We start from the raw sequence: 115343 nt of genomic DNA, 5'->3' as shown, positions 1-115343 counted from the left end.
GGTTCCGTCCAGGTCCACCCATTGAAGGCGCCGACCGCGTCCGGCATCGGCTCCTTCCTTCCCAAGTCCCAGTGACGACGCGGCAACCGTACAAGTCTCTGGTCCCGGAATTCTGACACTCTGATCCGGTTCTCGGCACCCGCGAACCACACTCCGGCCCACCGGCCCGCACCCTGCCGGTGGGCCGGATGCATGTCACTCCCGGAACTCCACAGAGATTTCGGGCACGCAAGGTTGCGCCATCCGATGGAATCTGCCCACGTTTGAATGTTCCCGCCGTGACTTATGCGTGCATATACGGGTTTCCTTTTCGTAAGCGTGCGCAACCGTGAATTCAGGAAGGAACCGAGTTGCCCAGGAAGTTCGCGGTCATCACGGCCCTCGCCCTCAGCACCGTCATCAGCACCGCCGGCATCGCCTCCGCCGGCGGCTACGGCGGCGGAACTGGCAACGGCGGCGGCACCGGCACCAACGGCGGCAACAAGACCACCGTCACCGGCGGTACCGGCTTCTCGTCGGCTCCGGTCGTCGTCAACGAGCCCCAGCAGGGTGTTGTCGTCCTCAACGGCAGCCTTGTCGACGGTCGTTGCCTCGCCCCGTGGTCCAACGGTGCCGTCCTCGGCGGCGTCCCCGCGCCCAACTCGCACTACGCCGCGTGCGACACGGCCACGGTCAACCAGCAGCAGAACGCCCCGTACATCGCCGGCCTGCTGTTCTGACCTCTGCCTCCGAGAAATTCGGGGCAGGTTAATCCCCCAACGCAGCCCGGAAAGGCACAAACATGCGTAACAAGGTTACGGCCATCTCCGTCCTCGCGGCCGGCATCGCCCTCGCGGCCGGTGGTACCGCCGCGGCCGACAGCGACACCACCACCGTCAAGGGCGGTAGCGGCTTCTCGCAGTCCCCGGTCGTCGTGAACGCCCCCCAGCAGGGGATTCTCGTCGCCAACGGCACGGTCGTGGACCTGCGCTGTGCCGCGCCGTGGTCGAACGGGGCCGTCCTCGCCGGCGTCGTGGCACCGAACTCGCACTACGCCGCCTGCAACACGGCCACGATCAACCAGCAGCAGAACGCCGGTTACAAGGGCGGCCTGCTGTTCTGACTCCTGATCCGAGCAATTCGGAGCAGGTAACCCCCATACGCAGCCCGGAAAGGCTCAGCTCATGCGTAACAAGGTTACGGCCATTTCCGCCATCGCCGCGGGTATCGTCCTCGCGGCCGGCGGCACCGCCGCCGCGGACAACGACACCACCACCGTCAAGGGCGGTAGCGGCTTCTCGTCGGCCCCGGTCGTCGTGAACGAACCGCAGCAGGGGATCGCCGTCGTCAACGGCGCCCTCCTCGACGCCCGCTGCCTGGCCCCGTGGTCCAACGGTGCCGTCCTCGGCGGCGTGGCCGCGCCGAACTCGCACTACGCGGCTTGCGACACGGCCACGATCAACCAGCAGCAGAACGCCCCGTACGTCGGCGGCCTGCTGTTCTGAGCAGTGCCTCACGCCGAGGGCGGTCCGCCGGATGTCCGGTGGACCGCCCTCGGCTATGTGCGGCCCCGTCTTCATCTTTTCGAGTCCCGGAAAGACTGTGGCCCCGGCCGCGTCGTAGCGCGGCCAGGGCCACAGTGAGGGAGCGCCGGCAAGGAGGAATAAGCGCCCATTCAAATGGACTAACGCCGCTGCCCCGGCCACGGTCACCCCACATCATTCATTTGGCCCAATGAAGCGAAAACCCCAAAACGCCGAAGGGCCGGCTCCGCGCAGTGCGGAGCCGGCCCGGAACAACGAGCCGATGGGCGACGAAGTCGAGGAACGAGTCGCCTGCCTGATCGCCTACCTGTTGATCGGGAGTCCACCGAGCAGCTGACCGTCGACGGGGTTCGGCAGGGTGCCGCCGAACACAGGGGTCTTCACCACGCCGGACCGCTTGACGCCCTTCTTCACACCGTCCGCCGTGCTCTTGACGTTGTTGCCCACGTAGCCCGTCGGCAGCTTGGCGGCGGCGGGGAGGCTGCGGGCGACCGTCTTCCCGTTGTCGACGAGGCCCTGCGCCGGCACGTCCACCGCGGCGGCGGGACCGGCGACACCGGCAACGGCGAGGGAGCCGGCGACGACCGCGGCAGCCTTCAGGTTCTTCATCATGTTCCTTTCCTGGTGACTCGACTTCCGTAACTCGCGTACGCCGCAAGGGATTTCACAGCACAGGCGCCGCGAGTGACTCGGTCTCGGTTCTCCTGGGCTAACGAGAGGGTGTCGCTCGGGAAACTCTGCGGCCGAGAACTTCCAGGAACTCATACGAAAAGACCCGTTGTGCCGAACACCGTGGGCATCACGGGTGCGGCGGCTCCAATCGGGTGGGATCGCGCGAGAAACAACTCGGAACGCGCCGATGTTCCGACATGATCGGCTGCTTGGCAGATAAATATGGATAAGTGGCTGGTGCCGCGCTGGTTCGGACTCTTTTCTGTGGAAGGGCAGCCTCGGTCATGCGTATTTCGGCGCCCCACATCCTGCATGTCGCGCAGCCCGTGGCGGGCGGTGTCGCGCGGGTCGTGACGGACCTGGTGGCGGCGCAGGTCGCCACGGGGCTGCGGGTGACGGTGGCCTGTCCGGCGGGCGGCACGCTGACGGAGTCCCTGCGTGTGCCTGGCTGCACGGTGCTGCGCTGGGAGGCGACCCGTGTGCCGGGGCCCCGACTGCCGGGCGAGGTACGGCTGTTGGCGCGGCTGGTGCGTGAGGTGCGGCCCGATCTGGTGCACGCGCACAGTGCGAAGGCGGGGCTCGCGGCACGGCTCGCGGTGCACGGCCGGGTGCCGACCGTCTTCCAGCCGCACGCCTGGTCGTTCGAGGCCGCGAGTGGTGTCGTCGCGCGACTGGCGCTGGGCTGGGAGCGGTTCGGGGCGCGGTGGGCGACGCGGGTGCTGTGTGTGAGCGAGGCCGAGCGGCGTACCGGTGAGGGGTGCGGGATCGCCGCCTCGTGGCGTGTGGTCCCCAACGGTGTCGACACCGGCAGGTTCCGGCCGGACGGGGACAGGGCGCGGTCGGGGGCGGGGCCGCTCGTGGTGTGCGTGGGCCGGCTGTGCCGGCAGAAGGGGCAGGACGTGCTGCTGGCAGCCTGGCCCGAGGTGGTGCGGCGAGTGCCCGGCGCGCGGCTGATGCTGGTCGGCGACGGGCCGGACGCGGAGCGACTGCGCTCGGGGGCGCCCGCGTCGGTGGAGTTCGCCGGGGCCGCCGCCGACGCCGCCCCCTGGTACCGGGCCGCCGACATCGTGGTCCTGCCGTCCCGCTGGGAGGGCATGGCGCTGGCGCCGCTGGAGGCCATGGCGTGCGCCCGGCCGGTCGTCGTGACGGACGTGGACGGGGCGCGCGAGAGCCTGCCGCCCTCCCACCCGCCGTCCTGCCTGGTGCCGCCGGAGGATGCCGGCGCGCTGGCCCGGGCGCTCACCACGCTGCTGCGGGACGAGCCGCTGCGCGCGGAACTGGGCGCCCAGGGCCGTGCCCATGTGCTTGCCGCCCATGACCTGCGGCGGGCCACGGAGGCGGTAACCGACGTGTATCGCGAGTTGCTCGGCGTCGTCCCCACGCCGGTCGTACCCAACGAGGGCAGGAAGTGCATCGCCACATGACCGCGGAAAGTTCCGTTGCCTCGCCCGCGGGGCAGCAGCGGGCGCCCGAGGGCGCCCTCTCCGTTCCCGCCCCGGGTGGCCTGGCCGTCGGGCGTCGGCCGTTCGCCGGGCGGACGGTCCGTCGCCCGCGGCGGACCCCGGTGTTGCTGTGGCTCGCCGACGGCGCCGCCGTCCTGCCGGCCGCCCTGGTCGTGCCCGCGCCGCACAGACATCCGCTGGTCCTCGCCCTGCTGGCGCTCGGTGTGCTCGGTCTGAACCGGCGGGCCTCGCTGTACGACACCTCGATCGTCCCCGGCGCCCTCGACGAGATCCCGGTCGTCTGCGGCCGGATCGCCGTCGGCTGGGCGGCGGTCCTGGCGCTCTCCCCGCTGCGGTCGCTCCCGGTGACCGTGCTGGTCGCGGCGCTGGCCGCGCACTGCGGGGCCGCCTGCGCGGGCCGTGCCGCCGTGCACATGCTGCGGCGCCGGGCGCTGCGGCACCGGCCCTGTCCCGCCCTGGTGGTCGGTCCGCTCGCCACGGCCCGGCGCGTCGCGGCCACGCTGCTGCGCACCCCGGGCTGCGGCGTCCGTCCGGTGGGTCTGGTCGCCGACGACCTGGAGATCCTCGGCGATCCCGGCCACGAGCTCGGACTGCCGGTGCTCACCACGGTGCTGGAGGCGCGCCGGGCGCAGATCCAGAACGGGGTGGAGACGCTGCTGGTGGTGGGGGCCGCCACCCGGGTGGAGAAGGCCGTGCTGCTGCGCGGGCTGGCCGCGTACGGGTGCGTGGTGTGGGAGCTGGACGCGGATCCGTCGTACGGCTTCGACGGGCGCCGTGACCGGGCCGGGCAGCTGGCCGGGTTCTCGCGCAGGTCGCTGGGTGCGGGCGGCGGGCGGCGGCACGGCAGTGCGGGCAAGCGGGTGCTCGATCTGGTGCTGTCGGGCTCGATGCTGGTGCTGGCGGCCCCGGTGCTGCTGGTGTGCGCGCTCGTGCTGTGGGCCATGGACGGGCCCGGCGTGGTGTTCCGGCAGGAGCGGATCGGCAAGGACGGGCGGCCGTTCACCATGCTGAAGTTCCGCACCCACCGGCCCGCCAGCGCGCAAGAGGCGGCGACCCGCTGGAGTGTGGCCGACGACCAGGACATGAGCCGGTTCTGCCACTTCATGCGCCGCACCTCGCTGGACGAGCTGCTGCAGCTGTGGAACGTCTTCCGCGGCGACATGAGCCTGGTCGGTCCCCGGCCCGAACGGCCTTATTTCGTCGCCAAGTTCAGCCGCGCCTACCCGGGCTATCCGGCGCGGCACCGGATGCGGACCGGGATCACCGGGCTCGCCCAGATCCACGGGCTGCGCGGCGACACCTCGATCGAGGACCGGTGCCGCTACGACAACGCCTACATCGACAACTGGTCGCTGTGGCAGGACATCTGCATCCTGGCGCGCACGGCGGCACAGTTCGTACGGCCGTCGGGGAGCTGAGCGCCGGTGAGCACTCCCTCGGCGACCACTCCCCCGGTGACCGTTCCCCCGCTGGTGCCGTCGCTGCCCGCGCCGCTGCTGCGCCGGGCCGGCCCCGTGCTGTCCACGCTGCCGGTCGTGGCAGTGGTCGTCCTGCTGGGGCTGCCGGTCGCACCGGACAGCCATGTCACGGCCGCCGACCTGACCTCGGGGCTGGCCGTGCTGTGTGCGGTGCTCCGGGCCGCGCGGCGGGCCCGGCGGCCGTTGTCGCGGACGGCGGCGGTCGTGCTCGGACTGCCCGTGGTGGGTGTCGCGGTCGCCGCGACGGGGGCCGTGACCAGCACTGATGCCATCGTCGGACTCGCCCGCCACCTGCAGGTGTTCGTGCTCGTGCCGGTGGCGGTGCTGCTGCTGGTGCGCGACCGGAGGGGCGCCCGGCTGGTGCTGTGGTCCCTGGTCGGGCTCGCGCTGTGGCAGGGGGCCGTCGGGGTGCACCAGTACCTCACCGGGACCGGGGCGTCGTATCAAGGCGCCTACATCCGGGCGGTGGGGACGTTCGGGCCGGCCGACGTGATGGGGATGGCCACCGTCGTCGCCCTCGCAGTGGTGGCCGCGACCGGGCTCGCCCTCGGCTCGGGGGTGCGGCGGGCGCGGGTCGTGGCGGCCTTGGCGGCTCTGGTGCTGCTCGTGCCGCTCGCGCTGTCCTTCAGCCGGGGTGCCTGGATCGCCACGGCGATCGCCTGCGGGGCACAGCTGCTGATGGCCGGGGTGCGGCGGGCGGTCGCGGTATTCGCGGCGGCGGTCGCGGCCTCGGTGGTGCTGGTGGGCGGGCTCGGCGTGGGCGCGACCGCGCTGCAGGACCGGCTGACCAGCATCACCCGGGTCGCGGACGCGCCGGACCAGTCGGTCGTCGACCGGTACACGATGTGGGCGGCGGCGGCCGACATGTGGCACCGACACCCGGTGACGGGCGTGGGGTTGAAGGCCTTTCCCGCGCACCGGGACGGACATGCCTCGCTCGCGCTGTCCTCGGGCAGCGACACCTCGGGCGCGGGCCAGGCCTACCGGCGGGTGCCGCTGCTGTCCCCGCACAACATGTACCTGCTGGTCCTCAGCGAGCAGGGTCTGCTGGGCCTGGTCACGGTGGTGGGCAGCTGGCTGGCCCTGCTGGTGTGCGCACTGCGCCGACTGGGCGGGAGCGGACGCGTCCACGACTGCGCGCTCCCGGTGTGCGGGCTGCTCGTGTGGCAGCTCGTCAACTTCCTGTACGCCGACATCGGCGGGCCCTCCACGGCCCTGACGGCCGTCTGTTTCGGCCTCGCCGCCTGGTGGGCGCTGTCCGCCGAAGGCACGCCGACCGGACGCCCCTCGACCGAGCGCACGCCGACCGGGGCCGCCGAATCGGGCCCGCGGTGAGGCCCGGGCCGGCGACGACCGGGGGCACGCCCGACCCGGCCACCGGGATGCCGGGCGACCACCCCGCACCGGCCACCCCCGAAGGCACCGGCGTCAAAACCCTGACCACCCCCGGCCTCCGCCCCACACCGGCCCCCACCCCCTCGGCCCGCTTCCTCGCCAAGGCGACCCTCCTCTCCGCCACCCTCTCCATGGCCGGCGCGCTCCTGGGCCTCGGCCGGGACCAGGCGCTCGCGCACCTCTTCGGTGCCGGGGCGGGCACCGACGCGTTCCTGGTGGCCTGGACCGTGCCGGAGATGGCGGCGACGCTGCTGATCGAGGACGGCATGGCGTTCGTGCTGGTGCCGGCGTTCAGCGTGGCGTTGGCGCGACGGGCACTCGCGCTCGGCTCCCCCGACCCCGTACGAGCCCTGGTCGCCGCCTCGCTGCCCCGGCTGTGCCTCGCGCTGGCCGGCACCGCCGCCCTGCTCGCGGCCGGGGCGCCGCTGGTGGTCTCTCTCCTCGCGCCCGGTCTGACCGACCCGTCCCTCGCCGTGTCCTGCACGCGGCTGACGGCGACGTGCGTGCTGAGTTTCGGGCTGGCCGGGTACTGCAGCGCGGCGCTGCGGGCCCACCGCAGCTATCTCGCCCCGGCCGCGATCTACATCGGCTACAACATCGCGATCATCGCCACGATGTTCGTCGTCGGCGAGCGCTGGGGCGTACGGTCCGCCGCGCTCGGGGTCGCGCTCGGCGGGTGCCTGATGGCCGTCGTACAGGCGCCGTCCCTGTGGCGGCGGATCGCCGGGCGGTCGCCCCGGCCCGCGCCGGCATCCCCGTGCCCGCCCGCATCCCCGTGCCCACCTGCATCCCCGTGCCCGCCCACGTCCGCGTCCCTGTACGAGGGGCCCGGTGGCCGGTCGCTCGCGCTCGGTCTCGTCTGCGCGGTGCTGCTGTTCACCCTGTGCCGGCAGTCGCAGGTCCTCATCGAGCGCTTCTTCGCCTCCGGGCTGCCCGCCGGGGCCATCTCGCATCTCAACTACGCGCAGAAGGTCGCCCAGCTGCCGATGTCGCTGTCGCTGATGGTGTGCGTGGTGACCTTCCCGGTGGTGGCGCAGGCCATCGCCGAGGGCGACACACTGCGGGCCAGGGAACGGGTCGAGCGGGATCTGGTGCTGATGGCCGGTCTGGTCCTGCTCGGCGCCGCCGTGGTCGTGGCGTGCGCCCCGCAGATCATCCAACTGCTGTTCCAGCGGGGCGCGTTCACCGCACAGGACACCGCGGCCACGGCCGCCGTCATGCGGGTGTACGCGCTCGGGCTGCTCGGACACACGCTGGTGGGCGCGCTGGTGCGGTCGTACTTCTCGGCCGGGCGGACCACCTGGTACCCGCTGGGCGCGATGGGCGTGGGCGCCTTCGCCACCGTCGTGATCAGCGCCTGGGCCGTGGGCACCTGGGGTGCGCGCGGTATCGCGGCAGCCAACGCGGCCGGTATCACCCTGACGGCGCTGCTCCTGCTGCACGGCCTGGGTCCGCGCAGTGTGCCGGTGCGGGTCCGCCGGGTCGTCGTCGAGCTGGCCCGGCCGGTGTGCGCGGCCCTCGGCGCCACCGGGGCCGGGCTGGTCTGTGCGGGGCTGTTCGACTCGCCCGCGGCGTCGGTCGCCGCCTGCTGCTCCGGTGCGACCGCTGTGTTCCTGCTGCTGGCCTGGTTCCTCGACGCGGCCGGCACCAGGTCCCTTCTGCTTTCCGTCACGCATTCCTTCCCCAGCACGCTCACACGAAAGCTTCGCCATGGTGGCTGACATCTCCGCCGCGCCCCGCGCGGCCGAACCCGACCCCGAACCGGCCGCGGAAACACGACCGAAGCGGCGTCCCGCCGCCTGGGTGGCCATGTACCACTCGGTCTCGGACTGCCCGGACGACCCGTACAACATCACCGTCACCCCCGCCCGTCTGGAGCGGCAGCTCGCCTGGCTGGCCGGTCGCGGTCTGCGCGGGGTGAGCATGCGGGAGCTGCTCGCGGCGCGCGCCCGTGGCGCGGAGCGCGGCCTGGTGGGGCTCACCTTCGACGACGGGTACGCCGACTTCGTGACCGCCGCCCTGCCGGTGCTGCGCCGCCGGGGTTTCACGGCCACGGTGTTCGTGCTGGCCGGGATGCTCGGCGGCGAGAACGCCTGGGACGCGAGCGGCCCGCGCAAGCCGCTGCTCGACGCGGACGGCATCCGCCTCGCCCGGGCCGCCGGCATGGAGATCGCCTCCCACGGGCTGACCCACACCGACCTGACCGTGGCCGACGACCAGGTCGTGCGCTCCGAGGTCGGCGAGAGCCGGCACCTGCTCACCGCCCTCACCGGCGACGACGTCGACGGCTTCTGCTACCCGTACGGCCATCTCGACGAGCGCGCCACCGACGCCGTACGCCACGCCGGTTACCGCTACGCCTGCGCGATCGCCCCCGGCCCGGCCGGCTCCGGCGATCTCGCGCTGCCCCGGATCCACGTCGGGCAGTCCGACACCCCGGCCCGGCTGGAGCTGAAGCGCCGGCTGGCCCGGGTCCGCCGCCGCACCCTGGACGCCCATGCCCTGGAGGTCGTGTGAAAGCCCTGCATGTCATCACCGGCCTCGGCGTGGGCGGTGCGGAACAGCAGCTGCGCCTGTTGCTGCGTCATCTGCCCGCCCAGTGCGACGTGGTGACCCTGACCAATCCCGGCCCGGTCGCCGAGGGCCTGACCGCCGACGGTGTCCAGGTCACGCACCTCGGGATGACCGGCAACCGCGACATCGGCGCGCTGCCCCGGCTCACCCGGCTGATCCGCTCCGGCGGCTACGACCTGGTGCACACCCATCTGTACCGGGCCTGTCTCTACGGCCGGATCGCGGCGCGCCTCGCGGGGGTCGAGACCGTCGTGGCCACCGAGCACTCGATCGGCGCCACCCACCTTGAGGGCCGGCCGCAGAGCGCCGGTGTCCGTGCCCTGTACCTGGCCGGCGAGCGCCTCGGCCGTGCCACGGTGGCCGTCTCGCCGACGGTGGCCGAACGGCTGCGGCACTGGGGTGTGCCCGGCCAGCGCATCCGGGTCATCCCGAACGGCATCGACGCGGCCCGCTTCCACTACGACGAGGCGCGCCGCAAACAGGCCCGCGCGTTCCACGGGCTGCCCGAGGACGCGTTCGTCGTCGGCGGGGTCGGGCGCCTCACCCCGGGCAAGCGCTTCGACGTGCTGTTGCGGGCGCTGGCCCTGCTGCCGCTCGGCGTACGGCTGTTGCTGGTCGGTGGCGGGCCCGAGGAGGAGGCGCTGCGGCGCACCGCCCGGGATCTGGGGGTCGCGGGCCGGGTGGTGCTGACGGGCGAGCGTCCGTATCTGCCCGACTCCCGCGACGAGGCGCCCGACCTGGTCTCCCTGCTATCCGCGATGGACGTGCTCGCCTCGCCGTCGCCGGAGGAGTCCTTCGGCCTTGCCGTGGTGGAGGCGCTGGCGGCCGGGCTGCCCGTGCTGTACGCGAGCTGCCCGGCCGTCGAGAACTTGCCGCCGGACGCGGCACCCGGGGCCCGGCGCGTCACCGGCGGCGCGGGGGCTTACGCGCGGGAACTGCTGAGGCTGCGGGCGGCGGGCCCGGGCGAGCGGACCGTGCCGGACGCCGTGCACCGCTACGACATCCAGGGCACCGCCCGGCAGCTGATGGATCTGTACACGGCCGCTCTGTCCGGCTCGACCTCGGAAGTGAGTCCCTCATGACGGACAACCCCGCTGGGCGCCCCCCGTTGTTCGACCTCGCCCGCCTCACCCGGCCGTCCCCGTGGTGGTGGCTGCCGGCCGGCGCGCTGCTCGGTGCCGTGACCGGTGGCGCGTACGGCCTGTTGCGGCCGCCGGAGTTCACGGCGACGAGTTCCGTCGTCGTCGTGCCCAACGGCGGTACCGACGCCGACCGCGCCGACGCGCTCGGCTTCGCGCAGGCGTACGGCCGGGTCGCCACCCAGCTCGCGGTGCTCGGGGACGCGCAGGTGTGGGCGGGCGTACCGGTGTCGACGCTGCGCAAGAGCGTGGACGTCGCGACCTCGCCGGACGCGCCGATGATCGCGGTCTCGGCGACGTCGTCGAGCCCCGGTCAGGCGGTCGACATCGCCAACGCCGTGTCCCGGGCGCTGCTCACCCAGGCGGACCACACCAAGGACGACACCGGCATCAAACTGGAGCGTCTCTCCCGCGCCCTGACGCCCACCGAACCGTCGTCCGCGTCCGCGGCGCTGACCGCCCTGGTGGGTGCGAGCGCCGGAGGTCTGCTGGGCGGCCTCGCGCTGCTGGCCAGGCCGCGGCGGGGCGAGGACGGCGACGACACGGGCCGGGCGTCGGTGCCCGGACCGGCAGGCGCAGCCGACGCCCACGGAACCCTCGGGTGACCGCGCCCGGCCGCGCGCTGTCGGTGGAGCTCTGCACGGACGAGCGCGAGTTCGCGGCGCTGGCCGGGGAGTGGGAGCGCCTGCACCGGGCGTGCCCGTCCGCGACGCCGTTCCAGAGCCACGACTGGCTGCACTCGTGGTGGCTGTCGTACGGCACGCCCGGCCGGCTGCGGCTCGTCCTGGTGCGCAGGGGCGGTGAGTTGGTGGCGGCGGCCCCGCTGATGCGGGTGCACCATCCGCTGCCGGCGCTGGTGCCGCTCGGCGGCGCCATCACCGACCTGTGCGATGTGCTCATCGACGACGCGGTGGCCGCGCCGGGCGCCGGGGCGCTGGCGGACGCGCTGACCGACCTGGCCCGCACCGCCCTGGTCGACTTCCGCGAGGTGCGGCCGGGCGGTGCGATGGAGCGGGTCTACCTGTGCTGGCGCGGGCCCCGGCTCCGGATGCGTGACTCGGTCTGCCTGGAGCTGCCCGCCGTCGCGATGGACGAGCTGGCGGAGCGGCTGTCGTCGCGGCACGCCCAGCGGCTGCGCAACAAGGTGAACCGGCTCACGCGGCTCGGCGTCGAGTGGCGTGTGGTGCGCCCCGACGAGACGGAGGACGCGCTGCGCCGGCTCCTCGAACTGCACCGGCTGCAGTGGCAGGGCAGACGGATGTCGTCGGAGCACATGCGGCCGCGGTTCCTGGAGCACCTGGTCCGGTCGGTGGCCCCGATGGCCCGGTCCGGGCAGGCGGCGGTGATGGAGTTCCTGCTCGAAGGGGCCGTGATGGCGGTCAATGTGAACCTGCTGTCAGGGGGACTGGCGGGCACCTATCTGTACGGCCTCGATCCGCAGCTGCGGCAGCGCAAGGTGGACGTGGCGGTGATGCTGCTGCACGCGTCCAGCGAGCACCTCAAGTCCCTCGACGGACGCCGGGTGCTGAGCCTGCTGCGCGGCGACGAGCCGTACAAGCACCGCTGGCACCCGGAGACGGTCGTCAACCAGCGCTTCCTGCTGGCCCGGCGCCGCACCGCCCCGCTGCTGGCGGCCGCCGCCGGGGAGGCTGCCGTCCGCCACCGGGCCAAGACGGTCCTGCGCGGCAGCCACGGTCCCGCGCATCACCGGTAGGGCGTGGCCGGTGGTGCCGACGGCTCGGCCGGCACCGGTGTCGGGCTCGGGCCGGCCGGCTTGCCCGGTTCCGGGGAGGCCGTGGGCACGGTCGGGGTGGTGGCCGACGGCCCGGGTTCCGGCCGGGGCAGCAGGGGGCTGGACAGCAGGTCGCGGTACAGGGCGGAGGCGTGGGGGTTGTCGGAGCACAGCCAGACGCCGTGCGGGCAGTAGTCGGTGATGGTGTTGTACAGCGGCTTGTACTGGTCCATCCACGCGAGCATGCGCAGCATGTACCTGATGTTGTCGCCGTTGCGGAACAGGCCCCATTCCGGATACGAGATCGGCTTGCCGTGCTTGCGCGCGAAGTCCACGTGGTGCTGGAGACCGTACGGCTCGGACACCTGCTCGTCGAAGTCGAGCCCGTGCGGCTGGTCGTAGGCGTCCATGCCGATGACGTCGACGAACTCGTCGCCCGGGTAGCACTCGGGCCAGGGGATCGCGTCCATGCCCCGGCTCGGGGCGAAGTCGAACTTGAACTTCTGTCCGGGGACCGAGCGCATGACGGTGACGATGCGTTGCCAGTACCGCTTCCAGGCATCGGGGTCGGGCCCGCAGCGGTGGGTGTAGGTGATGCCGTTCATCTCCCAGCCGAGCACGACGACCGTGTCCGGCACACCGAGGGCGACCAGCCGCTTCGCCAGCACCTCGAAGTGGTCGTCGAACGCGCCGGACGCGGCCTGCCCCAGCAGCTTTCTGACGGCGGCGTCGGAGAGGTGCTCCTCGTTGCGTTCCATCATCGGGACGTTGAGGACGAGCATCCGGTCGTCCTTGGCCCGCCGCCACTCGGCCCAGCTGTCGAGGAAGCCGTGCGCGCCCTCGATGTTGCTCCACAGGTCCCCCGGCAGATAGGTGTGCCCCACCCGCAGCTCATGGCCGCCCAGCCAGCGGCTGAGCTGCTTCATGCGCTCCAGCCCGACGGGGCCGTAGTGCAGGAACGCCCCGAACGCGGGGCCGTACGCGGCCACTCCCTGCGGGGCGTGCGCGGGGTCGGGCGGCGTGGGTGACATGGGTGACGTGGGTGACGTGACGGGATCGGGGCGCGGCGCCGGGCGGTCGTCGACGGGCGGTCCCGGGGGTTCCTGGGCCCGCGGCGCCGACTGCGTCATGGGCTCGGGATGCCGCGGTTCGCGATGGGGTGCGGTGTCGGCCCCGAAGGCCGTGCCCGGGGCGAGCGCCGTCGAGGCGACCACTCCGGCGGTGATGAACGCCAGTCCTCTGGGGGTGGACCGGCGACGGTCAGGGGCCATGCTTCCTCCTCGGCGCAGCTCCTCTCACTTAGTGATAGGTAGTCACATCTGCCGCCGTCGCACCAATGGAGTGCGCCCGAACGAGCCCCTGATCCCTGGCTCTTTCGGTCCTACGAGTGATCGAAAACCAACCCTCCCTCGGCGTAAGGAAACCGATGGCCCACGACGCGAGGAAAGGGAGGGAGACATTCCGTGTTCGCAAAGCTCAAGACCAGCTCAACACGCTATTGCGGGACATCCGAAGGAGATACAGTCGCACACGTTTCCGAATCGGGGACATGACAAGGGGGATCCGTGTTCAAGCGTTCCGTCTTACGTACGGCCATCGCCGCCGCAGCCCTGGCCCTGACCGCCGCCACCGCTACGAGCGCCGGCGCCGCCGCTGACCCCGGCACCAAGGAACCGAAGATCATCGAAATCAGAGGCAATAAGGACCTCAAGATGATCGAAGGCGCCGACGGCAAGACCCTTCTGGAAAACAACACCGCTGTGACTGCGGCTGCCGCCAACGTTTGCGGCTCCGACTACACCATCTCCGCCGGCGCCGCGCGCTACGGCAACAACGCCAGCCTCTACCTGTGGTGGAACGGCAAGTACAGCGGCTCCAACAAGCTGTACGACAAATACATCTGCGGCGTCTTGTTCAACGACACCGGCTACACCCGCAACATGGGCATCAAGCTCTGGTCCAACTTCACGGCCGACCCCGTCAAGGAAGACTTCGGGTACTACAAGACCTACGCGGGACCCGTGTACCAAAAGCGCGGCGGCTGCGGCAAGGCGTACTCATACATGCTGGACGGCTCCGGAGTCGTCGTCGACAACTACTTCACGATGTCCGGATGCAACTGACCACCACTCGTGGCGGACTGCGCCGTATCGCGTACGGCGCAGCCATCGCCGCCACCATCATCGGTACCGCTGGTTGCACCACCGGTCAGACCGTTCCGGACAGAGCCACGGAATCTGTGACCACCCCACCGTCGCCGGCGGCCGAACCGACCGAAGAACCCACGCCTGAACCGACACCGGTGATCAGTTACCTCGGTGACACGAAGGTCGTCACCTTGGGCAATGTCGAAGCACGGGTCACGCCCGGCGAGTACGGCATCAATGTGGCCTGCAACGTCCGCAACGACGCGGGTAGAGCCCTCCGGTACAAGACGCAGATCACAGTCAGCTCCGAAGGCGTCTCATACAGCGCCGAATTCGACTTCGGTTCCATCGAACCCGCGGCCGTCGGCCGGCAGTCCAAGGCCGTGGGGTCCCATGCCACTGAAGTGCGCCAGGAAGATCTCAAGGTGTACATCGACTCCGTCATCACTTACTAACGAAAGACGGGAATGAGACACAAACAAGCCGTGACGCTGGCTGCCCTCACGGCAGCCTTAGCGATGACAACATCGCTCATCACCACCGCACAAGCAGCGGAACCCACACCACCCCCGAATGCGGCAGACGGCTGGGCCACCGACACCACTGACGGAAATCCGGTCAAGCTCAAGCCATCGGCCATACCCGCCAAGGACCGTGAGCAAATCCTCGGCGCGGACTACCAGAAGAGCGACGACCGCATCGTCACCATCTCCGGCGACGGCACCGGGCTGCATGTCCTCACCGGAAAGGCCAAGGACGGCTATGCCCTGAAAACAGCGGCCACCCTGTACGAGGAAGGCTTCGCCTCCGACACCTGGATCGGTAATCACTGCGTCACCGAATCCGGGAAGTACGCCGCCGTCGCCTACGCCCCGCGTATGTTCACCAACAAACCCGAGCTGATGGTGCGCGGCGCGTTCACCGCCCTGGTCAACCTCGACTCGGGGAAGGTGACCAAGCTCCCCCACAGCGCCTCACTGGCCTACTTCAGTCCCGGCTGCGGCAATGGCGACGATGCTGTCTTCACCCAGCTCACCCACGACGGAGACACAGAGCAGAAGACCCGTCTCATCACGGTTGACGCCGCCACCGGCAGGACCGCAAAGCCGGCCGTGCTCCCGGGACAGGTCACTTCCGCCGTGCCCGCAGAGGGCGGGATCGTTGCCGCACACGGCAACAAGCTCGTCCGCATCAAGGGCAGCAAGGAGATCGAGCTGGCCCGCACCCGCACGGTGCCGTTCCAGATCACCGCGGACGCAGACGGCGGTGTCACGTTCATCGATCGCGAGCTGGACAAGAAGGCGGACAAGACGCCGAAGTCCTGGGCCAAGCGGATCAAGGGAACGGCGAAGCCGGTCACCCTGGCCGAAGGCAACCTCGACGCATGGGATCTGGCCTCCTCGGCCAAGGGGAATGTCTTCATCACCGGTGAGGCGAAGACGAAGAGCACGCTGCCCAGGGCCGTCGCCAACCCGGGTGGCCTCACCAAGGGAGCGCTGGTCTCCAGCCATGGACTGTCCGCCGCCACTACCCAGTGGTCGGACGGAAAGACCACACTGATCAACCCCGAGGACGCCGACCAGGCGCGCCCCGCCCGGCTGAACCTCAAGTCCCTGGCCACGGACAAGAAGGCCATCCTCGACGTAACTCCCAGCGCCGGCCACGACGGCGGCGTCTCCCCGTCGCTTCCCGGAGCTGAGCCGCAGGGCGACAGCAGCGGCGAGATCGACAGCGACGGCATGTCGACCCAGATGACCCGCACCCAGGCCATCACCGCATTCACCGACCCCAAGCCCGGCAGCGCCAGTGACCCGAGCGAGAAGGCCGACGAGCGCACCTGCTCCGTACCGCGCAACGACGTCAAGCTCCAGGCGTTCCAGCCGAACCCGCGCCAGGTGGAATGGGCAGTGGATCAGGCGGTCGTCGGCGAACTCAACCTGACTCGCCCCGCGAATTGGAAAGACACGGGCATCGGCGCCTACACGCCGCAATCCATGTTCCAGCCCATCGTGCTGGCCGGCGACCCCAACGGAACCCTCGACAACGAGGATCCCGACGTCACCGACAAGTGGCACATCCCTTCGCAGGTGCTGCTCGGCATCACCGCGCAGGAATCCAACATGTGGCAGGCCACCCGCTTCGCCGTCCCCGGAGTCACCGCGAACTCCCTGGTCGGTAACTACTACGGTGTCGACTACGCCGCCTCCGGCCAGCAGAACGACCCGTGGTCGATCAACTGGTTCGACGCCGACTGCGGCTACGGCATCACCCAGGCCACCGACGGAATGCGACTTCCCAACAAGGGTCAGGACACCCTCTCGACCCTGAAGCAGCAGGCCGTGGCGGTCGACTACACCGTCAACATCGCGGCGGGCGCGCAGATCCTGTCCCACAAGTGGAACGAGACCTACAACGCGGGCCTGACGCTGAACAACAGGCACCCGCAGTACATCGAGAACTGGTTCTTCGCCCTGTGGGCCTACAACTCGGGCTTCCACACGACGGCCGACTCCGCCGGTCACAAGGGTGTCGGGTGGACCAACAACCCGGCCAACCCGCTGTGGAAGGCCAACCGCCCCATGTTCCTCGAAGGCGCGGGAGGAGGCGACGACTACAGCCACGCCGCACACCCGCAGGACTGGCCCTATGAGGAGAAGGTCATCGGCTGGGCCGCGCGCCCGATCTCAGCCCTGGTCGCCCCGGGCGACTTCAAGCCCGGCTACCTGTCCGCCTGGTGGAACACCATCGGTGCCCGCAGCAACGCCCAGCCCCCCGTCGACCTGTTCTGCGACTCGACGAACCACTGCGACCCGTCGAAGATCGGCGACAACGACTCCAACGACCAGGGCCAGGGGGCATGCACCCTTGACAGCGGGACCAGCGAGACCAACCCGCACTGGCTGCACTGCTGGTGGGACCATGCCGCGCCCACCTGGAAGGACTGCCAGACCCTGGCCGAGTGCGGTAACGGCGTCCACCGGTTCGACACCAGCTACGGCGAACAACCGGACGGAAAGGCCTACCCGCCCCGCTGTTCCAGCGGCCTCCCGGACGGCACTCTGGTCGTCGACAACCTCCCGAAGGGCACCACACCCACAGGATCCACGGCAAGAGGCTGCGGCCCTGTCGAGTCCGACGGAACGTTCGCCTTCAGCTTCGGATCATGGAATACCACCATGGAACGCCCCGACGACTCGACGCTGACCATGACGACGTACCCGAGCAAGATCGACACGCATCAGATCGGGGCAGGATACGGGGATCATTTCTGGTTCGCGCACACACGGCAGCCGGAGACTCACCCCAGCCTGAGCGGCCGTATGAAGGTGACCGGAAAGTGGACCCTGGGCCAGTCCGGTATCGGCTGGGCCCGCGTCCTGGTCCACGTCCCTGACCACGGTGCGCACACCCGGCAAGCGGTATACACGGTGGGCGGGTCGAACTCGACTTCACCGAATCGTGCGATCCAGCAGAGAACCCAGAAGAATTCATGGGTCAACCTCGGTGTCTTCAACTTCACCGGCACCCCGAGCGTGTCCCTGAGCAACTTCACCCAGGACGGCGACGGCACTGAGGACGTCGCCTGGGACGCGGTCGCTTTCCAGAAGCTCCCCCGCAAGCCCGCGGACCAGATCGTCGCCCTGGGTGACTCGTTCTCCTCCGGCGAAGGAGCATCCGAGGGAAACACCAACTACTACCCGGAGAGCAACTACCGTTCGAGCACCAGCGATTCCGCGCGGGATGCCTGCCACCGCTCCAACAAGGCGTGGTCTCGTCAGGCCACGCTGCCGGGCATGACCAAGTCGATCGGAGAACTCGCCGACACCAACAGCACCGGCCTGGACTACAAGATGGTCGCCTGTTCCGGCGCCCGCAGCTACAACATCGACCAATACGGCCAGTACGGTGAACTCTCGCAGCTCCAGGCCGGATACCTGGATCAGAACACCACCATGGTCACCATGTCGATCGGCGGCAACGACGCACGCTTCACCCCGATCATCCAGAAGTGCATTCTGGCGGGCGACAGGAACTGTGCCGACTCGATCTTCGACCAAGAAAACTTCGATGACACGAAGGTCGCGGGAGATGAGCAGTTCTTCGGGAAGCCGTTCAAGGACGCCGTACCGGGACTGATCACCTCCGTCGTACGCCGAGATGTTCTGGCGACCATCGAGAAGATCCGGCAAAAGGCGCCCAACGCGAGGATCCTCCTCATGGGCTACCCCGTCCTGGTCTCCGGCGACGGGAGCTGCCTGAAGCTGAACATCGGTCTGCCGTACGGGCTCTCTCCCGCCACAACCCAGTGGCTCGGGACCGTGGCCACACATCTGGCCAAGGAGATGGGCAACGCGGTAACCGATGCCAAGAACAAGGGCATTGACGCCAAGTTCGCCAACCCCATCGCCAAGTTCAACGGCAAGGGCATCTGCGGCGACCCGGAGAGCATCCACGGCATCGTCACCAAGCTCGTCGACAGCGACAAGCCGGCCGTCGATTTCCCCCTGCTCAAGGACTACGGGCTGTCCGCTCAGTCATTCCACCCGAAGATCGCCGGAGCGCGCCTGTACGCCGACGTGCTCGAAGCCAGTCTGAACGGCTGGGCACCCTGACCCGACCTGACGACCTGCTGAGAAAGGGCCCTGGCGGGATCCCCCGCCAGGGCCCTTTCGTCGTCCGGTCATTCACCGCTCGGCGTGCAGGAGTAGTCCTCACTGCCGCCGCCGTCACCGAACTTGGTGCAGCTGAGGTAGTTCCTCGTGTCACTGAGAAGGAAAATGCCCCCGTGCTTTTTGGCCGCAGCTTCCAGGTCGACACCCGATGGATCGCTTGCTGAATCCTCGTAGTATTCCCCTGTCAGGCGGCCAGAGCCCTCGGCCACCTTGTCCGCAGGGATCCATTCGAATGCGATGCTCTTGCCGTCAAGAACACCATGGAGGCCAGTGGCCTTACCTTTACATGCTTCGGCCACTGCACTGTCGGACGGGTAAATGGGTTTCATTTCTTTCGCTATCCGGCACAGCACGGCATCGGTGTCCGCCCCGGACGTGAAATACGAGTACATCCTCATGTAGCACGACATGTCAGGCTTTTTTGGAGGATCCGGATCGAACACAGGAGGCGTTCCCCCACCTGAGCACACATCGGTTGTCTCCGTTACCGTCACATGAAGATCCGGGTGCTCCTCCCCAACTCGACGGGCATACTCCCGCATTCGCTGCTTGACGCTCTTACGCGCCTCCTCGGCCTGTCCGGACCTGGCCAGATCCTTCAGCCCATCACTACTGCACCCAGCCAGCATTGAAACGCACACCAACACAGACGCCGACCCCACCCAGGCCCTCCGCAGCACCCGCATATACCTGTCCATTCACGAGGCGCTATGTTCACATTCAATACTGACTATATTGCCCCCTCCAGCAACCCTGATTGCGTTATTTCGAGTTGCTACTGACGAGGGTTGCCGTACAGCGCCTCGATCTCCCCCGCGTACGCCAACATCACCGCATGCCGCTTCACCTTCAAGGACGGTGTGAGCATGCCGTTGTCCTCGTTGAACTCGCCCTCGACCAGGGTGAACGCGCGGATCGACTCGGCGCGTGAGACCGCCTCGTTGGCGTAGTCGACGGCCTTCTGGACATCGGCGCGGATCCGGGGATCCCGGATCACCTCGGCCATCGGAGTGTCGGCGGGCCTCTTGCGGACGGCGAGCCAGTGCGCCACCGCATCCGGGTCCAGGGTGATCAGGGCGGCGACGAAGGGGCGGTTGTCGCCGACGACGATGCACTGGCCGACCGGCGGGCGGCTGCGCAGGCGGTCCTCCAGGACGGCCGGGGAGACGTTCTTGCCGCCGGAGGTGACGAGGATGTCCTTCTTGCGGCCGGTGATGGTGAGGTAGCCGTCCTCGTCGAGGGCGCCGAGGTCGCCGGTGGCGAACCAGTCGCCCTGGAGCACGGCGTCGGTGGCGGCCTGGTTGTTCCAGTACGAGCCGAAGACGATGCCGCCCTTGATGAGCACCTCGCCGTCCTCGGCGATGCGCACGGCGGTACCGGGGACCGGTTGGCCGACCGTGCCGGGGCGGGGCTTCAGCGGCGGGACGATGGTGGCGGCGGCCGACGTCTCGGTCAGGCCGTAGCCCTCGTAGACGATGATTCCGGCGGCGTAGAAGAACAGGTTGAGGTTGCGGTCCAGCGGGGAGCCGCCGCTGATGGCATAGCGCATCCGGCCGCCGAGCTCCTTGCGGATACGGCGGTAGACCAGCAGGTCGTACAGGGCCCAGGCGGCGTAGAGGCCGGGGCCGGGGCCCTTGCCGGTGCCGAGGAACTTGTTCAGGTAGGCCTCGCCGAAGCGGACGCCGATGCGGTCGGCGCGGTCGAAGGAGGCGCCGCGGCCGATCTTCTCCGCCGTCGCGCGGCCGGTGTCGTGGATCTTCTCGAAGAGGTACGGGACGCCGACGAGGAAGGTCGGCCGGAACTCCTGGAGGGCCGGTCGGAGTTCGTCGGGCTTGATGCTCGGGCAGTGGCCGATCTCGATGCGGGCCATCAGACAGGCGATCTGGAGGGTGCGGCCGAGGATGTGGGCGAGCGGGAGGAAGAGGAGGGTGGAGGCCTCCTGGCCGGTGACCTCCTTGAAGATCGGGTGCAGCAGCTCGACCGTGTTGGCGGCCTCGGCGTGGAGGTTGCCGTGGGTGAGGACGCAGCCCTTCGGCCGGCCGGTGGTGCCGGAGGTGTAGCAGACGGTGGCGATGGTGTCGGGGGTGAGGGCCGCGCGGCGCGCGGCGACCTCGTCGTCGGGGACGTCCTGGCCCAGGGCGGCGAGCTCGGCGAGGGCGTCACCCGCTGCCGCAGCAGCTGATGTCTCAGCCAACTGCCATATGCGCGGGGGCTGTTGGTGCTGCGCCGTGCCCGTCGCCGCCGTCTTCGTGTTCTCCTGCGTCTCGGTGACGACATGGCGGGCGCCCGAGTCTCGGACGATCCACTCCACCTGGTCGGCGGAGGACGTGGCGTAGATGGGGACGGTCTGGCCGCCGGCCGCCCAGATGGCGAAGTCCAGGACCGTCCACTCGTAGCGGGTGCGGGACATGACGGCCACGCGCCCGCCGGGTTCGAGCCCTGCAGCGATCAACCCCTTGGCCACGGCGGTGACTTCGCGGGCGAAGGCGGTGGCGGTGACGGGGTGCCAGGTGCCGCCCCGCTTGCGCCGCAGGACGACGGCGTCGGGGGCCTCGGACGCGTTGGTGAAGGGGAGGTCGGCGGTGGTGCCGGTGGCGGGCCGCGGTGCGAGGGGCGGGGTGCGGGCCTCGCGGACCACGCCCTGGTCGTCCTTGACGATCTCGACCCTGGTGCGGTCCAGCAGATCGGCGCGCTGTTTCGCCCGCTTCAGATCCTTGCGTACGCCCATGTCGGCTCCCGTGCCAGTCGGACTTACTCGGGAGTCAACTTACTCATGCGTAACAGAAGGTCAATGGGTCGGGCACAGAGAACGTGGGCGTGTCGGTACGTTGCTGTACGACCATCCCCCACTGAAGGGAACCTCGTGCACTCCCGACGTCTCCGGTCCGCCCTGGTCGCCGCCTGCGCCGCCGCGGCCGTGTCCCTGACCGGCGCCGCACCGGCCGCCGCGTCCCCCTCGGCTCCGGTGCGGGCGGCCTCCGTCACCCCCGGACTCACCCCGCTGACCGACCTGTTCGCCGAGCGGCTGCTGGTCGCCGACAAGGTGGCCGCCGCCAAGTACGGCACCGACAAGCCGATCGACGACCCGGTGCGCGAGCAGCAGATCCTGGACGACGTCGGCGCGCGGGCGGCCGGGCTCGGGCTGGACCCGCAGGCCGTGCGGGCCGTCTTCCGGGACCAGATCGAGGCGAACAAGCTGGTCCAGCGCGGCCTGTACGCGCGCTGGGACGCCCACCCCGAGGAGCGGCCCACCGAGCGCCCCGACCTGGTCAAGGAGGTACGCCCGATCCTCGACCGCATCACCACGCAGCTGCTGGACACGCTGAAGGACACACAGCGGCTGCGCACCTCGCCGTCCTGCGAGCCCCGGCTGTACGTCGCGGCCGCCCGGTCGGCGTACGGCCATCAGCTGGACGTCCTGCATCTGAAAGGGCTGCAGCGGGCGGTGCCCTCGGTGTGCGGGGGCGCCGGTCAGTCCTGACCGGTGAGTTCGCTCGCCCGGCCGATGGCGTCGGCGAGTCGGCGTACCTCCTCGTCCTCCGTGGTGGTCGCCAACTCGTCGGCGCGGTCGGCCAGTTCGCCGAGGTCCGTGGTGCCGGGCAGGCTGGTCCAGCGGTCGTCGCCGCGGCGGAGGGCGTCGGCGAAGTAGGCGGCCGTGGCCGTCACCTGGAAGCGGGGGCTCGCCCGGCGGACGGAGTTCTCCAGGGAGTCGGTCTCCAACTGGCCGGACTCCTCGTGCGGGGTGCGGGTCTTCGGGTCGAGCCAGCGAACGCTCGCCGTGGCCAGGTGGCCCTCCGTGCCGGGCCTGGTGCGGACGGCGTAGAGCGCGGTGACCGTGTGGCCGGGGCCGATCTCGCCGCCGTCGACGCTGTCGTCACGGAAGTCCTCGTCGGCGACCTGACGGTTGTCGTAGCCGATGAGGCGGAAGTCGGTGACGGTCTCGGGGTCGAAGGCGACCTGGGCCTTGGCGTCGCGGGCGGTGAGGTCGATGTTGCGGGGCAGGTCGTCGCAGAAGACCTTCCTGGCCTCCTCCTCGCCGGCGACGTACACCGTGTGGCCGTCGCCCTTGTCGGCCAGGCGTTCCATCAGGGCGTCGCCGTAGTCGCTGCCGACGCCCACGCCGAAGAGGGTGATGCCGTGTTCGCGGCGTTCGGAGGCGATGCGTTCGAGGATGGTGTCGGCGTCGGTGTCGCCGGTGTTGGCCAGGGCGTCGGAGATGAGGACGACGCGGTTCGTCGCGCCCTCCCGCAGGCCCTCCTCGGCCGTTTCGTAGCCCGTGTCCACGCCCGCGCCCAGGTTGGTGGAGTCGGTGGGTTCCAGGCTGTCGATCGCGTCGTGGATGTCGTCCCGGTTGCCGCCGAGGCGGGTCATCGGCAGGACCCGCTCGGCCTCGTCGCTGAACGTCACGAGGGCGACCGAGTCGTCGTCGCGCAGCCGGTTCGTCATCACGCCGAGGGAGTCCTTGGCGAGGTCCAGGCGGCCCGGTTCGGCCATGGAGCCGGAGATGTCGATGACGAAGGTGAGGGCGGCGGGCGGGCGTTCGCCGGAATCGGCGGCGGGGCGGGTGGCCAGGCCCACGCGGACCAGGGACCAGTCCTCGCGGTCGGTGCGGGCGCCGTCGACGCTCACCGTGAAGCCGTTGCCGTCGGGACGGTCGTAGTCCTGGCGGAAGCTGTTGACGAACTCCTCGGGGCGGACCGTCGACGGGTCGGGCAGCCGGCCCTCGGCGAGGGTTCGGCGGGCGTAGCCGTAGGAGGCGGTGTCGACGTCCAGGGCGAAGGTGGAGAGGTGGTCGGGGGCGGGGGCGAACTCGCGGGACTCCGAGTCGTCGGTGCCGTTCTGCTCGCCCGTGCCGCCGGTTCCCGTGCCCCCGCCGCTGCTCGTGCCGCCGCTGCTGTGGTCGTAGCCGGGGGCCGGGAGGGCGTTGCCGTTCTTCCCGTCGTCCGCCGAGGTGTCCCCGCTGTCGCTCGCGCCGCAGCCGGTGAGCAGCAGTCCGGCCGCCGCGGTGAGTGCGAGGAGCCCTCGCACTCGGTGTGCCCGGCGCATTCGGTGTCGTCGGTGTCGTCGGTATCGCTCCATCGTCCGTGCCCCCTTGGTCCGTTGACGTCGACTTCTGTGACTGTGACGGGCCAGGGGGCCGGAACGTGCGCTACGGAGCGTTGCGGATGAGTCTCGAAGAGGGCACGGTGACGGGCCGTCGAGACCGGTGGGTGATCCTCCGTTGACCTACGACACCACGTCCTTGCGGGCAAAACCGCGGAAGGCCAGCGCGAACAGGATCAGGGCGTACGTTACGGAAATCGCGGTGCCCTGGATCATGCCGGACCACTCGGCGCGGGGCTGGACGGCGTCCGCCCACGCGAACTGCCAGTGCGCAGGCAGGAAGTGGCGCCAGTCGCCGAGGGCGGTCACCGCGTCGAGGACATTGCCGACGATGGTGAGGCCCACCGCGCCGCCGACCGCGCCGAGCGGGGCGTCGGTCTTGGTCGACAGCCAGAACGCCAGTCCCGCGGTGACCAGTTGGGACACGAAGATGTACGCCACGACCACGACGAGGCGCTGCGCCGCCGTCGCCGTGTCGAGCGAGCCGCCGGTCGGGATCTGCAGCGGACCCCAGCCGTACGCGGCCGTGCCGACCCCCAGCGCGACCAACGGCAGCAGCAGCATCGCGGCCAGGCTGAGCCCCAGTCCGACCACGAGCTTGGACCACAGCAGGCGGGCCCGGGGCACGGGGGCGGCCAGCAGGTAGCGCAGGGAGGACCAGCTGGCCTCCGAGGCGACCGTGTCCCCGCAGAACAGCGCGACCGGGATGACCAGCAGGAAGCCCGCGGAGACGAACAGGTTGACGGCGGCGAAGTTGGCGCCGGACGCCGTGGCCGTGTCCATCAGGGTGATGCGGTCGCCGCCGCCGTCCGGCTCGCCGCCGATCGCGAACGCCGCGACCAGCACGAACGGCAGGACGGCGAGGATGGCGAACATGACCTGCGTACGGCGTCGCTTCAGCTGCCGGATCAGCTCGACGCGCAGCGGCAGCGTACGGCCCGCCCGGTAGCCGGAGGCGACCTCGGTGCGCGCAGTGCTCTCGACGAGTGTGCTCATGCGGAGCCTCCGATCAGGGTGAGGAAGGCGTCTTCCAGTCGGCGGTGCGGGCCGACCGACTGGACGGGCACTTCGAGCCGGACGAGTTCGGCGACCAGGCGCTGTGCGCTGCCGTCGGGGTCGAGCCGGACCAGGATCCCGTCGTCGGTGCGTACGGCCGAGGCCACGCCCGGCAGGGCGGCGACCTTCTCGACGACCGGCTCCTCCACCGCCGTGGCGGTGCCGACGAGCAGCGTGTCGCCGGAGCCGATGATCTCGGCGACCGGGCCCGCCTGCACGAGCCGGCCGCGGTCCATGACCACGAGGTGGGTGCAGGACTGCTCGACCTCAGCCAGCAGATGGCTGGAGACGATCACCGTGCGGCCGGCGGCCGCGTAGCGGATCATCACCTGGCGCATCTCGCGGATCTGTGGCGGGTCGAGACCGTTGGTCGGTTCGTCCAGGATGAGCAGGTCCGGCAGGCCGAGCATGGCCTGGGCGATGGCCAGGCGCTGGCGCATGCCCTGGGAGTACGTGCGGACCGCGCGGGCCAGTGCGTCGCCGAGGCCGGCGATCTCCAGGGCCTCGTCCAGGTGGGCGTCCTCGGCCGGGCGGCCGGTGGCCTGCCAGTACAGCTCCAGGTTCTCCCGGCCGGACAGGTGCGGCAGAAAGCCCGCGCCCTCCACGAAGGCGCCGACCCGGGACAGGACGGGTGCGCCGGGGCGGATCGCGTGGCCGAAGACCCGGACCTCACCGGCGTCCGGCTTGATCAGGCCCATCAGCATGCGCAGGGTCGTCGTCTTGCCCGCGCCGTTCGGGCCGAGCAGACCCAGTACCTGCCCCTTCTCCACCCGGAACGACAGGTCCCGTACCGCGTACCGGTCCTGCGAGCCCGCGTACCGCTTGCTCAGGTCGGTGATCTGGAGCGGGACTTCGGCCAGTTCGGGGTCGGGGGCGGGAGTGGCGGTGCGGCGGCGGGCCGTCAGCAGCAGGGCGAGGGCGATCGCCACGGCGGTGAGCGGCAGCCACCACACCCAGGACGGCAGCGGGGCGGCGGCGGTGCTCACACCGGGGGCGGTCGGGACGGACAGGTTGCCCTTCAGGGAGACCGTGTACGTCGCCGGTGCGGCCGGGGAGGCGTAGCCGAGGTCCGTGGAGGACAGGACCAGGCGCAGCCGGTGGCCCTTCTCGATGCCGTAGTCGATGGCGGGGAGCGTGAGCGTCACGTCCTTGCCGGACCCCGCGTTCTCGACGCGCACGGGTGTGACCAGCTGCGACGGCAGCACCTGCTGGGTGCCGTCGGGGCCGACGTCGTAGACCTTGGCGAAGAGCACCGCGTCCTCGCTGGTCGACTTCACGTGCACGGTCGCCGTCGGGGAGCCGGTGATGCGCAGGTTGTCGCCGACCGGCGCCGACTGGAAGCGGGCGAACTGGCCGGGGAAGTCCAGGGACACCCCGACGCCGAGCGAGGACAGCTGGGCGAGTCCGCCGGTGCCGCCGAGGCCGGGCAGGGCGGAGACGGCGGGCGGGTTGGCGCCGGCCGGGTTGGCGAAGCTCTGCTCGCGGCCGGTGAGGGCGACGGACTCACGGCCGCTCTCCAGGCCGGGGTAGGTGTCCGCGCTAGCGCCCCGCAGCAGGGCCTGACCGTCGGTGGAGTCGACGCCCCCGGTGCGGGTGACGCGGAAGGCGGGGCCGGTGTCGGTGCTCTTGTCGCCCTTGAGGTAGCGGTCGAACCAGGACTGGACGCGGGCCTGGATGCGGCCCGTCTCCATGTCGCCGCCGTCGTGGCCGCCGGAGATCCAGTCGACGTCGACGGGGGCGCCGTTGGCCTTGATCGCCTTCGCGGCCTGGTCGGCCTGGCCGAGCGGGAAGAGGGAGTCGGACTGGCCCTGCACCAGCAGGGTGGGCACCTTGATGCGGTCGCCGACGGCCGACGGGGAGCGCTCCTCCAGCATGGTGCGGGCCTGAGCGTCCGGGATGCCGGACTCGGCGACCCGGTCGTACATCTGGCAGATCCGCGTCTCGAACTTCTCGCAGCCGCCTGCCGAGTTGACGAAGATGCCCGCCCAGAGCTTCTTGAACACGCCGTTGGGGAACAGGGCGTCCGCGAGGTTCCAGTACGTGATCGCCGGGGCGATGGCGTCCACCCGGTCGTCGTGGCCGGCGGCCAGCAGCGAGATGGCGCCGCCGTAGGAGCCGCCCGCCATGCCGACGCGCGGGTCGCCCTTCTTGTCGAGCTCCACCTGGGGCTGTTCGGCCAGCCAGTCGAGCAGCCTGGAGACGTCGGCGACCTCGCCCTTCGGGTCGTTCAGCCCGACCTTCCCGGTCGACCTGCCGAACCCGCGGGCCGACCAGGTCAGTACCGCGTACCCGTCCCGGGCGAGGTCCTCGGCCTGCTGCCGTACGTCGCCCTTGCTGCCGCCGAAGCCGTGCGCGAGGAGGACGGCGGGCCGGCGCCCACCGGATCCGGCCGTGAAGTACGAGGTGTCGATACGCACCCCGCCCCCCATGTCCATGACCCGCTCGGTGTTGTGCACCCGTGGCGCGTCGTCATCGGCGACGGCCGTCCATGTCCCGGCCCCGGCGAGGACGACGACGCAGGCCGCGGCGGCGACCCACCACCGCGGCTTCCGCCCCCGCCCCCGCAGTCCGGGCAGTCGAAGATCCATGTTTCAACGGTACGGGGTGAACCTGTCGGGGAGTTGTCGACCAGAGAGCGAACCGGGTGACCTCCCAGGGGCGTACGAGGCCACCTCGGCGTACCGCATCCGTGGTACGCGGGCCGGCCACACGATGTCCGGAAAAGCACCTGGGCGGGAGATTCCTCCCCTGTCAAACTGTGCGGCACTGAATGCCCTGCTGAACGAAAGCGGGAACAACCACATGACACGTGGCACCGTTCTGCCGGGATCAGGGCATCTCGACGACCGCCAGCGCCGCATACGACGTAGCCCGCTTCTCTACACGACACCCTTCGCACTGGTCGCCGTGCTGATTTCCATGGCGATCTGGGAAATAACCAGGGGGAATCTCTCCCCGGACAGCAGAGGGCACTGGCCGTGGCGGTTCTCGCTGTTCACCCAGGAGGCGCTGTCGAGTCTGCTGGCCGTGGCGATCGGCTTTGTCTTCGCCCGCGCCCAGTACGCACGGACGGTCAGGCCGATCGTCGGCTGGAACGGGTATGTGAGCAAGGACAACCGGGCCATGAGCAGCAGATTGGTCTGGGTCGTCCGAGTCCGCAACGGGGGTATGCACAGCGCCATCCTGGAGAGCGTCGACTACCACGTGCAGCCGAAAGGCGAGCAGATTCCCGCCGCGGATATCCAGTGGACGGGATTCGAGGCCGCCATTGCCAGGCTCGAATCACTGGGTCTGCGCATCGGAAAGGACTTCGACCTGAACGCGCTGGGCCCCGGCTCGCCGCTCACCGTGGCGGGCGAGCACCCTGGGGTGCATGTGGCCCGTCTTTCGGTGGCGGCGATCTCCCTGCTCGACAACTTGTATATCCGGGTACGCGTGATCGATGCCGTAGGAGATACCCATGAGCGAATCGTTCACTGCCTTCGAGCGGCCGAAGTCGAAATGCGCAGCGCTCGCGCCACCGACGAGTCATGAGCAGCCCTCGCCGACGACCGAGCACCCCACCCCGGAACCCCTGGCGATGACAGACCCGGCACCCGAGGCAGAGGCACACGACGATGACCGAGGCTGGCCCGCCACGTTCAGTTCCTGCATCTGAGGCGGACGAGGTGGCCCACGCCACACCTTTGCGGCAACTCGTCCTCAAGGTGCACAGTCGCTGCGATCTGGCCTGCGACCACTGCTACGTCTACGAGCACGCCGACCAGAGCTGGCACGGCCGGCCGCCGGTGATGTCCGCCGAGGTGGTCGCGCAGACCGCCGCGCGCATCGCCGAACACGCCGCCGCGCACGGGATCGGCACCATGCACGTCATCCTGCACGGTGGTGAGCCGCTGCTCGCGGGGCACGACCGTCTGCGCCACATGGCGGAGGAACTGCGCCGGGCCCTGCCGGGCCACTGTGAGCTGGACCTTCGTATCCAGACGAACGCCGTACGACTCGACGAGCGCTTCTGCGAGCTCTTCCGGGAGTACGACATCAAGGTCGGTGTCTCGGTGGACGGCGACCGGTCGGCGCACGACCGGCACCGCCGCTTCCGGGACGGCCGCGGCAGTCACGACCAGGTGGTGCGCGGCGTACGGCTGTTGCGCCGGCCCCGCTACCGGCATCTGTTCGCCGGGCTGCTGTGCACCGTCGATCCGGAGAACGATCCGCTGCGGGTCTACTCCGCCCTCCTGGAACTGGCCCCTCCCCGGATCGACTTCCTGCTGCCGCACGCCACCTGGGACCGTCCGCCCGCCCGTCCGGACGACAGGGCCACTCCATATGCCGACTGGCTGATCACCATCGCGGAGGAGTGGTTCGCGACCGGGCGTCCCGTGCCGGTGCGGCTCTTCGCCTCGCTGCTCAGCCTCCTCGCGGGCGGCCCGAGTTTCGTGGAGTCCCTGGGGACGGCCTCGGTCGATCACGTGGTGATCGAGACGGACGGCACCATCGAGCAGGCGGACTCGCTCAAGACGGCCTACGACGGCGCACCGGCGACCGGCATGGACGTCTTCTCCCACAGCCTCGACGAGGTCGCCGACCACCCCGGACTGCGCGAACGGCGACGGGGGCTCGCGGACCTGTGCGCGACATGCCGGGCGTGCCCGCTGGTGCGGGTGTGCGGCGGCGGCCTGTACGCCCATCGCTTCCGCTCAGGCAGCGGATTCGACAACCCGTCGGTCCACTGCCCCGACCTGACCGAGCTGATCGGCCATTTCCGCGACCGCGTCCCGGAGTCCGCCCAGGGGCACGGGAGCTGACAGGGGGATCATGGCGCGCAGATCCGACGGCCCCGTGTACCGGTCGGCCCTGGACGAGGAAACCCTGGACGAGGAAACCCTGGACGAGGAGACCCTGACCGCCGAACTCCACGCCCTCGGGATCCGGCCCGGCACGGCCCTGCTCACCCACTCCTCCCTGCGCGGCCTGGGCCCGGTCCAGGGAGGCAGCCGGGCAGTCGTGCGCGCGCTGCGGACCGCCCTCGGCCCGGCGGGCACTCTGGTGGTGCCCACCTTCACCCCGGAGAACTCCGACACCTCCCCCACCTATCAGCGCCGGGTACGGGGGCTGACCGCGGAACAGGTGGCCGAACTGCGCGGCCGGATGCCTCCGTTCGACCCCGCGCGCACCCCGGCCCGGTCGACCGGGCGGCTCACCGAGGAGGTGCGTACGCATCCGGAGGCGCTGCGCAGCGGTCATCCCCAGACCTCGTTCGCGGCCATCGGCCCGCTCGCGCGGCAGCTCGTCTCCGGCCATGCGCCGTGCTGCCACCTCGGCGAGGACTCCCCGCTGGCCAGGCTGTACGACTTGGGCGCCGAGGTGTTGCTCCTCGGCGTGGGCTTCGCCTCCTGCACGGCGTTCCATCTGGCCGAGTACCGCGTGCCGGAGCGGCCGTTGCGTGAGTACCACTGCGTGATCAGGGACCAGGGTGCCCGGACCTGGTGGAGTTACACGGACGTGGCGCTCGACGACAGCGACTTCGCGGCCGTCGGCGCCGCCTTCGAGCGGAGCGGGGCCCGCGTCCGCACCGCGCGGGTGGGCCGGGCCACGGCACGGCTGTTCGCCTTCAGGGCGGCCGTCGATCACGCGGTCGGGTGGCTCCCGGTCCACCGCCGGGGTCCCGGCCGGGGCTAGCCGGGCCCGTCGCCGCCTCAGCTCAGGTCCGCGCGTCCTCCGGGAGCGTCACCAGCCAACGGGTCTCGCGGCGCGGGCGGAGGTACAGCGCCCAGTACAGGGTGGCCACGGCCGTGATGCCGCCCGTCCAGAGCAGATACTCCGGCTCCTGCCGGCTCAGGATGTACACCAGCACCACGATCAGCAGCACCGGCATCGCCGGCCACAGCGGCATCCGCCAGGCCGGGGTGTGCTGGTGGGAGCCGCGACGGGCCGGCAGGGCGGCGACTGCGACGAGCAGGTACATGCCGGTCACCGAGACGCCGGTGACGCCGTACAGGGTGTCGAGGTCGACGAAGCACAGGGCGGCGCCGGGGACGCCGACGGCGAGGGTGGCGACCCAGGGGGAGCCGAAGCGGCCGAGCCTGGCGAGGACGTGGTTGACCGGCTGGGGCCAGGCCTTGTCACGGGCCGAGGCGAACAGGACGCGGGAGTTCTGGATGACCATGACGATGCCCGCGTTGATGATCGCGAGGGCGACACAGAGGCTGACGAAGGTGCCGACCGCCGTGTCGGACCAGGCGGTGACCATGGCGGAGATGTCCCCGCCGGTCAGCTCCCCGATGTCCGAGGCGCCCAGGGTGATGGCCACGACCGGGACCAGGATGATCACGGCGGAGATGGCGAGGGTGGCCAGCACCGTGCGGGCGACGTTGCGGCGCGGGTTCTCCAGTTCCTCGGAGAGGTAGACGGCCGTCGAGAAGCCCTGGGTGACGAACAGGGCGATCGCCAGCCCGGACACGACCAGCAGGGCCGTCACGGTGTCCGTACGGCCGTCCGCGCCGGCCACCTCCATCGAGACCAGGCTGCCGGGGCCGCGCTCGGCGTGGGCGAAGCCCAGCACCGCCACGACGCCCGCCGCGATGACCTCCAGGACCAGGAAGACGCCGGTGATCCAGGCGTTGGCCCGCAGGTCGAGCAGTCCGGCGAGGGTGGCGAGCAGCATGACGCCGGCGCCGGTCATGGCCGGGTCCAGGTGGGCGATCGGGGCGAGGTAGTCGGCGGTGCCCATCGCGATCACCGGCGGGACGACCATCACGACCAGCAGCGACAGGACGAAGACCAGCCAGCCCGCGAGGCGTCCGGCCAGCGTGGAGACGATCGCGTACTCGCCGCCCGCGCTGGGGATGAGGGTGCCGAGCTCCGAGTAGCAGAACGCCACGGCGATGCAGAGGAGGGAGCCGATGGCGATCGTCAGGGCGGTGGCGGTGCCCAGCGAGCCGAACAGGTCGGGGACGACCACGAACAGGGTGGAGGCGGGCGTCACGCAGGAGAGCGTGAGCAGGGTGCCGCCGACCACGCCGATGGAGCGCTTGAGCTTCTTGGGGCTGTCCGACGCCTGGACGACGGCGCCCTCGACAGGGGTGAGGGTGTCGGTCACGAGGGGGATGCAACATTGACGGAAACCGTTACGTCAATGGGTGTTCACCTACGGAATTCGTTGACGCAGGCCGTCTTTTCGCGCGTTAGCGTTGCGTCAAGGCCGCGTACGGGGCGGCTTTCCGGCGGTGCGGGAACCGCAGCGCGGGGTCACAAAAAAATGGGGCCGTCCGCGATACGGACGGCCCCGGACGCGCGGCGCCGGTGACGGCGCTCGGCGTCAGTGGTTGCGCGGGAAGCCCAGGTCGACGCCGGTGGGGGCGTCGGCGGGGTCGGGCCAGCGGGTGGTGACGACCTTGCCGCGGGTGTAGAAGTGCGTGCCGTCGTTGCCGTAGATGTGGTGGTCGCCGAAGAGGGAGTCCTTCCAGCCGCCGAAGCTGTGGTAGCCGACGGGGACCGGGATCGGCACGTTGACGCCGACCATGCCGGCCTCGATCTCCAGCTGGAAGCGGCGGGCGGCGCCACCGTCCCGGGTGAAGATCGCGGTGCCGTTGCCGAACGGCGAGCTGTTGATCAGCGCCACGCCGTCCTCGTAGGTCTCGGCGCGCAGCACGCACAGGACGGGGCCGAAGATCTCGTCCTGGTAGGCCTTCGCGGTGGTGGGCACCTTGTCGAGCAGCGAGATGCCGATCCAGTGACCGTCCTCGAAGCCGTCGACGGTGTAGCCGGTGCCGTCCAGGACGACCTCGCAGCCCTCGGCCGCCGCGCCCGCCACATACGACGCCACCTTGTCGCGGTGGACGGCGGTGATCAGCGGACCCATCTCGGAGGTCGGGTCGTTGCCCGGGCCGATCTTGATCTTCTCGGCGCGCTCGCGGATCTTCTCCACCAGCTCGTCGCCGATCGCCCCGACCGCGACGACCGCGGAGATGGCCATGCAGCGCTCGCCCGCGGAGCCGTAGGCCGCGCTCACGGCGGCGTCGGCGGCCGCGTCCAGGTCGGCGTCGGGCAGGACCAGCATGTGGTTCTTGGCGCCGCCCAGGGCCTGGACGCGCTTGTGGTTGGCGGAGGCGGTGGTGTGGATGTAGCGGGCGATCGGGGTCGAGCCGACGAAGGAGACGGCCTTGACGTCGGGGTGCTCCAGGAGGCGGTCGACGGCCACCTTGTCGCCGTGCACGACGTTGAACACGCCGTCCGGCAGCCCGGCCTCGGCGAGCAGCTCGGCGATCCTGATCGACGCCGACGGGTCCTTCTCGCTCGGCTTGAGCACGAAGGTGTTGCCGCACGCGATGGCCATGGGGAACATCCACATCGGCACCATCGCCGGGAAGTTGAACGGCGTGATGCCCGCGACGACACCCAGCGGCTGCCGGATGGACGAGACGTCGACACGGCTGGCGACCTGCGTCGACAGCTCGCCCTTCAGCTGCACGCTGATGCCACAGGCCAGGTCGACGATCTCCAGACCGCGCGCCACCTCGCCGAGCGCGTCGGAGTGCACCTTGCCGTGCTCGGCGGTGATCAGCTCGGCGATCTCGTCGCGGTGGGCGTCCAGCAGGGCGCGGAACTTGAACAGGATGGAGGTGCGCTGGGCCAGCGAGGACTGGCCCCAGGTCAGATACGCCTCCTTCGCGGCCGCGACGGCGGCGTCCACCTCCTCTACGGAGGCGAAGGCGACCTTCGTGGTGACCGCGCCGGTCGCCGGGTCGGTGACCGGCCCGAACGTGCCCGACGCGCCTTCGGCGGTCTTGCCGCCGATCCAGTGGTTGACGATCTTCGTCATGACCGGTTACTCCTCCACTCAGGTTTGCCTCGCGCTGTCCGCGGGCGTCACGTCGGCCGACCTGCTTTTCTGCTGGGGGTCCGGGGGTTATCCTCCGGGAAATTCAGCACAGATGGCGGCGTCGGGTCGAGACGTGCCGTTCGTACAGCTCACGTGCCTTGACCGTCGACGGTCGCGTCGCGGTCTCGGCCACGGGAACATCCCACCAGGCCTGCGCGGGCGGCGGGCCCGACACTGTGTCTGCCGTTTGGGTCTCGACGTAGACACATGTGGGAGTGTCGGCCGCGCGGGCCTCGGCGAGCGCCTCGCGCAGATCGCTCACGGTCTTCGCACGCAGCACCCGCATGCCCAGGCTCGCGGCGTTGGCGGCCAGGTCGACGGGGAGCGGGGCGCCGGTGAACGTGCCGTCGTCCGCGCGGTGGCGGTACGCCGTGCCGAAGCGCTCGCCTCCGGTCTCCTCCGACAGGCCGCCGATGGACGCGTACCCGTGGTTCTGCACGAGCAACACCTTGATCGCGACGCCCTCCTGCACGGCGGTCACGATCTCCGTCGGCATCATCAGATACGTGCCGTCGCCGACCAGCGCCCACACGTTGCGCTCGGGCGCGGCCAGCTTCACGCCGATCGCGGCCGGGATCTCGTAGCCCATGCAGGAGTAGCCGTATTCCAGGTGGTACTGGTCCCGCGAGCGCGCCCGCCACAGCTTGTGCAGATCGCCGGGGAGGGAGCCGGCCGCGTTGATGATCACGTCCGTCTCGTCGACGATCGCGTCCAGGGCGCCCAGCACCTGCGGCTGCGTCGGCCGTACGTCGGGCTCGTCGGCCTCGTAGCAGGCGTCGACGCGCTGCTCCCAGCGCTCCTTGTCCTCGGTGTACTCGGTGACGTAGGAGCCGGCGACCCGGTGGTCGTGCATCTCCAGCCTCTCGGTCAGCTCCTCCAGGCCGGTGCGGGCGTCCGCGATCAGCGGCATCCCGGCGAGTTTGTGGCCGTCGTAGGGCGCGATGTTGAGGTTGAGGAAGCGGACGCCCTCGCCCGCGAAAAGGGTGCCGGAGGCGGTGGTGAAGTCGGTGTACCTCGTCCCCACGCCGATCACCAGGTCGGCGGTGCGGGCGAGTTCGTCGGCGGTCGCGGTGCCGGTGTGGCCGACGCCGCCGACATCCTGGGGATGGTCGTAACGCAGCGATCCCTTGCCGGCCTGGGTGGAGGCGACCGGGATACGGGTGGCCTCCGCGAACTCGGCGAGGGCCGCCTCCGCGCGGCTGTGGTGGACGCCGCCGCCCGCGACGACCAGGGGCCGGCGGGCGGACCTGATCGCCAGTACCGCCTCGGCGAGTTCGGTCGGGTCGGCGCCCGGGCGGCGCACCACCCAGGTGCGCTCCGCGAAGAGCTCGTCCGGCCAGTCGTACGCCTCGGCCTGCACGTCCTGCGGGAGCGCCAGCGTCACGGCGCCGGTCTCGACGGGGTCGGTGAGGACCCGCATGGCCTGGAGGGCGGACGGGATCAGGGCCTCCGGGCGGGTGATCCGGTCGAAGTACCTGGACACCGGGCGCAGACAGTCGTTGACCGACACATCGCCGGCGTACGGCACTTCGAGCTGCTGGAGGACCGGGTCGGCGGGGCGGGTGGCGAAGACGTCGCCGGGGAGGAGCAGGACCGGGAGGTGGTTGATGGTGGCGAGGGCGGCGCCGGTGACGAGGTTGGTCGCGCCCGGGCCGATGGAGGTGGTCACGGCGTGCGTGGACAGCCGGCCCGACTGCCGGGCGTAGCCGACCGCCGCGTGCACCATCGACTGCTCGTTGCGCCCCTGGTGGTACGGCATGACATCGGCGTACTCGACGAGCGCCTGGCCGATCCCGGCGACGTTGCCGTGGCCGAAGATGCCCCAGGTGGCGCCGATCAGGCGCTGTCGTATGCCGTCACGCTCGGTGTACTGGGCGGACAGGAAGCGGACGAGCGCCTGTGCGACCGTGAGCCTCGTCGTTGAGGTCATCGGTAACCCCCTGTGCTTTCTAGGTGGGCCGGATGGAAGCAGATCCGCCACTCCCGTACGGCTGCACCGCCCGCACGACTCGACGGCACGTACCGGGAACCTCAGTGTGCCCGCTCACTTGCGGGGCGGGGACCTCCGGCGCGGGGCCGTAGCGGGCGGGGAGTCTTCGCTCGCACTTCGCTCCTGCCAAAGCAAAGCGGCTACCCGCGCCGGAGGCGTTCTGTGGGTGGAACGTACGGCTCGTGGTCATGGGGACCTCACAGCAGTCCTACGGCAGTGTCCACGGCGGCGGCAACGTCCCCGTCTGCCGGGTAGAGCAGCGAACGGCCGACCACCAGGCCCCGCACAGTGGGCAGTTGGAGCGCGCCGCGCCACTTCTCGTATGCCCCCTCCTGATCGTCCCCGACCTCGCCGCCGAGCAGTACGGCGGGCAGCGTGGAGGTCGCCATGACCTCGGCCATGTCGTCGGGGTTGTCGGTGACCGGCAGCTTCAGCCAGGTGTAGGCGGAGGTGCCGCCCAGGCCGGAGGCGATGGCGATGGACCTGGTGACGGCCTCGGCGGACAGGTCGTTCCTGACCCTGCCCTCCGGGGTGCGGTGGCTGATGAACGGCTCGACGAAGACCGGGAGCCGACGCGCGGCCATGTCGTCGATGGCGCGGGCGGTGGACTCCAGGGTGGTGAGGGAGCCCGGGTCGGCGTAGTCGATGCGCAGCAGCAGCTTGCCGGCGTCGAAGCCGAGGCGCTCGATGTCCTCGGCGCGGTGGCCGGTGAAGCGGTCGTCGAGTTCGAAGGCGGCGCCCTGGAGGCCGCCGCGGTTCATCGAGCCCATGACGACCTTGCCGTCGAGGGCGCCGAGGAGGAGCAGGTCGTCCAGGATGTCGGCGGTCGCGAGGACGCCGTCCACGCCGGGGCGGGACAGCGCCAGGCAGAGGCGTTCGAGCAGGTCGGCGCGGTTGGCCATGGCGAGCCCCCGGTCGCCGACGCCGAGGGCGCCGCGGGCCGGGTGGTCGGCGGCGACGATCATCAGCCGGCCGGAGTCGCCGAGGAGGGGCCGGCGGGCGCGGCGGGCGGCGGCCTCGGCGATCGCCTCGGGCCGCTGGGTGCGCAGGCGGACGAGCTCCGCGATGTCGACGCTCACTTGACGGCTCCCGCGGCGATCGCGGCCTCGATCTCGTCCGGCGTCGGCATCGCGGAGGAGCACTCCAGACGGGAGGCGACGATGGCACCGGCCGCGTTGGCGTGCCGCATGATCTTCTCCAGGCCCCAGCCTTCGAGCAGCCCGTGACAGAGCGAGCCGCCGAAGGCGTCACCGGCGCCGAGGCCGTTGAGGACGTTCACGGGCAGCGGCGGGACCTCCGCCTGGTCGCCCGCGCTGTTGACGGCGAGGACGCCCTTCGGCCCCTGCTTGACGACGGCGATCTCGACACCGGCGTCCAGCAACGCGCGGGCGGCGGCGTGCGGTTCGCGTACGCCGGTCGCGACCTCCACCTCGTCGAGGTTGCCGACGGCGACGGTGGTGTGCTTGAGGGCTTCGGCGTAGAAGGGGCGGGCGGCGTCCGGGTCCGTCCAGAACATGGGGCGCCAGTCGAGGTCGAAGACGGTCGTGCCCGACTTGGCGCGGTGGGCAAGCGCCGCCAGCGTCGCCGTACGGCTCGGCTCCTCGCTCAGGCCGGTGCCGGTGATCCAGAAGATGCGGGTGTCGCGGATGGCGTCGAGGTCGAGCTCATGGGCGTCGATCTCCAGGTCCGGGGCCTTGGGCCGCCGGTAGAAGTACAGCGGGAAGTCGTCCGGCGGGAAGACCTCGCAGAAGGTGACCGGCGTGGGCAGGCCGGGGACCGGGGTGACCCAGCGGTCGTCCACGCCGAAGCCTTGGAGGGCCTCGTGCAGATAGGCGCCGAAGGGGTCGTCGCCGGTGCGGGTGATCACCGCGGTCCGCCGTCCCAGCCGGGCCGCGGCGACCGCGACGTTCGTCGCCGAGCCGCCGAGGAACTTGCCGAAGGACGTGACCTGCGGCAACGGGACACCGGTCTGCAGCGGGTAGAGGTCCACTCCGATCCGCCCCATGGTGATCAGGTCGTACGCCATCGCGTTCCCTTCGTATCGGCTCTCCCGGCTTTCTAGTCCGGCGCACACATCCCTGTCAATGTTTTGTCCAGACATTCGGACCAGACCTTGACAGCGCTTGCCGTGCGTGCCGAAGCTGAGCGCCATGACGTCGTTGTCACCTCAGTCCTCACTGTCCCGCATCCGGATCGGTTCGGCCCCCGACTCATGGGGTGTGTGGTTCCCCGACGATCCCGCCCAGGTCCCCTGGCTGCGCTTCCTCGACGAGGTCGCCGAGTCCGGCTACGAGTGGATCGAGCTGGGCCCGTACGGGTACCTGCCGACCGATCCCGCGGTCCTCGCCGAGGAGACGGCGAAGCGCGGCCTGAAGGTGTCGGCCGGGACGGTGTTCACGGGGCTGCACCACGGTGCGGCCGTGTGGGAGAAAACCTGGGCGCACGTCGCGGACAACGCGGTGCTCGCGCAGGCGATGGGGGCGAAGCACCTGGTCGTCATCCCGTCCTTCTGGCGGGACGACAAGACCGGTGAGGTGCTGGAGCCGAGCACTCTGACCGCCGAGCAGTGGCGGAACCTGACCTCGCTGACCGAGCGGCTGGGGCGGGAGGTGCGGGAGCGGTACGGGTTGCAGATCGTCGTCCATCCGCATGCCGACACGCACATCGACAGCGAGGAGAACGTCGTCCGGTTCCTGGACGGGACCGACTCCGACCTGGTGTCGCTGTGCCTGGACACCGGGCACTACGCGTACTGCGGCGGGGACAGCGTCAAGCTGATCGAGACGTACGGGTCGCGGATCGGGTATCTGCATCTGAAGCAGGTGGATCCGGAGATCCTGGCGGACGTGCGGGCGAAGGGGACGCCGTTCGGGCCGGCCGTGGCTCAGGGTGTGATGTGTGAACCGCCTTCGGGTGTGCCCGCGTTGGGGCCTGTCCTGGAGGCTGCGCAGAAGCTGGACGTGGATCTGTTCGCGATTGTCGAGCAGGACATGTATCCGTGTGCGCCGGACGCTCCGCTGCCTATTGCGCGTCGGACTCGGGCCTTTTTGAGGTCGTGCGGGGCGTGAACTGGCGCCTAGCGGGGTGCCGGGTTCTGTGATTGTGCGGGTGCGGGTTGTGTGTGGCTTGTCGCGCAGTTCCCCGCGCCCCTAAAAGGGGCGTTGCAGTATGGGGGGATGACTGGTGCCGTGCGGGTGCGGGCTGGGCAAGGGCCTTGGGGGGCCTGGGAGGTCGCTCACGCCCTGCCCCACCCCCGACTGCGGCCCGGGGTGATGAGTTATCGCGGGGTGCGGCTGGCGCTGGAGCGGCCTCGGCGACGGTTGGAGGTGCCGATCGGGGCGGCGACTTTGCTGCTCGGGTTCGGTGAACCCGTACGGATCACGCGCCCCGGCCGCCCTGCGGACACCCTCGTCTCCGTGTACTGCGGGCCCACCACCACCCCGGCCGTCGGTGAGCACAGTGGGCGGCTCGCCGGTATCGAGGTGCTGTTGATGCCGTGGGCGGCGTTCACGCTGTTCGGGACGCCGCAGTACGAACTCGCCAACCGCACCGTCGACCCCGACGACCTGCCGCACGCCCTGCACACCCGCGTCGGTGAACTCGCCGCCGCACTGGCCGCGTTGCCGACCTGGGCGGACCGGTTCGGGCTGCTGGACGACGTGTTCGCGCGGTGGTCGCAGGCGGGTACGCCCTGTTCGGCGCGGGTGGTGCGAGCCTGGGCGGAGCTGGTGCGCACGGGCGGTTCGATGCCGGTACCGCGGCTCGCCGACGAGGTGGGGTGGAGCGTACGGCACCTGGAGAACCGGTTCCGGGAGCAGATCGGGCTGGGCCCGAAGGCCGCGGCCCGCGTACTGCGGCTGCAACGGGCACGCAGGCTGCTGGCGGCGGGGCGCGGTCAGGCGGAGACGGCGGCGGTCTGCGGGTTCTACGACCAGGCGCATCTGAGCGGCGAGTTCAAGGCGATGACCGGGTGCACACCGCGCGAGTTCACGGCGGCGCGAGAGGTACCGGTCGGGACACCGGCGTCGGACCGGCTGGCGGGCGAGGCGACGAGTCTTGTCCTCGCATCCGAGCGCAGTGCGCATTTTTCCAAGACCCACCAGCTCCGCTGAATGCAGTCTGTGGCCCTCGGCGGAGCCGCAGGATGCGGGGGAGCTGGTGGGTCGGGCCCGGCGCAGCGGGTCCGGCCCACCGTTGTGTCAACTCACCGCGCCCTTGCCCCGGTGGGCGCGTCTGCTGCACCTCTGTCACAAGCGCACCCCTCCTGTCACGCATGTCACATGTACGCGAGCTCTGCGTCACACCCCGTACACAGCCCCTGCCCCGTTCTCACTCTGTGTCGTTGACCGGTCACAGGCTTTGTGATCGCCAGCGCAGCGCCCGGTCCCCCCGACGACCGCCCCCGGTCGCCGCCGCGGCGCACGCAGGGAGGTGCAACCGATGACCGACCGAATTCTCTGGTCCTACAAGGAGATCGCGGCACACATCAAGGTGCAGCCGGACACCGTGCGGTCGTATCGCAAGCACGGGCTGCTGCCACCGCCCGACCATGTGGAGGGCGGCAAGCCCTTCTGGTACCCCGACACGGTCCGGGCGTGGGTGGCGTCGAGGCCCGGCAACCGTGGGCGACGGACGGACTGACCTCCCGGAACACCGCCTGTGCCCCACCCTTCGGCGTGGGGCACAGTGACCCCATGAACTTCTCCGTCAAGCCCACGCTCACCGGCCCGAAGACCGTGCTGCGGCCGTTCGGCGAGGCCGACGCCGAGGTCATGTGGGAGATCGTCACGGACCCCGAGGTCCAGCACTTCGCCTTCGACCCCGGCACCGAGATCACCCGCGAGCGGCTGCGTTCCTGGTACGGCTCCACGTCCGGCCAGTCGGACCGTCTCGACCTCGCCGTCACCGACCGGGCCACCGGCGAGGTACTCGGCGAAGTCGTCCTGTGCGGCTGGGATCCGGACACCCGCTCCTGCACGTTCCGCACACTCATCGGCCCCCGGGGCCGCGGCCGGGGCATCGGCACCGAGGCCATCCGCCTGATCGTCGACCACGGCTTCGGCCAACTCGGCCTGCACCGCATCCAGTTGGGCGCCTATGGCTTCAACCACCGTGCCCTGCACGTGTACAAGAAGGTCGGCTTCGTGGTCGAGGGCGTCCGGCGCGATGCCCAGATACACGACGGCGAGTGGGTCGACGAGATCCTCATGGCCATCCTCGACCACGAGTGGACCGCCCTCAGCTCCACGGCTCGATGACCGTCACCCCCGCCCCCGGCGCTGTCCCGATCGCCGTCAGTGCCGAGGGTGCCGCGTCCAACGGGATCGTCGACGTCACCAGCAGATCCGGCCGCAGCATCCCCGACCGGACCAGCTCCAGCATCGGCGTGTAGCTGTGCGCCGCCATCCCGTGGCTGCCCAGGAGTTCGAGTTCGAGGGCGATCGCGCGGGCCATGGGGACGGGTGTCGTCCCGGATGTCGAGGGCAGCAGGCCCACCTGGATGTGCCGGCCCCGGCGGCGCAGGCCGTTGACGGAGGCGGCGCAGGTGACGGGGGAGCCGAGGGCGTCCAGGGAGAGATGGGCGCCGCCACCGGTCAGGGCACGGACGGCGGCCGCCGTGTCCGGTGTGCCCGACGCGTCCACGCATTCCGCCGCCCCGAACTTCCGCGCCAGGTCCAGGGCCGCCGGGGAGACGTCCACCGCGACGACCCGCGCGCCGGACGCCGCCGCGATCATCACGGCCGACAGACCGACCCCGCCGCAGCCGTGCACCGCGACCCACTCCCCCGCCGCCACCCGGCCCTGCTGCACGACCGCCCGGAACGCCGTGGCGAACCGGCAGCCGAGCGAGGCCGCCGTCGCGAAGGACATGCCCTGGGGCACGGCGACGAGGTTGACGTCGGCGTGGTCCAGCGCCACGTACTGTGCGAAGGAACCCCAGTGGCTGAAGCCCGGCTGGGTCTGTCGCTCGCACACCTGCTGGTCGCCGGCCGCGCAGGCCGCGCAGCTGCCGCAGGCGCACACGAAGGGCACGGTGACCCGGTCGCCGGGGCGCCATGCGGTCACCCGGTCGCCCACCGCCTCGACGACACCGGCGAGTTCATGCCCCGGCACATGCGGCAGTGTGATGTCCGGGTCGTGGCCCTGCCAGCCGTGCCAGTCACTCCGGCACAGCCCGGTCGCCTCGACCCGCACGGTCACTCCGTGGGGCGCGGGTTGCGGGTCGGCCACTTCACGCACCTCGGCCGGTTCCCCGTACCGCTCGAACACGACTGCCCGCATCCCCGCGCTCCTCTGTTTTGGCTCCGTTCGCCTACGGGGCGCCACATGCCGGTGTCGAGAGCACGACCGTGCTCGACCCTTCGGGCCTCCGCACGCTCGCACTCTCGACACCGGCGCGCCCCTTCAGCTCTCTCGCGGCCGGTGTCGTCGGGACAGTAGAAGTTGGTGGGCCGTGGCCGTCGGCCAAGGCATCCCTGCCGTCCGCGGAGATCATCCTGCCCTGCGGAACGCTAGCCGCCCACCGCCACCTTGTCCCGCTCCTCCTCCGCAGTCGTCGTCGGTTCGTCGCCTCCCTCACTCACCCCGAACCGCTCGTGGAACCGCCGCAACGGCCCCGGCGCCCACCAGGTCGCCCGCCCCGTCAGGCGCATCACCGCCGGGACCAGGAGGCTGCGGACGATCATCGCGTCCATCAGCACCGCCAGGGCGATACCGAGGCCGAGCATCTTGGTGTTGGTCACCCGGGAGGTGCCTATCGCGACCATCACCACCGCGAGGATCACCGCGGCCGCCGTGATCAGTCCGCCGGTGCGCTGCAGGCCGTGGCGGACCGCCTGGTCGTGGTCGCCCGTCGTGTCGTACTCCTCCTTGATGCGGGAGAGCAGGAACACGCCGTAGTCCATGGACAGGCCGAAGGCGACGCAGAACATCAGCACCGGGAGGGTCGTCTCGATCGAGCCGGGGCTGGTGAAGCCAAGCAGGCCGGAGAGGTGGCCGTCCTGGAAGACCCAGACCACCGCGCCGAACATCGCGGTGAGACTCAGCGCGTTGAGCACTACCGCCTGGATCGGGATCAGCACACTGCCGGTCAGCAGGAACACCAGCAGCAGGGTGACGACGGCGATGAAGGCGGCCGCCAGCGGCAGACTTTCGGCTATCGCGTCCTTGGAGTCGACCAGGACGGCTGCCGTGCCGGTCACCTTGGTGTCGAACGGCGCCTGTGCGGCGCGCAGTTCGTCGACCAGGTGCTGGGCCGGGACGTCCACCGCCTCGCCCTTGGGCAGCACCGTGAAGTACGCCGAGTCGCCCCGCACCAGCGGCCCGTCGACCCGGACCACATCCGGGAGGGCGGCGATCCGCTCCTTGTAGTCGGCGTACTGCGCAGGTGTCGCCCGCCCCTCGGCCAGCACCTCCAGGCCACCGCCCGGGCTGCCCGGGAAGCCGTCGCGGATGTGCTGCTGCACCACATGGGACTCGGCGCTCGACGGCAGCTGACGGTCGTCTGCCGTGCCGAACTTCACGCCCAGGAAGGGCAGTCCGAGCAGCACCAGGACGGCGGTGGTGCCCAGGGCGAAGAACGGGGCGCGGCGCATGACGAGGTTCGCCATGCGGGCCCATGCCCTGCCCTCCGCGGCACCGGCTGCGCGAGCGGAGTCCTTCTGCCGCCCGCGCCGGAACAGGCGGCGCAGGTCCAGGGAGTTGACCCGGTGGCCGAGCAGGACCAGGGCCGCCGGGAGCAGGATCAGGGCGGCCGCCGCGGCCAGCAGCACCACCGCGATCCCGGCGTAGGCGAAGGACCGCAGGAAGTACTGCGGGAAGAGCAGCATCGCCGCGAGGGAGACGGCCACCGTGAGGGACGAGAAGAGGACCGTGCGGCCGGCGGTGCGCAGAGTCGTGGCGACCGCCGTCAACGGTTCGGCGCCTGTGGCCAGTTCCTCGCGGAAGCGGCGGACGATGAACAGGGCGTAGTCGATGGCGAGGCCGAGGCCCAGTGCCGTGGTGAGGTTCATCGCGAAGACCGACACATCGGTGAACTCGGTCAGTCCGCGCAGCACGGCATTGGTGCCGAGGATCGCGACGATGCCGATACCGAGGGGCAGCAGGGCCGCGACCGCGCTGCCGAAGACCATCACCAGCAGCACCAGGGTGACCGGCAGGGCGATCGCCTCGGCGCGCAGCAGGTCCTCCTGGATGGTCGTCTGCATCTCGTGCCGCACGGCGACCGGGCCACCGACGCCGACCTCCACCGGACCGTGCGTGCCCCGGAACTCGGGCGCGATGCGGTCCAGGGTCTCCCCCATCTCCTTCTCCTCGCCCGTGATGCGGGCGGCGATCAGCGCCTCATGGCCATCCTCGGCGCGGAGCGCGGCAGCCGACCCGGGGTCCGCCTGCCAGTAGGAGCCGACACCTGTGACGCCCTTCTCCCCGGCCAGGCGCGCGGCGATCCGCTTGGCCTCGGCGGCGACCGCCGGGTCGTCCACGGAGGCGCTACCGGCGTCCACGAGGAGCAGGAGATTGGGCTGGGAGGCGGGGAACTCGCGCTCCAGCGCCTTGGTCGCGTACGTCGAGTCGGCGTGCGGGTCCTCCCAGCCGCCACTGCCCAGGCGGTCGGCGACACCGCTGCCCGCCACCACGGCGAGCGCGGTGATCACCAGGGCCACGAGCAGCGACAACCGAGGGCGGGCTGTCACGAATCGGGTCCAGCCTCCGACACGGGGCGGCCTGTTGACTTCAGTCATTGTGCGGTGTCCCCTTCACCCTGATCCATCCTGTGCACAGCCGGGCAGCATGGAGCCGTCACTGCCATAGACTGGCGAACACGAGACATCGCTCGCGTTTCAAGAATGCGAGCGACCTCTCGCGTTTGTCAATCGCGTTCGGAGAACTGGGGATAACGCGTGTTCGCCAACCGGGAGAAGGACAGCCAGGCAAGCCAGGACAAGGACCAGCCGCGCCGCCGCCAGGCCCGCGGTGAGCGCCGAATCGCCCAGCTACTGGAGGCCGCGGCCACCGTCTTCACCACGACCGGCTACACGGCCGCCAGCACCAACGCCATCGCCCGCGAGGCAGGCGTCTCACCGGGCACGCTGTACCAGTTCTTCCCGAACAAGGAGGCGATCGCGATCGAGCTGGGCGACCGGCTCATGCACGAGATGCGCGAGACCTACGGCGAGGCGCTCGGCCCGGTCGACCCCGCGACCACGCTGGAGCAGGCCGTCGGCCAGGCCGTCGACCGGTTCATCGCCTTCAACTGCGAGCACCCGGTGTTCTTCGCGCTGATGCACGGCCCCGACATCCCCGGCCGTATCGCCGAGGAGCACGACGCCCTGCACGCGACCCTGCTGTCCCGGATCGAGGGCCTGCTCTCCTCGTTCCTGCCGGACGCGGACCCGGCCGACCTCACCCGGACCACCCATATGTGCCTGGGCCTGTACAAGGCCGGCCTGGAGCTGGTCCTCGCCCACGAGGGCGCCGAGCGCGACGCCTACGTCGGCGAGCTGAAGAACGCCCTGACCCGCTACCTCGACCCGCTGGTCGGCGCCAGACTCGGACACATCACCGCGCACTGAACCAGGCCCGACCGGAATCTGCTACCCCGTAGGGGTATACCGTTGGGGTAGGCAAGGCCCCCGTGGGCCCCTCAGCCCCACACGCCTCGACGAGGAGAACCACATGACCGCCCACACCGACACCCCGAGCCCCGTCACCGCCGTCTACAAGGTGAGCGGTATGAGCTGCGGGCACTGCGAGGGCGCCGTATCCGGCGAGATCTCGGAACTCTCCGGCGTCAGCTCGGTGAAGGCCGTCGCCTCGACCGGCGAGGTCACCGTCGTCTCCGAGGCGCCGCTGGACGAGGAGGCCGTCCGCGCCGCCGTCGACGAGGCCGGCTTCGAACTGGTCGGCAAGGCCTGACACCGGCGTCATGACCCGCACCGCCGACCAACCGCCGATAGCCGGGACAGCCGCTCGGGCCGCCACCTCCGACGTCGAGCTGCTCATCGGCGGGATGACCTGCGCCTCCTGCGCCGCCCGCGTCGAGAAGAAGCTCAACCGCATGGCCGGCGTCACCGCCACGGTGAACTACGCGACGGAGAAGGCGAAGGTCAACCACCCCGCGGACATCCAGGTCGCCGACCTGATCGCCGTGGTGGAGAAGACGGGGTACACCGCCGAGGAGCCCGCTCCCCCGGCACCCGAACCACAGGAGACCGGCCAGGCCCCGGAAGATCCCGAACTCGCCGCCCACCGCCAACGCCTGACCGTCTCCGCCCTGCTCGCCGTCCCGGTCGTCCTGCTGTCGATGATCCCGGCCCTGCAGTTCGACGACTGGCAGTGGCTCGCGCTCACCCTCGCATCGCCGGTCGTCGTCTGGGGCGGGCTGCCCTTCCACCGGGCCGCGTTCACGAACGCCCGGCACGGTACGGCGACCATGGACACGCTGATCTCGATGGGCACCCTGGCGGCGTTCGGCTGGTCGCTGTGGGCGCTGTTCCTCGGCGACGCCGGCATGGCGGGCATGCGCGACGACTTCGAGTTCACCGTCGCGCGCACGGACGGCGCCTCGCAGATCTACCTCGAAGTGGCCTCCGGCGTCGTCACGTTCATCCTCCTCGGCCGCTATCTGGAGGCCCGCGCCAAGCGCCGCGCGGGGGCGGCGCTGCGTGCCCTGATGGAGCTGGGTGCGAAGGACGTGTCCGTGCTGCGGGACGGCCGCGAGACGCGCGTCCCCGTGGACCGGCTGGCCGTCGGCGACCGGTTCGTCGTACGGCCCGGCGAGAAGATCGCCACCGACGGCACCGTCGTCGAAGGCACCTCCGCGGTGGACGCCGCCATGCTGACCGGCGAGTCGGTGCCGGTGGACGTGACGGTCGGGGACGCGGTGACCGGTGCGACGGTCAACGCGGGCGGACGGCTCGTCGTCGAGGCGACCCGGATCGGCGCCGACACCCGGCTCGCGCGGATGGCGAAGCTGGTGGAGGACGCGCAGAACGGCAAGGCCGAGGTGCAGCGGCTCGCCGACCGCGTCTCCGCGGTCTTCGTCCCGACGGTCATCGTCCTCGCGGTCGCCGCCTTCGGGGCTTGGCTCGGCATCACCGACGACACGGTCGCCGCGTTCACCGCGGCCGTCGCGGTACTGATCATCGCCTGCCCGTGCGCGCTGGGCCTGGCCACACCCACGGCCCTCATGGTCGGCACGGGACGCGGGGCCCAGCTCGGCATCCTCATCAAGGGCCCCGAGGTACTGGAGTCCACCCGCCGGGTCGACACCGTCGTCCTGGACAAGACCGGCACGGTCACCACGGGTCGCATGGCCCTTCAGGGCGTGTACGTCGCCGAGGGCACCGACGAGGAGCAGGTGCTGCGGCTCGCGGGCGCCGTCGAGCACGCCTCCGAGCACCCCGTCGCGCGGGCGGTCGCCGCGGGCGCCGAGGAGCGGCTCGGGCGGTTGCCGGAGGTCGAGGGGTTCGAGAACGTCCCCGGGCGCGGCGTCCGCGGGCGCGTGGAGGGCCGTGAGGTGGCCGTGGGGCGCCTTTACGACGCCCTGCCACCCGTGCTCGCCCGCGCGCGGGAAGAGGCCGAGAGGGACGGCCGTACGGCCGTCGTGGTCGGATGGGACGGAGCGGCGCGCGGTGTCGTCGCCGTCGCGGACGCCGTGAAGGAGACCAGCGCCGAGGCGGTGCGCGAACTGCGCGCGCTGGGCCTGGCTCCGGTGCTGCTGACCGGGGACAACCGGACGGTCGCCGAGGCCGTCGCGGAGGCCGTCGGCATCGATCAGGTGATCGCGGAGGTCCTGCCCGAGGACAAGGTCGAAGCGGTACGGCGGCTGCAGCGCGAGGGGCGGTGTGTCGCCATGGTCGGCGACGGCGTCAACGACGCGGCCGCACTCGCCACCGCCGATCTGGGTCTCGCCATGGGGACGGGGACGGACGCGGCGATCGAAGCCGGGGATCTGACGCTGGTGCGCGGGGACCTCCGGGTGGCGGCGGACGCGATCCGGCTGTCCCGGCGGACGCTGACCGTCATCAAGGGCAACCTCGTGTGGGCCTTCGGGTACAACGTCGCCGCGTTGCCGCTGGCCGCGGCGGGGTTGCTGAACCCGATGATCGCGGGGGCCGCGATGGCCTTCTCGTCCGTGTTCGTGGTGACGAACAGCCTGCGACTGCGGACGTTCCGGTGAATTCGTAGTAAGAACCCCGCTAGGGCCCTCTGGAGTCCTACGCCCAGCTCACATAAGCTCTTCACAAGGCTCACGCATCATCCTTACGCTTGGACCCCGATCGCCATATCGGGGCTCTTGCGCAACTAACGGACATATGCAAGAGACGCAGATCACAGTGATGTGAAGGTAACCATCGAAGGGGTTCGAAGGTCTAAGTTGACGATGTCAGACGGCGTCTTGGGGGGCGCTTGCTGACATCTGAGGATGTCTTGGGGGACTTCCTCGGAATTGCGTTGCCGGGGCACGTACGCAGGGAAGCTTTGAGCGGCCCTCCCGAGCGTGCGCTGTCCCGGCAGAGCGCAGACCACAACCGCATACATGAGTACGTCGAGTTTTGCTCGTTCTGCTCAAACGGCAACACAGAAAGACAGCGATTCAGGCGCTGCTCTCTCAGACGCCCGGCCGGATCCCGTGGGGGGAATCCGCACCGGGACATGGGAAGGCGCCCTGGACGTCGGCCCGTGGGGGGACCGCCGCCAGGGCGCCTTCTTTATCCGCGCATCCCTGCTGGGCGCACCAACACGAGAGCCCCGCACCCGACCGGAGTCAGGCACGAGGCTCCTGATACGAGGCTCAGCGCTGCTCGACGGGAACGAAGTCGCGCTCCACGACGCCCGTGTAGATCTGGCGCGGGCGGCCGATGCGGGAACCCGGCTCCTTGATCATCTCGTGCCACTGGGCGATCCAGCCCGGGAGGCGACCGAGGGCGAAGAGGACCGTGAACATCTCGGTCGGGAAGCCCATGGCCCGGTAGATCAGACCGGTGTAGAAGTCGACGTTCGGGTAGAGGCTGCGCGAGACGAAGTAGTCGTCGGAGAGCGCGTGCTCCTCCAGCTTCAGGGCGATGTCCAGCAGCTCGTCGGACTTGCCGAGGGCGGAGAGGACGTCGTGCGCGGCGGCCTTGATGATCTTGGCGCGCGGGTCGAAGTTCTTGTAGACCCGGTGGCCGAAGCCCATCAGGCGGACGCCGTCCTCCTTGTTCTTCACCTTGCGGATGAAGGAGTCGACGTCGCCGCCGCTCTCCTGGATGCCCTCCAGCATCTCCAGGACGGACTGGTTGGCGCCGCCGTGCAGCGGGCCCCAGAGCGCCGAGATGCCGGCCGAGATCGACGCGAACATGTTGGCCTGCGACGAGCCGACCAGGCGGACCGTCGAGGTCGAACAGTTCTGCTCGTGGTCCGCGTGCAGGATCAGCAGCTTGTCGAGGGCGGAGACGACGACCGGGTCGAGGTCGTACTCCTGCGCCGGCACCGAGAAGGTCATCCGCAGGAAGTTCTCGACGTAACCGAGGTCGTTGCGCGGGTAGACGAACGGGTGGCCGATCGACTTCTTGTACGCGTACGCCGCGATCGTCGGAAGCTTGGCGAGCAGGCGGATCGTCGAGAGGTTGCGCTGCGTCTCGTCGAACGGGTTGTGGCTGTCCTGGTAGAAGGTGGACAGCGCCGAGACGACCGACGACAGCATGGCCATCGGGTGGGCGTCGCGCGGGAAGCCCTTGTAGAAGTTCTTGACGTCCTCGTGCAGCAGGGTGTGCTGCGTGATCTCGTTCTTGAACGAAGCGAGCTCGTCGACGGTCGGGAGCTCGCCGTTGATCAGCAGGTAGGCGACCTCCAGGAAGGTGGAGCGCTCCGCCAGCTGCTCGATCGGGTAGCCGCGGTAGCGGAGGATGCCCGCCTCGCCGTCGAGGTAGGTGACGGCGGATTTATAGGCGGCGGTGTTGCCGTAGCCGCTGTCCAGCGTCACCAGACCGGTCTGGGCGCGGAGTTTGCCGATGTCGAAGCCCTTGTCGCCGACGGTGCTGTCAATCACCGGGTAGGTGTACTCGCCGTCGCCGTACCGCAGTACTACAGAGTTGTCGCTCACGTCTTCCCTCACCGACGTTGTGCCTCATCTTCGAGGTTGCCCTGACTGTCTCTACCCTCCCCCATTTGGCTCAGGAGAGTGCACTCGGGGTCGACCATTGGGCCTATCGGCGGCACTCAGTGCCGCCAACCTGCCATCCTGCCCCCTGTTTTCCCCATCTGGAAGTGCTCTGTGACCTTCACGACTCGTTTGATCGATCATTTTTTTCGCTGCCTCACGAAATGGCAGGTCACAAGGGGGTCCGGAAGCGGGCCGAACCGGGGGTTCAGCGGCCCGCGAGCCGGTAGTCGAGTGCGGTGCAGCGCCTCCCCGCCGACACGGTGCGCACCGCCTGGCCGATCGCCTTGCGCGAACCCACGAGGACGACCAGCTGCTTGGCGCGGGTCACCGCCGTGTACAGCAGGTTCCGCTGGAGCATCATCCATGCTCCGGTGGTGACGGGGATCACCACTGCGGGATATTCACTTCCCTGTGAACGATGAATCGTCACCGCGTACGCATGCGCCAATTCATCCAGTTCGTCGAATTCGTACGGAACCTCCTCGTCCTCGTCGGTCAGCACCATGAGGCGCTGGTCGACCGGGTCGAGCGAGGTGACCACACCCACGGTGCCGTTGAAGACGCCGTTCTTCCCCTTCTCGTAATTGTTGCGAATCTGGGTGACCTTGTCGCCGACCCGGAAGACCCGCCCGCCGAACCGCTTCTCCGCCAGATCGGGGCGGCCGGGCGTGATGGCCTGCTGGAGCAGCCCGTTCAGGGTGCCCGCGCCGGCCGGCCCTCGGTGCATGGGGGCCAGCACCTGGATGTCCCGGCGTGGATCGAGCCCGAATTTGGCCGGAATCCGATGGGCCGCGACATCCACGGTGAGCCGTCCGGCCGCCTCCGTGTCGTCCTCGACGAAGAGGAAGAAGTCCTTCATGCCGTCGGTGACAGGATGCTGCCCGGCGTTGATCCGGTGGGCGTTCGTCACCACGCCCGACTGCTGGGCCTGCCGGAACACCCGCGTGAGGCGCACGGCCGGGATCGGGCTGCCGTCGGCGAGCAGATCCCTCAGCACCTCTCCCGCCCCGACGCTGGGCAGCTGGTCGACATCCCCAACGAAGAGCAGATGGGCACCCGGCGGTACGGCCTTGACCAGCTTGTTCGCCAGCAGCAGGTCCAGCATCGACGCCTCGTCGACCACCACCAGGTCGGCCTGGAGGGGGCGGTCCTTGTCGTAGGCCGCGTCGCCGCCGGGCTTGAGCTCCAGGAGGCGGTGGACGGTGGATGCCTCGGCGCCGGTGAGCTCGGCGAGGCGCTTGGCGGCGCGGCCGGTGGGGGCGGCGAGCACGACCCTGGCCTTCTTGGCGCGGGCCAGCTCCACGATCGAGCGCACGGTGAAGGACTTGCCGCAGCCGGGACCGCCGGTGAGGACGGCGACCTTCTTCGTCAGGGCCAGCTTGACGGCGGCCTCCTGCTCGGGGGCGAGGTCCGCGCCCGTACGGCCCTTCAGCCAGCCCAGCGCCTTGTCCCAGTCGACGTCATGGAACCCCGGCATCTTGTCCTCGTCGGTCCGAAGCAGCCTCAACAGCTGGGCGGAGAGGGAGAGTTCGGCACGGTGGAAGGGGACGAGGTAGACGGCGGTGACGGGATCGTCCGAGCCGCCGTCGGGGCCGGGGACCTTCTCCCGTACGACACCGGGGTCGCCGTCGTCCTCGGGGACCTGGGCCAGCTCGGCGAGGCACTCGATGACGAGCCCGGTGTCGACCTGGAGGAGCTTCACCGCGTCGGCGATCAGCTGCTCCTCGGGCAGGAAGCAGTTGCCCTGGTCGGTGGCCTGCGACAGCGCGTACTGGAGCCCCGCCTTGACGCGCTCCGGGCTGTCGTGCGGAATGCCCACGCTCTGGGCGATCTTGTCGGCGGTGAGGAAGCCGATGCCCCAGACGTCGGCGGCCAGCCGGTAGGGCTGGTTCTTCACGACGGAGATGGAGGCGTCGCCGTACTTCTTGTAGATCCGCACGGCGATGGAGGTGGACACCTCGACGGTCTGGAGGAAGAGCATGACCTCCTTGATCGCCTTCTGCTCCTCCCAGGCGTCGGCGATCTTCTTGGTCCGCTTGGGTCCGAGCCCCGGAACCTCGATCAGCCGCTTCGGCTCCTCCTCGATGATCTTGAGGGTGTCCAGCCCGAAGTGCTGGGTGATGCGGTCGGCGAAGACCGGGCCGATGCCCTTGACCAGGCCGGAGCCGAGGTAGCGGCGGATGCCCTGGACGGTGGCGGGAAGGAGTGTCGTGTAGTTCTCGACGCTGAACTGCTTGCCGTACTGCGGATGGGACCCCCAACGCCCCTCCATCCGCAACGACTCACCGACCTGCGCGCCGAGCAGCGCGCCGACGACGGTGAGCAGGTCGCCGGCACCCCGGCCGGTGTCGACCCGGGCGACCGTGTAGCCGTTCTCCTCGTTGGCGTACGTGATCCGCTCCAGGACACCTTCGAGCACGGCCGGCCGCCGTTCGCCTGTGGAGTTCCCCGCCTGGTTGGACATGACCCGACGGTACCGGCCGGGTGTGACAGCGGGGGTGCGGAGGTCAGCAACGGTGCGGAGCCGGGAAACGGCGTTGCCCCGGCCCACGACGATCACTAAGGTCCGTCGGGTGACTGCCGGGTCGGCCATGGGCCATGCACGAGTGGGGCTCCCGGCCTCGGCGTGAGCGCGAGGCGGGCACGAGCCCCGCCCCCTCTCCGAGTTCTTCTGCCTGGCGCCCGTTCGCGGCGCCCGTCCCAGCGGATCCCGAACCTCGGAGACACACCACCCACATGCCGAACGAACAGCAGCACCAGACCGCATCCGAACTGCCGGAGACCTCGGTCCAGTTGAACCACACCGCCGTCTACGCCAGGGACCGGCAGCTGTCGGCCGAGTTCCTGGCCGTGATCCTGGGCTTGAAGATCGGCGCTCCCTTCGGGCCGTTCCTCCCCGTCGACCTCGGCAACGGCGTGACGCTCGACTACTACGAGAAGCGTGACGAGCCGATCCAGTCGCAGCACTACGCGTTCCTCGTGCCGGACGAGCGGTTCGACACCATGATCGCCCGCCTGGAAGCGGTCGGGATCACCTACTACGCCGACCCCGGCCACACCGAGCCCGGTCGGATCAACCGCCTGTTCGGCGGTCGCGGCGCGTACTTCGACGATCCGGACGGCCACAACATGGAGATCATGACCCGGCCCTACGCCCGCCCCTGACCCACGGCCCGTCAGGGGCCTTGCCTTGGGCGTGGGTCAGCCCTGCTCGGGAGTGGACCATTCGACGAACTGGATGATCACGCCGTTGGGGTCGGTGACCTGGAACAGCCGCTCACCCCAGGGCTCCTGACGCAGCGGCATGGTGATCTCGATTCCGGCGTCACGCAGCCGCTTCTCCTGCTCTGCCAGGCCGCTTTCGAGGGTGAAGGCCAGGATCAGGCCGTCGGCGTGCCGGTCGCGCTGCTCGGGCGGCAGCACCTGGATGCCGCGGGCGAGCAGGACGACATCGACCGCGTCGGGGCGCGCCAGGGAGGCGAAGCCGTCGGCGGCCTGCTGGACGGTGTAGCCGAGGTGGGAGGTGAAGAACGCCTGGGAGGCGGTGACGTCGTCAACGGTCAGCGAGACGGTGGAGGCGGTGAACTGCACGAGGCTCCCTGGGTTGCGGTGAGGCTGGGGCACGGGCGCGTGCCCCAGCCTTCGATCGAGCGTCCTACCGACGCAAACTTACAACGGTCGTAAAGTTAGTCCAGGCCCCCTGAAGGTGTCAACGTAAAAATGCTACGAGGGTAAGATTGCGCCATGGCTACCCAGACGTCCGCCCCGGCCACCGGGCTGCGCGAGGCGAAGAAGCAGGAGACCCGGCAGCTCATCTCCGACCACGCCACCCGGCTGTTCATCGCCCAGGGTTTCGAACAGACGACCATCGCCGAGATCGCCGCCGCCGCCCGCGTCGCCAAGAAGACCGTCACCAACTACTTCGCCCGCAAGGAAGAACTGGCCCTGGACCACCAGGAGGAGTTCGCCACCTCCCTGGCCCGCACCGTCGCCGCCCGGCACCCGGGCGAATCGGCACTGGCCGCACTGCGCCGCGCGTTCGCCGACGCCACCGCCGCCCAGGACCCGGTCGCCGGGTTCTCCGGCCAGGAGTTCGCCCGCATGATCGCCGACAGCCCCACCCTGACCAGCTGCCTGCACGGTCTGCACGAGCAGCGCGAACACCACCTGGCCCAGACGCTCGCCGAGATCACCGACGCCCAGCCCGACGACATCACCGTCCAGACCGCCGCCGGCCTGCTGGGCACCGTCCACCGCGTGCTGTTCCACCGCATCCAGGCCCTCACGCTCGCCGGCCGCCCCGATGACGAGATCGCCCGTGTCATCGCCGCCGAGGCCGCCCAGGCCTTCGGCCTGCTGGAGCCCGCCCTGTCCGACTACGCCACCGCCTGACGCGAGCGTTTCACCGAGTTCCGCCACTCACACCTCGGGCCCCGCCGCGCCGCGACATCACGATCCGGTTTCGGGATGTGGTTGAGGGGTTGATTATCGGCCGTGTAATCGATTCCAATCCTCCCTACACATCGATGTAATCGATTCCACGAGCATCCACAAGGAGGTGGAGCTGCGATGGCGAGCATCAAGGACGTCGCGGCCGAGGCGGGGGTATCCGTCGCCACGGTGTCGCGCGTCCTGAACGACCATCCGTCGGTCAGCGCCGAGGCACGCACGCGCGTGCTGGCCGCTGTCGAGACCCTGGGCTACCGCCCGAACGCCGTCGCCCGCTCCCTGCGCACCGACCAGACCCACACCCTCGGCCTGGTCATCAGCGACGTCATGAACCCGTACTTCACCGAACTGGCCCGTTCCGTGGAGGAGGAGGCCCGCGCGCTCGGCTACAGCGTCATCATCGGCAACGCCGACGAGCGGCCGGATCTGCAGGACCATCACGTGCGGAACCTGCTGGACCGGCGTATCGACGGGCTGCTCGTCTCCCCGACCGACGGCGGCTCCCCGCTGATGCTGGACGCCGTGCGGGCCGGGACGCCGATGGTGTTCGTGGACCGGTGGATCCCGGGCGTGGACGTGCCGGTCGTACGGGCGGACGGGCAGGCCGCCGTACGGGATCTCGTGGCGCATCTGCACGGGCTCGGGCACCGGCGGCTCGCGATCATCGCGGGGCCCGCCGCCACCACCACCGGACGGGAACGGATCGAGGCCTTCCGCGAGGCCCTCGGCGCGTACGGGCTCGAACTCCCCGACGCCTACATAGGCCAGGGCGACTTCCAGGCCGAGAGCGGACGGCGGGTCACCGAGGGGTTCCTCGACCTGCCCGAGCCGCCCGAGGTCGTGTTCGCGGCCGACAACCTGATGGCGCTCGGCGCGCTGGACGCCGTACGCGCGCGTGGGCTGCGGATTCCCGAGGACATCGCGCTCGCCGCGTTCGACGACATCCCGTGGTTCGTGCACACCGATCCGCCGATCACCGCGGTCGCCCAGCCGACGGGCGAGCTGGGCCGGGCCGCCGTACGCGCCCTGGTCGACCGCATCGAGGGGCGGCCCGGCGAGTCCGTCACCCTCCCCGCCCGACTCGTCGTACGCCGCTCCTGCGGCGAGAACCCCACCCAGTGAACTCCACCCCAGTGCAAAGGAGCACTTCGTGAGCAACCCGGACGAGTTGCTGCGCATCGAGGGCATACGGAAGACCTTCCCGGGCGTGGTCGCGCTGGACGGCGTCGACTTCGATCTGCGCCGGGGCGAGGTGCACGTGCTCCTCGGTGAGAACGGCGCCGGCAAGAGCACCCTCATCAAGATGCTCTCCGGTGCCTACACGCCCGACGCCGGGCGGATCCTGGTCGGCGGCGAGGAGACGCGCATCCACGGTGCGCAGGACTCCGAGCGCCTCGGGATCGCCACCATCTACCAGGAGTTCAACCTCGTTCCCGATCTGACGGTCGCCGAGAACATCTTCCTGGGCCGCCAGCCGCGCCGCCTCGGGATGATCGACCGGAAGCGGATGGACGCCGACGCCGAGATCCTGCTGAAGCGCGTCGGGGTCGACGTGTCGCCCCGCGCGCGGGTGCGTGAACTCGGCATCGCGCGGCTGCAGATGGTCGAGATCGCGAAGGCGCTCAGCCTGGACGCGCGCGTGCTCATCATGGACGAGCCGACCGCCGTGCTCACCTCCGAGGAGGTCGAGAAGCTCTTCGCGATCGTGCGCACGCTGCGCGAGGACGGCGTCGGCATCGTCTTCATCACGCATCACCTGGAGGAGATCGCCGCCCTGGGAGACCGGGTCACGGTCGTCCGGGACGGCAGGAGCGTCGGGCAGGTCCCGGCCGCCACGCCCGAGGACGAACTCGTACGGCTCATGGTGGGGCGCTCGATCGAGCAGCAGTACCCGCGCGAACGGCCCGACAAGGGCGCCGCGTTGCTGTCCGTCGAGGGGCTGACCAGGGACGGCGTCTTCCACGACGTGAGCTTCCGGGTGCACGCCGGTGAGGTCGTCGGCATCGCCGGGCTGGTCGGCGCCGGCCGTACCGAGCTCGTGCGGGCCGTGTTCGGCGCCGACCCGTACGACAAGGGCGCCGTGAAGGTCTCCGGCGCCTCGGTCGCCAAGTACGACGTCAATGCGGCGATGACCGCGGGCATCGGGCTGATCCCCGAGGACCGCAAGGGCCAGGGGCTGGTCCTGGACGCGTCCGTCGAGGAGAACCTGGGCCTGGTGACGCTCCGTTCGGCCACGCGCGCGGGGCTCGTCGACCTCAGGGGGCAGCGGGAGGCCGCCGGGCGGATCGCCCAGCAGCTGGGCGTGCGGATGGCCGGGCTCGGCCAGCATGTGCGCACCCTCTCCGGCGGCAACCAGCAGAAGGTCGTCATCGGCAAGTGGCTGCTCGCCGACACCAAGGTGCTCATCCTCGACGAGCCCACGCGCGGGATCGACGTCGGCGCCAAGGTCGAGATCTACCAGCTCATCAACGAACTGACCGCGGCCGGCGCCGCCGTACTCATGATCTCCAGCGATCTGCCCGAGGTGCTCGGCATGAGCGACCGGGTCCTGGTGATGGCCCAGGGCCGGATCGCGGGCGAACTCGGCGCCGCCGAGGCGACCCAGGACGCCGTGATGGCCCTGGCCGTCAGCACCCCTACTACAACGGACCCCGCTACTACGGATGTGGAGGCCACCCGTGGCCACTGACACGCTCAAGAGCACGACGGGCGCGAGTGGCGCCCCGGGCGGCCTGCGCCGTCTTCTGCTCGACAACGGCGCGCTCACCGCGCTGATCGTCCTCGTCGTCGCGATGTCGGCGCTGTCCGGCGACTTCCTGACGGCCGACAACCTCCTCAACGTCGGCGTCCAGGCGGCCGTGACCGCCATCCTCGCCTTCGGTGTCACCTTCGTCATCGTCTCGGCGGGCATCGACCTGTCGGTCGGCTCGGTCGCCGCCCTGTCGGCCACCGTCCTGGCCTGGAGCGCCACGTCGGAAGGCGTCCCGGTCCTCCTCGCCGTCCTGCTGGCCGTCGCGACCGGCATAGCGTGCGGCCTGGTCAACGGCTTTCTGATCTCGTACGGCAAACTCCCGCCGTTCATCGCGACGCTGGCCATGCTGTCGGTGGCCCGCGGTCTGTCGCTGGTGATCTCGCAGGGCTCGCCCATCGCCCTGCCCGACTCGGTCTCGCATCTCGGCGACACGCTCGGCGGCTGGCTGCCGGTGCCGGTGCTCGTGATGGTCGGCATGGGGCTGATCACGGCGTTCGTGCTGGGGCGGACGTACATCGGCCGCTCGATGTACGCGATCGGCGGCAACGAGGAGGCGGCCCGTCTCTCCGGGCTGCGGGTGAAGAAGCAGAAGCTCGCGATCTACGCGTTCTCCGGACTGTTCGCCGCCGCCGCGGGCATCGTGCTCGCCGCCCGGCTGTCCTCCGCGCAGCCGCAGGCCGCGCAGGGCTACGAGCTCGACGCCATCGCGGCCGTGGTCATCGGCGGCGCCTCGCTGGCCGGTGGCACGGGCAAGGCGTCCGGGACGCTGATCGGCGCGCTCATCCTGGCGGTGCTGCGCAACGGCCTCAACCTGCTGTCCGTGTCCGCGTTCTGGCAGCAGGTCGTCATCGGCGTCGTCATCGCGCTGGCGGTGCTGCTGGACACGGTGCGCCGTAAGGCGGGAGCGACCCCGGTGACCACGGGCGGCGGCGGGAACAAGAGCAGGCAGGCGGCGACGTACGTCCTCGCGGCCGTGGTCGCGGCGGCGGTCGTCGGTGCCACCTCCCTGCTGCACGTCGGTACGTCGGAGGCGAAGAGCCAGAAGATCGGCCTGTCGCTGTCGACCCTCAACAACCCGTTCTTCGTGCAGATCCGGGCCGGTGCGCAGGCCGAGGCGAAGAAGCTGGGCGTGGACCTCACCGTCACCGACGCGCAGAACGACGCCTCGCAGCAGGCCAACCAGCTGCAGAACTTCACCAGCGGGGGCCTCGGCACGATCATCGTCAACCCGGTGGACTCCGACGCGGTGACCCCGGCGGCGAAGGCCGTCAACAGGTCGGGCATCCCGCTGGTCGCCGTCGACCGCGCGGTCAACAACGCCGACTCGGCCGCGCTCGTCGCCTCCGACAACGTCACCGGCGGCAAGCTGGCCGCCAAGGCGCTCGCCGAGAAGCTGGGCGGCAAGGGCAGGATCGTGATCCTCCAGGGCCAGGCCGGCACCTCCGCCAGCCGTGAGCGCGGCTCCGGCTTCGCCGAGGGCCTGACGGCGTACCCGGACATCGAGGTCGTCGCCAAGCAGCCCGCCGACTGGGACCGCACCAAGGGCCTGGACGTCATGTCCAACCTGCTCCAGGCCAACCCGGACATCGACGGCGTCTTCGCGGAGAACGACGAGATGGCACTCGGCGCGATCAAGGCGCTGGGCGCCAAGGCCGGCAAGTCCGTGCAGGTCATCGGCTTCGACGGCACCGAGGACGGCCTGAAGGCGGTCGAGGCGGGGACGCTGTACGCCTCGGTGGCGCAGCAGCCGGCGGAGCTCGGCCGGATCGCCGTGCAGAACGCGGTGAGGGCGGCCGAGGACAAAAAGGTGGAGAAGTCGGTGATGGTGCCGGTGAAGGTGGTCACGAAGCAGAACGTGGCGGGCTTCGGCGGCTGACATCGGTGAACGGCGAACGGGCGGACGGCCGTTGAAGGAGCATGGGTTCATGAACCGGCGCGTGAACCGGCCCATGAACGGGCCTGTGCCTCATGACGGCCGTCCGCCTCACGTCACCACGGGGACCTATCAGGGGAGCAACCTCATGTACGACTACGACCTCCTGGTCGTAGGGTCGGCCAACGCCGACCTGGTGATCGGTGTCGAGCGTCGGCCGGGGGCCGGCGAGACCGTGCTCGGCTCCGATCTGACCGTCCACCCGGGCGGCAAGGGCGCCAACCAGGCGGTCGCGGCCGCCCGGCTCGGAGCCCGTACGGCCCTGCTGGCCCGCGTCGGCGACGACGGGCACGGCCGGCTGCTGCTCGACTCGCAGCGGGAGTCCGGCGTGGACACGGTGGGTGTCCTGGTCGGCGGTGCGCCGACCGGCGTCGCGCTGATCACGGTGGACCCGTCCGGGGACAACAGCATCGTGGTCTCGCCAGGTGCGAACGGCCGGCTGACCCCGCAGGACGTCCGGGCGGCGGCCAGCCTGTTCCAGGCGTCGCGGGTGGTCTCGGCCCAGCTGGAGATCCCGCTGGAGACGGTCGTCGAGGTGGTCCGCAACCTGGCGGACGGCAGCCGCTTCGTCCTGAACCCGTCCCCGCCCCGCCCGCTGCCGACCGAGGTGCTGGCGGCCTGCGACCCGCTGATCGTGAACGAGCACGAGGCGAAGGTGATCCTCGGCGACGCAGCGGTGGGCGAGACGCCGGAGGACTGGGCCCGGATCCTGCTCGCCAAGGGGCCCCGCTCGGTGGTGGTGACCCTGGGCGCGGAGGGCGCGCTGGTGGCGTCCGCGCAGGGCGTGACCCGGGTGCCGTCGGTGAAGGTGGCCGCGGTGGACACCACGGGCGCGGGCGACGCGTTCACGGCCGCGCTGGCCTGGAAGCTCGGGACGGGGTCCGACCTGGCCGAGGCGGCGGCGTACGCGGCCCGGGTCGGGGCGGCGGCGGTCACGAAGGAGGGCGCGCAGCAGTCCTTCCCGACCGCGGCGGAGGTCGAGTCGCTGTGCTGTGCCAATCCTGGGGACGCCGCATCCGACAGCGGCACCGCCGCGGGCCGGACCCCCGGCGAAGGGCCGGGCACCGCACCCGGCGTGTCCTCGCAAGGCGGGTCGCTGTGAAGAAGGCCGGAATTCTGAACCGTCATCTCTCCGGTGCCCTGGCCGAGCTGGGCCACGGCGACGGCGTGCTGGTGTGCGACGCAGGCATGCCGATACCCGACGGCCCCCGGGTCGTGGACCTGGCCTTCCGGGCCGGGGTGCCGTCCTTCGCCGTCGTACTGGACGGCCTGCTGGCCGAGCTGGTGGTGGAGGGCGCGACGGCGGCGAAGGAGATGCAGGACGCCAATCCGGCGGCGGCCGCGCTGCTGGAGGGGGAGTTTCCCGGGCTGGAGCTGGTCACCCACGAGCGGCTGAAGGAACTGTCGGCCGGGGCACGGCTGGTGGTGCGGACCGGGGAGGCACGGCCGTACGCGAATGTGCTGCTGCGCTGCGGGGTGTTTTTCTGAGGGGAACGTTTCGAGGGGCCCGGTCCGTCGACCGAGCCCCTCGGGTTTTCCCCTCCCATCAGGACCCTCGTGATCCCCCCAGATCCCCCTCCAGAAGTCCTGATGCCAAGTACGACCGGCGAGGTGCGGGAAGGGTTGTACGTCTCCGGGGACTTTTTTCGGCGTGCCGAGGAACCGCCACAGTCGTAGCGTTTCAGACATGTCAGAGGTAGACGAGAACCCCCTCACGTCCCTCCAGGACGACGTGCTCGAAGAGCTCGGCGACGACCGGATCGGGGACATCGCGGGGTTGCTGGGGACGGACGAGGCGGGCGCCCGGCAGCTGGTCGGTACGACCGTGGCGGCACTCTCCGGCGAGGCGCAGACCGTCGCGACCCCGCACGAGGCCCCCCTCACCGGCGTGGCCACGGTGGGCGGCTTCGCGACGGGCGGCCTCATGGCCGGGGTCCTGGCCGAGGAGGCCGAGCGGGTGGCGACCGCGGTGGCCCACCGGACGGGGCTGCCGCCGGGGGCGGTGTCCCGGATCGTGGAGACGGTGATTCCGGTGGTGCTGGCGGTGCTGACGAAGAGGGCGGCCGGCAAGTAGCGGTGCGTGGCATGAGCCGAGTGGCGTGGGCTGCGTGTGGGGCCGATGATTGAGGGGTACTCCGAGAGGGTGAATGATCACGAGCGATGATCGTGAGCCGCGAAAGGCACGTTCCTCATCACGACGGCAGTCGTCCGCCGAGGCGCGAGTGTCCGCCGCTGAAGCGATGCGGTCCGCGATCGAACAACTCAGTGAGCTGTTGGGGAGGGCTCCCGAGTCGGTTTCCTCGCTGAGGCCGACGGATCAGGGCTGGGAAGCCGATGTCGAGGTCGTGGAGCTGGAACGCATTCCCGAGACGACCAGCGTGATGGCCAGCTACCAAGTGGTTCTGGACCCGGAGGGGAAGCTGCTGGCGTACGAGCGCGGGCGTCGCTACACGCGCGCGCAGGTGGACAGGAGGGACGACCAGTAGGTCGCTCACCCTTTCGCCGGGAAGTCGGGCCGGAAGGGATGTCACCGTGACTGTGGTGCCACAGGGCAACGGTGGTGGTGCGCCCGCCGCCAATGGCGGTTCGGGAAACCTTTACGACGTGTTGGAACTCGTCCTCGACCGGGGTCTGGTCATCGACGCCTTTGTCCGGGTGTCCCTGGTGGGCATCGAACTGGTCAAGGTCGACGCGCGGGTCGTCGTCGCCAGTGTCGATACGTATCTGCGCTTCGCCGAGGCCGCCAACCGGCTGGATCTGGAGTCGGGGCGCAAGGCCCCCGCGCAGCTGTCCGACATCGTCGAGGGCTCCGTCGAGAGCGGGGCCCACGGTAAGAGCAAAGGGGCGCTGTCGGGCGCTGTCGAGGCGATCACCGAGTCGTTCAAGGGCGACGATGACGACGACGAGCACGACGAGCGTGAGCGCAGGCCGGCGCGCGAGAAACGGCACGAGCGCAACGAACGCCGCTCGGAACGTCACGCGGAACGCCGCTCCGCGAAGGACCGGGAGGAGTGAGCGAGCCGATGCCCGTGTATGTGTACGCGATCACCAAGGACTCGCACCCACTGGATCTCGGCGAGGGCAAGGGGGTGGGCGACCCGCCCGAAGAGCTGAGCGTGGTGCGCGGCGGATCCCTGTGCGCCGTCGTCAGCGAGGCCCCGGACGACCTCTCGGTGGCCCGCCAGGATCTGGAGGCCCACCACACGGTCCAGGAGCGGTTGTGGGCCGACGGCCCCACCCTGCCGCTCAGCTTCGGGTTCGTCGCCGAGGACGAGGACGCCGTGCGCGCCGTCCTGGAGGAGCGGGAGCAGCTGTTCGCACAGCGTCTGGACGAACTCGCCGGTCGGGCGGAGTTCAACGTCAAGGGAGTCCTCGACGAGGACACGGTGCTGCGTGCCGTCCTCGAACAGAACGCGCGGGCCCGTGAGCTGAACGAGCTGACCCGTGAGGGCGGCGGGACGTACGAGGACCGGCTGGCGCTCGGCGAACTGGTGGCCCAGGAGGTGCAGGGCCGGCAGGACGCCCTCGGCGAGGAGGTCCTCGCCGCGCTGCGGCCGCTCGCCGAGGCCGAGCAGGTCGCGCCGCCGTCGCAGCAGTACTTCGTGAGCGCGTCCTTCCTGGTGGAGGAGGACCGCGCCGAGGAGTTCGGCCAAACCGGCCAGGAGCTGGCCGAACGCTATGGCGAGGGCGTCGAGTTGCGGCTGCGGGGCCCCCTGCCGCCGTACAGCTTCGTGTGAACGGCTCGACGCGCGAGGAGCACGAGGAGCGCGAGGAGGCGCTGTGGGACTGGTCACCGGGATCCTGACGCTGCCGGTCCTTCCCGTCGAGGGCGTCGGCTGGGTGCTCGACAAAGTGGTCCGGGCCGCCGAGGACGAGTTCTACGACCCGGCTCCCGTGCAGGAGGCGCTCGTGAACCTGGAGCGGGCGCGCGACGAGGACCGTATCGACGACGAGGAGTTCGCGGAGCAGGAGCAAGCACTGCTGAACCGCCTGGAGGAGATCAGGGCCTACCAGCTGCGACAGGGCGGACAGCCAGCGCCGTGACACACGGGTCGTGGGCTGCTGCTGCTTGGTGAGGAAAGAAGACATGGTCATGAACAACGCCAAGATCGGCACGGCCCTGCTGGGCGGCTATGTGCTGGGGCGGACCAAGAAGGCGAAGCTCGCCATCAGCCTCGGCGCGCTGCTCGCCGGATCGAGAATCAAGCCCGGGCAGGTCGGCAAGGCCCTCCAGCAGTCCCCCTTCGTGCACACCCTCACCGACCAGGTGCGCTCCGAACTGACCGACGCGGGGAAGGCGGCGGCGACCACCGTCCTGAGCGCGAAGGCCGACAGCCTGGCCGACGCTCTGCACGAGCGCACCGCCGGACTGCGGGAGAAGGCCCAGGACCAGGGCGAGCGGGACACGGACCGAGGCGAGGACACCGGGGGCAAGGACGAGACCGAGACCGAGGCCGACGACGAAGCCGAGACGGAACCGGACGAGGAGCCGGACGAGGCGAACGGCGACGGCGAGGAACCCCGCGCGAAGGCGCGCGGCAAGGCCCGGGAGAAGTCCGGGGCGGAGGCGTCCCGCGGCGCGGGACGCGGCAAGACGCAGCGTGGCACGTCGGGGCGGGACGAGGAGCAGCCCCGCAAGCGGAAGACCTCCACGTCACAGAGCCGCTCGCGCAGCGGCGCCGCGCGGTCGAGGAGGCAGGACGATGGCTGAGCGCAAGGCGACGGGACGCGGCTCGGGCGGCACAGGGACCCTGGCGAAGGCCGGCGAGCGGGTACCGGGCGCGAATCGGCTGAAGGACGAGATGGAGCACTATGTCGAGGCCCGTCTCCAGCTGATGCTGGAGGGCATGGGGCACCGGCTCGGCGAGGGCGCGCGCCGGCTGGGCGAGGCCCATGTGGGCCCGCGCGGCCTGGCCACCGCGGTGGCCCGGGGCGGCAAGAAGCTCGGCGAGCACCTCCCGTCCGGCATGGGGGCGCTGACCTCGACCGCCTCCCACGCGAAGGACACGGCCTCGCACGCGAAGGAGACGGCCTCGCACGCCAAGGACGCGGTGCTGGACAAGGCCAAGGACGTCGCCGGGCAACTGCCCGGGCAGAGCAAGGACAAGGACGCCGACAGCGACCCGGACACCATGGGCAAAGGGCTCACCATCATCGAGGACATCGATGTGGGCGTGCCCGTGCGCGAGGCGTACGACCAGTGGACGCAGTTCCAGGAGTACGACCGGTTCGCCAAGGGCGTGGTCGGCATCGAGCAACAGGACGACACCACGACCAAGTGGCATGTGAAGATCGCCAAGTCCAACCGGCACTGGCGGGGCATCATCACGGAACAGGTACCCGACGAGCGCATCGCCTGGACGTCGACCGGGGACCACGCCACCACCCAGGGCGTCGTCACCTTCCATCCGCTCACCGAGAACCTCACCAAAGTGCTGCTCGTCCTGCGGTACTTCCCCAAGGGGCCGGTGGAGCGGGTCGGGGGCCTGGTACGGGCCCAGGGGCGCCGCGCCCGGCTCGATCTGAAGCTCTACCGCACCTTCGTGATGATGCGCGGGGAGGCCACCGGAGGCTGGCGCGGGGAGATCCGCGAGGGCGAGGTGGTCCGGGAACCGGAGGAGGTCGAGGCCGCCGAGCGGGAGGAGGAGCCGGAGGCGGAGTACGACGAGGAGGATGAGAACGAAGAGGAGGAAGAGGAGGGCGAAGAGCCCGAGGGGCAGTACGACGAGGAGGACGAGGAAGAGGCCCCTGCCGCCGACGCTTCCGCCGAGGACGACGAGGACGACTGGGACGAGGAGAGCGAGGAGGACGAGGAGGACGCCGAGGCCGAGGACGAGGCCGAGGACGAAGACCGAGAGCCTGACGACCGCTACGACGACACCGACGAGGCACCCCGCCCGACGCGCCGGCGCCGTGTCTGACCGTGGATGAACTCGGTCGGACATGCGTGACCGTGGGTGACCGTGGGTGCTCCCGGAAACGAGGTCGAGTACGCCGTGACCGAGCCCGTCCCCACCCGCTCCACGCCGTCGCAGGCGCTGTCCCCGTACAGCGGCGGGGGATCCAGCGCGAACCTCGCCGACATCCTTGAGCGCGTCCTCGACAAGGGCATCGTCATCGTCGGTGACATCAAGATCAACCTGCTGGACATCGAACTGCTCACCATCAAGCTGCGGCTCCTGGTGGCCTCGGTCGACAAGGCCAGGGAAATCGGCATCGACTGGTGGGAGCACGACCCGGCGCTGTCCTCCCGCGCCGACCAACGGCACTCCCTGAAGGAACAGAACGAGCGACTGCGCGCCGAGGTGAAGGAGCTGCGCCGGAAGGTCGAGAAGGCCGAGAAGGCGGAGTCCGCGGGCGAGTTGTCCGAGCGCGGATCAGGAAGCCGACGCCCGTCCCGTGCAACGGACCGGGAGTCCGGCGCCGAGCCACGGCGTGCCCGCCGCAAGAAGGACGTCGCCGAGGACCGGGATCGAGAGCCGTGAACGGCCGGCGGTTGAGCTACGCCTACGCCGTGGTCAGGTCGTCCGGCCCGACGGCACAGCGGGCACATGCGGCGCTGGCCGACGTCCGCGGCGTGGCGGATGCGCCCGTCACCCTGGTCCGCTCGGGCGCGGTGGCCGCCGCGGTCAGCGCGGTGCCCGGGGAGGAGTTCTCGGAGGCGGCCCTGAGGGCGCGGCTGGAGGATCTCGACTGGCTGGAGTCGACGGCCCGGGCCCACCACCTCGTCATCGAGACCCTCGCCGCCCGCACCACCGTCCTCCCCCTGCGGCTGACCACGGTGTACCTCGACGACAGCCGTGTCGAGCGGATGCTGAGCGAACGGCAGGAGGCCTTCACCGCGCTGCTGGACCGGTTCGACGACCACGTGGAGTGGGGCGTGAAGGTGTACGCCGAGATCCCACCCGCGTCCGAGCCGCCCCCCTCCCCCGCGGCGCACGGCTCCTCCGCCACCGGACCGGCCGACCCGGCCGACCCGGCTGATCCGGCCCCCGGACGCGCGTACCTGCGCCGCCGCAGGCAGCACCGTCAGACACGCGAGGACACCTGGCGGGCCGCCGAGGAGGCCGTACGGCGGACGGAGGAGCGGGCGCGCGGTCTTGCGGTGGAGCGGGCCCGGCACCGTCCCCAGCAGGGAACCCTGGCCCACGTCCCCGGCGAGAACGTCGCCAACGACGCCTATCTCGTCCCGCGCCACGCGGCCGAGGAGTTCCACGACCGTATGCTGCACGCCGCCGACGACCTGCCCGGCGTACGGGTGGAGGTCACCGGGCCATGGGCGCCGTACTCCTTCACGGCACCCCCCGAAGGGGCGCGACAGCGGTGACCGAATACGGCGCGTACGACGACGACCGCCCCCTCAGCGGACGGCAGGTGGCGCTGATCGACCTGCTCGACCGGCTGCTGAGCGGCGGCGTCGTACTCACCGGCGATCTCGTCCTGTCGGTCGCCGACATCGACCTGGTGCGGATCTCGCTGCGCGCGGTCGTGGTCGCCGTCCGCGACCAGATGGAGGAGCAGTGGGCGCTCGTCCTCCCGGAGCGGACGCCGACGGAGAACGGCGGCCACGGTGACGGGCCCGGCTGAGCGCCCGCCCGCCGACCGGCTGCGCGAGGTCGCGGAGGCCGCGCACCGGGCGTTCTCCCTGCTGCCCGCTCAGCCGGACGACGTGGCCCCGCCGACCGGGGGGCGGAGCGCCGCGCGCCGCCTGCACACCGACCCCGACACCGTGGAGCGGGACCTGGTCAGACTGGTGCTCACCATCGTCGAACTCCTCCGCCAGCTGATGGAGCGCCAGGCCCTGCACCGTGTCGACCAGGGCGATCTGACCGAGGAGCAGGAGGAGCGCCTCGGCCTGACCCTGATGCTCCTCCACGACCGGATGACCGAGCTGTGCGACCGTTACGGGCTCACGCTGGAGGACCTCAACCTCGACCTGGGGCCGCTGGGCACCCTGCTCCCACCCCCGTGAGGAGCCGGCGTGGGGTTCCGCGGGCGCCGGCCCGCGTCCGCTAGCCCGCGTGCTCCACGAACCGTGCCGCCGTCTCCGCCAGCACCTCACGGCCGTCGCGCGCCCACAGCGCGTCGTTGAACAGCTCCACCTCGATGGCGCCGGTGTACCCGGCCGCCTCGACGTAGCCCTTCCACTCCCGCATGTCGATCGAGCCGTCGCCGATCTGACCGCGGCCGGTGAGGACGCCCTCGGGCAACGGGGTGGTCCAGTCGGCGAGTTGAAAGGTGTGGATACGGCCGCCGGCGCCCGCTCGGGCGATCTGCGCGGGCGCGTTGTCGTCCCACCAGATGTGGTACGTGTCCACCGTGACGCCGACCTGCCGGGCCGGGAAGCGTTCCGCCAGGTCCAGGGCCTGGGCCAGCGTCGACACCACACACCGGTCGGCGGCGTACATGGGGTGCAGCGGCTCGATGGCCAGCTTCACGCCGCGCTCCTCGGCGTACGGGCCCAGCTCGGCCAGCGCGTCGGCGATCCGCTCCCGCGCGCCGTGCAGGTCCTTGGAGCCGGCGGGCAGCCCGCCGGACACCAGCACCAGTACGTCCGTGCCCAGCGTCGCCGCCTCGTCGACGGCGCGGCGGTTGTCGTCCAGGGCCTCGGCCCGCTCGGCCGGGTCGATCGCGGTGAAGAAGCCGCCGCGGCACAGGGTGGTGACCGTCAGGCCCGCGTCACGGACCAGCTTGGCCGTCGCCTCCAGGCCGTACGACTGGACGGGCTCGCGCCACAGGCCGACGTTGCCGATGCCCAGCCGGCCGCATTCCTCGACCAGTTCGGGCATCGACAGCTGCTTCACGGTCATCTGGTTGATCGAGAAGCGCGCGAGGTCTGCTGGGCTGGTGCTCACTGGGCCACTCCGTACAGGGCGAGCAGGTTCTTCATCCGTTCCTCCGCCAGCTTCGGGTCCGGGAACAGGCCCAGTCCGTCGGCGAGTTCGTAGGCGCGGGCGAAGTGCGGGAGGGAGCGGGCCGACTGGAGGCCGCCGACCATGGTGAAGTGCGACTGGTGGCCGGACAGCCAGGCCAGGAAGACCACGCCCGTCTTGTAGAAGCGGGTCGGGGTCTGGAAGAGATGGCGGGACAACTCGACCGTCGGGTCGAGCAGCTCCCGGAAGCCGGACACGTTCCCCGTGTCGAGCACCCGCACCGCCTCGGCCGCCAGCGGGCCCAGCGGGTCGAAGATGCCGAGCAGGGCGTGGCTGAAACCCTTCTCGTCGCCCGCGATCAGCTCCGGGTAGTTGAAGTCGTCGCCGGTGTAGCAGCGCACCCCCTGCGGGAGGCGGCGGCGGATGTCGATCTCCCGCTGGGCGTCCAGCAGGGACACCTTGATGCCGTCCACCTTGTCGGGGTGCGCGGCGATGACCTCCAGGAAGGTGTCGGTGGCCGCGTCCAGGTCGGCGGAGCCCCAGTAGCCCTCCAGCGCCGGGTCGAACATCGGGCCCAGCCAGTGCAGGATCACCGGCTCGGCGGACTGGCGCAGGAGGTGGCCGTAGACCTCCAGGTAGTCCTCCGGCCCGGAGGCCGCGGCGGCCAGCGCGCGGGAGGCCATCAGGATCGCCTGGGCGCCCGAAGCCTCCACGACCGCGAGCTGCTCCTCGTACGCCGCCCGGACCTCCACGAGAGACCCGGCGGCGATCTGGTCGGTGCCGACCCCGCAGGCGATCCGCCCGCCGACCGCCTTGGCCTCGGCGGCGCTCCGGCGGATCAGCTCGGCGGCGCCCGCCCAGTCCAGGCCCATCCCGCGCTGGGCGGTGTCCATGGCCTCGGCGACGCCGAGCCCGTGGGCCCACAGGTGGTGGCGGAAGGCGAGGGTGGCGTCCCAGTCGACGGCGGCGGGCGAGTCGGGGGTCGTGTCGGCGTACGGGTCGGCGACGACGTGCGCCGCCGAGAAGACCGTACGGGAGGTGAAGGGCGCGCCCGGCGTCACGGCCAGTGGCTCGGCGCGGGGCTCGTACGCCCTCAACCCGCCCTTGAAGTCGGGGAGTCGGATGGTCACGGCTGGATCTCCGGTACGTCGATACGGCGGCCCTCGGCCGACGACTTCAGGCCCAGCTCGGCGAGCTGGACGCCACGGGCGCCGGCGAGGAGGTCCCAGTGATAGGGGGCATCGGCGTAGATGTGCCGCAGGAACAGCTCCCACTGGGCCTTGAAGCCGTTGTCGAACTCGGCGTTGTCCGGGACCTCCTGCCACTGGTCGCGGAAGGAGTAGGTGGCCGGGATGTCCGGGTTCCAGACCGGCTTGGGGGTGAGGGAGCGGTGCTGGACGCGGCAGTTGCGCAGGCCCGCGACCGCCGAGCCCTCGGTGCCGTCGACCTGGAACTCGACCAGCTCGTCGCGGTTGACGCGGACGGCCCAGGAGGAGTTGATCTGGGCGATCGCGCCGCCCTCCAGCTCGAAGATGCCGTACGCGGCGTCGTCGGCCGTCGCGTCGTACGGCTTGTCGTTCTCGTCCCAGCGCTGCGGGATGTGGGTGGTGGCGATGGCCTGGACGGACTTCACCCGGCCGAAGAGCTCGTGGAGGACGTACTCCCAGTGCGGGAACATGTCGACGACAATGCCGCCACCGTCCTCCGCACGGTAGTTCCAGGACGGCCGCTGGGCGGTCTGCCAGTCGCCCTCGAAGACCCAGTAGCCGAACTCGCCGCGGATGGACAGGATCCGGCCGAAGAAGCCGCCGTCGATGAGGCGCTTCAGCTTGAGCAGGCCGGGGAGGAAGAGCTTGTCCTGGACGACGCCGTGCTTGATACCGGCCGCGGCGGCGAGCTTCGCCAGCTCCAGGGCGCCCTCCAGCCCGGTGGCCGTCGGCTTCTCGGTGTAGATGTGCTTGCCCGCGGCGATCGCCTTCCTGATCGCCTCCTCGCGGGCGGAGGTGACCTGGGCGTCGAAGTAGATCTCGACGGTCGGGTCGGCGAGGACCGCGTCGAGGTCGGTCGAGATGTTCTCGGGGTCCAGGCCGTGCTGCTCGGCGAGCGCCCTCAGCGCGTGCTCGCGGCGGCCGACCAGGACGGGCTCGGGCCACAGCACGGTTCCGTCGCCGAGGTCGAGGCCGCCCTGTTCGCGCAGGGCCAGGATGGAGCGGACCAGGTGCTGGCGGTAGCCCATGCGCCCCGTCACACCGTTCATGGCGATACGCACCGTCTTGCGTGTCACGTCTTTCCCTTCGCACGCGGGGTCTGCGCCGCGTATCGCCCTGTCGTGCACTGGTGAGCGTCGCAGCAAGCGCTTTCTATTAGATAAGAAGCTAGCCTCTGATCAGTGGTCCGGACAAGACCGTGACCAGCCTGAGTTGTTCGAGGGGACGAACAGCGGGGGTTTCTGGCCGTAAGGTTCGCTCGACGCACCTGGAACCGTGGGCCGTGACGACCTGTCTACGAGCACGTACGAGGTGGTACGACGAGATGCGCGACCGGAGGACGACGAGATGACGGTGACCCTGGCGGACGTGGCGGCCCGCGCCCAGGTCTCCCCCGCGACGGTGTCGCGCGTACTGAACGGGAACTACCCCGTGGCCGCCACCACCCGGGAGCGGGTGCTGCGCGCGGTGGACGAGCTGGACTACGTCCTCAACGGACCGGCGAGCTCACTGGCCGCCGCCACCTCCGATCTGGTCGGCATCCTGGTCAACGACATCGCCGACCCCTTCTTCGGGATCATGGCGAGCGCGATCCAGGCCGAGATCGGCGGTCCTGGCGGCCGTGCGGGCGGTGAGCGGCTGGCGGTGGTCTGCAACACGGGCGGCTCCCCGGAGCGCGAGCTGACGTATCTGACCCTGCTGCAGCGACAGCGGGCGGCCGCGGTCGTGCTGACCGGCGGTGCCGTGGAGGACGAGCCGCACGCGGCGGCGGTTGCGTCGAAGCTGCGGAAGCTGGCGGACGCCGGGACGAAGGTGGTGCTGTGCGGGCGGCCGCCGTCGCCGGACACCGGCGCGATCGCGCTGACCTTCGACAACCGCGGCGGCGGCCGCGAGCTGACCGAGCACCTGATCGGCCTGGGACACCGGCGGCTGGGCTACATCGCGGGCCCGGAGGAGCGCACGACCACCCGGCACCGGCTGGAGGGCCACCGGGCGGCACTGGAAGCGCACGGCATCCAGGAGGACGCCGCCTGGACGGTCTACGGCCGCTACGACCGGCAGTCCGGCTACGAGGCGACCCTGGAGCTGCTGCGCCGGGATCCGTCCCTGACGGCCGTGGTCGCGGCGAACGACTCCGTCGCGCTCGGCGCGTGCGCGGCCCTGCGGGACTCCGGACTGCGAATCCCGGACGACGTGTCCGTGGCCGGCTTCGACGACCTCCCGTTCAGCATCGACGCGGTGCCTTCCCTTACGACGGTGAGGCTGCCGTTGGCGGAGGCCGGGGCGCGCGCCGGGCGGATCGCCATGGGGCGTGAGGAGGCGCCGCCCGGGGGGATCGCGACGATTCGGGGGGAGCTGATGGTTCGGGGGTCTTCTGGGGGGCCTCGGGGGTAGGGGCGGGGGCCTGCGGCCAGGAAGCTCGTTGAGGGGGAAGATCCGGTGCCCGGCGCGACGACAAGTCCGCCGACCGGACGAGGCGCGGGAGCGCACCAGCCGCATCCCTACTGCTTGGCACGCCCGCGCCCAATAGGGGCAGCCGTGGTGCGGTCCCGCCCTCTGGCCGACCGTGAAGTGTCGGCCAGAGGGCGGGCGTGTGCGACTCCCGCACGCATCAAGCGCACGGTGAGCCGTCGATCAGGTTTGGGCGAGTTCCTGCGCAGCGTCGAGGACCAGGTGCCACGGGTACTCCTTCGGCTTGCCCTGGCCCGGCCGGTTGGGCACGAAGCCGCCCTCGCCGTACAAGACCCGTACGCCCATGCCACGCAGTTCGTCGATGCTGCGATCGAACTGGCGGTGCTGTACGTAGGCCGCGTTGACGCACGGCATCGTCACCGTCGGGATGCCCTTGCCGATGGCCTCGGCGACGACGCCCACCACAAGGTCGTGGGTGAGGCCGAGCGCCCACGAGTTCACCGTGTTGAAGGTGGCCGGCGCCACGGCGATGACGTCCGCCCTCGGCCACACGTCCGGTTCACCCGGCAGTTTGTACTCACTGCGCACGGGGTGACCTGTGAGTCGTTCCAGCTCGGCAAGCTGCGACGTGAGCCAGTGCTGCGCGGTCGGGGTCAGACCGAGGCAGACATCGAAGCCGCGCCCCTGCGCGTCCCGGATGACCTCCGCGACATCGAAGACAGGAGGGGCCGCCGAGCCGAACAGGTAGAGCACACGGGCAGTTGTCGTCATGTGCCCATCCGACCACACGCAACCGTCGCTGCTCAGCAGGGAGTCGGGCGGATGGAAGCCCCCAGAAGTCCGCATTTGGGTACTGTTCAAAGTGGCTGCCCAGAACGGAGAGACCTGCATGCCCACGCTGGACGAAAACCACACGGGCGCACGTATCAGGGACCAGCGCCGACTGGCCAGGCTCACGCAACGCCAGTTGGCTGGTCGGCTGCCCTACTCCTACAGCTTGCTGAACCAGGTGGAGTGCGGGGCCCGTCCCGCCACCGCCGACTTTGTGGCTGCCTGCGCAAAGGCGCTCAGCATCGATGTCACCGTGCTGACCGGCCAGCCGTACGTGACCGAACTGCAGCGTGACCGGCTCGCCGAGCTGATACGCCCGATCCGCGAGTCCCTCGACCTGTACGACCTCGGCCCCAACCCGGAACTGGCTGTGCAACCGGCGGAACGGCTCATCGCGGGTGCAGACAAGCTGTGCCAGGAGGTCCGGGCCACACACCTGCGAAGCGCTGCGCGGAAACTGCCCGGCCTTGTCGCCGATCTCACTCACACAGCCTGGTCGACGCCGTCCACCAGGCTGTGGCAGTCGCTCGCCTCCGCGTATCGCACCGCACACGACATCAGCGTCAAGCTCGGCTACTACGACCTCTCCGCCGTCGCCCTCGACCGCATGGACTGGGCGGCACAGCGTGCCTCGGATCCGTGCCTGTCAGCCGTACGCCAGTACATGCGGGCACTGGTCTACTTCCGCGAGGGCGAGTACCGGATCGGGCAGCGACTCGTCGCCGCCGGTCACGGGCTGATCGGGCAAGCCGACGAGACGCGCGAGGCGTTGGCCGTCTCCGGTCAGCTGCATCTCGGAGGATCCGTGATCGCCGCGCGAGCGGAGAACGAGTCGGCAGTGAAAATGCACATCTCGGAGGCGCGCCGAATCGCCGAGCGCATCGGCGATGCCTCGGATGTGCACTGGCTGAGCTTCGGCCCCACGAACGTCGCCCTGCACAAGATGTCCGCCGCCGTTGAGATGCACCAGTACGACGACGCGCTCAAACAGGCCAGGAAGATCAGGCTGCCGTCGCAACTGGCCACGTCCCGCCGTGCCCACTTTCTGATCGACAAGTCGCGTACCGAGATGGAGACCGGGCACACCGAAGGAGCGCTGAAGTCGCTGGTCGAGGCTCGGCGCGTGGCACCCGAGCAGACTCGCTATCACCCGGCGGCCCGGGAGACGATCACCGGGCTGGTGCACCTGTCGCGCCGCACCCCGGACACGCTCAACCACATGGCAACCTGGATCGGCCTGTAGGTCACGCTCACAGCGCTCACAAATCTGTGAGCGTTGGCCCCGTCGCGCAGCGTCACGCTGTTCTCACATCTGGTCGACAAGGAGCGCGAACAGCGCGGCGACAACGGTCAGTTCGCTTTGGGCAGCCGCGACCGTACGTCCTCGCTGTCACGCCTTGGTCACCAAGTACGCCCCGGCAGTCGCGCGAACGACTCCGGGGCCGGCCAACGCTGACAAGGAGCGTCGACTTGACGAACGCTACAACCCCGACATCGCGCGGGGTAAGGATGACCATGCGGATCTACACCGTGGACCGTTCGGGCACCGTCATCGAGGACCGCGGCACGGTCAGCGTGACCGGGCAGTCGGTGGCCGCCGCCACTGATGTCCATGAGCCCGCCACGCACGTGTCCGTGCCGCCGTGCAGGACAGGTTGTGCCCCGATGAACACAAGCGCTGAGGCGGACGCGCCGGATCCGAGCATGGCGGCGATGCGCGCCTCCGCGTCCTGGTTCATCGACCAGACCACGCTCCTGGGACACCAGACCGTCAAGAGCTTCGAGGTCGACTTCCGCACCGAGTTGGAGCGGTTGATCCCGCAGATCGAGAAGCTCGCCGCGGGCAAACCTCGGGATGACGTGCCCACCCAGGTGGCGCTCGCCGCAGTCGAAGTATCGCGCCACCGCATGAACGCCACCGAAGCCGCAGGCCTGCGCGGTGAGACGGAGCGCGTCAGGCTGATTGCCCGATCCGTGATGTCGCTGAGCCACCACCACGACGCGCTCACCGGCGTCACCATGTGCCTGGCCTGCGATCGGATCATCGAGGACAACGACAAGTGGGAGCCGTACGACTACGGCAGCTCCACCAGCAGGACGACCCGTCCGGGCCGCTTCCACGCCGCCTGTGTCAACCAACGCCGCTGAGCTGAGGCGACCGTGTTCCGGCGCAGTCCCCGGGGACGAGGCCGCTCAGTCCTGTGGCTTGCGCCAGACGATGCTGTAGCGCCACAGGACGTGACGGCGGTACTCGGAGCCGGGCAGGATCTCGGCGGCCAGTGCGCGCATCTCCGGGTACGTCACCGGCGGTGGCCACACGACGGGCGACGGGTGCTGCCATTTGCCCTTGGCCGCGCGGTGGACGGCACCGACGGTGACTGCGGCGGCGACGCGCGGCAGGTCCTTGGGCAGGGTGTTACGGGCGAGCCCGACGGCAACCAGGACACCGCCCGGCCTCAGCAGGTCGCGCATGCGGGCCAGCCCGGCGGTGGCATCCACGTGGTGCAGGGTGGCAACCGACGCGATGACGTCGAACGAGGCGGGCTCGAAGGGGTGGGTGAGGAAGTCTCCGACGACGTAGTCGACATCGTCCGCGTATGCGCGTCCTTGCTCGATGCTGGGGGCGTGGAGGTCGATCGCGGTGACGTGCGGCACGGTCCGTCGCAGTTCGCGGGCGAGCATGCCCTCGCCGCAGCCGACGTCGAGGGCTCGCCGGGCGCCGTCGGGGACGGCGTGGAGGATGCGGGGATGGTAATGGATGTTGTGGTTCCATCGACCGCCGTTCTTCAGTGCCATGCGGTCATCGTGCCGGACGTGTGATCGGTCGGCTGGGGATCAGCCGAGGAGCGGCCGGAACTTGCCTTCGGCGGGGGCGAAAAGGGCGACACCAGCGCGAGCGCACCGCTCAGACCCCCTCAGCCGGAGCCCCGGCCTCGGCCCCGTCCCCGCCCCGCAGCTCCGGCGTACTCGCCCCGACGTACCCCACCGCCACCACACACAGCACCCCTCCCGTCACCAGTGCGGTCGCCCCGGACGACCACCCGGCGACCAGCCCGCCCCGCATATTGCCGAGATGCGGTCCCGCCTGCCCGACGATCTGTTCCGCGGCAGTCACTCGCCCCAGCAGCGCGTCAGGTGTGTGGGTCTGGACGATGGTGCTGCGGGAGATGACGGACAGGGCATCCGCTGCCCCCGCCACCACCAGCACCGCGAGCCCCGCCCACGGGTCGGTCATCAGTCCGAAGAGGGCCAGTGCCGAGCCCCAGACCCCCGAACCGCAGAGCATCACCACACTGGGTCGGCCCAGCCGGGTGACCGACCCGGACAGGGCCGTGGCCGTGACGCCGCCCACCGCGACGGCCGACAGGAACAGGCCGAGGGTGCGTGGGTCGCCGCCGAAGCGTTCGGCGTTGACCAGCGGGAAGAGGCTGACCGGCATGGAGAGGACCATGGCGGCGAGGTCGGTGATGAGTGCGCCGCGGACCACCCGATGTCCGGCCAGGAAGCGCAGGCCGTCCAGGACGCCGTGCAGCCCGGCCCGCGACGGCTCGCCCTCGGGCGGCAGCGCGGGCAGCCCGAACGCGCCGTAGAAGGCCAGACCGAAGCTCAGCGCGTCCAGCAGATAGCAGACGCCGATACCGAACCAGCCGAGGAACAGCCCGCCCAGCGCCGGGCCGAGCAGCATCATCGCCTGACCGGAGGCGTGGTTGAGGGCCAGCCCGGCCGCCACCTGCTCCTTGGGCAGCAGCCGCGGCACGAACACCCCCGCCGCCGGACCGCCGACCGCCCCGAAGCACGACCCGGCCGCGACGAGCGCGAGGATCCCGGACACCGGGACACCCCCGGTGAAGCCCTGCACCGCGAGCAGCAGCGCACACACCGCCTGCCCGACGGTGGCCACCAGAAAGATCCGCCGCCGGTCACCCCGGTCCACCCACGACCCGGCGAACAGACCGACCCCCACCATCGGCAACGCCTGCGCGAGACCGACCGCACCGCTCCAGACCGTGCTGTGGGTCAAGTCCCACACCTGGTACATGACGGTCACCATCGTCATGAAGCCACCGAGCACGGACACGGTCCGTCCGATCAGCAGCCGCCGGAAGACGGGGGAGGTGCGCAGCGGCCGTACGTCGATCAACGTACGGGCGAGACTCATGACGGCATGGCGGGGCGCGGGGTGGGTTCGGGCACGAGGGGGGACGCTATACGGGGCCCGCGCGCCGGGCGAGCGAATTATTGGCTACCGGCTACCGGCTACCGGCTACCGGCTGCGGGCCGGACGTGGTCTCCGCGTGCGGGCCGGACGCGGTCTCCGGCCCCTCCCCGGCGTCGCTCAGGCCGACTCGTTCAGCAAGCGCGCCAGATGGTCCCGCCCCGCACCGAGCAGCCCGTCCAGCGGTGCGGCCTCCGCGTACCACCGCTTCTCGTACTCCCAGCACAGCCAGCCGTCCCAGCCGTGCCGGGAGAGCACCTCCACGCACTCGGCGAGCGGGAGCACCCCGGCGCCGAGCGGCAGCGGGGTCGTGTCGTCGGCGGAGGCGATGTCCTTGACCTGGACATAGCCCAGGTACGGGGAGAGGGCGGCGTAGCTCTCGGTGGGCTGCTCGCCGCCCAGCCAGGTGTGCATGACGTCCCACAGCGAGCCGACGTGGCGGTGGCCGACCAGGCCGAGGACGCGGATCGCGGCGGCGGCGGTGCGGTGCGAGTCGTGGGTCTCCAGCAGGATCCGTACGCCCATGTCGGCGGCGTACTCCGCGGCCGTACCGAGGCGCCGCGCGGCGATCGCGTCCGCCGACTGGCGGCTCTGCTCGGGGTCGGCGCCGGGGAAGACGCGGACGAAGGGGGCGCCGAGGTCATGGGCGAGGTCGACGAGCCTGCGGACCTCCTCGATCACGGGCCCGTCGTCACCGGGTGCGGCGACCCGGGCGTACCCGGCGAGGCCCAGCAGCTCGATGCCGGAGGCCTTGAACTCGGCCGCCACGTCCCCCCGTTCGGCGGGCCCGAGCCCCAGATGCACCGGCTCCTCGGGGTGCGTGCGCAGTTCGACGCCGTGATAGCCGTGCTCGGTCGCGAGCCGCAGCACGTCGGGGAGGGGGAGACCGGGGACGCCGAGGGTGGAGAACGCCAGTTTCATGCATCCACCTTGCCAGGGAAACGGAGGGAGGCCCATCAGGCCGGGCGATCAGGAGCCATCGGGAGCCAATCGGATGTCAGGGGCGTCACTCCGACGGGCCGTGCAGGTCCAGTCGCCAGTCCTGGCCGGTCAGGTCCTTGCCGAAGGAGCGGTGGGGTTCCTCGGTGACGAGGACGAAGCCGTGGCGCTGGTAGATGCGGCGGGCGGCGGCCAGGACGTCGTTGGTCCACAGGACGAGCTCGCGGTAGCCGACCTCGCGGGCGAACTCGACGACGGCCGTGACGAGCCGGTCGCCGATCCCCAGGCCGCGGGCGTCGGGCTCGACCAGCAGCAGCCGCAGCCGGGCCGTGGCGGGGGCCTCGTCCCGTACGCACATCACACAGCCCACCGGACGGCCGTCCAGCTCGGCGATCCACACCCGCTCCAGATGCGGATCGTGGTCCTGCGCGAAGTCCGCGACGATCTTCGCGACCAGCCCCTCGTAGTCGGCGTTGAAGCCGTACTCGGCGGCGTACAGCGAGGCGTTGCGCTGCACGATCCAGCCGAGGTCGCCGGGGGCGGGCTCGCGCAGCAGGACGTCCTCGCGGCGGGCGGGGCGGCCGTGGGACAGGATCGTGCGTACGGTCGTCATCGCGTCGGCGAGGCGCGGGCGCTCGGCGGCCGGCACGGTCGACAGCAGTGAGCCGACCGATTCGTTCGCCCGCTCCTCCAGCAGCTTGCCGGTCTCCCGGCCGCGCGCGGTGAGCGTGACGCGCCGGCGCCTCGGGTCGTGCCGGGACGTCGTGCGCTCGATCAGCCCGTCCTGCTCGAACTTGTTCAGGATGCGGCTCAAGTACCCCGCGTCCAGGGAGAGTTCGGCCCGCAGGTCGGCCGCGTCCGTACGCGGGGAGTGCGCGAGCTCGTACAGGACGCGGGACTCGGTGAGGGTGTACGGGGCGTAGAGGTGGCGGCTGTAGTCGAGGGCACCGATGACGTTCGTGTAGAAGCGGTTGAAGGCGCGGATGTCGTGGACGGTCATGATCGTCGACCCCCCGGATGCTTGACTGAGTCAGAGATACCGTCGGGTCGAGCCTAGGACGCCCGCGCCCCCGTCGCTACCCCTCGACCGCCGGCCGGTACACGCACACCTGCGCGCCGGTCTTCGCGGCGGTCGTGGAGACCAGTTCCAGCGGCCGCTTCCCGCCGTCGGCCGGGAAGATCGACTTGCCGCCGCCGAGCAGCACCGGCATCACGATGAGCTGGAGCTCGTCCACCAGCCCCTCCTGGATGAGGGTCCGCACGAGGGTGGGGCTGCCCATCATCGCCAGGTCCCCGCCCTCGCTCTCGCGCAGCTCGCGGATCCGGGCGACGGCCTCGCTGCCGGGGATGCGCGTGGTGTTGTTCCAGGTCAGCTCGGAGTCGGTGAGGGTGTCGGTGACGACGTACTTCTTCAGGGCGTTCAGCCGGTCGGCGAAGGGGTCACCGGCGCGCTCGGGCCAGGCGCCGGCCATCGTCAGATACGTACGACGCCCGTACAGCAGCGCTTCGGCCTTCTCCAGCCCCTCGGCGAACGCCGGGCCGAGCACGTCCTCGTCGAAGTACGGGTGCGACCAGCCACCGTGCGCGAACCCGCCGTCGGTGTCCTCCTCGGGGCCGCCGGGCGCCTGGACGACGCCGTCGAGGCTGATGAACTCGGTGATGACGATGCGCATGGGAGTCGCTCCTGTGGTTCGGCCGGGCTCGCCCGCTCCGGTCTTTACGGCATGGAAGACCCGAGTGGGGCCCGGAAATCATCGGTGGAGTCGAGTCAATACGCGGAACGGACCATTCGGCAGAGGCGGGGGCGGCTGACGGGGCGGGCGGGCACCTCCGTTTGGGCCTCTGTGGGGCGCGGAGGCCGCCACATCGCCGCAGCATGGTGGTGTCAGGCGGCATCATCGACACCCCTAGGAGTCTTCATGGCGACGGGCTGGGATTCTCGGGCCGCTACCGGCCCCGAGGGCGGTGAGTGGCTGCCCGTCCTGGACATCCCCGCTGCCGCGCGGCAGCGGCGGTGGACCGTCTTCCTGCGCTGGCTGCTGCTTCTGCCCCAGTTCGTGGTGGTCTGCCTGCTCTCCGTCGCGGCGTTCTTCGTGACCATCGTCGGATGGTTCGCCGCCCTGTTCACGGGACGGCTGCCGGACGCGATCTTCTCCTTCCTCGGCGCGGTCCTCGCCTACCGGACGCGCGTCGGCGCGAGCTCGATGCTCCTGGTCGACCGCTACCCGCCGTTCTCGTTCTCGGCTCCCGGTTACCCCGTACAGATCGAACTGCGCGCCACGCCCCTGAACCGGCTCGCGGTGTTCTTCCGCCTGATCCTGATGATCCCGGCCGGGATCATCAACAACCTCGCGCAGGCGGGCTGGTTCGCGATCGGCTGGGTGTTCTGGCTCATCGGAATCGTGCTGGGGCGGCTGCCCGAGCCGGTCTTTGCCGCCACGGCCGCCGTCGCCCGCTACCAGATGCGTTTCACCGCCTACGCCACGATGCTGACCCCCGCCTACCCCAAGCGGTTGTTCGGCGATGAGCCGGTTCCGCAGGACGCGGTCCGCTCCGGCACCCGGCCGCTGCTCCTGGACACCGCGGCCAAGGTCCTCGTCGTGCTCTTCCTGCTGCTCGGCGTGGGCGGCCATATCACCAGCGGCATCGTGGACTACGACGACCACGACAGCGACAGCGACAGCGCGGGCCCGGTTGCGGTGCCCGTGCGCTGAACGGCGGCGTGGGGCGGGCGGCGACGAGTGCCGGAGGGCGTCAAGAGGGCATGCCCCGGCTGTCCGGGGCGGAGTACCCCATCGCATCCGCAGACACCGACCTCACTTGTCGAAGCGCCGCATGTCCCACAGACGCACGGTGCCGTCCTCGCTGGCGGTGGCCAGCCGGGTGCCGTCGGGACTGAAGTCCATGGCTGTGATGGCGCCCGTATGGCCGGTGAGCACGTGCGGGGCGTCGTCGTGGATGTCGCTGCGCCAGAGGCGTACGAGCCCCGAGTCGTCGCCGGTCGCGAGGAGCCGTGCCCGCGGGCTGAAGGCGAGGGCGGACGCGGGCGTGAGCGGTGTCGGGACCCGGTCCTGGCCCTCGTACCGCCAGAGTGCGCTGCCTCTGGAGCCGCCGAGGGCGATGCTGCCGTCGTAAGGGCTGACGGCGATGGCTCGGGCTGTGCCCGCCAGGCCGTCCGGTCGGTCGGTCGGCAGCATGCGGGTGCCGTCCGTGAATTCCGGCAGCTCGAATCGCCACACCTCGTTCATCAAGGAGAGCACCGCCACCCTTCCGTCGGAGAGCAGGGCGAGCGACGCGAAGGGAAGCAGATCTTGCTCCAGCTCCGCCGACGTCGGCTGGGTGACCCGGCCATCGGAGCCGACGTGCCACAGGCCCACGTTCCCCTCCCCGATGACGTCGTACCTCAGATTCAGTGGGTCGGGTCCGTATACCCCGAGCAGCCGACCGCGCTTGGCGTCCAGTGCAAGCGTTGTGTACATGTCTCTGCCGGGATCGGGCTCCCCTTCGGGCAGATGCTTGAGGTCGGACAGCAAGAAGGCGTCCTGTCGCCCCAACACTCGGACGGGGTCCTCATCCACCGTCAGCAGCCGGCCGTCGGGGTGGAAGGTCACCGGGGCAGGCACGCGCAGCCCCTTCAGGGAGCGGCGTCGCCCGCTCTGGCAGCACCACTGCCACGAGCTGCCGATCGCCACCGTGCAGACCAGGGTGTGACCGTGCAGTGGCCGGAACGCCACCCCGGTGATGGGGGCGCCGGGGCCGTCGAACACACGGAGGCTCATGTCCTGCGGTACCACTCGGGCTCCGGCTGTGATCGCACCGGCTGCCGCTGCGGCGCCCGCAGCCAGCACGGCCCGGCGCCGCACCGCGTTCGGTTGCGGTGAGGGCGACCTGGCGGGGGACGCCGACTCGCCCATGAGCGATTCCTGGAGTCGGATGTGGCGGAACTGATAGACGCCACCGGACTGCCGGAGCAGTTCACGACGGCGCGCGTCGGCGAGAAACGCCATGAGCGACCAGGGCAGTCGACCTCTCAGCGCCAGCACGGCCCGGACGAGAAGAAACCTGGGCCAGGCCCGGGTCAGCAGAACCTGTCCGGCGAAGACGACCGCCACCAGCACGACGAGGCCGGTGATCACCAAGAGATCGTCGTTGAGAGCTTCGCGCAGAGTGGTCAGTTCCCGCTTGGCCAACGGCGTCACGCGCCCCTCTCCGGGCCAACCCATTCCACCCGTGAGCAGCCTTGGCAGGACGGCGCCCGACAGCATTCCGGCGTACCAGCCGGGCAGTCCGACCAGCCCGACGACCACGCCCGCGAGCAATGCTCCCGCCACGGCTGATCGGCGGTCCTGGGCCAGGGCGGTGTGCGGACCGGTCTGCGCGGCCCGGGCGGGCGGGGCGTTCAGCCAGTTGTGGGCGGCGAGCGCGAGACCGACGACGATCGCCAGCCACACGGCGGCGAGCAGCATCTCGCAGTACAACTCCACCACCGCGAACCCACGCATGGCGAGGGAGTTGACGACTGCGGCACTGGCCAGGACCGGCAGGGCGAAAATCGCGGCCAGTGCCACTCCGGAGCCGAAGCCTTGCCGCAGACGCATCAGCGAACCGGTGAAAGTGAAGGAGAGCCGCCCGGGCGGACGACCGGCAGTCGCGTACCAGACGAGCATGGACACCAGCGCGCACCCGGCGCCGGAGATCAGGGCCGCGAGCCCCAGGTTCCGGGCGCCCGAACCGCCGGGCCCCCAGATCATGACGCCGGCCACGCCGGCCAGGGCCACGGTCCCGCCGACTCCGATACCCACGAGGGGCCCTGCCCACCGTGACAACAGCCGCTCGCTCATCTGCCACCAGGCCAGGTCACGTTCACGGTGATCGTGCAGGTAGCAGGCGAGGAACGTGAGCCACTCACGGGCCTGTTCGGCGCTCCACCGACCTTCACCGCGCTGCGGTGCATCGGCGGGATCGACGGGATCGGGCGCGTACGCGGCGTCGACGAGCTGCCGCATCAGGTGGTCCTCCACCGCGTACCTGCAGTCGAAGCGCCCAAAGTCCAGCAGCTCTCCCGGATCGCCTCCCCCGCGCTCGTGGACCAGCCGTGCCGACGTCACCATCAGCGGCGTCGACAGCGCCGCGCCCAACGGGCCGTCCGGCTGGGCCCGGAGCTGGGCGAAGACTCGGTCCCAGGTCGTCCCGGCCGGCCAGTCGACGTCCTCCAGATACCTGACGACGTCCTCGGTCGAGACGCTCGACACCTCCACCACCGGTGCCCGCTGCAGTGTGGGTGCCCCGCCGCGGATCAGATCCTCGTACTCGTTGGCACGGCAGGTCACCACCACGGGCCGTTCGCCCCCGATCGCCTGGTTGATGCCGCGGATGGCGCTGCGACGCGCCGACTCGGGGATCTCGTCGAGTCCGTCGAGGACCGGGAGCAGCAGGCCGTGTGTCAGCAGGGTCCGTGGGATCTCCTCGCGGCCGCTGTAATACGGCAGTGCGAGTGTGCGTACGATCCAGTCGTCCAGCCTCTCGCGCACCGGGTCCCACGAGGCCGCGGGGAGCAGGACCGGGACGGGGCCGTCAGGGGCGCGGCCGTCCAGCAGCCCCAGGGTGAGCAGCATCGCCAGGACCGTTTTGCCGGCGCCCGGCTCCCCGATGACGACCAGTCGGCCGTCGGGCAACCGGGCGTATCCGTCGGCCAGTTGTGCGGTGGCGTCGTCGAATCGACCGTCCAGTCGGCCGTCCATGCGGACGCGGATGATCCGTGCGCCGGAGTCCGACGGCCAGGACTCGTCGATGACCGGCCGGGATGTCGTCGTCCACGTCAGTGGCAGCACTCGCGGGTCGCGCAGCCGCCGGGCCTCGACTTCGCCCAGCCACTGCGTTCTCAGTGTGTGGGCGAGGTCGTCGGCATAGGCGCAGGGATCGGTGGGGGCGGGTTCCTGCCGGAAGAGGTCGACCAGCGCCGACAGCAGCGAGGCGATTCCCACGAAGAGGCTTGCGACGGTCGCGAGGTCACCGGCGCCCTTCTTGTCGATCATCATCCAAGCGGCGAGACCGATGGACACCAGACCCACGCCACCGAGGGAGAGATCGCGGACGAAACGGAGCCGCGGGCGTCGCGGAGATCCCAGGAGCACTTCAGCATGCTGCTCCGAGCGTCGTGGCCGTGTCGCCTCGTGTCCCCACGACCGGGTGACCGGCAAAGGTGTTGCTCCCACCTGATTCCGGGCGTGGTAGGACGCCCGCGACCGGCCTGGTCAAGCACCTGCCCGGTGCGGAAGCCTTCTACCTGGGCGCAACCTTCGGACGCCTCAGCGCTCCCACTCGGACGCGGCGATCGCGGCCCGGCCTCGGGAAAGGGGCGCGGGGCTCAGGGCGTGTCTCCTCGGCGGAACCGGCCTTCGCGGAACGCCTGGCCGACGCGCGCGCCTTCATCGGTTCGGGCCTGGCGGACGGAACGTTGGCGCCGGTGATCGCCGAGACCTTCGAAGGCCTGGACCGCATGCCCGAAGCGCACTGCCTGATGGAGGAGAACACGCGCACAGGGAAGATCGTTTTAACCCTCGCCGGCTTCCTCTCCAGCTCGGAATCGCTCCGCCGACCCGTCACAACCTCGCCCGCAGCGCCCCGAACTCCTCATGGAAACCCGGGAAGGTCTTCCGCACACACCCGGGGTCGTCGAACGAAACCCCCGGCAGCCGCAACCCGCTCACCGCGAACGACATGACGATGCGGTGGTCGCCGTACGACTTGATCTGCGTATCGCCGGCGAGGGGCACACCCGGCCGGATCTCGATCCAGTCCGGGCCCGTCGCCACCTCCGCCCCCAGCCGCCGCAGGTTCTCCGCGCACGCCTCCAGCCGGTCGCACTCCTTCACCCGCGTGTTCGCCACGTCCTCGATCCGCACCGGCCCGGAGGCGAACGGGGCGATGGCCGCGAGGGTCGGCATGGTGTCGGAGATGTCGCGCATGTTGACGGTGATGCCGCGCAGTTCGCCCGTGCCGCGCACCGTCGTCGCGTCCGTGCCCATCGTCACCTGCGCGCCCATCCGCCGCAGTACATCGACGAAGCCCAGGTCGCCCTGGAGTGCCCCCTCGCCCAGGCCCGGGACGGTCACCTCGCCGCCCGGCGTCACGGCCGCCGCCGCGAAGAAGTAACTGGCCGTCGACGCGTCGGGCTCCACGGCGTAGGTCGTGGCGCGGTAGCCGCCCGGCGGGACCACGAACGTGTCCCCCTCCCTGCCCACCTCCACCCCGAACGCCCGCATCATCGCGATCGTGATCTCGACGTACGGCACCGACACCAGGTCGGTGACGGTGATGCGCAGGCCCCTGCGGGTCAGCGGTCCGAGCAGCAGCAGCGCCGTGAGGTACTGCGACGACTGGCCCGCGTCCAGCGTCACCTCCCCGCCCTCGACGCCGGCCGCCGCGACCGTCAGCGGATGGTGACCCTCCTGCTCCTCGTGCCGCAGGTCCACACCCAGCTCGCGCAGGGCCGAACTCAACGGCCCCAGCGGGCGGCGGCGCATCTGGGGCGAGGCGTCGAAACGGTAGGTGCCGTGGCCGGCCGCGGCCAGCGTCGGCAGGAAGCGGGCCGTGGTCGCGCCGTCGCGGCAGTACACGTCCGCCTCCGCGACCGCGGGTCCCTGCGGGCGGCCGTCGACCTGCCAGGCGTCCCGGGTCCTGCCGACCCGGTACCCGAGCCGGGCCAGCCCCTCGGCGAACCCCTCCGTGTCGTCGGAGCGCAGCGGCCGTACGAGGGTGGTGACACCGTCGGCCGCGGCCGCCAGGAAGAGGGCGCGGGCGGTGATGGACTTGGAACCGGGGATGTCGACTACGGGCATGGCCTCATGATCGACCGCCGACCGCCTCCGGCGCCGCCGCGTCCAGGGGCTGGACCCCGGGCCGTCGCCGAAAGGTCACCGACGTCAGCGCCACCCCGCCCACCAGCAGCACCGCGGCGCACCAGCGCAGCGGGCTCAGCCGCTCGCCCAGGAACAGCGCCGCCGACGACATCCCGAAGACCGGAACCAGCAGGGAGAAGGGCGCGACCGTCGAGGCGGGGTGGTGGCGCAGCAGCCAGCCCCAGGCGCCGAAGCCGAACACCGTCGTGATCCAGGCGACGTAGACGACGGTGCCGGCGCCCTGCCAGTCCAGGGCCCGCAGGGCGTCGTAGTCCCTGCCGGGGCCCTCCAGCAGCAAGGACAGGCCGAGCAGCGGCAGCACCGGGACCGTGCTGACCCACACCATGAAGTTCAGCGCGTCCGGGGGTGCCGCCTTGCGGGTGAGGACGTTCGAGGCTCCCCAGCAGGCCGCCGCCGCGACGCACAGGGCGAAAGCACCGAGAGGGCCCGAGGCGCCCTCGTCCACGGCCGCGACTCCGATTCCGGCCAGGGCGACCAGCATGCCCGACAGCCGCAGGGGTGACGGCCGTTCGCCCAGGACTGCGAAGGCGGCGATCGCCGTGAACACCACCTGGATCTGCAGGACGAGCGACGACAGTCCGGCCGGCATCCCTGCGTCCATCCCGACGAAGAGCAGCCCGAACTTCGCCACGCCCAGCACCAGGCCCACGGCGGCGATCCACTTCCACGCCACCTTGGGCGGGCCCACGAAGAAGACCGCGGGCAGCGCCGCCACCAGGAAGCGCAGGGCGGAGAACAGCAGTGGCGGGAAGTGGTCGAGGCCTATCTCGATGACGGTGAAGTTGACGCCCCATACGGCGGCGACGAGGACGGCGAGGGCGAGGTGTGTTGGACGCATGCGTCGAGGATCACTTCCCGGAACCGTGAAGCACCAGCGATGATTGCTGCACGATTGGATGAAGCGCTCCTAATCATTGCGTTCCTCGTTGCATCCTCGTTGCGTTCCTTGTCGTCGCGTTCCTCGTCATTGACCAGGGGGTCTCCGTGCTCGATCTCCAGCGCCTCCGCGCCTTGCACGCCGTCTCCGTCCACGGGACCGTCGGCGCCGCGGCCGGCGCGCTCGGGTACACGCCCTCCGCGGTGTCGCAGCAGATCGCCAAGCTGGAGCGGGAGACCAGGACCGTACTGCTGGAGCGGGAGGGGCGCGGGGTGCGGTTGACCGCGGAGGCTCTCCAACTCGTCGACGCGGCACAGGAGTTGCTGGCCATCGTGGAACGCGCCGAGACCGAGCTTGAGGAGCGGCGGGGGGTGCCCGCGGGGCGGCTGACCGTGGCCGCGTTCGCGTCGGCCGCGCGCGGGCTGATGCCCTCCGTGCTGGCCGATCTGAACAGGCGGCATCCCGCGGTCGACGCCCGGCTGAGCGAGATGGACCCGCACATCTCCATGGGTCTGGTCGCCAAGGGTGCGGTGGACCTGGCCGTTGTGCACGACTGGGACATCTCGCCGCTGCCCGTGCCGCCGGGCGTGGAACAGGCCGTGATCGGTGACGACCGGTGCACGCTGCTCGTACCGGAGGGTCACCCCTTCGCGGGGCGCGCGTCCGTACGGCGCGAGGACCTCGGCGCGGAGCGGTGGGTGTGCCAGCCGCCGGGGCGGGTCTGCCACGAGTGGCTGGTACGGACCCTGCGCGCCGTCGGGTACGAGCCGGAGATCGTCCACCAGGCGGACGAGAACCCGACCCTCGTCGCGCTCGTCGCCGGTGGTCTCGGCATCTGCCTCATCCCGCGTCTGGGCCGCGGCCCGCTGCCGGCCGGCGTCGTAGAGGTGGAGCTCGAACCCACCCCCGTACGACGGCTGTACGCGCTGTGGCGCAAGGGGGCCGCCCGGCGTCCGGCGATCGCGGAGACCGTACGCACGCTGCAGGCGCACTGGCCCGAGCCCGCAACCCACGCGCCCCACTGAAACCCTGCTCACCAACTTCGCCGATTCCGGCCGGCCCGGGAACCCAGCCCCCTCCCCGCTCGTCCAACCCGCAAGCTGCCGGAGAGTCACCGTGGTGCGGTGTCGGCCCTCGCTGCTGGCTGCGATCGCTGACCACCCTCTCCGCCGTGCCGCGGCCGGCAGCACGCCGCCATCGGCGCGCCCCCCTCCAACTGCGCCGATGGCGGCCCCTTTTCGGTTACCGTGCGCTCCCTTGACCGGCAGAAACTTCCCGGTTATTGGTGACTTCTCGGAAGTTTCCTTCACGACGGAAGGAGCGCAGGTGCGCGACTCCAGTACGGGAAGCAAGGGAAACACCGCACCACCTTCAAGACGTACGGTCCTTGCCGCCACCGCCGGCGTCACCGCGGCCGTGACCATCGGCGGCCGGGCCCACGCCGCGGCCCCCGACGACCGCAAACTGCGCGCTCTCATCGCCCGGATGACCCTGCCGGAGAAGGTCGGCCAGCTCTTCGTGATGCGGGTCTACGGCCACTCCGCGACCGCCCCCGACCAGGCCGACATCGACGCCAATCTCAAGGAGATCGGCGTCCGTACGGCCGCCGAGCTGGTCGCCAGGTACCGCGTGGGCGGCATCATCTACTTCAGCTGGGCGCACAACACCCGCGACCCGCATCAGATCGCCGACCTGTCCAACGGCATCCAGCGGGCCTCTCTCACCCAGCCCCGCGGTCTGCCCGTGCTCATCTCCACCGACCAGGAGCACGGCATCGTCTGCCGGGTCGGCGAGCCCGCCACCCTCTTCCCGGGCGCCATGGCCGTCGGCGCCGGCGGCTCGCGCACCGACGCCCGCACCCTCGGCCGTATCGCCGGACAGGAGCTCAGGGCGCTCGGCATCCGGCAGAACTACTCCCCCGTGGCCGACGTGAACGTCAACGCGGCCAACCCGGTCATCGGTGTCCGCTCCTTCGGTGCCGAACCGGCCGCGGTGGCCGGCATGGTCGCCGCCGAGGTGGCCGGATACCAGCGCGGCAGGCAGGTCGCGGCGACCGCCAAGCACTTCCCGGGGCACGGCGACACCGCCGTCGACAGTCACTACGGATTCCCGGTCATCACCCACACCCGTGAGCAGTGGGAGAGCCTGGACGCGCCGCCCTTCCGGGCCGCCGTCCGGGCCGGCATCGACTCGATCATGACCGCGCACATCATGGTCCCGGCCCTCGACGACTCCGGCGACCCGGCCACCCTCTCCCGTCCCATCCTCACCGGCATCCTGCGCGGCGAACTGGGCTACGACGGGCTCGTGGTGACCGACTCGCTCGGCATGGAGGGCGTACGGACGAAGTACGGCGACGACCGCGTCCCCGTCCTCGCGCTCAAGGCGGGCGTGGACCAGCTCCTCAATCCGCCGTCCCTCGACATCGCCTGGAACGCGGTGCTCAAGGCCGTCCAGAGCGGCGAGTTGACCGAGACGCGGCTCGACGAGTCGATCCTGCGGATCCTGCGGCTGAAGGCGAAGCTGCGGCTGTTCGACGAGCCGTACGCCAGCCAGGGCGGTGTCGACCGCAACGTCGGCACCCCGTCCCACCTCGCGACCGCCGACCGCATCGCCGAGCGGACCACGACCCTGCTGGTCAACGAGGGCGCCCTGCTCCCGCTGTCCCGCCGCACCCACCCCAGGGTCCTGGTCGTCGGCGCCGACCCGGCCTCCCCGTCCGGCACGACCGGACCGCCGACCGGCGTGCTCGCCGCCGCCCTCACCGAGCTGGGCTTCACGGCGACCCCCCTGTCGACCGGCACCGCACCCTCCGCCGCCACCATCGCCAAGGCCGTCGCGGCGGCGCAGGAGACGGACGCGGTGGTGGTGGGGACGTACAACGTCACCGCGGGCAGCGCCCAGCGGACACTGGTCGAACAGCTCCTCGCGACGGGGAAACCGGTGGTGGCCGTCGCGATCCGCAACCCGTACGACGTGGCCCATCTGCCCGGCGCACCCGCCTACCTGGCCGCGTACTCGTGGACCGACGTCGAGCTGCGCGCGGCGGCCCGGGTGATCGCCGGCCGGGTGGCGCCGCGCGGGAGACTGCCCGTACCGGTGCAGCGGGCGGACGATCCGACGCGGGTCCTGTATCCGATCGGGCACGGCCTGTCGTACGGGAGCAGCTAGCGTCGCCGACACCTCGGACGTAGTACTCGTACGCCATATACCGACCTCACTCACCCCCAATCGGCGCAAAGGACCCCACACGTCTGGCGTGCGCCCGTTGCCGCGGGCCACGCTTGGCTGGGCCCTGTCGTCAAATTCCCGTCGTCCGCCCGCCGGGCAGGCGGGAATTTGACGACAGGGCCCAGGGGTACCCGGGGGGAGTGCGATGCGTGGGAGAAGTGTGGTGGGGGTGGCCTGTGCGCTGTTTGCGCTGGTCATCGGCTTGCTGACGGGGTGCCAGAGGGTGTCGGGGGCGGCGGAGGACGAGGACGGGCGGCTCGACAAGACCGCGAGCGAGCAGCAGGTGGCGCCGACCCGGCCCGCGGGCTACGGCGCGGTGTTCCTCGGCGTCGACGAGTGCAGTTCCTTCGGTACGACGAGCTTCACCGAGGTGTCCTGCGCCAGTGAGCGGGCGGCGGCACGGGTCGTGGCGCGGCATGACGGGGCGGTGAGCGGCGGGCCGCTGTGCCCGGGGACCACGGACTTCGTGCTGCACATCAGCGAGCAGAGCCGGTCCTCCGACGAGGACGGTGACGGCGCGATCTCGCAGGGCTACGCCTGTATGCGCAACCTCGCCCCGCCCCATCCCGGCGACCCGGGCGGCGGGGGCGGCCCCCGCACGATCGTCGGCGACTGCGTGTACGGCTCGGGCGACGGCCAGGTCCGTGAGACGTCGTGCGACGGCAAGGGGCAGCAGAAGCCGGAGTACAAGGTGACGAAGGCCGCCGGCAAGCGGGCGGGGTGCCCGTTGTCGACGGCCCTTTACGTCCAGCTGGGCGGCGAGAAGCCGGTGGGGTGCGCGCGGCCGATGTGAGGCTCGACCGGCCGCGCGCTCACGTCACGGACGCAGCGCTGGCTCCCGCTCCATGTCACGTACGTCCAGCTTGACGTCGTACTTCGCCAGCGGCTTCGCCCGGTCCACGGCGGCGGCCGGGACGCCGGCCCACTGCAGGATGCGGGCCGTGGCGAGGGCCTTCTCGTCGGCGACCAGGCCGGCCACGTTGGCGCCGTGGTTGGCACCGGGGGCGGTGAGGACGTACGAGTCCTTCGCGCCCTTGCCGAGGCGGAACGGTTCGGCGCCCCAAGGGTCGTTCTGCCCGTAGACGTAGAGCATCTGGTGGGCGTTGCGCTTCACCCAGGTGTCCACGTCGCGCATGGCCCGCGGCTGGAACTTCGCCGGGATGTCGCTCGGGATGAAGTTCCGCGGCGGCTGGTAGCCGTAACGGATGTACTGCTTCTCGATGTGCGGGAACCGGATCGTCGGCGCGCCGAGCTGCGTGGCCGCCTGGTAGTAGTACGGCGTGTACTGCTCCAGGCCCTGGTCGGCGTACGAGGAGAAGCCGCCGATCGTGTCGATGGACGTCCAGATCTGGTCGTCCGTGGCCTTCTTCGCGTCCGGCGGGATCAGGTCGTCCTTGCCGCAGTTCTCCAGCAGGTTGTACTGCCAGAAGCCCCAGACGTAGTCCAGGACGACCGCCTCGTACGCCTTGTCCAGGCTGCCGATCGTGCGGAAGGTGTAGCCGTTGTCGGCGGCGTACGCGGCGTACTTCTTCTCCAGCGGCTCCCGGCGCACCAGCGCCTCCCGCTGCACGGCGTTCAGCCGGTCGCGGCACTCCTTGGTGCCGACGTTCGCGAAGAAGCGGTCGTAGGCGGAGTCCTCGTTGTTCACCACGTCATTGGGGGCGACGTAGGCGACGACACCGTCCATGTCCTTCGGGTAGAAGCGCTCGTAGTACGTGGCGGTCATGCCGCCCTTCGAGCCGCCCGTGGAGACCCAGTTCCTGTCGTAGACCTTCTTCAGCGCCTTGAAGATGCGGTGCTGGTCGCTGGCCGCCTGCCAGATGTCCAGCTTGGACCAGTCGGCCGGGTCGGGCCGGGACGGCGTGAAGAAGCGGTACTCCATCGATATCTGGTTGCCGTCCACGATCTGGGTCGGCTCGCTGCGGCGCGGTGTCGTGGAGACGTTGTAGCCGCTGGTGTAGAAGACCGTCGGCCGGCTGACGTCCTTGTGCAGCACGGTGATCCGCTGCCGGAACGTTCCCTTGGACGGGTTCCGGTGGTCGACCGGCTGGGTGTAGTTGAGGACGAAGAAGCGGTAGCCGGTGTACGGCTTCTCCTCGATCAGGCTCATCCCCGGTATGGAGAGCAGCCGTTCCTTTATGTCGGCGGTGGCCTGCGGCCCGGCGGCGGTGGCCGCCCCTGCCGTGCCCGCCGTCGCCGCCGTACCCAGCGTGCCGATCAGCACGGTGAGCGTCAGCAGCCATCTGAGCGCCTTGCGCATGCACCCTCCCCGGTGAGTCAGATGTGCGTGCGGAAGCTATCGGAGCAACTCCCTGACACACCAGAGGAGATGGAGAAAACCCGGCGGAGGTGGCCTGTCGGTGGCCGAAATCAATCGGCATCAGCCGGTCAGCACAGAATCCAGCCCTTGCTCACGGACCCCGACCCGACCTTGCCCTTGACCCACACACAGCGCTGCCCGGCATGCACGGTGACCGGCCCGGCCCAGCTGGTGTACTTGCCCTCGTCCTCGACCCTGTTGGCGCGGTACGCCTGCACGCTGACCATCATCCACTGCGCCCGCCCCGAGTTCTTGGGCTTCACGATGGCGCAGACATGCCCCCGCTTCTTGTACACGTACAGCGTGCCGGTGGAGAACGGGTATGTCCTGACCTTGCGCCCCGCGCAGCCCGAGGGAGCGGTCTGCGCCTGCGCCTCCGTCGGCGCCGCGACCGCGAGCACTCCGGACGCGGTCAGCAACGCCAGACCGACCACCAGTCGCCGGCCTATCGCACCCATGTCCACTGTCCTGTCCTCCCCGCACACCGGCAATGAGCGTACTGATGTACGGACGCACGACGTAGGCCGGGTGGTTGCACGGTCACGGCCACCACAGGAGCAACACGTGATGCGCATCACATTTCACGCGCCTTGTCGCTGGAGCGCGCGGCTCGGGCTTCGTACTGGATGACGACGCACTCCGCCCCGGACGACTGCGACAGGAAGAACGTGCTGAACCTACTTGTGACTCTGGGACTCACCGGCACCGCGGCCCTCGTCGCGGCGGGGGTCCACTGGATACGGGATCGCTCGCGTGAGCGGCTGTACCGCACGATCGCCCGGTCACTGCCCCGGGGCGGTTCACTGACGGAACGTCAGCCCGACGGTTCCGCCTGGGAGTTGCGCATTCCGCACGACGGATCCGGTCGGTGACCGATCAGCTTGCGGAGTGCGAAAGGTTCTTCATGGCGCACTACGACGACCTGGTCGTGATGGCGACCCACATGGTGGCCGGAGACGTCCACCAGGCGGAGGAACTGGTGGCCGACGCGTTCGTCCAGGCGCTGCGTGCCTGGGACCGGATCGACAACCCGCGCAGCTGGCTCGTCGCCGTCATCGCCCGTGACTCGATCAAGCGGGGGCGGCGTCTGCACGGCCGGCTGCCCAAGCTGGCCCGGATCTGGGCGACCGAACGCACCGTCGCCCCGCACGACCCGGCCACCCTGGTCGAACAGCACGAGGACTACAGGAGCGTCATGCGGGCACTGGCCGGACTTCCCGGCCGGCAGCGCACCATCGCCGTGCTCTGCTGGTGCGAGGGCTGGTCGCAGAAGGACATCGCGGCGCGGCTCGGCGTCGCGCCGAGCACCGTGGCCAAGCACCTGGCCCGGGCACAGGCGAAGATGCGGGACACGTTCGGGATGCACGGGCAGGCGCTCAACTCGTTCAGCGACCTCGGAAAGGAGCGGGCGTGAACTGGTTTCGCCGGCAGGAGGACCCGCCGGAGACCGACCCGGTCATCCGCGAACGTCTGACCCGTTCCGCCGCCGCGCTCCGCGCCGTACTGGCCGGGAACGACGCCGGGCGACGGTCCGCCGCCTTCACGGAGATCAGGCGCAGGGCGGCCACCGAGGAACGCGACGGGGCGGCACGGCGTGGCAGCGGGCCCCGGCCGCACCACCTCGACCCGGTCACGGGTCTGCCCAACCGGCAGTGGCTGATGGAGCGCACCGGGCCCGCGCTGCGGCACGCCGACCGCAAAGGCACTCGGGGCGCCCTGCTGCTGATCGCCCTGGACGAGTTCCGATCGGTCAGCCATACCCTCGGGCACACGGCCGGTGACGGGCTGCTGCGCCGGTTCGCCGACCGGCTGCGGCGAGTGCTGCCGCCCGGGGCGGAGGCCGTGCGGCTCGACGGTGCCGCGTTCGCAGTCCTCCTGCAGATCGCCGATGCCGGGACGTCCGCCATCCGCATGGCGCGCGGCCTGGTCGCCGAGCTCGGCATCCCGCTCGACCTCGACGGCTGCTCCATCGCCCTGGAGTCCAGCGCCGGTCTCGCCCTCTTCCCCGACAGTCCCCGCGCCCGTGACGCGGAGGAACTGATGCGGCGGGCGGAGGTGGCCCTGGACCGGGCGAAGCGGGACCGTACCGGCATGGAGATCCACGAGCGCGAACCGGATGCGCCGGACCGGCTGGGTCTGCTGGGGGATCTGCTCCGCGCGCTCGCCGCGCACGAGGTCGAACTGCACTACCAGCCGAAGGTGCGCTTCGACGGACAGGTCGCCGGGGTGGAGGCCCTGATCCGCTGGGTGCACCCCGAGCGCGGCAAGGTGCCGCCGATGGAGTTCATCCCACTCGCCGAGGCGGCCGGTCTCATGCCCCGCCTCACCGAATACGTGCTGGAAACCGCGATCGCGCAGATCGCCCGATGGCGCTCCCAGGGACTGCACGTCCCGGTGGCGGTCAACGTCTCCCCGCGCGATGTCCGCACCCCGGGCTTCGCCGGCTCCGTCGCCGCCCGGCTCGCCCGGCACGGGGTCCCGCCCGGGGCGCTCCAGCTGGAGATCACCGAACTGGCTCTGCGCGAGGGCTCGCAGCGCGCCACGGACACACTCGCCGGGCTGACCGGGCACGGTGTGAAAGTGTCACTGGACGACTTCGGCACCGGCTACTCCTCCCTGACGGCCCTGCGACGGCTTCCGGTGAGCGAGCTGAAGATCGACCGCTCGTTCGTGGCCAGGCTGGCCGTCGACTCCGAGGACGCGGAGATCGTGCGGTGCACGATCGATCTCGCCCACTCGCTCGGCCTGCTCGTCGTCGCCGAGGGCGTCGAGGACGACGAGACCTGGGAGCGGCTGCGTGACCTGGGCTGTGACGCCGTGCAGGGCTGGCTGGTCGCGCCGGCGATGCCGGTCGATGAGGCCACGGCCTGGCTGCGGGCCCGGGAGTCCCGTGGCCGGCAGAAGCCGCGTCCTCAGTCCAGCCCGGCGCCGACCGGCTCCCCGACGAACGTGCGCCACAGCTCCGCATAGCGCCCGCCCCGCGCCACCAGCTCCTCGTGCGTGCCGTCCTCGGCGACCCGCCCGTGGGCCATGACGACCACTCGGTCCGCGCGGGCGGCCGTCGTCAGGCGGTGGGCGACCACCAGGGTGGTGCGGCGGCCGGCGAGGCGGTCCGTCGCCTGGTTGACCTGGGCCTCCGTGGCCAGGTCCAGGGCGGCGGTCGCCTCGTCGAGGAGGAGGACGTCGGGGTCGACCAGTTCGGCACGGGCCAGGGCGATCAGCTGGCGCTGCCCGGCGGAGAGGTTGCGGCCGCGTTCGGCGACCTCGTGGAGGTAGCCGCCGTCGAGGGTCGCGATCATCTCGTGGGCGCCCACCGCCCGGGCCGCCGCCTCGACCTCGGCGTCCGTCGCCTCGGGACGGCCGTAGGCGATGGCGTCGCGGACGGTGCCCTGGAACAGGTAGGCCTCCTGCGGAACGACGCCGAGCCGGTGGCGGTACGACGTGATGTCCAGGGAGCGCAGGTCCGTGCCGTCGACGGTGACCCGGCCGCCGGTCGGGTCGTAGAAGCGCGCCACCAGCTTGACCAGGGTCGACTTGCCGGCGCCCGTCTCACCGACGAAGGCGACCGTCTGACCTGCGGGTATGCGCAGGTCGATGCCGGACAGGGCCGCTTCGGCCTCATCGGCACCGCCGTACTTGAAGTGCACGTCCTCGAACGCGACCTCGCCCCGCAGCGACAGCACCTCCAGCGGTTCGTCGGCCGCCTTCGTCGACGTCGGCTCCTGGAGCAGCTCCTGGATACGGCCGAGGGAGACCGTGGCCTGCTGGTAGCCGTCGAAGACCTGGGAGAGCTGCTGGACCGGGGCGAAGAACAGGTCGATGTAGAGCAGGTACGCCACCAGCGCGCCGGTCGTCAGCGTCGCGTCGTCGATCCGGCCCCCGCCCACGATCAGCACCGCCGCCACGGCCCCCGACGACAGGAACTGCACGAAGGGGAAGTAGACCGAGATCAGCCACTGGCCCCGGATACGGGCCTCGCGGTAGCTGTCGCTGCGCTCGGCGAACCGCGCGCCGCCGTCCCGCTCGCGCCGGAAGGCCTGCACGATCCGCAGCCCGGACACCGACTCCTGGAGGTCGGCGTTCACCAGCGACACCCGCTCCCGGGCGAGTTCGTACGCCTTCACGCTCGCCCGGCGGAAGTAGTACGTGGCGACGATCAGCGGCGGCAGCGTCGCGAAGACGACGAGCGCGAGCTGGAGGTCGAGCACCAGCAGGGCGACCATGATGCCGAAGAAGGTGACGACCGAGACGAAGGCGGTGACCAGGCCCGTCTGGAGGAACGTCGACAGCGCGTCGACGTCGGTCGTCATCCTGGTCATGATCCGGCCGGTCAGCTCACGCTCGTAGTAGTCGAGTCCGAGCCGCTGGAGCTGGGCGAAGATCTTCAGGCGCAGGGAGTAGAGGACGCGTTCGCCGGTGCGCCCGGTCATCCGCGTCTCCCCCACCTGCGCCGCCCACTGGCCGAGCACGACGAGCACACCGAGCAGGGACGCCGCCCAGACCGCGCCGAGGGCGGCCTGGGTGACACCCGAGTCGATGCCGTGCCGGATCAGGACGGGCAGCAGCAGACCCATGCCGGCGTCCACCGCGACCAGGCCGAGGCTGATGAGGAGAGGGCGCCCGAAGCCTCGGAGCAGCCGTTTCAGGCCGTACGACTCCTCCGGGCGCACCGCACGCGCCTCGTCGATGTCGGGGGTGTCGGTCGCCGGGGGCAGCGCGTCGACCTGGGCGAGGAGCTCGGGCGTCGCCGGGGACTCGGACAGCGCCAGGTCCTTGGGTTCGCGGTCGCCGGTCCACAGCCGGGGAGTCACCCCGCGCTCGGCGTCGAACTCCGCCTCCAGCTCGTCGCGTACGGAGGTGTCCTCCTGCGGGCAGGCCGGCTGGGCGTGGCCGGGCGAGACGCCGCCGAGCTCGTCGGGGTCGGTGAGGAGGCGGCGGTAGAGGGCCGAGCGCTGCTGGAGTTCTTCGTGGGTGCCGATGTCGGCGAGGCGGCCGGCGTCCAGGACGGCGATGCGGTCGGCGAGGTTCAGGGTGGAGCGCCGGTGGGCGATCAACAGCGTGGTCCGGCCCTCCATGACCTGCTTCAGCGCCTCGTGGATCTCGTGCTCGACCCGGGCGTCCACCGCCGACGTCGCGTCGTCGAGGACGAGGAGGCGGGGGTCGGTGAGGATCGCGCGGGCGAGTGCGACGCGCTGACGCTGGCCGCCGGAGAGGGTGAGGCCGTGCTCGCCGACCTTGGTGTCGTAGCCGTCGGGCAGCTCGGCGATGAAGCGGTCGGCCTGGGCGGCACGCGCCGCCGTGCGGATCTCCTCCTCGGTCGCGTCGGGACGGCCGTACGCGATGTTGCTGCGGACCGTGTCCGAGAAGAGGAAGGAGTCCTCGGGCACCAGCCCGATCGCGGCCCGCAGCGAGTCGAAGGTCAGCTCGCGCACATCGTGGCCGCCGACGAGGACGGCGCCGCGCGTGACGTCGTAGAAGCGCGGGAGGAGCAGGGAGACGGTGGACTTTCCGGAGCCGGAGGAGCCGACGACGGCGAGGGTCTCGCCGGGGCGTATCTCGAAGCTGAGCCCGTCGAGGACGGGACTGGTGGCGTCGTCGTAGCCGAAGGACACGTCGTCGAACTCGACGGTCGCGGGGGCGTCGGCGGGCAGTGCCTTGGTGCCGTCCTTCATCGACGGCTCGGTGTCGATCAGCTCAAGGACACGCTCGGTGCCCGCCCGGGCCTGCTGCCCGACCGTGAGGACCATGGCGAGCATCCGGACCGGGCCGACCAGCTGGGCGAGATAGGTGGAGAACGCCACGAACGTACCGAGGGTGATGTGCCCGCGCACCGCCAGCCAGCCGCCGAGCGCGAGCATCGCGACCTGCCCGAAGGCAGGGACGGCCTGCAGCGCCGGGGTGTACCTGGAGTTGAACCGGATGGTGCGCAGCCGCCCCGCGAAGAGCCGCCGGCCGACCTCCCTGAGCTTCCCGGTCTCCTGCTCCTCCTGCCCGAACCCCTTCACCACGCGTACGCCGCTGACGGCCCCGTCGACCACGCCCGCGACGGCGGCGGCCTGGGCCTGGGCGTACCAGGTGGCGGGGTGCAGCTTGGTCCGGCTGCGCTTGGCGATCCACCACAGGGCGGGCCCCACGGCGAGGGCGACCAGGGTGAGCGGGATGGACAGCCAGGCCATCACGACGAGGGATATCAGGAAGAGGGCGAAGTTCCCGATGGTCATCGGGAGCATGAAGAGCAGGCCCTGGATCAGCTGGAGGTCGCTGGTGGCGCGGCCGACGACCTGCCCGGTGGACAGCTCGTCCTGGCGCCGCCCGTCCAGCCGGGTGATCGTCTCGAACATCTCGGTCCGCAGATCGTGCTGGACGTCGAGGGCGAGGCGGCCGCCGTAGTAGCGGCGTATGTAGGTGAGGACGTACACGGCGAGCGCGGCGGCTATGAGCAGGCCCGCCCACACGGCCATGCCGCGGGTGTGGTCGCCGATGACGTCGTCGATGATCACCTTGGTGATCAGGGGGACGATCGCCATGACGGCCATACCGGCGAGGGACGACCCGAGGGCCAGGATCACGTCTTTCGGATAGCGCCACGCATAACCGGCCAGCCTGTGCGCCCAGCCCTTGGTCTCCCCCTGCTGCGCTGCCACGCGGGTGCCCTCCGTTCGTCCTGATCTGCCGGAAGGCACCAACGCCGACGAGCGTCGATTTCATCCCGCCGCAACAAACCGGGGGGCGATGCGCTCGGCTACGTACCACCCGCGGGCACTCAGATACGTACTCGCAGGTCGTAGAACCGGGTCGTCTGCACGGCGTTCTGGTTGTCGTCGCTGACCAGCAGCACCTTGAGGCGCCCCTTCGAGTACCCCGTGACCGCCATGCCCTCGATGTTGTCGAGCAGCGGGTTCGGCTGGGGCTGCTTGGCGGTGGCGCCCAGGGACGGGCAGGCGGCGATGTCCGCGAGGAGGGTCTTCCTGATCAGGCGTACGTCGTCCTGCCCGGTCAGGTTCTCGACGCCGCTGGTGTCCGTCGCGCGGCGCGGGTCGGCCAGGTAGAGGCGGACGGTGTTGCCGACGCCGGAGGTGAAGCCGCGCTCCAGGACGAGGAGGCGGCCGTCGGGTGTCGCCTGGACCTCGGGGACGCCGAGGCCGGTGTCGGCGCGGTAGGCGTACTGGCGGCCGAGCTCGAAGTGGTTGGTCTTGGTGCGGTTCCAGGTCTGGAAGCGGACGATGCCGGAGCTGTCGCCGCTGAGCGCGTACTCCATCGACGCGAGCAGGGTGCGACCGCCGGGGAGCATGGTCAGCCCCTCGAAGGTGCCGTTGGAGACGGCGCGGCCCGCCGGGGCGACGCGGAGGGCGTCCGGCACGGGAAGGCGGTCGAGGATCTTTCCGTCGCGGGAGTAGCGGCGCACGGAGGGCTCGGTCTCGGACGAGATCAGCCGAGTTCCGTCCCGGTCGACGACGAGGCCCTCGGAGTCGAGGGCGGCGCCGTTCTCGTCGGCGAGCGGGACGACGGACCGCGGCGCGAGGGTCTTCCCGTCCAGACCGAAGAGGGACGAACGGTCGGAGACGGCCGCGAGCGAGCCGTCGCGGTCCACGGCGAGCGCGGAGAAGTTCCCGACGAAGGTGCCGTCGTACGTCGTCTTGTCGAGCGCGTCGGAGAAGCGGGCGATGGAGACGGCGGGCGAACAGGCATGGCTGTCGGCCGAGACGGCGTGGCCGCCCTGCGGGATGGCGTGCTCGCTCTGCGTGCGGGCATGGGCGTTCGCCGGGCCGGCGGCGGTGAGACAAGTGGCCGCCGCCAGGCCCGCGGTGGCGGTCGCGAGTACGGTTCTCAGGCGCATGGGGGTCACCGTAGGACGGGTGGGTGACGCGAGGTAGGCCGCCGCGTTAATGGTCGACTCAACGGTCGGCTTGAAGGTCAACCGGCCGCCAGGTCCCGATGGATGACCTTGGCGACGCCCTGGATGGTCGAGATGCCGTAGTTCATGGTGCTGTTGCCGTGGGTGAGCACCGTGACCATGTAGTCGTGACCGCCGCCCTTGAACGTGCCGACGCTGTGCACCCGCCAGCCGTTGGTGGCCCGCTCCAGCCAGCCGTTCTTGACGGCCACCGAGACACCGGACGGCGCTCCGTACGGCGTGCCCCAGCGCTGCGAGGAGACGACCTGGCCCATCAGCTTCAGGATGTAGGAGCGGGAGTTGTCGCTCAGCACCGAGTTCTTCTGCGTGAGGAGCTTCAGCAGCTTCTGCTCGTCGGTGACGGTGATCTGGGTCAGACCCCAGTAGCCGTCCGCGCCGGGCTTGGTCTGGGTCATGCCGGCGGCGGTGAGGAAGCCCTTGATCTTCGTCATGCCGAGCTGCTTCCAGAGCGTGCGGGTCGCGGCGTTGTCGGACTTGGTGATCATCGCCTTGGCGAGGGACACCTCCCGGTCGGTGAGATACCGGTCGTGCTTCTTCGCGTCCCACAGCAGCGTGGCCAGCACGGTGACCTTGACGACGCTGGCGGAGTCGAAGGCGGTGGCGGGCCGCAGCGTGCAGGTGGTGTTCGTGGCACGGTCGTACAGGCCGACCGCGACCGTGCCCTTGCGGTTGGCGAGCGCCGCGGTGATGTCCTTCTTCAGCTTGTCGGCGAGACCCTCCTTGGCCGACGTACAGCTGACGGTGGGTGTGGCCGCGGCGGCGGGCGTGGCGGCCGCGACGGACGGCACGAGCACGCCCGCACCCACCCCCACCGCGACGAGCGCTCTGGCGCGTCTGGAAATGCCTCTTGACTTGTCGCTCGGTGTCCCGTGATTCATGCCCTCTTGACTCGTGAGGCGGAGTGAAAGGTTGTACGCGTGTGAGGGGCTCTGGGGGTGATGACCCAGGGTGTGATGACCGCTGACGACGTGTTGACCGTCCCGGCCTTGCTGCGCGAGGTGAGGGCCGCCGTCCCGATCGGTGGCGGCTGGGGGAACGACGCCCTGGTCGGGGAGCAGAACCGCCCACGGCGAAGCCGCTGTCGGATGCAGCATGGAGACCTGGACGTGATGCATCGCCAGGAGCAGGAGGCCGCACGAGAGATCGATGTGCATCCACTGGTCTTCGCCGAGGACGGCTCCGCGGTGCAGGCGTCACCCGAGCCGTCGCGCCCTTTCAAGTACCCCTCATCCTGCTTCGTGACAGGCACGATCAGCGGGACGACGGTCCCGTGTCTGCCCGCCGATCAGCAGGTTTACTTCCATCAGGGGTACGAGCCGAGGGTCCGAGACCGACGGGACATGTCTCGGCTGCGGCGCGCGTTCGGGATCGGGACGCACTTCTGAGGGGTGGTGGGGGCGTGTCACTTCGGCCGGGAAAGACGCCCGCCCCGGCTCACCGCGATACGACAGGCATCGGCCAGCGCCTCGCTCATTCGGGCCAGCAGGAACCTTGACTTGCACCTCGGGCTGAAGCCCGAGGATTCTGGCCTTCTCGATCGTTGCTGTGCCGCTACGCGGCACGGGGTTCGGTCGGGAATCCGTGGCTTCCTGTTTCTTCGCGCTGTGCCGGGATTGTTCCTGGTCTTACCGGCGCTCCGCAGGCTGATGCCGCCAGTCCGGCGGCCGTCTTCACGTTGATCGCGGCATTGTGGTCTCGGTCGTGGACGCTGCCGCAGGCGGTACAGGTCCATTCCCGCACGTTGAGGGGTTTCGGTCCGTCCTTGACGCCGCAGGTGGAGCAGGTCTGGGAGGTCGGCTCGAACCGGCCGATCTTCACCAGAGTGCGGCCGTACCGCTCCGCCTTGTACTGGAGCATGCTGATGAACGATGACCATCCGGCGTCGTGCACGGACTTGGCCAGCTTCGTGCGGGCCAGTCCCGCCACCGACAGGTCCTCCACGGCGATCCCTTGGTTCTCGGAGATCAGCTTCGTGGAGAGCTGGTGGTGGAACTCATGACGGGCGTCGGTGACCTTGGCGTGGGCGCGGGCGACCTTCAGGCGGGCCTCTTCGCGGTTCTTGCTTCCCTTCTGCTTGCGGGACAGCTCACGCTGGGCCTTCTTCAGCTTCTTCTCCGCGCGCCGCAGGAAGCGCGGGGAGTCGATTTTCGTGCCGTCGGACAGGACCGCGAAGTGGGTCAGGCCGAGGTCGATGCCGATGGTGCGGCCGGTGTCGGGCATCCGGGCCGCGTCAGCGGCGGGGTCGGTGTCGATGACGAAGGAAGCGAAGCACCGCCCGGCCGCGTCCTTGATAACGGTGACGGAGGAGGGGGTGGCGGGCAGCGTGCGGGACCACTTCACTTTCACCGCGCCGATCTTCGGCAGGTTCAGGCGCCCTTTGCCGGTGATGTTCCAGCGCGCGTTGGCGGTGAACCGGATCGACTGCCGGGCGTCCTTGCGTGACTTGAAGCGGGGCGGGCCGGCCCTGGGGCCCTTGCGATCGCCCTTGAGGGAGGCGAAGAAGTTGCGGTACGCGGTCTCGGCGTCCCGCAGGGACTGCTGCAGGACGACCGCGGAGACCTCGCCCAGCCAGGACCGTTCCGCTGTCCGCTTGGCCTCGGTGATCAGGCGCGTGGACAGCTCGCCGATCTTCGGGAACGGCTGCTGGGCCTTGCGGGCGTCTTCACGGGCGCGGACCGCGTCGTTGAACACGACACGGGCGCACCCGAACGCCTTCGCCAACGCGGTCCGCTGGCTGGTGTCCGGGTACAACCTGAAGGCGTACCTGAGCTGCATGACGATCACGATACATACTTGGGTTATGGGTGAGATGCAGAACATCAGAACTGGTCGGCACTGTGCGTTCGTGATGCACGTCCACTTGGTCTTCGTGACCAAGTTCCGACACAAGGTATTCGCCGATGCCCACTTGAGGCGCATGGAGGAGATCATGCGGTCGGTGTGTACGGACTTCGAGTGCGAGCTGGTGGAGTTCAACGGCGAGGACAACCACGTCCACCTGCTGGTGAACTTTCCGCCCAAGGTCGCCGTAACCAAGTTGGTCAACTCCCTCAAGGGCGTCTCCTCCCGCCGCCTGCGCCAGGAGTTCCCCGAGCTGGTACGGCACTACTGGCGGGCCAACAAACTCTGGTCCGGGTCCTACTTCGCCGGAACCGTCGGCGGCGCCCCGCTCTCCGTGGTCAGGCAGTACATCGAACAGCAGAACCGGCCGGTGTGAGCACCACCCGGCTCCATCGGGACCCGCCCGCGCGACGCTCCGCGCCGCAGGCAGAGAACTGCTGTGTCCGGCTCCGCCGGACCTGAATCCGCGACACTCCGCGTCGCCACCATCAGATTCGCTTCACCACCGGCCTGAAGGCCGATGCACTGCGAATGAATTCCGGTAGCCGCGGCGCCAAGAGTAGGGCGATACGGTGACTCATGTCGTCGGCTCCCAGCGGTTGTTGATGACCACGCCCCCGGACCAGTCGCGCGGTCGCGGGGGTTTCGCGTTCTGTAGCGATCAACTCACAGAGTGAGACGGATCGGGCTAGCCTCGCCAGAGGGAAGCGTGTGACAGAGCATTTGTCACAGGGGAGTTGATCTGGTGGGCAGCATCTACGGCGACTGGCTCAAGGAACAGCGGGAGGCGGCAGGGCTGACGCAGCAGCAGCCGGCCGACCGAGCGGTCATGACGCGTTCGCACATCGCGCATATCGAGGCGGGGCGCCGGGTGCCGTCCAAGGAGGACGCGCGTCGGCTGGACACGGCCCTGAACACGGGGAATGTGCTGAGCAGCTTTCTGCCACAGGACGACGAGGACTCGATCGCCGAGTACTTCGAGAGGGTGCGCGTACTCGAACAACAGACGGTGGAGATTCACGAGTTCGCCCTGGCGTACTTCCCGGGCATCCTCCAGACGAAAAGGTACGCGCGTGCGGTTCTGGGCGCGGCGTTCCCTCCGGTGAGTGAAGAGGAGTGTGACAGGCGCGTTGTCACACGCCTTGAGCGCGCGAAGATCCTGGACGATCCCCTGACGCCCGTGGTGTGGGCACTGCTGGACGAGACACTGCTGCGGCGCCCTGTGGCCGACGGGGATGTCATGGCCGAGCAGTTCATGCACGTTGTTCGTCTCGCGGAGACTGGACGTATCCGCGTGCATGTGCTGCCGTTCGGAGTGGGTTTTCATCCGCTGATGAGCAGCATGCTCACGCTGATGTGGTTCGAGGACCAGCCGCCCCTGGCCTACAGCGAGGGTGGGCACGTCGGGAAACTGCACGATTCCCCGTCCGGCGTGCGGAAGTTGCAGCATCGCTACGCTCTCGCACTGAGCGACGCGATGCCACTGAAGGACTCACTGGCCCTGCTCAGGGCCACTGCGAAGGAGTACGGGCACCATGACTGAGCGCATCATCCCGAACGCGGCCACATTGCGCGGCTGGCGCAAGTCGTCGCACAGCGATGACAACGCCGGAAGCTGCCTCGAAGTCCTCGACAACCACCCCACCGGCGTCCCCGTCCGCGACTCCAAGAACCCGCACGGCCCGGCGCTGGTTTTCTCCGCCGCCAAGTGGTCGGCCTTCGTCGCTGCCGTCAGGGAATCACGGCCCTTCGGGATGATCTACCTGTAGAGGTCGGGTCAGTCGTAATACCCAGGATTCGCCACCAGCGCCGATTCGAAATAGTAGCCATCGCGATCATCGGAAGATTCAGCCACATACGGGCGCCATAGCGACAGGAGCAGGTCTGGAGCGATGAGCATGCACCCACGCTCCTCGATCTCGACCTCCGTGAACCCGCGCAGGACGCTCTCCACTTCATGGGCAGGTGTACTGAATAGGTCGATGCCGTTGAGGCTGAGAACGTCTGGGTTGATGGGTCGGAATGCTTCCACAGCATTGACCAAACCACCGGTTCCCGTGTGCACGTGGAGACTCAGGCCGCTGGCATAGTAGGCGACGCCTCGGCGCAAGCCATCCTGTTCGCCGACACGTACTGCTCCGTGGGCACGCAACGCCGCTTCTGCAGCATCCACGCTCATCCCGATGGAGACAGGACCCATGCGGTCCGGGGGTGCGACCTCGATCACTGCTACTCCTCATGTTCTTACTGCGTGCGCACTCTAGAGGCTCGCGTTCGATATCTCAATACAGCTGCCGCGGAACGGTTCTGAGTGCTTGGTAATCCGGATTGTTACCCAGACCCTGAATCATTTCCTTGATTGCACCGTCATACTTGTTGCCAAACCGATTCCGGATATCGTCGATATCCATTTGTACGGCTTCATCCACTCGGCCGCCTGCTATCAGTTCATCCTGCCAGGTGCGCCAAGCTCTGGCCGCCCTTGAAGAACCCGTTGAATAAACGTCCCGGTGGTCCTCATAATCCATCTGGAGTGCCGGCCCGGTTCCATACCCAAGACGATGCTGAGCAACGGAGGCCGGCGGCACGTGGTTGATCTCCGTTCCGGGGATGTTTCGGCCAGTATTGGGGTCCTTGAGGTCCTTGTACTGACCTCCCCTGAAGACGTGCCCAGGGGATGCGCGCCTCTGTCCACCCGGCCCCGCATAGGGCGAAAGACCCAACGGGTCTGCCCACACGAGTGGGTTCCTCACATATGCGCAAGGGTTCGGGGCAGGTGCCAGGCCCAAGGGGTCGGCGGAGGTGTAGCGAGCGGTCTCGGGGTCGTAGTGCCGGTAGCGGTTGTAGTACAGCCCAGTCTCGGCATCGGCGTACTGTCCGGGGTAGCGGAGCGGTGTGTACGCCGTCGCGTCAGTGTTCCATGCGGTCGTTCCCCATATTGTGCTGCGCGTGTGCCACGCAACCTGTCCGCTCTCGTCAACGAGTTCAGTGGGTGCACCGATGAGGTCGGTGACTATGGCGAAGAAGCGTGAGTCGATCTCGCCCTGGTCCAGTGGCTTACGTTCGTACTGATGCAGCGGGCGATGACCGTCGTGGTCCCACGTCAGCGTGACCCCGCTGGACGAGTCGGTCTGCTCGGCCAGACGATGACCGTCCCAGACGAAATGGGTGGTCTGGACGACGCTTCCCCCGTCGCCCGAGAGCCTTTGTTTGCTTACGCGGCGACCGAGTGGGTCGTAGCGGTAACGCCAGACGGTGCCGTCCGGGGTCGTGCAGGAGATCAGCCGATCTTCGGCGTCGTAGGTGTAGCGCCAGATATCAGGCTTGCGCGACAGCCGAGTCTTGCGACGCAAGGTGACCCGTCCGGCTGCGTCGTGTTCGTAGGTGACACGGCCTGCACCACGGAGTCGCGTTCCAGTGTAGGTACGTTCACCGCGGCTGTCCGGATCCGCAGCCCGTTCCGGCCAGTCGGCCTCCGTCTGATTACCGTGCTGATCGTAGGCATACGTTTCCTGCCAGCCTGCTGCTGATACGGAGAGCGGGCGGCCGAGAGGATCAAGACGTATCGTCTTGGACTGGCCCGATAAATGATCGGTGATCCCAGTGGGGAACCCGTCCACGCTATAGGCGTAGGAGCGATCACGGACCGTGCCCCCAGGCGCGTTGAGGGTCTGTCGCCTCAGACGGCCCGCGTCATCCCAAGAAGAGTTGAGAGTCACCGAGTTGGGCGTGCCCGCTCCACCGAGGGTTCGAGCAAGTTCTAGGCCACGGGGATCATGCGCGAAGGCGATGAGGTGGCTGCCTATGGCGAGCTCGGACCGGTTGCCCGCCTGGTCGTACGCGAAGGTACTGACTGCCCCAGTCGGCGTCTTTCGGAATGAGCGGCGACCGAGCACATCGTAACGGAATTCGGTGGTCCTCCCATCCACCGTTTCTGATACCGGATGGCCCAGGACGTCGTAGCGCACCTCGACGGATGAGACATCGGAGCGTGCCGCGACCATCCGCCCGAGTCCGTCGTAGCTGAAGTGCGTGACGTCCCCAGAGACGTCCTTGGCCACGACACGGCCCATGGGGTCCAGCGTGAAGGTGATGGAGTCGCCGAGCGGGGTGGTCCGTGCGGTGAGTCGACTCGCAGCGTCGTAATGGTAGGCGACGGTCCGATCGTCGAAGTCGGACTCCGATATCAAACGGCCTGCCGGATCGTAGGCGTACGACCACTCCAGTCCGCCCGGTGCCACCACCTGCGTGAGGCGAAGTTCGGTGTCATAGGTGAACGAGTAGTGGGCGCCGTCAGGGTCGGTGCGGGTGGCAATCTGATCGAAATGACCGTAGGTGTAGCGGGTCTGATGACCTTCAGGGGTCGTGTGAGACAGGCAGTTGCCCTCGCCGTCCCAAGTCCAGGTCTCGCATGCCCCGTCAGGAAGCATTCGAGTAGTGAGCCTGCCTTCGACCGTCCAGGCCATACGAGTTGTGCCGCCCACGGCGTCAGTGATTGCCACCGGACGGCCAAAAGCATCTCTCTCGCAGGTGACCTGTGCACCGAGGGCGTTCGTGACGGTAGTGAAGAGGCCGGCCGGGTCGGCTTCCGCCGTTGTGGTGTCGCCCAGGGGATTGGTGATGGAGGCCAGCGCGCCAGTGGGGTGATAGGCGAGATGCGTTGTTGTTCCGTCCGGCCCCTGCTGAGAGGTGAGATTGCCACGCGAGTCGTACGTGAAACACCAGGCTGTCCCGTCGGGCTGAACCGTCTCCACCGGGCGGTGCAACCGAGGATCGTGGCTGATGAGTGTCTGGGTGCCGTCGGGGTGCGTGATGGCGGTGACATTGCCCCATTCATCGCGTTCGTACTGCGTGGTGTGGCCAAGGGCATCGGTACGGGCGACGACATTGTCGTGCCGATCCCAGCCTGTGTGTGTGGTGTTGCCCAGGGGATCAGTTTCCGCGATGACTTGGCCGAGATGGTTCAGGAAGAACGTACGAGTTGCACCGGTGGAGTCGGTGTACCTGGTGCGTCGTCCCTCATCGTCGTAGACAAGCGTGGACGACAGACAACCGTCGGGCCCAACGGTACGAACTACTCTGCCGAGCGAGTCGTACTCGTAACGGAAAGTGGAATCGTTGCGGTCTGTCCACGATGTAATGCGGTGATCACTGTCGTAGCCGAAGCGCATCGGCTCTTCGGACGAGTTGAAGATCTCGGCGAGGTTCCCCGCAGCGTCGTAGCCGTAGGTCACCACTGTGGTCTCGCCGGTCTCAGCCGTGCCGTCGTGCAGCGCGATACGTGAGACACGACCGAGGTGGTCCGAAGAGTCAATGACTACGTGGTACCCGGCACTGTGCACGACGCCGCTCGGTGTCCCGTCCTCGTCCCGGTGGAACGAGATGCTGTTTCCGTTGCGGTCTTCAATGTCGGCCAGCCACCAGATGGTCGTGTCGTCTTCGGAGGCCGTCGTTCCGTCCGTTGGCAGGAATCGTCGCGTCAAACCGGTCCGAGGATCGATGATGGCCAGGTCCCAACCACTCGTTCCTTGAACGCATGTGAGGGGGATGCGGTGCCCCTCACGTGGCAGGACGCTCTCGCCAACAAGGTCCGGGGCATGGCTGTAGCGCTTCGAGGAACCGTCCGCGCCGTGCCACCACAGTTCGCCTGTCCCATCGACACGCTCAAGACGTTCGTCCAGCGTCGAGGTCCAGGAGGGGCCGAAAAAGCGCCCGTCACGGTAATTCGAGAGATGGGTTCGCTCGATGATGAGTGGCAGGACACCGGGCAGGGCCAGATCCACCTGTGACTGGAGCATTTCTCCAGTCGCCATATCGATGGGGTCGCCCTCTTTGGTCTTGTCGCTGTTCTCCCGGGCACGTCGGGCCAACTCGGGATCCGCCAGCCTGTCGGACTTGTTCCCCTTGGCTACCGGGCGTTTTCCTCCGGGGCCTCCCAGGCGATCTCCGGGGGAGCTGGGCCCGTCCTTGCCATCGCGCTCGCCCATGATCTTCTTCAGGGCATCCTCGTTGGCCTTCTCGTTGCGCTTGTGGTTCTCCGAGGTGTTGCGCAGGTTCTTCGGGATGGTCTCGCCGGTGTGTTTGACGATCCGGTGGACGGCCTTCTTCATGCCCTTGGTGGCGCCGTCCACCACGGCATCGATGCCCTGGGTGAAGGGGTCCTTGCCGCGGGTGCGGTTGTTGGCGTTGTGGGCACGGTCCAGCGAGCCCGACAGACGGGTCAGCGAGGACTCGCTCATCCGGCCCAGGTCGCCCGCGGCCCGGTCGTACTCGGCGTGGTCGATCCGCATCCGGCCCGCGCCACCACCGCCACCACCGCCGCCGCCCGCACCACCGCCACCGCTGGGGCCGCCGCCCGCCGAACCGCCGGCGGAGTTCAGCTGCATCCCCGTGGAGCCCTTGCCATGGCCCCCGCCCCCGCCACCTCCGGCGCCGTGGGCCGGGGAGATGGCGCTGGAGGCCAGGTCGAGGACCACGTCCTCGATCATCTTCTCCAGCTTGGCGGCGACCGGCTCGGTCACCATCGCCATCACCTGGTCGACGATCTGGTCGGCGGCCTCCTTGATGAGCCGGCGCACCACCTCCCGCATCGCCGTGATCTCCGCAGCGCCGATCAGCGCCGACAGGCCGCCGGTGACGAAGGCCAGGCCGATGGAGATGCCGACCGAGGCGGCCATCGCCCCGAGTTCGACCTCGGCCTTGATCTTCATGCCGTAGATCACGTCCGCGACGACATCCATCGCGTCCGCGAACAGGCGGGCCACTTCCGGCAGCTGCTCCAGGTGCGAGGACTTCACCTTGTCCCAGTGCTCCTGCAGGGCATCCACCGCCCAGCCCTCACTGGAGGAGAGGAGACGGTTCACCGCACCGACGGCCTCACCCGCGTGGTCGTCGAAAGCGTCCGCGAGCTCGCGCATCGCGTCCGCCATCTCGCGATAGTCGTCCTCGTCGACATTCGGCCAGTTGATCCCGATGAAGTCCAGGATCTCGTCCAGCCAACTGGGCAGAACGTAGCCCATCCCCCGTCAACCTCCCCGTGAGCGGCGCCTCCTGACGGCACTCTATTGATCACTGCATGTGCGAATCCGACCGTAACTGATCACACCGACAGCGAACGAGAACCGTCAGCGGTGGCCAACGGGTTTGACGTGAACCTTTCCCCTGTCGGCCCTCCCTGGCCGGACCACTGCCCCCCCCAACCCGAGCACCTCTTTGCAGACCCCTTTGAGAATCCACAGCAAAACCGCCAGCCACGGCACAGCCCGCACCCACCCCCGCCGCACACGATGCGCTGGTGACAGCCACCGATCCACATCCCCACACGACCGTGACCCCCGACGTGCCGCCGCCGGTCCCGCCCGCGGCGCCCCCGGACAGGGCACCGCGCTGGTCACTCCCGGCTCGCGGGTCCGGCGGCGTACGCCTGGTCGTTGCCGTCCGGTTCGAGCGGCGGCGGCATGGGCGGCGGTACGAACCCGACGGCCGGGCCTTCGACGGGGAGCGGCTTCGGGGGCGGTCCCGGCGGGGGCGGTCCCGGCGGCGGCGGTCCCGGCGGCGGCCGGGGTGGCTTCGGCGGCCAAATGCCGGGCGGCACGCAGCAGGGCGGGCAGAACGGTGAGCAGGGCGGCTTCCCCGGCGGGCAGCAGGGCCAGAACGGCGGCGGGCAGGCCATGCCGGGCGGCGGCAACGGCCAAGCCCCCGGCGGGAACGGCCAGGCCCCCGGCGGCACCGGCGAGATGGGCGGCACACCGCCCAACGGCACGGGCAACGGCGATGGCGGTACGGCCCCCGGCGGCACGGGCACCGGCAACGGCACCCAGCCCGGCGGCATGGGCGGCGCCCCCGGCGGCGGTATGGGCGGCGCCCCCGGCGGCGGTATGGGCGGCGCGAGCAGCGAGCTCATCGCGTACCTCAAGAAGCACCAGGACGGCGCCAAGTGGCTGCTGGCGGTGTCGAGTTCGCAGAGCGCGGCGCAGCTGATCCTCAGCAGCGGTGAGCCCGTGATCTCCATGTGGGGCTGGTCCGGCAGCGACAAGGCGATGACGCTGGCCAAGCTCAAGGAACTGGTGAAGAAGGGCGAGCTGCACTACATCCAGATCGGTGGCGGCGGCATGGGCGGCGGCCCTGGCGCCGGCGGCAACGTCAGCACCGAGGTCACGGAGTGGGTGCAGAAGAACGGGACGGCGGTGAAGGAGAGCGAGTACAGCAAGAGTTCGACGTCGGGCTCCTCGTCTTCCTCGCAGAGCGACGCCTCTTCCTCGCAGAGCGACACATCCTCCGCGCAGAGCGACGCCTCTTCCTCGCAGAGCGACACATCCTCCGCGCAGAGCAGCACGTCGACGATCTACCGCCTGGATCCGTCGGACATCAGCTGACCCGGCACCGGCACAACGGCCCCGACCTTCAGGTCGGGGCCGTTCCACGTGTCAACTCGCGTAGGCAAGGGGCGATATGCCGGTTCACGACACCTGATCGACACATTCAGGCCATGGACATGCCCACATGTCCATGTCACTCTCCCGAGTGCCGCCTCCATTCAACCCGCGTAGATGGGACACCCCACATGCTGGCGACACACATACGCCACCGCCACTGGAAGTCAGTGGCGCTGACGACGGCCGCCGTCCTGGTCGGTCTCACGGCCCCCGCGCTCACCGCCTCCCCGGCCGCCGCGACCACGACGGAGTACGACGACACGTACTACGCCGACGCGATCGGCAAGACCGGCACGGCACTGAAGGACTCGCTGCACACGATCATCAGCGACCAGACCAAGATCTCGTACTCGGCGGTCTGGAACGCGCTGAAGGCCACCGACCAGGACCCGAACAACAGCAGCAACGTGATCCTGCTGTACAGCGGCGTCTCCCGCAGCAAGTCCCTCAACGGCGGCAGCACCGGCAACTGGAACCGCGAGCACACCTGGGCCAAGTCCCACGGCGACTTCGGCGAGGCGATCGGCCCCGGCACCGACCTGCACCACCTGCGCCCCGCGGACGTCCAGGTCAACAGCATCCGCGGCAACCTCGACTTCGACAACGGCGGCAGCGCGGTCACCAACGGCGGCGGCAGCCTCGTCGACTCCGACTCCTTCGAGCCGCGCGACGCGGACAAGGGCGACGTGGCCCGCATGATCCTCTACATGGCCGTGCGCTACGAGGGCGACGACAGCTGGCCCGACCTTGAGCCCAACGAGAAGGTCAACAACGGCAGCAACCCCTACATCGGCAAGCTCTCCGTCCTCAAGCAGTGGAACGACGAGGACCCGCCGAGCTCCTTCGAGGAGCGCCGCAACGAGGTCATCTACGACACCTACCAGCACAACCGCAACCCGTTCATCGACCACCCGGAGTGGGTCGAGGCGATCTGGTAGGCGACACCTGGTAGGCGACCGGGCTGTTCGGCCGCCGTGGACGGGCCAGGGGCACCGTCGGCCCCTGGCGCGCTCGGTCACCACCTGTGCAGCCGAGTGACCTGCGCCGATCCCATGCCGTTGACCCGGCCATGAAGAAGATCAGCGCGCTCGCCGCGCTCACCATGGCAGCCCTCGCGCTCGCCGCCCCGGCCCACGCAGACAACGGCGACCGGGGCCGTATCAACATCGCCGGCTACACCGAGGCCAGCCTCTGCAGGGAGGCACTCGCGATCGTCCCGTTCGCCCTGCCCTTGACCGGCCCCGCGGTGGACGACGCCTGCTACGACCGCGACCACCTCGACGACACGCGCGAGACCGCCGGGACATCACATTGAGGCTTCACACGGAAGCACCACACTGAGGCCTCACACCGAAGCACCACACTGAGGATTCACACCGAAGCACCATACTGAGGCTTCACGCCGAGGCATCGCACTGAGGATTCACAACTGAAGCCTCGCACCGAGACATCACGTCGTCAGATGCGTCGGCGCGAACATCCGCAGCACCGCCGGGAGTACGACCACTGAGGGCCCCGGCGCGGACAGCGCCTTCGCGAGGTCCGCCTCCAGTGTCTCCGGGGTCGTACGGACCCCGGGGACGCCGAAGGACTCGGCGAGCGCCACGTAGTCCGGCCGAGTCAGCTCGGTCGCCGTCGCCTTGCCGAAGGCGTCCGTCATGTACTCGCGGAGGATGCCGTAGCCGCCGTCGTCGACGATGAGCCAGGTGACGTTCAGGTCGTACTGGCGGGCGGTGGCGAGCTCGGCGATCGAGTACAGGGCCCCGCCGTCACCGGAAACCGCCAGTACCGGGCGGGTCGGGTCCGCGACCGCCGCGCCGAGGGCCGCCGGGAAGCCGTAGCCGAGGCCGCCGGCGCCCTGGGCGGAGTGCAGGCGGTTGGGGCCCTTGGCGTCGAAGGCCGACCAGGCCCAGTAGGCCAGGATGGTCATGTCCCAGAAGGACGGGGAGTCGGCGGGCAGGGCGCGGCGTACCGACGCCAACACATCCTGCTCCAGGGTGAGTTCCTGCCCGGCGATGCGGCCGGTCACCTTCGCGAGCAGCTCACGCACCCGCTCCGGCGCCGACGGATCGGGGCGCTCGCCCACCGTTTCCAGCAGCGCCTGCAGGGCGAGGCGCGCGTCCGCGTGGATGCCCAGCGCCGGGTGGTTGGCCTCCAGTTTGCCGAGGTCCGCCTCGATCTGGACGACCCGGCCGCGGGGCTTGAACGTGTGGTAGTTCGAGGAGAGTTCGCCCAGGCCCGAGCCGACGACGAGGAGTACGTCCGCGTCCTCCAGGAGGTCCGTGGTGTACCGGTCCTCGATCCACGACTGGAGTGACAGCGGGTGCTGCCACGGGAACGCCCCCTTGCCGCCGGGGGTGGTGACCACCGGGGCCTGGATCAGCTCGGCGAGCTGCCGCAGCTTGCCGCTCGCGTCCGCCCGTACCACTCCCCCGCCCGCGATGATCGCCGGGCGGGCCGCCTTCGACAGCAGGTCGGCGGCCACGGCGGTCAGTTCGGGGCGCGGCGGCAGCTCGTCCGGGAACGTGTCGCCGCCCGTCACCACCGGGACAGAGGTCTCGGCCAGCAGCACGTCCTGCGGGATCTCCACCCACACCGGACCGTGCGGGGCCGTCAGCGCCGACTTCCAGGCCGCCTCGATCGCGGAGGGGATCTGGGACTGGGTGCGGACCGTGTGGACCGACTTCACCACGCCCCGGAACGAGGCCGCCTGGTCGGGGAGTTCGTGCAGGTAGCCGTGCCGGCCGCCACCCAGGCCCGCCGTCGGGACCTGGCTGCTGATCGCCAGGACGGGAGCGGACGCCGCGGCCGCCTCCTGGAGCGCGGACAGCGACGTCAGCGCGCCCGGGCCCGTCGACAGCAGCAGCGGCGCCGCCTCGCCCGTGATCCGGCCGTACGCGTCCGCCGCGAACCCGGCGTTGTTCTCCACCCGCAGCCCGATGTAGCGCAGGTCGGACCGCCGGAGCGCGTCGAACATGCCGAGGGCGTGCTGGCCGGGCAGCCCGAACACCGTCGTCGTGCCGAGGGCCGCCAGTGTCTCCACGACCAGGTCTCCGCCGTTGCGGCCGGGAGGCGGATTCAGCGCGGCCTCCGTCTGGGCTGCGGTGGGGCGGAGTACCAGGTCGTGGTCGTGAGTCACTTGGCTTCCGAGTCCTTCCGGGCCGCCGCGATCTGGCGGGACATGATCGTGGTCAGTTCGTACGCCGTGTGGGACGCGGCCACCGACGTGATCTCGGCGTGATCGTACGCGGGCGCCACCTCGACGACGTCCGCCGAGACCAGGTTGCACCCGGCCAGACCGCGCAGGATCTCCAGCAGCTCCCGCGACGTCATGCCGCCCGCCTCGGGCGTACCCGTGCCGGGCGCGTGCGCCGGGTCCAGGCAGTCGATGTCGATGGAGATGTAGAGCGGGCGGTCGCCGATGCGCTGGCGCAGCTGGTCGGCGACCTCGTCGGCACCGCGCCGGTAGACGTCGGCCGACGTGACGATGCCGAAGCCCATCTTCTCGTCGTCGGTGAGGTCCTGCTTGCCGTACAGCGGGCCGCGGATACCGACGTGGGAGAGCGCCTCGGTGTCGAGGATGCCCTCCTCCACCGCGCGCCGGAAGGGCGTGCCGTGGGTGTACTCGGCACCGAAGTACGTGTCCCAGGTGTCGAGGTGGGCGTCGAAGTGGAGCAGGGCGACCGGGCCGTGCTTCTTCGCCACCGAGCGCAGCAGCGGCAGCGCGATGGTGTGGTCGCCGCCGAGGGTCATCAGGCGGGCGCCGGTGCCGAGCAGCTCGTCGGCCGCCGCCTCGACCGTCTCCACGGCCTCGTTGATGTTGAACGGGTTCACCGCGATGTCGCCGCCGTCCGCGACCTGCGCCAGTGCGAAGGGGGACGCGTCCTGCGCCGGGTTGTACGGACGCAGCAGCCGGGACGCCTCGCGGATCGCGTTGCCGCCGAAGCGGGCGCCCGGCCGGTACGAGACGCCGGAGTCGAACGGCACGCCGACCACGGCGACATCGGCGCGGCCGACCTCGTCGAGGCGCGGGAGCCGGGCGAAGGTCGCGGGTCCGGCGTACCGCGGGATGCGGGAGGAGTCGACGGGGCCGCGGGGCGTCTCGTTGCTGGTCATCTGGAAATGCCTTCTTTCCTGCGATTCATACGCTTCATCGCGTATGCGGGATATCTTCCTACGACTCTACTGGCGAGCCGGGACTGGTTCGGACGCGAGTT

98 protein-coding genes and 5 pseudogenes (2 of these 103 running past the window's edge) are annotated in these 115343 nt (G+C 70.1%); 62 read left to right on the top strand and 41 right to left on the bottom strand.

Annotated features, from left to right (window positions below):
- From POF73_RS01305 to POF73_RS01290, 4 genes are all read left to right on the top strand, one after another.
- Positions 1-75: the 3' end of a hypothetical protein gene (locus POF73_RS01305; protein WP_272112474.1), read on the top strand. The gene continues 327 nt to the left of window position 1, outside the view; the window shows 75 of its 402 coding nt (coding positions 328-402); its start codon lies off the left edge, out of view; the stop codon is at positions 73-75.
- Between the two features lie 275 nt (positions 76-350).
- On the top strand, positions 351-719 hold the full coding sequence (locus tag POF73_RS01300; RefSeq protein ID WP_272112473.1) for a hypothetical protein: 369 nt from the start codon (positions 351-353) through the stop codon (positions 717-719).
- Between the two features lie 62 nt (positions 720-781).
- Positions 782-1102, top strand: coding sequence for a hypothetical protein (locus tag POF73_RS01295; protein ID WP_272112472.1), 321 nt, complete (start codon positions 782-784; stop codon positions 1100-1102).
- A gap of 61 nt (positions 1103-1163) precedes the next feature.
- Complete coding sequence (locus POF73_RS01290; RefSeq protein WP_272112471.1) at positions 1164-1484, top strand: hypothetical protein; 321 nt, start codon at positions 1164-1166, stop codon at positions 1482-1484.
- Positions 1485-1826: 342 nt separating this feature from the next.
- Here POF73_RS01290 and POF73_RS01285 read toward each other — a convergent pair whose 3' ends face one another.
- The gene (locus tag POF73_RS01285; RefSeq protein WP_272112571.1) at positions 1827-2132 is read right to left on the bottom strand and encodes a hypothetical protein; all 306 of its coding nucleotides are present in this window, start codon (positions 2130-2132) and stop codon (positions 1827-1829) included.
- A 347-nt stretch (positions 2133-2479) separates the two neighbouring features.
- Here POF73_RS01285 and POF73_RS01280 point away from each other — a divergent pair, with 347 nt between their 5' ends.
- The 8 genes from POF73_RS01280 to POF73_RS01245 are packed head-to-tail and all read left to right on the top strand — an operon-like array spanning position 2480 to position 11958.
- Positions 2480-3619, top strand: coding sequence for a glycosyltransferase (locus POF73_RS01280; RefSeq protein WP_272112470.1), 1140 nt, complete (start codon positions 2480-2482; stop codon positions 3617-3619).
- Positions 3616-5076 carry an exopolysaccharide biosynthesis polyprenyl glycosylphosphotransferase gene (locus tag POF73_RS01275; protein WP_272112469.1) on the top strand — a complete coding sequence of 487 codons (1461 nt, stop codon included), beginning with the start codon at positions 3616-3618 and terminating at the stop codon, positions 5074-5076. Before POF73_RS01280 ends, POF73_RS01275 begins: the two co-directional genes overlap by 4 nt.
- 6 nt (positions 5077-5082) lie before the next feature.
- Positions 5083-6471, top strand: coding sequence for an O-antigen ligase family protein (locus POF73_RS01270; RefSeq protein ID WP_443049382.1), 1389 nt, complete (start codon positions 5083-5085; stop codon positions 6469-6471).
- Positions 6472-6518: 47 nt separating this feature from the next.
- A complete protein-coding gene (locus POF73_RS01265; protein ID WP_272112569.1) occupies positions 6519-8252 on the top strand; it encodes a lipid II flippase MurJ in 1734 nt (577 codons plus the stop codon).
- Positions 8242-9048 (top strand): polysaccharide deacetylase family protein, encoded by an 807-nt coding sequence (locus POF73_RS01260; RefSeq protein ID WP_272112468.1) that lies wholly within the window; start codon positions 8242-8244, stop codon positions 9046-9048. Before POF73_RS01265 ends, POF73_RS01260 begins: the two co-directional genes overlap by 11 nt.
- Positions 9045-10187 carry a glycosyltransferase gene (locus tag POF73_RS01255; protein WP_272112467.1) on the top strand — a complete coding sequence of 381 codons (1143 nt, stop codon included), beginning with the start codon at positions 9045-9047 and terminating at the stop codon, positions 10185-10187. The genes POF73_RS01260 and POF73_RS01255 overlap by 4 nt, the downstream gene beginning before the upstream one ends.
- The gene (locus tag POF73_RS01250) at positions 10184-10849 is read left to right on the top strand and encodes a lipopolysaccharide biosynthesis protein (protein WP_272112466.1); all 666 of its coding nucleotides are present in this window, start codon (positions 10184-10186) and stop codon (positions 10847-10849) included. The genes POF73_RS01255 and POF73_RS01250 overlap by 4 nt, the downstream gene beginning before the upstream one ends.
- Positions 10846-11958 (top strand): GNAT family N-acetyltransferase, encoded by a 1113-nt coding sequence (locus POF73_RS01245; RefSeq protein ID WP_272112465.1) that lies wholly within the window; start codon positions 10846-10848, stop codon positions 11956-11958. The genes POF73_RS01250 and POF73_RS01245 overlap by 4 nt, the downstream gene beginning before the upstream one ends.
- On the opposite strand, the gene POF73_RS01240 is transcribed toward POF73_RS01245, so the two are convergent.
- Positions 11949-13247, bottom strand: a complete 1299-nt coding sequence (locus POF73_RS01240; protein WP_272112464.1) for a glycoside hydrolase family 26 protein — start codon at positions 13245-13247, stop codon at positions 11949-11951. The two genes, POF73_RS01245 and POF73_RS01240, sit on opposite strands and share 10 nt — an antisense overlap.
- 294 nt (positions 13248-13541) lie before the next feature.
- Between POF73_RS01240 and POF73_RS01235 the strand changes: the two genes are divergently transcribed.
- From POF73_RS01235 to POF73_RS01225, 3 genes are all read left to right on the top strand, one after another.
- Positions 13542-14099 carry a hypothetical protein gene (locus tag POF73_RS01235; protein ID WP_272112463.1) on the top strand — a complete coding sequence of 186 codons (558 nt, stop codon included), beginning with the start codon at positions 13542-13544 and terminating at the stop codon, positions 14097-14099.
- Positions 14090-14578, top strand: a complete 489-nt coding sequence (locus POF73_RS01230; RefSeq protein WP_272112462.1) for a hypothetical protein — start codon at positions 14090-14092, stop codon at positions 14576-14578. Before POF73_RS01235 ends, POF73_RS01230 begins: the two co-directional genes overlap by 10 nt.
- A 63-nt stretch (positions 14579-14641) precedes the next feature.
- Positions 14642-18736 carry an SGNH/GDSL hydrolase family protein gene (locus POF73_RS01225; RefSeq protein ID WP_272112461.1) on the top strand — a complete coding sequence of 1365 codons (4095 nt, stop codon included), beginning with the start codon at positions 14642-14644 and terminating at the stop codon, positions 18734-18736.
- A 68-nt stretch (positions 18737-18804) separates the two neighbouring features.
- Here POF73_RS01225 and POF73_RS01220 read toward each other — a convergent pair whose 3' ends face one another.
- Positions 18805-19239: a hypothetical protein gene (locus POF73_RS01220; protein ID WP_272112460.1), complete on the bottom strand. Its 435-nt coding sequence runs from the start codon at positions 19237-19239 to the stop codon at positions 18805-18807.
- Positions 19240-19571: 332 nt separating this feature from the next.
- The gene (locus POF73_RS01215) at positions 19572-21524 is read right to left on the bottom strand and encodes an AMP-dependent synthetase/ligase (RefSeq protein WP_272112458.1); all 1953 of its coding nucleotides are present in this window, start codon (positions 21522-21524) and stop codon (positions 19572-19574) included.
- Between the two features lie 135 nt (positions 21525-21659).
- Between POF73_RS01215 and POF73_RS01210 the strand changes: the two genes are divergently transcribed.
- Positions 21660-22277, top strand: coding sequence for a chorismate mutase (locus POF73_RS01210; RefSeq protein ID WP_272112457.1), 618 nt, complete (start codon positions 21660-21662; stop codon positions 22275-22277).
- Here the strand turns inward: POF73_RS01210 and POF73_RS01205 are convergent.
- From POF73_RS01205 to POF73_RS01195, 3 genes are all read right to left on the bottom strand, one after another.
- Positions 22268-23875 carry a YfbK domain-containing protein gene (locus tag POF73_RS01205; protein ID WP_443049381.1) on the bottom strand — a complete coding sequence of 536 codons (1608 nt, stop codon included), beginning with the start codon at positions 23873-23875 and terminating at the stop codon, positions 22268-22270. The genes POF73_RS01210 and POF73_RS01205 overlap by 10 nt on opposite strands.
- A gap of 147 nt (positions 23876-24022) precedes the next feature.
- Positions 24023-24895: an ABC transporter permease gene (locus POF73_RS01200; RefSeq protein ID WP_272112455.1), complete on the bottom strand. Its 873-nt coding sequence runs from the start codon at positions 24893-24895 to the stop codon at positions 24023-24025.
- Entirely contained in the window at positions 24892-27543 is a 2652-nt protein-coding gene (locus POF73_RS01195) for a CocE/NonD family hydrolase (RefSeq protein WP_272112454.1), read from the bottom strand. The genes POF73_RS01200 and POF73_RS01195 overlap by 4 nt, the downstream gene beginning before the upstream one ends.
- Positions 27544-27757: 214 nt before the next feature.
- Here POF73_RS01195 and POF73_RS01190 point away from each other — a divergent pair, with 214 nt between their 5' ends.
- The 3 genes and pseudogenes from POF73_RS01190 (at position 27758) to POF73_RS01180 (ending at position 30634) form a co-directional block, all read left to right on the top strand.
- Positions 27758-28489: a hypothetical protein gene (locus POF73_RS01190; protein ID WP_272112453.1), complete on the top strand. Its 732-nt coding sequence runs from the start codon at positions 27758-27760 to the stop codon at positions 28487-28489.
- 83 nt (positions 28490-28572) lie between these two features.
- A pseudogene (locus POF73_RS01185) lies at positions 28573-29727 on the top strand (FxsB family cyclophane-forming radical SAM/SPASM peptide maturase); the annotation flags it as partial.
- A 43-nt stretch (positions 29728-29770) separates the two neighbouring features.
- Positions 29771-30634, top strand: coding sequence for an aminoglycoside N(3)-acetyltransferase (locus POF73_RS01180; RefSeq protein WP_272112452.1), 864 nt, complete (start codon positions 29771-29773; stop codon positions 30632-30634).
- 22 nt (positions 30635-30656) lie between these two features.
- Here the strand turns inward: POF73_RS01180 and POF73_RS01175 are convergent, their stop codons facing one another.
- The 6 genes and pseudogenes from POF73_RS01175 to iolC form a co-directional block, all read right to left on the bottom strand.
- The gene (locus POF73_RS01175) at positions 30657-32054 is read right to left on the bottom strand and encodes an APC family permease (protein WP_272112451.1); all 1398 of its coding nucleotides are present in this window, start codon (positions 32052-32054) and stop codon (positions 30657-30659) included.
- Positions 32055-32273: 219 nt separating this feature from the next.
- Positions 32274-33776 (bottom strand): CoA-acylating methylmalonate-semialdehyde dehydrogenase, encoded by a 1503-nt coding sequence (gene mmsA / locus POF73_RS01170; RefSeq protein WP_272112450.1) that lies wholly within the window; start codon positions 33774-33776, stop codon positions 32274-32276.
- A 103-nt stretch (positions 33777-33879) separates the two neighbouring features.
- Positions 33880-35766 carry a 3D-(3,5/4)-trihydroxycyclohexane-1,2-dione acylhydrolase (decyclizing) gene (iolD, locus tag POF73_RS01165; RefSeq protein ID WP_272112449.1) on the bottom strand — a complete coding sequence of 629 codons (1887 nt, stop codon included), beginning with the start codon at positions 35764-35766 and terminating at the stop codon, positions 33880-33882.
- Between the two features lie 73 nt (positions 35767-35839).
- Positions 35840-35989 (bottom strand): annotated as a pseudogene (locus POF73_RS46140) (5-deoxy-glucuronate isomerase); the annotation flags it as partial.
- Positions 35990-36023: 34 nt separating this feature from the next.
- On the bottom strand, positions 36024-36905 hold the full coding sequence (locus POF73_RS01155) for a Cgl0159 family (beta/alpha)8-fold protein (RefSeq protein WP_272112448.1): 882 nt from the start codon (positions 36903-36905) through the stop codon (positions 36024-36026).
- Positions 36902-37852: a 5-dehydro-2-deoxygluconokinase gene (gene iolC / locus POF73_RS01150; protein WP_272112447.1), complete on the bottom strand. Its 951-nt coding sequence runs from the start codon at positions 37850-37852 to the stop codon at positions 36902-36904. Before iolC ends, POF73_RS01155 begins: the two co-directional genes overlap by 4 nt.
- Positions 37853-37976: 124 nt before the next feature.
- Between iolC and POF73_RS01145 the strand changes: the two genes are divergently transcribed.
- From POF73_RS01145 to POF73_RS01130, 4 genes are all read left to right on the top strand, one after another.
- The gene (locus POF73_RS01145) at positions 37977-38894 is read left to right on the top strand and encodes a sugar phosphate isomerase/epimerase family protein (RefSeq protein WP_272112446.1); all 918 of its coding nucleotides are present in this window, start codon (positions 37977-37979) and stop codon (positions 38892-38894) included.
- A 204-nt stretch (positions 38895-39098) separates the two neighbouring features.
- On the top strand, positions 39099-39938 hold the full coding sequence (locus POF73_RS01140; protein ID WP_272112445.1) for a helix-turn-helix domain-containing protein: 840 nt from the start codon (positions 39099-39101) through the stop codon (positions 39936-39938).
- 328 nt (positions 39939-40266) lie between these two features.
- Complete coding sequence (locus POF73_RS01135) at positions 40267-40467, top strand: helix-turn-helix transcriptional regulator (RefSeq protein WP_272112444.1); 201 nt, start codon at positions 40267-40269, stop codon at positions 40465-40467.
- Positions 40468-40520: 53 nt separating this feature from the next.
- Positions 40521-41084: a GNAT family N-acetyltransferase gene (locus POF73_RS01130; RefSeq protein WP_272112443.1), complete on the top strand. Its 564-nt coding sequence runs from the start codon at positions 40521-40523 to the stop codon at positions 41082-41084.
- Here POF73_RS01130 and POF73_RS01125 read toward each other — a convergent pair.
- Positions 41065-42108: a zinc-dependent alcohol dehydrogenase family protein gene (locus tag POF73_RS01125; RefSeq protein ID WP_272112442.1), complete on the bottom strand. Its 1044-nt coding sequence runs from the start codon at positions 42106-42108 to the stop codon at positions 41065-41067. The genes POF73_RS01130 and POF73_RS01125 overlap by 20 nt on opposite strands.
- Before the next feature lie 230 nt (positions 42109-42338).
- Complete coding sequence (locus tag POF73_RS01120) at positions 42339-44567, bottom strand: MMPL family transporter (RefSeq protein ID WP_272112441.1); 2229 nt, start codon at positions 44565-44567, stop codon at positions 42339-42341.
- A 159-nt stretch (positions 44568-44726) separates the two neighbouring features.
- Between POF73_RS01120 and POF73_RS01115 the strand changes: the two genes are divergently transcribed.
- The 3 genes from POF73_RS01115 to POF73_RS01105 all read left to right on the top strand — a co-directional run bounded on the left by POF73_RS01115 (position 44727) and on the right by POF73_RS01105 (position 48007).
- Positions 44727-45398: a TetR/AcrR family transcriptional regulator gene (locus POF73_RS01115; protein ID WP_272112440.1), complete on the top strand. Its 672-nt coding sequence runs from the start codon at positions 44727-44729 to the stop codon at positions 45396-45398.
- 103 nt (positions 45399-45501) lie between these two features.
- Positions 45502-45741 carry a heavy-metal-associated domain-containing protein gene (locus POF73_RS01110; RefSeq protein ID WP_272112439.1) on the top strand — a complete coding sequence of 80 codons (240 nt, stop codon included), beginning with the start codon at positions 45502-45504 and terminating at the stop codon, positions 45739-45741.
- Positions 45742-45751: 10 nt separating this feature from the next.
- Positions 45752-48007, top strand: a complete 2256-nt coding sequence (locus tag POF73_RS01105; protein WP_272112438.1) for a heavy metal translocating P-type ATPase — start codon at positions 45752-45754, stop codon at positions 48005-48007.
- A gap of 615 nt (positions 48008-48622) precedes the next feature.
- On the opposite strand, the gene POF73_RS01100 is transcribed toward POF73_RS01105, so the two are convergent.
- Both POF73_RS01100 and recD2 read right to left on the bottom strand, forming a co-directional pair.
- Positions 48623-49912 carry a citrate synthase gene (locus POF73_RS01100; RefSeq protein WP_272112437.1) on the bottom strand — a complete coding sequence of 430 codons (1290 nt, stop codon included), beginning with the start codon at positions 49910-49912 and terminating at the stop codon, positions 48623-48625.
- A gap of 265 nt (positions 49913-50177) precedes the next feature.
- On the bottom strand, positions 50178-52436 hold the full coding sequence (gene recD2 / locus POF73_RS01095) for an SF1B family DNA helicase RecD2 (RefSeq protein ID WP_272112436.1): 2259 nt from the start codon (positions 52434-52436) through the stop codon (positions 50178-50180).
- Between the two features lie 272 nt (positions 52437-52708).
- Between recD2 and POF73_RS01090 the strand changes: the two genes are divergently transcribed.
- Complete coding sequence (locus POF73_RS01090; protein WP_272112435.1) at positions 52709-53137, top strand: VOC family protein; 429 nt, start codon at positions 52709-52711, stop codon at positions 53135-53137.
- 36 nt (positions 53138-53173) lie between these two features.
- Here POF73_RS01090 and POF73_RS01085 read toward each other — a convergent pair whose 3' ends face one another.
- On the bottom strand, positions 53174-53563 hold the full coding sequence (locus POF73_RS01085; RefSeq protein WP_272112434.1) for a VOC family protein: 390 nt from the start codon (positions 53561-53563) through the stop codon (positions 53174-53176).
- Between the two features lie 153 nt (positions 53564-53716).
- Between POF73_RS01085 and POF73_RS01080 the strand changes: the two genes are divergently transcribed.
- From POF73_RS01080 to POF73_RS01000, 17 genes are all read left to right on the top strand, one after another.
- Positions 53717-54364 (top strand): TetR/AcrR family transcriptional regulator, encoded by a 648-nt coding sequence (locus tag POF73_RS01080; RefSeq protein ID WP_272112433.1) that lies wholly within the window; start codon positions 53717-53719, stop codon positions 54362-54364.
- 177 nt (positions 54365-54541) lie between these two features.
- Complete coding sequence (locus tag POF73_RS01075) at positions 54542-55543, top strand: LacI family DNA-binding transcriptional regulator (RefSeq protein ID WP_272112432.1); 1002 nt, start codon at positions 54542-54544, stop codon at positions 55541-55543.
- A gap of 28 nt (positions 55544-55571) precedes the next feature.
- Entirely contained in the window at positions 55572-57110 is a 1539-nt protein-coding gene (locus tag POF73_RS01070) for a sugar ABC transporter ATP-binding protein (RefSeq protein WP_272112431.1), read from the top strand.
- Complete coding sequence (locus tag POF73_RS01065) at positions 57100-59049, top strand: ABC transporter permease/substrate-binding protein (protein ID WP_272112430.1); 1950 nt, start codon at positions 57100-57102, stop codon at positions 59047-59049. The genes POF73_RS01070 and POF73_RS01065 overlap by 11 nt, the downstream gene beginning before the upstream one ends.
- A 145-nt stretch (positions 59050-59194) precedes the next feature.
- Complete coding sequence (locus POF73_RS01060; protein ID WP_272112429.1) at positions 59195-60208, top strand: ribokinase; 1014 nt, start codon at positions 59195-59197, stop codon at positions 60206-60208.
- A complete protein-coding gene (rbsD, locus tag POF73_RS01055) occupies positions 60205-60594 on the top strand; it encodes a D-ribose pyranase (protein ID WP_272112428.1) in 390 nt (129 codons plus the stop codon). The genes POF73_RS01060 and rbsD overlap by 4 nt, the downstream gene beginning before the upstream one ends.
- Positions 60595-60793: 199 nt before the next feature.
- The gene (locus tag POF73_RS01050; RefSeq protein ID WP_272112427.1) at positions 60794-61180 is read left to right on the top strand and encodes a DUF937 domain-containing protein; all 387 of its coding nucleotides are present in this window, start codon (positions 60794-60796) and stop codon (positions 61178-61180) included.
- A 73-nt stretch (positions 61181-61253) separates the two neighbouring features.
- Entirely contained in the window at positions 61254-61592 is a 339-nt protein-coding gene (locus POF73_RS01045) for a gas vesicle protein GvpO (protein WP_272112426.1), read from the top strand.
- 52 nt (positions 61593-61644) lie between these two features.
- On the top strand, positions 61645-62121 hold the full coding sequence (gvpJ, locus tag POF73_RS01040; protein ID WP_443049388.1) for a gas vesicle protein GvpJ: 477 nt from the start codon (positions 61645-61647) through the stop codon (positions 62119-62121).
- Positions 62122-62129: 8 nt separating this feature from the next.
- The gene (locus POF73_RS01035; protein ID WP_272112424.1) at positions 62130-62843 is read left to right on the top strand and encodes a GvpL/GvpF family gas vesicle protein; all 714 of its coding nucleotides are present in this window, start codon (positions 62130-62132) and stop codon (positions 62841-62843) included.
- 43 nt (positions 62844-62886) lie between these two features.
- Positions 62887-63150 (top strand): gas vesicle protein GvpG, encoded by a 264-nt coding sequence (locus POF73_RS01030; RefSeq protein ID WP_272112423.1) that lies wholly within the window; start codon positions 62887-62889, stop codon positions 63148-63150.
- 49 nt (positions 63151-63199) lie between these two features.
- Positions 63200-63817 carry an ABC transporter substrate-binding protein gene (locus POF73_RS01025; protein WP_272112422.1) on the top strand — a complete coding sequence of 206 codons (618 nt, stop codon included), beginning with the start codon at positions 63200-63202 and terminating at the stop codon, positions 63815-63817.
- Positions 63810-65027 carry an SRPBCC family protein gene (locus tag POF73_RS01020; RefSeq protein ID WP_272112421.1) on the top strand — a complete coding sequence of 406 codons (1218 nt, stop codon included), beginning with the start codon at positions 63810-63812 and terminating at the stop codon, positions 65025-65027. The genes POF73_RS01025 and POF73_RS01020 overlap by 8 nt, the downstream gene beginning before the upstream one ends.
- A 75-nt stretch (positions 65028-65102) precedes the next feature.
- The gene (locus tag POF73_RS01015) at positions 65103-65591 is read left to right on the top strand and encodes a gas vesicle protein (RefSeq protein ID WP_272112568.1); all 489 of its coding nucleotides are present in this window, start codon (positions 65103-65105) and stop codon (positions 65589-65591) included.
- A complete protein-coding gene (locus tag POF73_RS01010; RefSeq protein ID WP_272112420.1) occupies positions 65588-66433 on the top strand; it encodes a GvpL/GvpF family gas vesicle protein in 846 nt (281 codons plus the stop codon). The genes POF73_RS01015 and POF73_RS01010 overlap by 4 nt, the downstream gene beginning before the upstream one ends.
- Positions 66430-66693, top strand: a complete 264-nt coding sequence (locus POF73_RS01005; RefSeq protein WP_272112419.1) for a gas vesicle protein — start codon at positions 66430-66432, stop codon at positions 66691-66693. The genes POF73_RS01010 and POF73_RS01005 overlap by 4 nt, the downstream gene beginning before the upstream one ends.
- Positions 66677-67078, top strand: a complete 402-nt coding sequence (locus tag POF73_RS01000; protein ID WP_272112418.1) for a gas vesicle protein K — start codon at positions 66677-66679, stop codon at positions 67076-67078. Before POF73_RS01005 ends, POF73_RS01000 begins: the two co-directional genes overlap by 17 nt.
- A 40-nt stretch (positions 67079-67118) precedes the next feature.
- Here POF73_RS01000 and POF73_RS00995 read toward each other — a convergent pair whose 3' ends face one another.
- Genes POF73_RS00995 through POF73_RS00985 form a run of 3 tightly spaced genes read right to left on the bottom strand, consistent with a single transcriptional unit; the run spans position 67119 to position 70263 of the window.
- Entirely contained in the window at positions 67119-67916 is a 798-nt protein-coding gene (locus tag POF73_RS00995; RefSeq protein WP_272112567.1) for a sugar phosphate isomerase/epimerase family protein, read from the bottom strand.
- 41 nt (positions 67917-67957) lie between these two features.
- Positions 67958-69109 carry a dihydrodipicolinate synthase family protein gene (locus POF73_RS00990; RefSeq protein ID WP_272112417.1) on the bottom strand — a complete coding sequence of 384 codons (1152 nt, stop codon included), beginning with the start codon at positions 69107-69109 and terminating at the stop codon, positions 67958-67960.
- The gene (locus POF73_RS00985) at positions 69106-70263 is read right to left on the bottom strand and encodes a Gfo/Idh/MocA family protein (RefSeq protein ID WP_272112416.1); all 1158 of its coding nucleotides are present in this window, start codon (positions 70261-70263) and stop codon (positions 69106-69108) included. The genes POF73_RS00990 and POF73_RS00985 overlap by 4 nt, the downstream gene beginning before the upstream one ends.
- A gap of 271 nt (positions 70264-70534) precedes the next feature.
- Between POF73_RS00985 and POF73_RS00980 the strand changes: the two genes are divergently transcribed.
- Complete coding sequence (locus POF73_RS00980; protein ID WP_272112415.1) at positions 70535-71581, top strand: LacI family DNA-binding transcriptional regulator; 1047 nt, start codon at positions 70535-70537, stop codon at positions 71579-71581.
- 240 nt (positions 71582-71821) lie between these two features.
- Here the strand turns inward: POF73_RS00980 and POF73_RS00975 are convergent, their stop codons facing one another.
- Positions 71822-72370 carry a flavoprotein gene (locus POF73_RS00975; protein WP_272112414.1) on the bottom strand — a complete coding sequence of 183 codons (549 nt, stop codon included), beginning with the start codon at positions 72368-72370 and terminating at the stop codon, positions 71822-71824.
- A gap of 118 nt (positions 72371-72488) precedes the next feature.
- Between POF73_RS00975 and POF73_RS00970 the strand changes: the two genes are divergently transcribed.
- Both POF73_RS00970 and POF73_RS00965 read left to right on the top strand, forming a co-directional pair.
- The gene (locus tag POF73_RS00970; RefSeq protein WP_272112413.1) at positions 72489-73673 is read left to right on the top strand and encodes a helix-turn-helix domain-containing protein; all 1185 of its coding nucleotides are present in this window, start codon (positions 72489-72491) and stop codon (positions 73671-73673) included.
- Positions 73674-73945: 272 nt separating this feature from the next.
- Entirely contained in the window at positions 73946-74578 is a 633-nt protein-coding gene (locus POF73_RS00965; RefSeq protein ID WP_272112412.1) for a DUF6415 family natural product biosynthesis protein, read from the top strand.
- 45 nt (positions 74579-74623) lie between these two features.
- Here the strand turns inward: POF73_RS00965 and POF73_RS00960 are convergent, their stop codons facing one another.
- The 5 genes from POF73_RS00960 to POF73_RS00940 all read right to left on the bottom strand — a co-directional run bounded on the left by POF73_RS00960 (position 74624) and on the right by POF73_RS00940 (position 79258).
- Positions 74624-75226: a class I SAM-dependent methyltransferase gene (locus POF73_RS00960; RefSeq protein WP_272112411.1), complete on the bottom strand. Its 603-nt coding sequence runs from the start codon at positions 75224-75226 to the stop codon at positions 74624-74626.
- A 109-nt stretch (positions 75227-75335) separates the two neighbouring features.
- Positions 75336-76589 carry an MFS transporter gene (locus tag POF73_RS00955; RefSeq protein WP_272112410.1) on the bottom strand — a complete coding sequence of 418 codons (1254 nt, stop codon included), beginning with the start codon at positions 76587-76589 and terminating at the stop codon, positions 75336-75338.
- Positions 76590-76766: 177 nt separating this feature from the next.
- A complete protein-coding gene (locus tag POF73_RS00950) occupies positions 76767-77567 on the bottom strand; it encodes a sugar phosphate isomerase/epimerase family protein (protein WP_272112409.1) in 801 nt (266 codons plus the stop codon).
- Between the two features lie 85 nt (positions 77568-77652).
- Entirely contained in the window at positions 77653-78585 is a 933-nt protein-coding gene (locus tag POF73_RS00945; protein ID WP_272112408.1) for a bifunctional helix-turn-helix transcriptional regulator/GNAT family N-acetyltransferase, read from the bottom strand.
- 76 nt (positions 78586-78661) lie between these two features.
- Entirely contained in the window at positions 78662-79258 is a 597-nt protein-coding gene (locus POF73_RS00940; RefSeq protein ID WP_272112407.1) for a dihydrofolate reductase family protein, read from the bottom strand.
- Between the two features lie 246 nt (positions 79259-79504).
- Between POF73_RS00940 and POF73_RS00935 the strand changes: the two genes are divergently transcribed.
- Entirely contained in the window at positions 79505-80299 is a 795-nt protein-coding gene (locus POF73_RS00935; RefSeq protein ID WP_272112406.1) for a DUF4389 domain-containing protein, read from the top strand.
- 102 nt (positions 80300-80401) lie between these two features.
- Here POF73_RS00935 and POF73_RS00930 read toward each other — a convergent pair whose 3' ends face one another.
- Positions 80402-83719: an NACHT domain-containing protein gene (locus POF73_RS00930; protein ID WP_272112405.1), complete on the bottom strand. Its 3318-nt coding sequence runs from the start codon at positions 83717-83719 to the stop codon at positions 80402-80404.
- 68 nt (positions 83720-83787) lie between these two features.
- Between POF73_RS00930 and POF73_RS00925 the strand changes: the two are divergent.
- Positions 83788-84129: pseudogene (locus tag POF73_RS00925) on the top strand (hypothetical protein); the annotation flags it as partial.
- Between the two features lie 58 nt (positions 84130-84187).
- Here POF73_RS00925 and aroA read toward each other — a convergent pair.
- Positions 84188-85426, bottom strand: coding sequence for a 3-phosphoshikimate 1-carboxyvinyltransferase (gene aroA, locus POF73_RS00920; protein WP_272112404.1), 1239 nt, complete (start codon positions 85424-85426; stop codon positions 84188-84190).
- A 4-nt stretch (positions 85427-85430) separates the two neighbouring features.
- Positions 85431-86345, bottom strand: a complete 915-nt coding sequence (locus tag POF73_RS00915) for an EamA family transporter (RefSeq protein WP_272112403.1) — start codon at positions 86343-86345, stop codon at positions 85431-85433.
- 146 nt (positions 86346-86491) lie between these two features.
- Here POF73_RS00915 and POF73_RS00910 point away from each other — a divergent pair, with 146 nt between their 5' ends.
- From POF73_RS00910 to POF73_RS00900, 3 genes are all read left to right on the top strand, one after another.
- Positions 86492-87409, top strand: coding sequence for a LysR family transcriptional regulator (locus POF73_RS00910; protein ID WP_272112402.1), 918 nt, complete (start codon positions 86492-86494; stop codon positions 87407-87409).
- Between the two features lie 301 nt (positions 87410-87710).
- Positions 87711-89555, top strand: coding sequence for a glycoside hydrolase family 3 protein (locus POF73_RS00905; protein ID WP_272112401.1), 1845 nt, complete (start codon positions 87711-87713; stop codon positions 89553-89555).
- Between the two features lie 205 nt (positions 89556-89760).
- Positions 89761-90408, top strand: coding sequence for a hypothetical protein (locus POF73_RS00900; RefSeq protein WP_272112400.1), 648 nt, complete (start codon positions 89761-89763; stop codon positions 90406-90408).
- A 24-nt stretch (positions 90409-90432) separates the two neighbouring features.
- Here the strand turns inward: POF73_RS00900 and POF73_RS00895 are convergent, their stop codons facing one another.
- Together POF73_RS00895 and POF73_RS00890 are read right to left on the bottom strand one after the other, a co-directional pair.
- Positions 90433-91875, bottom strand: coding sequence for a S28 family serine protease (locus POF73_RS00895; protein WP_272112399.1), 1443 nt, complete (start codon positions 91873-91875; stop codon positions 90433-90435).
- A gap of 128 nt (positions 91876-92003) precedes the next feature.
- Positions 92004-92399: a hypothetical protein gene (locus POF73_RS00890; RefSeq protein ID WP_272112398.1), complete on the bottom strand. Its 396-nt coding sequence runs from the start codon at positions 92397-92399 to the stop codon at positions 92004-92006.
- 204 nt (positions 92400-92603) lie between these two features.
- Here POF73_RS00890 and POF73_RS00885 point away from each other — a divergent pair, with 204 nt between their 5' ends.
- The 3 genes and pseudogenes from POF73_RS00885 to POF73_RS00875 all read left to right on the top strand — a co-directional run.
- The gene (locus tag POF73_RS00885; RefSeq protein ID WP_272112397.1) at positions 92604-92807 is read left to right on the top strand and encodes a hypothetical protein; all 204 of its coding nucleotides are present in this window, start codon (positions 92604-92606) and stop codon (positions 92805-92807) included.
- On the top strand, positions 92804-93349 hold the full coding sequence (locus POF73_RS00880) for an RNA polymerase sigma factor (RefSeq protein ID WP_272112396.1): 546 nt from the start codon (positions 92804-92806) through the stop codon (positions 93347-93349). Before POF73_RS00885 ends, POF73_RS00880 begins: the two co-directional genes overlap by 4 nt.
- A 209-nt stretch (positions 93350-93558) precedes the next feature.
- Positions 93559-94905 (top strand): annotated as a pseudogene (locus POF73_RS00875) (putative bifunctional diguanylate cyclase/phosphodiesterase); the annotation flags it as partial.
- Here the strand turns inward: POF73_RS00875 and POF73_RS00870 are convergent.
- The 3 genes from POF73_RS00870 to POF73_RS00860 all read right to left on the bottom strand — a co-directional run bounded on the left by POF73_RS00870 (position 94848) and on the right by POF73_RS00860 (position 100728).
- Entirely contained in the window at positions 94848-98579 is a 3732-nt protein-coding gene (locus POF73_RS00870; protein WP_272112395.1) for an ABC transporter ATP-binding protein, read from the bottom strand. The pseudogene POF73_RS00875 and the gene POF73_RS00870 sit on opposite strands and share 58 nt — an antisense overlap.
- 119 nt (positions 98580-98698) lie before the next feature.
- On the bottom strand, positions 98699-99772 hold the full coding sequence (locus POF73_RS00865; protein WP_272112394.1) for an esterase-like activity of phytase family protein: 1074 nt from the start codon (positions 99770-99772) through the stop codon (positions 98699-98701).
- A 77-nt stretch (positions 99773-99849) separates the two neighbouring features.
- Entirely contained in the window at positions 99850-100728 is an 879-nt protein-coding gene (locus tag POF73_RS00860) for a serine hydrolase (RefSeq protein WP_272112393.1), read from the bottom strand.
- Between the two features lie 75 nt (positions 100729-100803).
- Between POF73_RS00860 and POF73_RS00855 the strand changes: the two genes are divergently transcribed.
- Complete coding sequence (locus POF73_RS00855) at positions 100804-101235, top strand: nucleotidyltransferase domain-containing protein (protein WP_272112392.1); 432 nt, start codon at positions 100804-100806, stop codon at positions 101233-101235.
- 166 nt (positions 101236-101401) lie between these two features.
- On the opposite strand, the gene POF73_RS00850 is transcribed toward POF73_RS00855, so the two are convergent.
- Positions 101402-102625, bottom strand: coding sequence for an RNA-guided endonuclease InsQ/TnpB family protein (locus tag POF73_RS00850; RefSeq protein WP_272112391.1), 1224 nt, complete (start codon positions 102623-102625; stop codon positions 101402-101404).
- Between the two features lie 25 nt (positions 102626-102650).
- On the opposite strand from POF73_RS00850, the gene tnpA reads away from it, so the two are divergent.
- The 3 genes from tnpA (at position 102651) to POF73_RS00835 (ending at position 104460) form a co-directional block, all read left to right on the top strand.
- The gene (tnpA, locus tag POF73_RS00845) at positions 102651-103067 is read left to right on the top strand and encodes an IS200/IS605 family transposase (protein ID WP_272112390.1); all 417 of its coding nucleotides are present in this window, start codon (positions 102651-102653) and stop codon (positions 103065-103067) included.
- A 369-nt stretch (positions 103068-103436) separates the two neighbouring features.
- Positions 103437-104234 carry a helix-turn-helix domain-containing protein gene (locus POF73_RS00840; RefSeq protein WP_272112389.1) on the top strand — a complete coding sequence of 266 codons (798 nt, stop codon included), beginning with the start codon at positions 103437-103439 and terminating at the stop codon, positions 104232-104234.
- Positions 104227-104460 carry a DUF397 domain-containing protein gene (locus POF73_RS00835; protein WP_272112388.1) on the top strand — a complete coding sequence of 78 codons (234 nt, stop codon included), beginning with the start codon at positions 104227-104229 and terminating at the stop codon, positions 104458-104460. The genes POF73_RS00840 and POF73_RS00835 overlap by 8 nt, the downstream gene beginning before the upstream one ends.
- Positions 104461-104468: 8 nt before the next feature.
- Here POF73_RS00835 and POF73_RS00830 read toward each other — a convergent pair whose 3' ends face one another.
- Both POF73_RS00830 and POF73_RS00825 read right to left on the bottom strand, forming a co-directional pair.
- Complete coding sequence (locus tag POF73_RS00830) at positions 104469-104918, bottom strand: hypothetical protein (RefSeq protein ID WP_272112387.1); 450 nt, start codon at positions 104916-104918, stop codon at positions 104469-104471.
- 55 nt (positions 104919-104973) lie between these two features.
- Positions 104974-109710, bottom strand: a complete 4737-nt coding sequence (locus POF73_RS00825) for an RHS repeat-associated core domain-containing protein (RefSeq protein ID WP_272112386.1) — start codon at positions 109708-109710, stop codon at positions 104974-104976.
- A 381-nt stretch (positions 109711-110091) separates the two neighbouring features.
- On the opposite strand from POF73_RS00825, the pseudogene POF73_RS00820 reads away from it, so the two are divergent.
- From POF73_RS00820 to POF73_RS00810, 3 genes and pseudogenes are all read left to right on the top strand, one after another.
- Positions 110092-111066, top strand: a pseudogene (locus POF73_RS00820) (hypothetical protein); the annotation flags it as partial.
- Positions 111067-111254: 188 nt separating this feature from the next.
- Positions 111255-112064, top strand: coding sequence for an endonuclease I family protein (locus tag POF73_RS00815; protein WP_272112385.1), 810 nt, complete (start codon positions 111255-111257; stop codon positions 112062-112064).
- Between the two features lie 131 nt (positions 112065-112195).
- Complete coding sequence (locus POF73_RS00810; RefSeq protein ID WP_272112384.1) at positions 112196-112441, top strand: hypothetical protein; 246 nt, start codon at positions 112196-112198, stop codon at positions 112439-112441.
- A 135-nt stretch (positions 112442-112576) separates the two neighbouring features.
- Here the strand turns inward: POF73_RS00810 and POF73_RS00805 are convergent, their stop codons facing one another.
- The 3 genes from POF73_RS00805 to POF73_RS00795 form a co-directional block, all read right to left on the bottom strand.
- Positions 112577-114265, bottom strand: a complete 1689-nt coding sequence (locus POF73_RS00805; protein WP_272112383.1) for a thiamine pyrophosphate-binding protein — start codon at positions 114263-114265, stop codon at positions 112577-112579.
- Positions 114262-115242 carry an agmatinase gene (gene speB, locus POF73_RS00800; RefSeq protein ID WP_272112382.1) on the bottom strand — a complete coding sequence of 327 codons (981 nt, stop codon included), beginning with the start codon at positions 115240-115242 and terminating at the stop codon, positions 114262-114264. The genes POF73_RS00805 and speB overlap by 4 nt, the downstream gene beginning before the upstream one ends.
- 66 nt (positions 115243-115308) lie before the next feature.
- On the bottom strand, positions 115309-115343 hold the 3' end of the coding sequence (locus tag POF73_RS00795) for a sodium:solute symporter (protein WP_272112381.1). Its footprint extends 1426 nt past the window's final position; only the last 35 of its 1461 coding nucleotides appear in the window; its start codon lies off the right edge, out of view — the gene reads right to left on this strand; it ends in the stop codon at positions 115309-115311.

Origin of the sequence: Streptomyces sp. HD, assembly GCF_028369295.1 — a bacterium.
Taxonomy (GTDB): Bacteria; Actinomycetota; Actinomycetes; order Streptomycetales; family Streptomycetaceae; genus Streptomyces.
Note: the sequence above shows the minus strand (reverse complement) of the source record. Positions and strands in the feature narration are given on the sequence as shown.

What these genes read in the sequence shown, in the direction of transcription:
- tnpA (WP_272112390.1), top strand. Translation starts at nt 102,651, where the DNA reads ATGGGTGAGATGCAGAACATCAGAACTGGTCGGCACTGTGCGTTCGTG.
- POF73_RS00850 (WP_272112391.1), bottom strand. Translation starts at nt 102,625, where the DNA reads ATGCAGCTCAGGTACGCCTTCAGGTTGTACCCGGACACCAGCCAGCGG.
- POF73_RS00950 (WP_272112409.1), bottom strand. Translation starts at nt 77,567, where the DNA reads ATGAAACTGGCGTTCTCCACCCTCGGCGTCCCCGGTCTCCCCCTCCCC.
- POF73_RS01045 (WP_272112426.1), top strand. Translation starts at nt 61,254, where the DNA reads ATGATCACGAGCGATGATCGTGAGCCGCGAAAGGCACGTTCCTCATCA.
- POF73_RS01105 (WP_272112438.1), top strand. Translation starts at nt 45,752, where the DNA reads ATGACCCGCACCGCCGACCAACCGCCGATAGCCGGGACAGCCGCTCGG.
- POF73_RS00975 (WP_272112414.1), bottom strand. Translation starts at nt 72,370, where the DNA reads ATGACGACAACTGCCCGTGTGCTCTACCTGTTCGGCTCGGCGGCCCCT.
- POF73_RS01110 (WP_272112439.1), top strand. Translation starts at nt 45,502, where the DNA reads ATGACCGCCCACACCGACACCCCGAGCCCCGTCACCGCCGTCTACAAG.
- POF73_RS01295 (WP_272112472.1), top strand. Translation starts at nt 782, where the DNA reads ATGCGTAACAAGGTTACGGCCATCTCCGTCCTCGCGGCCGGCATCGCC.
- POF73_RS01285 (WP_272112571.1), bottom strand. Translation starts at nt 2,132, where the DNA reads ATGAAGAACCTGAAGGCTGCCGCGGTCGTCGCCGGCTCCCTCGCCGTT.
- POF73_RS00935 (WP_272112406.1), top strand. Translation starts at nt 79,505, where the DNA reads ATGGCGACGGGCTGGGATTCTCGGGCCGCTACCGGCCCCGAGGGCGGT.
- POF73_RS01190 (WP_272112453.1), top strand. Translation starts at nt 27,758, where the DNA reads ATGACACGTGGCACCGTTCTGCCGGGATCAGGGCATCTCGACGACCGC.
- POF73_RS01020 (WP_272112421.1), top strand. Translation starts at nt 63,810, where the DNA reads ATGGCTGAGCGCAAGGCGACGGGACGCGGCTCGGGCGGCACAGGGACC.
- POF73_RS01130 (WP_272112443.1), top strand. Translation starts at nt 40,521, where the DNA reads ATGAACTTCTCCGTCAAGCCCACGCTCACCGGCCCGAAGACCGTGCTG.
- POF73_RS01025 (WP_272112422.1), top strand. Translation starts at nt 63,200, where the DNA reads ATGAACAACGCCAAGATCGGCACGGCCCTGCTGGGCGGCTATGTGCTG.
- iolD (WP_272112449.1), bottom strand. Translation starts at nt 35,766, where the DNA reads ATGACCTCAACGACGAGGCTCACGGTCGCACAGGCGCTCGTCCGCTTC.
- POF73_RS01075 (WP_272112432.1), top strand. Translation starts at nt 54,542, where the DNA reads ATGGCGAGCATCAAGGACGTCGCGGCCGAGGCGGGGGTATCCGTCGCC.
- POF73_RS01090 (WP_272112435.1), top strand. Translation starts at nt 52,709, where the DNA reads ATGCCGAACGAACAGCAGCACCAGACCGCATCCGAACTGCCGGAGACC.
- POF73_RS00970 (WP_272112413.1), top strand. Translation starts at nt 72,489, where the DNA reads ATGCCCACGCTGGACGAAAACCACACGGGCGCACGTATCAGGGACCAG.
- recD2 (WP_272112436.1), bottom strand. Translation starts at nt 52,436, where the DNA reads ATGTCCAACCAGGCGGGGAACTCCACAGGCGAACGGCGGCCGGCCGTG.
- speB (WP_272112382.1), bottom strand. Translation starts at nt 115,242, where the DNA reads ATGACCAGCAACGAGACGCCCCGCGGCCCCGTCGACTCCTCCCGCATC.
- POF73_RS00980 (WP_272112415.1), top strand. Translation starts at nt 70,535, where the DNA reads ATGACGGTGACCCTGGCGGACGTGGCGGCCCGCGCCCAGGTCTCCCCC.
- POF73_RS00960 (WP_272112411.1), bottom strand. Translation starts at nt 75,226, where the DNA reads ATGGCACTGAAGAACGGCGGTCGATGGAACCACAACATCCATTACCAT.
- POF73_RS01180 (WP_272112452.1), top strand. Translation starts at nt 29,771, where the DNA reads ATGGCGCGCAGATCCGACGGCCCCGTGTACCGGTCGGCCCTGGACGAG.
- POF73_RS00815 (WP_272112385.1), top strand. Translation starts at nt 111,255, where the DNA reads ATGCTGGCGACACACATACGCCACCGCCACTGGAAGTCAGTGGCGCTG.
- POF73_RS01145 (WP_272112446.1), top strand. Translation starts at nt 37,977, where the DNA reads ATGACGTCGTTGTCACCTCAGTCCTCACTGTCCCGCATCCGGATCGGT.
- POF73_RS01125 (WP_272112442.1), bottom strand. Translation starts at nt 42,108, where the DNA reads ATGCGGGCAGTCGTGTTCGAGCGGTACGGGGAACCGGCCGAGGTGCGT.
- POF73_RS01225 (WP_272112461.1), top strand. Translation starts at nt 14,642, where the DNA reads ATGACAACATCGCTCATCACCACCGCACAAGCAGCGGAACCCACACCA.
- POF73_RS01280 (WP_272112470.1), top strand. Translation starts at nt 2,480, where the DNA reads ATGCGTATTTCGGCGCCCCACATCCTGCATGTCGCGCAGCCCGTGGCG.
- POF73_RS00900 (WP_272112400.1), top strand. Translation starts at nt 89,761, where the DNA reads ATGCGTGGGAGAAGTGTGGTGGGGGTGGCCTGTGCGCTGTTTGCGCTG.
- POF73_RS00945 (WP_272112408.1), bottom strand. Translation starts at nt 78,585, where the DNA reads ATGACCGTCCACGACATCCGCGCCTTCAACCGCTTCTACACGAACGTC.
- POF73_RS01140 (WP_272112445.1), top strand. Translation starts at nt 39,099, where the DNA reads ATGAGTTATCGCGGGGTGCGGCTGGCGCTGGAGCGGCCTCGGCGACGG.
- POF73_RS01275 (WP_272112469.1), top strand. Translation starts at nt 3,616, where the DNA reads ATGACCGCGGAAAGTTCCGTTGCCTCGCCCGCGGGGCAGCAGCGGGCG.
- POF73_RS00810 (WP_272112384.1), top strand. Translation starts at nt 112,196, where the DNA reads ATGAAGAAGATCAGCGCGCTCGCCGCGCTCACCATGGCAGCCCTCGCG.
- POF73_RS00860 (WP_272112393.1), bottom strand. Translation starts at nt 100,728, where the DNA reads ATGAATCACGGGACACCGAGCGACAAGTCAAGAGGCATTTCCAGACGC.
- POF73_RS00995 (WP_272112567.1), bottom strand. Translation starts at nt 67,916, where the DNA reads ATGACCGTGAAGCAGCTGTCGATGCCCGAACTGGTCGAGGAATGCGGC.
- POF73_RS01195 (WP_272112454.1), bottom strand. Translation starts at nt 27,543, where the DNA reads ATGGATCTTCGACTGCCCGGACTGCGGGGGCGGGGGCGGAAGCCGCGG.
- POF73_RS01135 (WP_272112444.1), top strand. Translation starts at nt 40,267, where the DNA reads ATGACCGACCGAATTCTCTGGTCCTACAAGGAGATCGCGGCACACATC.
- POF73_RS00915 (WP_272112403.1), bottom strand. Translation starts at nt 86,345, where the DNA reads ATGCGTCCAACACACCTCGCCCTCGCCGTCCTCGTCGCCGCCGTATGG.
- POF73_RS01215 (WP_272112458.1), bottom strand. Translation starts at nt 21,524, where the DNA reads ATGGGCGTACGCAAGGATCTGAAGCGGGCGAAACAGCGCGCCGATCTG.
- POF73_RS00940 (WP_272112407.1), bottom strand. Translation starts at nt 79,258, where the DNA reads ATGCGCATCGTCATCACCGAGTTCATCAGCCTCGACGGCGTCGTCCAG.
- POF73_RS01050 (WP_272112427.1), top strand. Translation starts at nt 60,794, where the DNA reads ATGTCAGAGGTAGACGAGAACCCCCTCACGTCCCTCCAGGACGACGTG.
- POF73_RS01200 (WP_272112455.1), bottom strand. Translation starts at nt 24,895, where the DNA reads ATGAGCACACTCGTCGAGAGCACTGCGCGCACCGAGGTCGCCTCCGGC.
- POF73_RS01205 (WP_443049381.1), bottom strand. Translation starts at nt 23,875, where the DNA reads ATGGAGCGATACCGACGACACCGACGACACCGAATGCGCCGGGCACAC.
- POF73_RS01250 (WP_272112466.1), top strand. Translation starts at nt 10,184, where the DNA reads ATGACGGACAACCCCGCTGGGCGCCCCCCGTTGTTCGACCTCGCCCGC.
- POF73_RS01230 (WP_272112462.1), top strand. Translation starts at nt 14,090, where the DNA reads ATGCAACTGACCACCACTCGTGGCGGACTGCGCCGTATCGCGTACGGC.
- mmsA (WP_272112450.1), bottom strand. Translation starts at nt 33,776, where the DNA reads ATGACGAAGATCGTCAACCACTGGATCGGCGGCAAGACCGCCGAAGGC.
- POF73_RS01265 (WP_272112569.1), top strand. Translation starts at nt 6,519, where the DNA reads ATGCCGGGCGACCACCCCGCACCGGCCACCCCCGAAGGCACCGGCGTC.
- POF73_RS00855 (WP_272112392.1), top strand. Translation starts at nt 100,804, where the DNA reads ATGACCGCTGACGACGTGTTGACCGTCCCGGCCTTGCTGCGCGAGGTG.
- POF73_RS01290 (WP_272112471.1), top strand. Translation starts at nt 1,164, where the DNA reads ATGCGTAACAAGGTTACGGCCATTTCCGCCATCGCCGCGGGTATCGTC.
- aroA (WP_272112404.1), bottom strand. Translation starts at nt 85,426, where the DNA reads ATGCCCGTAGTCGACATCCCCGGTTCCAAGTCCATCACCGCCCGCGCC.
- POF73_RS01060 (WP_272112429.1), top strand. Translation starts at nt 59,195, where the DNA reads ATGTACGACTACGACCTCCTGGTCGTAGGGTCGGCCAACGCCGACCTG.
- POF73_RS00895 (WP_272112399.1), bottom strand. Translation starts at nt 91,875, where the DNA reads ATGCGCAAGGCGCTCAGATGGCTGCTGACGCTCACCGTGCTGATCGGC.
- POF73_RS00955 (WP_272112410.1), bottom strand. Translation starts at nt 76,589, where the DNA reads ATGAGTCTCGCCCGTACGTTGATCGACGTACGGCCGCTGCGCACCTCC.
- POF73_RS01035 (WP_272112424.1), top strand. Translation starts at nt 62,130, where the DNA reads ATGCCCGTGTATGTGTACGCGATCACCAAGGACTCGCACCCACTGGAT.
- POF73_RS01240 (WP_272112464.1), bottom strand. Translation starts at nt 13,247, where the DNA reads ATGGCCCCTGACCGTCGCCGGTCCACCCCCAGAGGACTGGCGTTCATC.
- POF73_RS00865 (WP_272112394.1), bottom strand. Translation starts at nt 99,772, where the DNA reads ATGCGCCTGAGAACCGTACTCGCGACCGCCACCGCGGGCCTGGCGGCG.
- POF73_RS01080 (WP_272112433.1), top strand. Translation starts at nt 53,717, where the DNA reads ATGGCTACCCAGACGTCCGCCCCGGCCACCGGGCTGCGCGAGGCGAAG.
- iolC (WP_272112447.1), bottom strand. Translation starts at nt 37,852, where the DNA reads ATGGCGTACGACCTGATCACCATGGGGCGGATCGGAGTGGACCTCTAC.
- POF73_RS00825 (WP_272112386.1), bottom strand. Translation starts at nt 109,710, where the DNA reads ATGGGCTACGTTCTGCCCAGTTGGCTGGACGAGATCCTGGACTTCATC.
- POF73_RS01260 (WP_272112468.1), top strand. Translation starts at nt 8,242, where the DNA reads ATGGTGGCTGACATCTCCGCCGCGCCCCGCGCGGCCGAACCCGACCCC.
- POF73_RS00835 (WP_272112388.1), top strand. Translation starts at nt 104,227, where the DNA reads ATGACTGAGCGCATCATCCCGAACGCGGCCACATTGCGCGGCTGGCGC.
- POF73_RS01120 (WP_272112441.1), bottom strand. Translation starts at nt 44,567, where the DNA reads ATGACTGAAGTCAACAGGCCGCCCCGTGTCGGAGGCTGGACCCGATTC.
- POF73_RS00965 (WP_272112412.1), top strand. Translation starts at nt 73,946, where the DNA reads ATGCGGATCTACACCGTGGACCGTTCGGGCACCGTCATCGAGGACCGC.